The sequence below is a fragment of the Curtobacterium sp. MCLR17_031 genome (genome assembly GCF_003234775.2).
GTDB lineage: Bacteria > Actinomycetota > Actinomycetes > Actinomycetales > Microbacteriaceae > Curtobacterium > Curtobacterium flaccumfaciens.
Window position 1 is genome coordinate 3,019,511 of the sequence record NZ_CP126270.1, and the last position, 113,005, is coordinate 3,132,515.

106 protein-coding genes (2 of these 106 cut by a window edge) are annotated in these 113,005 nt (G+C 72.2%); 57 read left to right on the top strand and 49 right to left on the bottom strand.

Translation table 11 applies throughout. From position 1 onward, the window contains the following. The 3 genes in view from DEI96_RS14265 to DEI96_RS14275 are tightly spaced (at most 5 nt apart) and all read left to right on the top strand, a layout consistent with a single transcriptional unit that may run on beyond the window. Positions 1–44, top strand: partial view of a glycosyltransferase 87 family protein gene (locus tag DEI96_RS14265; protein WP_111023686.1) — the 3' end only. 1,396 nt of this gene lie to the left of the window's left edge; the window shows 44 of its 1,440 coding nt (coding positions 1,397–1,440); its start codon lies off the left edge, out of view; its stop codon occupies positions 42–44. Between the two features lie 5 nt (positions 45–49). After that, positions 50–1,102 (top strand): GTP 3',8-cyclase MoaA, encoded by a 1,053-nt coding sequence (gene moaA / locus DEI96_RS14270; RefSeq protein ID WP_110865525.1) that lies wholly within the window; start codon positions 50–52, stop codon positions 1,100–1,102. A gap of 3 nt (positions 1,103–1,105) precedes the next feature. Next, a complete protein-coding gene (locus DEI96_RS14275) occupies positions 1,106–1,354 on the top strand; it encodes a MoaD/ThiS family protein (protein ID WP_111023689.1) in 249 nt (82 codons plus the stop codon). Positions 1,355–2,132: 778 nt separating this feature from the next. Here the strand turns inward: DEI96_RS14275 and DEI96_RS14280 are convergent. The 6 genes from DEI96_RS14280 to DEI96_RS14305 are packed head-to-tail and all read right to left on the bottom strand — an operon-like array spanning position 2,133 to position 7,421. Further along, positions 2,133–3,233, bottom strand: a complete 1,101-nt coding sequence (locus DEI96_RS14280; protein ID WP_017888287.1) for a calcium:cation antiporter — start codon at positions 3,231–3,233, stop codon at positions 2,133–2,135. Between the two features lie 12 nt (positions 3,234–3,245). Next, a complete protein-coding gene (locus tag DEI96_RS14285) occupies positions 3,246–4,286 on the bottom strand; it encodes an ABC transporter ATP-binding protein (RefSeq protein WP_258372977.1) in 1,041 nt (346 codons plus the stop codon). Then, a complete protein-coding gene (locus DEI96_RS14290; RefSeq protein WP_017888284.1) occupies positions 4,283–5,083 on the bottom strand; it encodes an ABC transporter permease in 801 nt (266 codons plus the stop codon). The genes DEI96_RS14285 and DEI96_RS14290 overlap by 4 nt, the downstream gene beginning before the upstream one ends. A 3-nt stretch (positions 5,084–5,086) precedes the next feature. Next, the gene (gene modA, locus DEI96_RS14295) at positions 5,087–5,890 is read right to left on the bottom strand and encodes a molybdate ABC transporter substrate-binding protein (protein WP_111024681.1); all 804 of its coding nucleotides are present in this window, start codon (positions 5,888–5,890) and stop codon (positions 5,087–5,089) included. Continuing rightward, positions 5,887–6,303 (bottom strand): TOBE domain-containing protein, encoded by a 417-nt coding sequence (locus DEI96_RS14300; protein WP_111024680.1) that lies wholly within the window; start codon positions 6,301–6,303, stop codon positions 5,887–5,889. The genes modA and DEI96_RS14300 overlap by 4 nt, the downstream gene beginning before the upstream one ends. 59 nt (positions 6,304–6,362) lie before the next feature. Next, positions 6,363–7,421, bottom strand: a complete 1,059-nt coding sequence (locus tag DEI96_RS14305; RefSeq protein WP_181440586.1) for a ThiF family adenylyltransferase — start codon at positions 7,419–7,421, stop codon at positions 6,363–6,365. A 95-nt stretch (positions 7,422–7,516) separates the two neighbouring features. Between DEI96_RS14305 and DEI96_RS14310 the strand changes: the two genes are divergently transcribed. Next, positions 7,517–9,169, top strand: a complete 1,653-nt coding sequence (locus tag DEI96_RS14310; RefSeq protein WP_111024678.1) for a glycosyltransferase family 39 protein — start codon at positions 7,517–7,519, stop codon at positions 9,167–9,169. Between the two features lie 21 nt (positions 9,170–9,190). Here the strand turns inward: DEI96_RS14310 and DEI96_RS14315 are convergent, their stop codons facing one another. The 5 genes from DEI96_RS14315 to DEI96_RS14335 all read right to left on the bottom strand — a co-directional run bounded on the left by DEI96_RS14315 (position 9,191) and on the right by DEI96_RS14335 (position 14,625). Further along, positions 9,191–10,123: a 4-(cytidine 5'-diphospho)-2-C-methyl-D-erythritol kinase gene (locus tag DEI96_RS14315; protein WP_027466065.1), complete on the bottom strand. Its 933-nt coding sequence runs from the start codon at positions 10,121–10,123 to the stop codon at positions 9,191–9,193. A gap of 9 nt (positions 10,124–10,132) precedes the next feature. Further along, complete coding sequence (locus tag DEI96_RS14320; RefSeq protein WP_111024677.1) at positions 10,133–11,452, bottom strand: O-acetylhomoserine aminocarboxypropyltransferase/cysteine synthase family protein; 1,320 nt, start codon at positions 11,450–11,452, stop codon at positions 10,133–10,135. Next, the gene (locus tag DEI96_RS14325; RefSeq protein ID WP_111024676.1) at positions 11,452–12,492 is read right to left on the bottom strand and encodes an LLM class flavin-dependent oxidoreductase; all 1,041 of its coding nucleotides are present in this window, start codon (positions 12,490–12,492) and stop codon (positions 11,452–11,454) included. Before DEI96_RS14325 ends, DEI96_RS14320 begins: the two co-directional genes overlap by 1 nt. Positions 12,493–12,578: 86 nt before the next feature. Further along, on the bottom strand, positions 12,579–13,577 hold the full coding sequence (locus DEI96_RS14330) for an ATP-grasp domain-containing protein (RefSeq protein WP_111024675.1): 999 nt from the start codon (positions 13,575–13,577) through the stop codon (positions 12,579–12,581). 205 nt (positions 13,578–13,782) lie between these two features. Further along, a complete protein-coding gene (locus tag DEI96_RS14335; RefSeq protein WP_111024674.1) occupies positions 13,783–14,625 on the bottom strand; it encodes a helix-turn-helix transcriptional regulator in 843 nt (280 codons plus the stop codon). A 101-nt stretch (positions 14,626–14,726) separates the two neighbouring features. Between DEI96_RS14335 and DEI96_RS14340 the strand changes: the two genes are divergently transcribed. Beyond that, positions 14,727–15,467, top strand: a complete 741-nt coding sequence (locus tag DEI96_RS14340) for an SDR family oxidoreductase (protein WP_111024673.1) — start codon at positions 14,727–14,729, stop codon at positions 15,465–15,467. Positions 15,468–15,611: 144 nt separating this feature from the next. On the opposite strand, the gene rsmA is transcribed toward DEI96_RS14340, so the two are convergent. The 4 genes from rsmA to rsmI all read right to left on the bottom strand — a co-directional run bounded on the left by rsmA (position 15,612) and on the right by rsmI (position 19,919). After that, positions 15,612–16,463: a 16S rRNA (adenine(1518)-N(6)/adenine(1519)-N(6))-dimethyltransferase RsmA gene (gene rsmA, locus DEI96_RS14345; protein WP_111024672.1), complete on the bottom strand. Its 852-nt coding sequence runs from the start codon at positions 16,461–16,463 to the stop codon at positions 15,612–15,614. A 2-nt stretch (positions 16,464–16,465) separates the two neighbouring features. After that, a complete protein-coding gene (locus tag DEI96_RS14350) occupies positions 16,466–17,398 on the bottom strand; it encodes a TatD family hydrolase (RefSeq protein ID WP_111024671.1) in 933 nt (310 codons plus the stop codon). Continuing rightward, positions 17,395–18,963, bottom strand: coding sequence for a methionine--tRNA ligase (gene metG / locus DEI96_RS14355; protein WP_111024670.1), 1,569 nt, complete (start codon positions 18,961–18,963; stop codon positions 17,395–17,397). The genes DEI96_RS14350 and metG overlap by 4 nt, the downstream gene beginning before the upstream one ends. A 134-nt stretch (positions 18,964–19,097) precedes the next feature. Further along, positions 19,098–19,919 (bottom strand): 16S rRNA (cytidine(1402)-2'-O)-methyltransferase, encoded by an 822-nt coding sequence (gene rsmI / locus DEI96_RS14360; RefSeq protein ID WP_027466054.1) that lies wholly within the window; start codon positions 19,917–19,919, stop codon positions 19,098–19,100. 120 nt (positions 19,920–20,039) lie between these two features. Between rsmI and DEI96_RS14365 the strand changes: the two genes are divergently transcribed. After that, positions 20,040–21,671: a dolichyl-phosphate-mannose--protein mannosyltransferase gene (locus DEI96_RS14365; RefSeq protein WP_111024669.1), complete on the top strand. Its 1,632-nt coding sequence runs from the start codon at positions 20,040–20,042 to the stop codon at positions 21,669–21,671. Between the two features lie 118 nt (positions 21,672–21,789). On the opposite strand, the gene DEI96_RS14370 is transcribed toward DEI96_RS14365, so the two are convergent. Beyond that, the gene (locus DEI96_RS14370) at positions 21,790–22,452 is read right to left on the bottom strand and encodes a TetR/AcrR family transcriptional regulator (RefSeq protein WP_111024668.1); all 663 of its coding nucleotides are present in this window, start codon (positions 22,450–22,452) and stop codon (positions 21,790–21,792) included. A 171-nt stretch (positions 22,453–22,623) separates the two neighbouring features. On the opposite strand from DEI96_RS14370, the gene DEI96_RS14375 reads away from it, so the two are divergent. From DEI96_RS14375 to DEI96_RS14405, 7 genes are all read left to right on the top strand, one after another. After that, positions 22,624–24,165 (top strand): MFS transporter, encoded by a 1,542-nt coding sequence (locus DEI96_RS14375; RefSeq protein WP_027466052.1) that lies wholly within the window; start codon positions 22,624–22,626, stop codon positions 24,163–24,165. 298 nt (positions 24,166–24,463) lie between these two features. Continuing rightward, the gene (locus tag DEI96_RS14380) at positions 24,464–25,324 is read left to right on the top strand and encodes a sulfurtransferase (protein WP_164941195.1); all 861 of its coding nucleotides are present in this window, start codon (positions 24,464–24,466) and stop codon (positions 25,322–25,324) included. A gap of 105 nt (positions 25,325–25,429) precedes the next feature. Next, positions 25,430–26,497, top strand: a complete 1,068-nt coding sequence (locus DEI96_RS14385; RefSeq protein ID WP_111024666.1) for an NAD-dependent epimerase/dehydratase family protein — start codon at positions 25,430–25,432, stop codon at positions 26,495–26,497. 4 nt (positions 26,498–26,501) lie between these two features. After that, entirely contained in the window at positions 26,502–27,032 is a 531-nt protein-coding gene (locus DEI96_RS14390) for a P-loop NTPase family protein (protein ID WP_111024665.1), read from the top strand. Between the two features lie 92 nt (positions 27,033–27,124). After that, on the top strand, positions 27,125–28,963 hold the full coding sequence (locus tag DEI96_RS14395) for a thioredoxin domain-containing protein (RefSeq protein WP_111024664.1): 1,839 nt from the start codon (positions 27,125–27,127) through the stop codon (positions 28,961–28,963). Positions 28,964–29,002: 39 nt separating this feature from the next. Then, positions 29,003–32,854, top strand: a complete 3,852-nt coding sequence (gene hrpA / locus DEI96_RS14400; protein ID WP_111024663.1) for an ATP-dependent RNA helicase HrpA — start codon at positions 29,003–29,005, stop codon at positions 32,852–32,854. A gap of 19 nt (positions 32,855–32,873) precedes the next feature. Then, positions 32,874–33,242 (top strand): VOC family protein, encoded by a 369-nt coding sequence (locus tag DEI96_RS14405; protein WP_071246991.1) that lies wholly within the window; start codon positions 32,874–32,876, stop codon positions 33,240–33,242. On the opposite strand, the gene DEI96_RS14410 is transcribed toward DEI96_RS14405, so the two are convergent. Beyond that, positions 33,223–33,780 (bottom strand): YbaK/EbsC family protein, encoded by a 558-nt coding sequence (locus DEI96_RS14410; RefSeq protein WP_111024662.1) that lies wholly within the window; start codon positions 33,778–33,780, stop codon positions 33,223–33,225. The two genes, DEI96_RS14405 and DEI96_RS14410, sit on opposite strands and share 20 nt — an antisense overlap. 41 nt (positions 33,781–33,821) lie before the next feature. On the opposite strand from DEI96_RS14410, the gene DEI96_RS14415 reads away from it, so the two are divergent. From DEI96_RS14415 to DEI96_RS14430, 4 genes are read left to right on the top strand one after another with little or no spacing between them, the layout of a single operon-like run. Continuing rightward, entirely contained in the window at positions 33,822–34,475 is a 654-nt protein-coding gene (locus DEI96_RS14415) for a CatA-like O-acetyltransferase (protein ID WP_111024661.1), read from the top strand. A 39-nt stretch (positions 34,476–34,514) separates the two neighbouring features. Further along, a complete protein-coding gene (locus DEI96_RS14420) occupies positions 34,515–35,537 on the top strand; it encodes a Gfo/Idh/MocA family protein (protein ID WP_111024660.1) in 1,023 nt (340 codons plus the stop codon). Further along, on the top strand, positions 35,534–36,562 hold the full coding sequence (locus tag DEI96_RS14425) for a Gfo/Idh/MocA family protein (protein WP_111024659.1): 1,029 nt from the start codon (positions 35,534–35,536) through the stop codon (positions 36,560–36,562). Before DEI96_RS14420 ends, DEI96_RS14425 begins: the two co-directional genes overlap by 4 nt. Before the next feature lie 27 nt (positions 36,563–36,589). Further along, positions 36,590–37,603, top strand: coding sequence for a LacI family DNA-binding transcriptional regulator (locus DEI96_RS14430; protein WP_111024658.1), 1,014 nt, complete (start codon positions 36,590–36,592; stop codon positions 37,601–37,603). Positions 37,604–37,693: 90 nt separating this feature from the next. On the opposite strand, the gene DEI96_RS14435 is transcribed toward DEI96_RS14430, so the two are convergent. After that, positions 37,694–38,410, bottom strand: coding sequence for an esterase/lipase family protein (locus tag DEI96_RS14435; protein WP_258372974.1), 717 nt, complete (start codon positions 38,408–38,410; stop codon positions 37,694–37,696). Between the two features lie 71 nt (positions 38,411–38,481). Then, complete coding sequence (locus DEI96_RS14440) at positions 38,482–39,255, bottom strand: alpha/beta fold hydrolase (RefSeq protein ID WP_146246955.1); 774 nt, start codon at positions 39,253–39,255, stop codon at positions 38,482–38,484. 82 nt (positions 39,256–39,337) lie between these two features. Here DEI96_RS14440 and DEI96_RS14445 point away from each other — a divergent pair, with 82 nt between their 5' ends. The 5 genes from DEI96_RS14445 to DEI96_RS14465 all read left to right on the top strand — a co-directional run bounded on the left by DEI96_RS14445 (position 39,338) and on the right by DEI96_RS14465 (position 44,753). Next, entirely contained in the window at positions 39,338–39,844 is a 507-nt protein-coding gene (locus tag DEI96_RS14445) for a hypothetical protein (RefSeq protein WP_111024656.1), read from the top strand. 21 nt (positions 39,845–39,865) lie between these two features. Then, complete coding sequence (locus DEI96_RS14450) at positions 39,866–40,414, top strand: dihydrofolate reductase family protein (RefSeq protein WP_111024655.1); 549 nt, start codon at positions 39,866–39,868, stop codon at positions 40,412–40,414. 103 nt (positions 40,415–40,517) lie between these two features. Then, the gene (locus tag DEI96_RS14455) at positions 40,518–41,816 is read left to right on the top strand and encodes an NAD(P)/FAD-dependent oxidoreductase (protein WP_071406544.1); all 1,299 of its coding nucleotides are present in this window, start codon (positions 40,518–40,520) and stop codon (positions 41,814–41,816) included. 434 nt (positions 41,817–42,250) lie between these two features. Further along, positions 42,251–43,474, top strand: a complete 1,224-nt coding sequence (locus DEI96_RS14460; protein WP_111024654.1) for an acyltransferase family protein — start codon at positions 42,251–42,253, stop codon at positions 43,472–43,474. Between the two features lie 85 nt (positions 43,475–43,559). After that, positions 43,560–44,753 carry an FAD-dependent oxidoreductase gene (locus DEI96_RS14465; RefSeq protein ID WP_258372973.1) on the top strand — a complete coding sequence of 398 codons (1,194 nt, stop codon included), beginning with the start codon at positions 43,560–43,562 and terminating at the stop codon, positions 44,751–44,753. Positions 44,754–44,834: 81 nt separating this feature from the next. Here the strand turns inward: DEI96_RS14465 and DEI96_RS14470 are convergent, their stop codons facing one another. From DEI96_RS14470 to DEI96_RS14480, 3 genes are all read right to left on the bottom strand, one after another. Then, positions 44,835–45,704 carry a UbiA family prenyltransferase gene (locus DEI96_RS14470; protein WP_111024653.1) on the bottom strand — a complete coding sequence of 290 codons (870 nt, stop codon included), beginning with the start codon at positions 45,702–45,704 and terminating at the stop codon, positions 44,835–44,837. 42 nt (positions 45,705–45,746) lie between these two features. After that, complete coding sequence (locus DEI96_RS14475) at positions 45,747–47,333, bottom strand: long-chain-fatty-acid--CoA ligase (RefSeq protein WP_111024682.1); 1,587 nt, start codon at positions 47,331–47,333, stop codon at positions 45,747–45,749. A gap of 163 nt (positions 47,334–47,496) precedes the next feature. Then, on the bottom strand, positions 47,497–48,402 hold the full coding sequence (locus DEI96_RS14480; protein ID WP_111024652.1) for a DMT family transporter: 906 nt from the start codon (positions 48,400–48,402) through the stop codon (positions 47,497–47,499). Positions 48,403–48,473: 71 nt separating this feature from the next. Here DEI96_RS14480 and DEI96_RS14485 point away from each other — a divergent pair, with 71 nt between their 5' ends. The 9 genes from DEI96_RS14485 to DEI96_RS14525 all read left to right on the top strand — a co-directional run bounded on the left by DEI96_RS14485 (position 48,474) and on the right by DEI96_RS14525 (position 58,151). Further along, positions 48,474–49,322: a LysR family transcriptional regulator gene (locus DEI96_RS14485; RefSeq protein WP_111024651.1), complete on the top strand. Its 849-nt coding sequence runs from the start codon at positions 48,474–48,476 to the stop codon at positions 49,320–49,322. Between the two features lie 94 nt (positions 49,323–49,416). Beyond that, the gene (locus tag DEI96_RS14490) at positions 49,417–50,631 is read left to right on the top strand and encodes a sensor histidine kinase (RefSeq protein WP_111024650.1); all 1,215 of its coding nucleotides are present in this window, start codon (positions 49,417–49,419) and stop codon (positions 50,629–50,631) included. Next, positions 50,619–51,353, top strand: coding sequence for a response regulator transcription factor (locus DEI96_RS14495; RefSeq protein ID WP_111024649.1), 735 nt, complete (start codon positions 50,619–50,621; stop codon positions 51,351–51,353). Before DEI96_RS14490 ends, DEI96_RS14495 begins: the two co-directional genes overlap by 13 nt. Positions 51,354–51,478: 125 nt before the next feature. Further along, the gene (locus DEI96_RS14500; protein ID WP_111024648.1) at positions 51,479–52,291 is read left to right on the top strand and encodes a fructosamine kinase family protein; all 813 of its coding nucleotides are present in this window, start codon (positions 51,479–51,481) and stop codon (positions 52,289–52,291) included. Between the two features lie 204 nt (positions 52,292–52,495). Further along, positions 52,496–54,667 (top strand): ArnT family glycosyltransferase, encoded by a 2,172-nt coding sequence (locus tag DEI96_RS14505; RefSeq protein WP_284183609.1) that lies wholly within the window; start codon positions 52,496–52,498, stop codon positions 54,665–54,667. Between the two features lie 35 nt (positions 54,668–54,702). Further along, positions 54,703–55,425, top strand: a complete 723-nt coding sequence (locus DEI96_RS14510; protein WP_111024431.1) for a response regulator transcription factor — start codon at positions 54,703–54,705, stop codon at positions 55,423–55,425. Further along, entirely contained in the window at positions 55,422–57,050 is a 1,629-nt protein-coding gene (locus tag DEI96_RS14515; protein ID WP_111024432.1) for a sensor histidine kinase, read from the top strand. The genes DEI96_RS14510 and DEI96_RS14515 overlap by 4 nt, the downstream gene beginning before the upstream one ends. Before the next feature lie 100 nt (positions 57,051–57,150). Beyond that, positions 57,151–57,420 (top strand): hypothetical protein, encoded by a 270-nt coding sequence (locus DEI96_RS14520; protein ID WP_071406090.1) that lies wholly within the window; start codon positions 57,151–57,153, stop codon positions 57,418–57,420. Between the two features lie 224 nt (positions 57,421–57,644). Next, positions 57,645–58,151 carry a hypothetical protein gene (locus DEI96_RS14525; RefSeq protein WP_228516725.1) on the top strand — a complete coding sequence of 169 codons (507 nt, stop codon included), beginning with the start codon at positions 57,645–57,647 and terminating at the stop codon, positions 58,149–58,151. Between the two features lie 39 nt (positions 58,152–58,190). Here DEI96_RS14525 and DEI96_RS14530 read toward each other — a convergent pair whose 3' ends face one another. Continuing rightward, entirely contained in the window at positions 58,191–59,009 is an 819-nt protein-coding gene (locus DEI96_RS14530) for a helix-turn-helix transcriptional regulator (protein WP_111024433.1), read from the bottom strand. Positions 59,010–59,122: 113 nt separating this feature from the next. Between DEI96_RS14530 and DEI96_RS14535 the strand changes: the two genes are divergently transcribed. The 3 genes from DEI96_RS14535 to DEI96_RS14545 all read left to right on the top strand — a co-directional run bounded on the left by DEI96_RS14535 (position 59,123) and on the right by DEI96_RS14545 (position 68,115). After that, positions 59,123–60,418, top strand: coding sequence for a bifunctional glycosyltransferase family 2/GtrA family protein (locus DEI96_RS14535; RefSeq protein ID WP_111024434.1), 1,296 nt, complete (start codon positions 59,123–59,125; stop codon positions 60,416–60,418). Between the two features lie 339 nt (positions 60,419–60,757). Then, the gene (locus tag DEI96_RS14540) at positions 60,758–66,328 is read left to right on the top strand and encodes a glutamate synthase-related protein (RefSeq protein WP_111024435.1); all 5,571 of its coding nucleotides are present in this window, start codon (positions 60,758–60,760) and stop codon (positions 66,326–66,328) included. Then, positions 66,325–68,115, top strand: coding sequence for a sulfite reductase subunit alpha (locus DEI96_RS14545; RefSeq protein WP_111024436.1), 1,791 nt, complete (start codon positions 66,325–66,327; stop codon positions 68,113–68,115). The genes DEI96_RS14540 and DEI96_RS14545 overlap by 4 nt, the downstream gene beginning before the upstream one ends. Positions 68,116–68,484: 369 nt before the next feature. Here the strand turns inward: DEI96_RS14545 and DEI96_RS14550 are convergent, their stop codons facing one another. Genes DEI96_RS14550 through DEI96_RS14565 form a run of 4 tightly spaced genes read right to left on the bottom strand, consistent with a single transcriptional unit; the run spans position 68,485 to position 71,489 of the window. Continuing rightward, a complete protein-coding gene (locus DEI96_RS14550; RefSeq protein WP_111024437.1) occupies positions 68,485–68,880 on the bottom strand; it encodes a DUF7882 family protein in 396 nt (131 codons plus the stop codon). Positions 68,881–68,888: 8 nt separating this feature from the next. Next, complete coding sequence (locus DEI96_RS14555) at positions 68,889–70,112, bottom strand: alpha/beta hydrolase family protein (protein WP_111024438.1); 1,224 nt, start codon at positions 70,110–70,112, stop codon at positions 68,889–68,891. 4 nt (positions 70,113–70,116) lie between these two features. Continuing rightward, the gene (locus DEI96_RS14560) at positions 70,117–71,022 is read right to left on the bottom strand and encodes a hypothetical protein (protein ID WP_110864111.1); all 906 of its coding nucleotides are present in this window, start codon (positions 71,020–71,022) and stop codon (positions 70,117–70,119) included. Then, complete coding sequence (locus DEI96_RS14565) at positions 71,022–71,489, bottom strand: hypothetical protein (RefSeq protein WP_111024439.1); 468 nt, start codon at positions 71,487–71,489, stop codon at positions 71,022–71,024. Before DEI96_RS14565 ends, DEI96_RS14560 begins: the two co-directional genes overlap by 1 nt. Positions 71,490–71,568: 79 nt before the next feature. Here DEI96_RS14565 and DEI96_RS14570 point away from each other — a divergent pair, with 79 nt between their 5' ends. Both DEI96_RS14570 and DEI96_RS14575 read left to right on the top strand, forming a co-directional pair. After that, on the top strand, positions 71,569–71,952 hold the full coding sequence (locus DEI96_RS14570; protein ID WP_111024440.1) for an ArsR/SmtB family transcription factor: 384 nt from the start codon (positions 71,569–71,571) through the stop codon (positions 71,950–71,952). Further along, on the top strand, positions 71,952–72,935 hold the full coding sequence (locus DEI96_RS14575; RefSeq protein ID WP_111024441.1) for an SRPBCC family protein: 984 nt from the start codon (positions 71,952–71,954) through the stop codon (positions 72,933–72,935). The genes DEI96_RS14570 and DEI96_RS14575 overlap by 1 nt, the downstream gene beginning before the upstream one ends. A gap of 172 nt (positions 72,936–73,107) precedes the next feature. Here the strand turns inward: DEI96_RS14575 and DEI96_RS14580 are convergent, their stop codons facing one another. From DEI96_RS14580 to mvk, 5 genes are read right to left on the bottom strand one after another with little or no spacing between them, the layout of a single operon-like run. Continuing rightward, on the bottom strand, positions 73,108–74,271 hold the full coding sequence (locus DEI96_RS14580; RefSeq protein WP_111024442.1) for a hydroxymethylglutaryl-CoA synthase: 1,164 nt from the start codon (positions 74,269–74,271) through the stop codon (positions 73,108–73,110). Further along, entirely contained in the window at positions 74,268–75,332 is a 1,065-nt protein-coding gene (locus DEI96_RS14585) for a hydroxymethylglutaryl-coenzyme A reductase family protein (RefSeq protein ID WP_071406099.1), read from the bottom strand. The genes DEI96_RS14580 and DEI96_RS14585 overlap by 4 nt, the downstream gene beginning before the upstream one ends. Continuing rightward, positions 75,325–76,407, bottom strand: coding sequence for a phosphomevalonate kinase (locus DEI96_RS14590; protein ID WP_111024443.1), 1,083 nt, complete (start codon positions 76,405–76,407; stop codon positions 75,325–75,327). The genes DEI96_RS14585 and DEI96_RS14590 overlap by 8 nt, the downstream gene beginning before the upstream one ends. Continuing rightward, a complete protein-coding gene (gene mvaD / locus DEI96_RS14595) occupies positions 76,404–77,417 on the bottom strand; it encodes a diphosphomevalonate decarboxylase (protein ID WP_111024444.1) in 1,014 nt (337 codons plus the stop codon). Before mvaD ends, DEI96_RS14590 begins: the two co-directional genes overlap by 4 nt. Then, positions 77,411–78,394, bottom strand: a complete 984-nt coding sequence (gene mvk / locus DEI96_RS14600; RefSeq protein ID WP_111024445.1) for a mevalonate kinase — start codon at positions 78,392–78,394, stop codon at positions 77,411–77,413. The genes mvaD and mvk overlap by 7 nt, the downstream gene beginning before the upstream one ends. A gap of 104 nt (positions 78,395–78,498) precedes the next feature. Between mvk and DEI96_RS14605 the strand changes: the two genes are divergently transcribed. From DEI96_RS14605 to DEI96_RS14615, 3 genes are all read left to right on the top strand, one after another. Then, positions 78,499–78,981: a MarR family winged helix-turn-helix transcriptional regulator gene (locus DEI96_RS14605; protein WP_181440569.1), complete on the top strand. Its 483-nt coding sequence runs from the start codon at positions 78,499–78,501 to the stop codon at positions 78,979–78,981. Positions 78,982–79,082: 101 nt separating this feature from the next. Next, positions 79,083–79,505 (top strand): organic hydroperoxide resistance protein, encoded by a 423-nt coding sequence (locus DEI96_RS14610; protein ID WP_071406102.1) that lies wholly within the window; start codon positions 79,083–79,085, stop codon positions 79,503–79,505. A 27-nt stretch (positions 79,506–79,532) separates the two neighbouring features. Next, positions 79,533–80,507, top strand: coding sequence for a zinc-binding dehydrogenase (locus tag DEI96_RS14615; protein ID WP_071406109.1), 975 nt, complete (start codon positions 79,533–79,535; stop codon positions 80,505–80,507). Between the two features lie 154 nt (positions 80,508–80,661). On the opposite strand, the gene DEI96_RS14620 is transcribed toward DEI96_RS14615, so the two are convergent. Both DEI96_RS14620 and DEI96_RS14625 read right to left on the bottom strand, forming a co-directional pair. Further along, positions 80,662–82,119 carry a sugar porter family MFS transporter gene (locus DEI96_RS14620; RefSeq protein WP_111024446.1) on the bottom strand — a complete coding sequence of 486 codons (1,458 nt, stop codon included), beginning with the start codon at positions 82,117–82,119 and terminating at the stop codon, positions 80,662–80,664. 155 nt (positions 82,120–82,274) lie between these two features. Next, positions 82,275–82,811: a hypothetical protein gene (locus tag DEI96_RS14625; protein WP_071405966.1), complete on the bottom strand. Its 537-nt coding sequence runs from the start codon at positions 82,809–82,811 to the stop codon at positions 82,275–82,277. 132 nt (positions 82,812–82,943) lie between these two features. Between DEI96_RS14625 and DEI96_RS14630 the strand changes: the two genes are divergently transcribed. Then, positions 82,944–83,849 (top strand): LysM domain-containing protein, encoded by a 906-nt coding sequence (locus DEI96_RS14630; RefSeq protein WP_258372390.1) that lies wholly within the window; start codon positions 82,944–82,946, stop codon positions 83,847–83,849. Positions 83,850–84,041: 192 nt separating this feature from the next. Here DEI96_RS14630 and pgi read toward each other — a convergent pair whose 3' ends face one another. The 4 genes from pgi to DEI96_RS14650 all read right to left on the bottom strand — a co-directional run bounded on the left by pgi (position 84,042) and on the right by DEI96_RS14650 (position 88,788). Then, complete coding sequence (pgi, locus tag DEI96_RS14635) at positions 84,042–85,763, bottom strand: glucose-6-phosphate isomerase (protein ID WP_111024447.1); 1,722 nt, start codon at positions 85,761–85,763, stop codon at positions 84,042–84,044. Between the two features lie 255 nt (positions 85,764–86,018). Continuing rightward, positions 86,019–88,250: a heavy metal translocating P-type ATPase gene (locus tag DEI96_RS14640; RefSeq protein WP_111024448.1), complete on the bottom strand. Its 2,232-nt coding sequence runs from the start codon at positions 88,248–88,250 to the stop codon at positions 86,019–86,021. After that, positions 88,247–88,465 carry a heavy-metal-associated domain-containing protein gene (locus DEI96_RS14645; RefSeq protein ID WP_111024449.1) on the bottom strand — a complete coding sequence of 73 codons (219 nt, stop codon included), beginning with the start codon at positions 88,463–88,465 and terminating at the stop codon, positions 88,247–88,249. The genes DEI96_RS14640 and DEI96_RS14645 overlap by 4 nt, the downstream gene beginning before the upstream one ends. A gap of 32 nt (positions 88,466–88,497) precedes the next feature. Then, positions 88,498–88,788 (bottom strand): metal-sensitive transcriptional regulator, encoded by a 291-nt coding sequence (locus DEI96_RS14650; protein WP_027466001.1) that lies wholly within the window; start codon positions 88,786–88,788, stop codon positions 88,498–88,500. Between the two features lie 82 nt (positions 88,789–88,870). Between DEI96_RS14650 and DEI96_RS14655 the strand changes: the two genes are divergently transcribed. The 10 genes from DEI96_RS14655 (at position 88,871) to DEI96_RS14700 (ending at position 94,894) form a co-directional block, all read left to right on the top strand. Continuing rightward, complete coding sequence (locus DEI96_RS14655) at positions 88,871–90,091, top strand: AraC family transcriptional regulator (protein ID WP_111024450.1); 1,221 nt, start codon at positions 88,871–88,873, stop codon at positions 90,089–90,091. Between the two features lie 170 nt (positions 90,092–90,261). Then, entirely contained in the window at positions 90,262–90,720 is a 459-nt protein-coding gene (locus DEI96_RS14660; protein ID WP_111024451.1) for an Asp23/Gls24 family envelope stress response protein, read from the top strand. Continuing rightward, positions 90,717–90,908, top strand: coding sequence for a DUF2273 domain-containing protein (locus tag DEI96_RS14665; protein ID WP_017885412.1), 192 nt, complete (start codon positions 90,717–90,719; stop codon positions 90,906–90,908). The genes DEI96_RS14660 and DEI96_RS14665 overlap by 4 nt, the downstream gene beginning before the upstream one ends. Continuing rightward, positions 90,905–91,219, top strand: a complete 315-nt coding sequence (locus DEI96_RS14670) for a hypothetical protein (protein ID WP_017885411.1) — start codon at positions 90,905–90,907, stop codon at positions 91,217–91,219. The genes DEI96_RS14665 and DEI96_RS14670 overlap by 4 nt, the downstream gene beginning before the upstream one ends. Positions 91,220–91,228: 9 nt before the next feature. Further along, positions 91,229–91,804, top strand: coding sequence for a DUF6286 domain-containing protein (locus DEI96_RS14675; protein WP_027465998.1), 576 nt, complete (start codon positions 91,229–91,231; stop codon positions 91,802–91,804). Beyond that, positions 91,801–92,364 carry an Asp23/Gls24 family envelope stress response protein gene (locus DEI96_RS14680; RefSeq protein WP_111024452.1) on the top strand — a complete coding sequence of 188 codons (564 nt, stop codon included), beginning with the start codon at positions 91,801–91,803 and terminating at the stop codon, positions 92,362–92,364. The genes DEI96_RS14675 and DEI96_RS14680 overlap by 4 nt, the downstream gene beginning before the upstream one ends. Positions 92,365–92,446: 82 nt before the next feature. Beyond that, on the top strand, positions 92,447–92,620 hold the full coding sequence (locus DEI96_RS14685; protein ID WP_017885408.1) for a CsbD family protein: 174 nt from the start codon (positions 92,447–92,449) through the stop codon (positions 92,618–92,620). 78 nt (positions 92,621–92,698) lie between these two features. Further along, positions 92,699–93,730: an Asp23/Gls24 family envelope stress response protein gene (locus DEI96_RS14690; RefSeq protein WP_181440570.1), complete on the top strand. Its 1,032-nt coding sequence runs from the start codon at positions 92,699–92,701 to the stop codon at positions 93,728–93,730. Then, positions 93,727–94,143, top strand: a complete 417-nt coding sequence (locus DEI96_RS14695; protein ID WP_111024454.1) for an MFS transporter permease — start codon at positions 93,727–93,729, stop codon at positions 94,141–94,143. Before DEI96_RS14690 ends, DEI96_RS14695 begins: the two co-directional genes overlap by 4 nt. Before the next feature lie 100 nt (positions 94,144–94,243). Then, entirely contained in the window at positions 94,244–94,894 is a 651-nt protein-coding gene (locus DEI96_RS14700) for a gamma-glutamylcyclotransferase family protein (protein WP_258372937.1), read from the top strand. Here DEI96_RS14700 and DEI96_RS14705 read toward each other — a convergent pair. From DEI96_RS14705 to DEI96_RS14715, 3 genes are all read right to left on the bottom strand, one after another. Beyond that, the gene (locus DEI96_RS14705) at positions 94,870–95,859 is read right to left on the bottom strand and encodes an NAD-dependent epimerase/dehydratase family protein (protein WP_111024455.1); all 990 of its coding nucleotides are present in this window, start codon (positions 95,857–95,859) and stop codon (positions 94,870–94,872) included. The genes DEI96_RS14700 and DEI96_RS14705 overlap by 25 nt on opposite strands. A gap of 115 nt (positions 95,860–95,974) precedes the next feature. Beyond that, entirely contained in the window at positions 95,975–98,752 is a 2,778-nt protein-coding gene (locus DEI96_RS14710) for an alpha/beta fold hydrolase (protein WP_258372938.1), read from the bottom strand. After that, entirely contained in the window at positions 98,749–99,822 is a 1,074-nt protein-coding gene (locus tag DEI96_RS14715) for a 3-oxoacyl-ACP synthase III (protein ID WP_042537701.1), read from the bottom strand. Before DEI96_RS14715 ends, DEI96_RS14710 begins: the two co-directional genes overlap by 4 nt. A 432-nt stretch (positions 99,823–100,254) precedes the next feature. On the opposite strand from DEI96_RS14715, the gene DEI96_RS14720 reads away from it, so the two are divergent. Further along, positions 100,255–100,791 (top strand): hypothetical protein, encoded by a 537-nt coding sequence (locus tag DEI96_RS14720; RefSeq protein ID WP_111024456.1) that lies wholly within the window; start codon positions 100,255–100,257, stop codon positions 100,789–100,791. A gap of 168 nt (positions 100,792–100,959) precedes the next feature. Here the strand turns inward: DEI96_RS14720 and DEI96_RS14725 are convergent, their stop codons facing one another. Both DEI96_RS14725 and DEI96_RS14730 read right to left on the bottom strand, forming a co-directional pair. Continuing rightward, complete coding sequence (locus tag DEI96_RS14725; protein WP_146246947.1) at positions 100,960–101,745, bottom strand: hypothetical protein; 786 nt, start codon at positions 101,743–101,745, stop codon at positions 100,960–100,962. A 73-nt stretch (positions 101,746–101,818) separates the two neighbouring features. After that, positions 101,819–103,012: a RimK family alpha-L-glutamate ligase gene (locus DEI96_RS14730; protein ID WP_027465990.1), complete on the bottom strand. Its 1,194-nt coding sequence runs from the start codon at positions 103,010–103,012 to the stop codon at positions 101,819–101,821. A gap of 87 nt (positions 103,013–103,099) precedes the next feature. Here DEI96_RS14730 and DEI96_RS14735 point away from each other — a divergent pair, with 87 nt between their 5' ends. Then, on the top strand, positions 103,100–103,582 hold the full coding sequence (locus tag DEI96_RS14735; protein ID WP_027465989.1) for an ATP-dependent zinc protease family protein: 483 nt from the start codon (positions 103,100–103,102) through the stop codon (positions 103,580–103,582). Between the two features lie 155 nt (positions 103,583–103,737). Here the strand turns inward: DEI96_RS14735 and DEI96_RS14740 are convergent, their stop codons facing one another. After that, positions 103,738–104,631, bottom strand: a complete 894-nt coding sequence (locus DEI96_RS14740) for an alpha/beta hydrolase (protein WP_111024458.1) — start codon at positions 104,629–104,631, stop codon at positions 103,738–103,740. Beyond that, positions 104,628–105,215 carry a TetR/AcrR family transcriptional regulator gene (locus tag DEI96_RS14745; RefSeq protein ID WP_111024459.1) on the bottom strand — a complete coding sequence of 196 codons (588 nt, stop codon included), beginning with the start codon at positions 105,213–105,215 and terminating at the stop codon, positions 104,628–104,630. The genes DEI96_RS14740 and DEI96_RS14745 overlap by 4 nt, the downstream gene beginning before the upstream one ends. Positions 105,216–105,277: 62 nt before the next feature. On the opposite strand from DEI96_RS14745, the gene DEI96_RS14750 reads away from it, so the two are divergent. Further along, complete coding sequence (locus tag DEI96_RS14750; RefSeq protein WP_284183610.1) at positions 105,278–106,480, top strand: MFS transporter; 1,203 nt, start codon at positions 105,278–105,280, stop codon at positions 106,478–106,480. Here DEI96_RS14750 and DEI96_RS14755 read toward each other — a convergent pair. Then, entirely contained in the window at positions 106,386–106,724 is a 339-nt protein-coding gene (locus DEI96_RS14755; protein ID WP_111024461.1) for a YciI family protein, read from the bottom strand. The genes DEI96_RS14750 and DEI96_RS14755 overlap by 95 nt on opposite strands. Positions 106,725–106,789: 65 nt before the next feature. On the opposite strand from DEI96_RS14755, the gene DEI96_RS14760 reads away from it, so the two are divergent. From DEI96_RS14760 to DEI96_RS14775, 4 genes are all read left to right on the top strand, one after another. Continuing rightward, positions 106,790–108,064, top strand: coding sequence for a sensor histidine kinase (locus tag DEI96_RS14760; protein ID WP_111024462.1), 1,275 nt, complete (start codon positions 106,790–106,792; stop codon positions 108,062–108,064). Then, positions 108,046–108,777 (top strand): response regulator, encoded by a 732-nt coding sequence (locus DEI96_RS14765; protein WP_111024463.1) that lies wholly within the window; start codon positions 108,046–108,048, stop codon positions 108,775–108,777. Before DEI96_RS14760 ends, DEI96_RS14765 begins: the two co-directional genes overlap by 19 nt. Positions 108,778–109,141: 364 nt before the next feature. Continuing rightward, complete coding sequence (locus DEI96_RS14770; RefSeq protein ID WP_071245065.1) at positions 109,142–110,023, top strand: ABC transporter ATP-binding protein; 882 nt, start codon at positions 109,142–109,144, stop codon at positions 110,021–110,023. Further along, a complete protein-coding gene (locus DEI96_RS14775; protein WP_111024464.1) occupies positions 110,020–111,096 on the top strand; it encodes an ABC transporter permease in 1,077 nt (358 codons plus the stop codon). The genes DEI96_RS14770 and DEI96_RS14775 overlap by 4 nt, the downstream gene beginning before the upstream one ends. Before the next feature lie 116 nt (positions 111,097–111,212). Here DEI96_RS14775 and DEI96_RS14780 read toward each other — a convergent pair whose 3' ends face one another. The 3 genes from DEI96_RS14780 to DEI96_RS14790 all read right to left on the bottom strand — a co-directional run. After that, positions 111,213–111,443: a helix-turn-helix domain-containing protein gene (locus tag DEI96_RS14780; protein WP_071245067.1), complete on the bottom strand. Its 231-nt coding sequence runs from the start codon at positions 111,441–111,443 to the stop codon at positions 111,213–111,215. Further along, positions 111,443–112,054 (bottom strand): hypothetical protein, encoded by a 612-nt coding sequence (locus DEI96_RS14785; protein WP_111024466.1) that lies wholly within the window; start codon positions 112,052–112,054, stop codon positions 111,443–111,445. The genes DEI96_RS14780 and DEI96_RS14785 overlap by 1 nt, the downstream gene beginning before the upstream one ends. A gap of 77 nt (positions 112,055–112,131) precedes the next feature. Further along, positions 112,132–113,005 carry the 3' portion of a YeiH family protein gene (locus DEI96_RS14790; protein WP_111024467.1) on the bottom strand. Its footprint extends 158 nt past the window's final position, so the window shows 874 of its 1,032 coding nt (coding positions 159–1,032); the start codon falls outside the window, past its right edge; its stop codon occupies positions 112,132–112,134.

Consider the following 113,005-nt stretch of genomic DNA (forward strand, 5'->3'; position numbering starts at 1 on the left):
GGTGGGAGCGGCTGACGTTCCGGCGCGTGGAACACGTACGCTGACGACCATGGCACCCGCGATCCTGCTCGGCACGACCGGCTCCGTGGACCCGGCTCCCGCCGGGCTCGTCGACCGCTTCGGGCGTCGCGCCGTCGACCTGCGGGTGTCGCTGACCGAGCGCTGCAACCTGCGCTGCACCTACTGCATGCCCGCAGCCGGGCTGCCGTTCGCCCCCGACGAGGCCCTGATGACGGCGACCGAGATCGAGCGGCTGGTCCGGATCGGCTCGTCGCGGTTCGGCGTCCGCAAGGTCCGGTTCACCGGCGGGGAGCCCATGCTCCGGCACGACCTGGTCGACGTGATCGCCCGGTGCGCCGCACTGCCCGACGCCCCGGAGCTGTCGCTCACCACGAACGCGATCGGCCTCGCCCACCGCGCCCAGGGCCTGTACGACGCGGGGCTGCGGCGCGTGAACGTGTCGCTCGACACCGTCGACCCCGACGTCTTCACCACCGTGACCCGCCGGCCGTTCCTCGACAAGGTGATCGCCGGGCTGTCGGCCGCGCACGACGCCGGACTCGACATCAAGGTGAACGCGGTCCTGTTGCGCGGGATCAACGACGAGGCCGCCCCGGAACTCCTCCGCTGGTGCCTGGAGCGTGGCTACGAGCTGCGGTTCATCGAGCAGATGCCCCTGGACCCCGACCACGCCTGGGACCGCACCGAGATGATCACCGCCGCCGAGACCCGCGCGCTGCTGGCGACGTCGTTCGTGCTCACGCCGGACGACGCCCCGCGCGACGGCGCCCCGGCCGAGCGGTACCGCGTGCACGACGCCGTCACCGGCGAGCCGCTGGGCACCGTCGGGATCATCGCGAGCATCACCGAGTCGTTCTGCGCCGACTGCACCCGCACCCGGCTGACCGCTGACGGGCACGTGCGCAGCTGCCTGTTCTCGGACGAGGAGACCGACGTGCTCGGGCCGATGCGCTCCGGGGCGGACGACGACGAGGTCGCCGAGCTCTGGCGGCTCGCGATGTGGGCGAAGCCGCGCGACCACGGTGACGACAGCGACGAGCTCGTGCACCCGACACGCGGCATGAGCGCGATCGGCGGCTGAGGCATGACCACGATCCGGTTCTTCGCCGCTGCCCGCGCTGCCGTGGGTGTCGACTCGCTGACCACGACGGGCCCCACCATCGAGGCCGCCCTCGGCGCGATCGATGCGGCCGACGTGGCGGACCCTGCGCGCTGGACCGTGTTGCAGGAGCGTTGCTCGTACCTGGTCGACGGCGTGACGACGCGCGACCGGGCGACCTCGCTCGACGGTGTCGAGGTCGTCGACGTCATGCCGCCCTTCGCCGGGGGCTGAGTTCGCGGGCTGAGTTCGGCGGCTGAGCGGTAGTACGCCCGTTCCTTCCCAGAACACCCGCGATACCTGGCGTTTTCGGGCATACCGTGTCGGAACTTCCGACCAGGTACGCCCGATTCGACCAGGTACGCCCGATTCGACCAGGTACGCCCGGAACAACTAGGTACGCCCGACTCGACCCCGCGCCCGCGCACCCCGCGCCCGTTCCTTCCCAGAACACCCGCGATGCCTTGTGTTTCCGGGCATACCCGGTGCGAACTTCCGACCAGGTACGCCCGATTCGACCAGGTACACCCGATTCGACCAGGTACGCCCGACTCGACCCCGCGCCCGCGCACCCCGTGCCCGTTCCTTCCCAGAACGTCGGCGATACCTGGTGCTTCCGGGCATACCGTGTCGGAACTTCCGACCAGGTACGCCCGATTCGACCCCGCGCCCGCGCCCGCGCCCGTTCCTTCCCAGAACGTCCGCGATACCTGGTGCTTCCGGGCATACCTGGTGCGAACTTCCGACCAGGTACGCCCGATTCGACCAGGTACGCCCGGAACAACTAGGTACGCCCGACTCGACCCCGTGCCGCACACCCCGCGCCCGCGCACCCCGCGCCCGTTCCTTCCCAGAACACCCGCGATATCTGGTGCTTCCGGGCATACCTGGCGCGATCTTCCGACCGGGTACGCCCGATTCCACCAGGTACGCCCGGAACGACCCGGCGCAGCGCGACCCCGCCTACGCCGCGCCCAATCCGACCCGCCCCGCCCCGCCCCCGCACCCCGCCCTACGGCGAGACGGACAGCACGATGAACGCGGCGAAGATCACCAGGTGAACCCCGCCCTGCAGCCGCGTGGCACGACCGGGCAGCACGGTGAGCACCGCCGCGACGATCGTCAGCGCGAGCAACACGATCTGCGACGGCCCGAGCCCGAGCAGCAGCGTCCCCGGCATGAACAGCGACGCGACCGCGATCGACGGGATCGTCAGACCGATCGACGCCATCGCGGACCCCATCGCCAGGTTCAGGCTCGTCTGGATCCGGTTCCGTGCGGCGGCCTTCGACGCTGCGATGCCCTCCGGCAGCAGGATGAGCAGCGCGATCACGACACCGACGAACGACGGCGGGAACCCGACGGCGGCGACCCCGGCCTCGATCGCGGGCGACTCCACCTTGGCCAGCCCGACCACGGCGACGAGCGCGACGACGAGCAGCCCGAGCGACACCATCGTGGTGCGTCCGGACGGGCGTGCGGCGTGGGCGTCCTCGGACTCGACGAGCACCCCGCCGGCACGGTTGACCGGCAGGAAGAAGTCGCGGTGCGCCACGGTCTGCGTGACGACGAACAGCCCGTAGAGCACCAGTGACGCGATCGCGACGAACACCAGCTGCGTCCCCGTGAAGGACGCGTCGTCGGTGCCGGTGGTGAAGGTGGGCAGCACCAGGGTCAGCACGGCGAGCGCGGCCACCGTCATGGTCGCGGCGCTCGCGCCCTCCTGGTTGAAGCGCACGGTGTTGTGCCGCAGGGTGCCGATCAGGATCGCGAGGCCGACCAGCCCGTTCATCGTGATCATCACCGCCGAGAACACCGTGTCGCGCGCCAGGGTCTCGGCCTGCGCACCGCCCGAGCTCGACAGCGAGATGATGAGGGCGACCTCGATGATCGTCACGGCGACGGCCAGCACGAGCGAGCCGAAGGGTTCCCCCACCCGGTGTGCGACGACCTCGGCGTGGTGGACGGCGGCGAGCACCGTGACCGCGAGCACGACGGCGACGACGACCACCACGGCGGTACCGAGCCCGTAGCGGCCGTACGAGAACGCGAGCACGACGGCCGCCAGGATCGGCGTGGCCACGGGCCACACCTTGGGGAACCAGGAGGTCATCCGACCATTGTCTCAACCGCGGGGCGCGTAGACCGCCACCTCGGCCGCGGGGACGTCGATGCGCACCGCGTCGCCGGGGGCGATCCCGAGCGCGGTCAGCCGCGCGAGCGTCAGGTCCGCCACCAGGTCACCGGCCCGCACCCGCACCAGTCCGTCGCGCGGTTCGAGCGACGAGACGGTGCGCGCGGCTCCGGCACCGTCCCGCGTCAGCACGGCGGCCGTCGGGTGGAAGGCGGCCAGGGCGGGCCGGCCGGGAGGCACGGCGTGCGCCCCCGACGCCAGCTCGCCCCCGCCGTCGATCGCGATCCCGCCCCCGGTGGCGGTCCCGTGCACCAGCGCGAGTCCGGAGAACGTCGCGGCGAACGCACTCGTCGGACGGCCGAGGACGGCAGCGGGGGTGCCCTGCTCGACCACCCGTCTGCCCTCGAGCACGACGACGCGGTCGGCCAGGGCGACGACCTCGACCGGGTCGTGGGTGACGAGGACCGCGGGCCGGCCGGCGACAGCGGTCCTGAGTGCCGCGCGGACCTCGTCCTGCGCGCCGACGTCGAGCGCCGAGGTCGGTTCGTCGAGCAGCAGCACCGCCGGGTCGGTGGCGAGCGCGCGCGCGATCGCGACGCGCTGCGCCTGTCCGCCGGAGAGCGTGCGCGGGTCGCGGGTGGCCAGGTCGGCGACCCCGACGGCGTCGAGCGCGTCGCGGGCACGCTCCCGGGCCGCAGCACGACCGGCTCCGGCTGCACGGGGCCCGAAGGCGACGTTCCCGACGACGTCGAGGAACGGGAACAGGTCGGGCCGCTGCGCGACGAGTCCGGTCCGACGACGGTGCGCGGGGACGGTGTGCCGCGGGCTCGAGACCTGCACCCCGTCGAGTTCGATCCGGCCGGCGTCGATCGGCAGCAGCCCGGCCAGGGCCTCGAGCACCGTCGACTTGCCCGCACCGTTCGGCCCGATGACCGCCAGGCACTCCCCCGCTCGGACCTCGAACGCGACGTCGACGTCCCGCGAGCCGACGACGACGTGCGCCCGGACGCCCACCGGGCCCTCGGCCGTCACGCCAGGGCTCCGCGGGTCCGGATCGACGAGGCCCCGATGACGACGACGGCCACCACGACGAGCACGACCGCCAGGGCCACCGCGGTGTCCGGGTCGACCTCGCGCTGCAGGTAGACCTCGAGCGGCAGGGTCCGTGTGACCCCCTGCAGGCTGCCGGCGAAGGTCAGGGTGGCCCCGAACTCGCCGAGGGCCCGGGCGAAGCAGAGCACGAGCCCGGACACGATCCCCGGCAGGACCCGCGGCGTCGTGACGGTCAGGAACGTCCGGGTCGGTCCGGCACCCAGGGTCGCGGCGACCCGTTCGTAGCGGTCGCCCTCGACGCGGAGCGCCCCCTCGACCGAGGACACCAGGAACGGCATCGCGACGAAGGTCTGCGCGATGACCACCGCCGTCGTGGTGAACGCGATGTGCAGGCCGTGGTCGTCGAGGAACGCCCCGACCACCCCGAGCCGACCGAAGGCCGCGAGCAGCGCGAGGCCGCCGACCACCGGCGGCAGCACGAGCGGCAGGAGCACGACGGCACGAGCGACGCCGACCCAGCGCGACCGTGACCGCGCGAACAGCACGGCGAGCGGGTAGCCGAGGACGAACGCGACGCCGGTGGCCGCGAGCGCCGTGCCGAGGCTGAGCCCGAGCGCGGTCAGTGACGCGGTGGAGGTCACGAGCCCGACGAAGGACGACCAGTCCACCCGGCCGAGCATCGCGAGCACGGGCACGACGACGAACAGCCCGCCGAGCACCGCGGGCAGCGGGAGCCACCACGCGACCGGCGGCCGTCCGTCAGTGCGCGGAGCCACGGGTCAGGGCTTCCCGAAGCCCGCGTCGGCGAGCACGCGCTGCCCGGCGGCGGAGCGGACGTACTCCGAGAACGCCTGTGCGAGCGCCGGGTCCTCGGATTCCCGGAGCACGCCGATCGGGTACGTGTTGACGGCCTTGCCCGACTCGTCGAACGGGACCCCGTCGACCTTGCCGCTGGCCCCTCGGACGTCCGTCACGTAGACGAGTCCGGCATCGGCCTGACCAGACTCGACCTTGCCGAGCACGTCGGTGACGGACTGCTCCTCGCTGGCCGGGCGCAGGTCGACACCGGCGGCTCGCTCGACCTTCGCGGCTGCGGCACCGCACGGCACCGGGGCGGCGCACGTGACGAGCTGGACGCCTGGCGCGCGCAGGTCGTCGAGCCCCGAGATGCCCTTCGGGTTGCCGGGTGCGACCGCGATCTCGAGGACGTTCGTCGCGAAGTCCCGCGGTGACCCGCTCGCCAGGTCGGTCGACGCCAGCTTCGCCATGTTCGCTTCGTCGGCGGACGCGAACACGTCGGCGGGGGCACCGTTCTGGATCTGGGTGACGAGGTCGCTGGAGCCGGCGAACGAGAACCGGATCGAGGCGCCGGGGTTCGCGGTCTCGAACTGCTTCCCCAGGGTCGTGAAGGTCTGCTGCAGGGATGCCGCCGCGAACACGGTGATCGAACCGGTCGGCCCCTCGGTGTCGGAGCCCGCCGGAGCCGATGCTCCCGACCCTGCGTCCGGAGCCGTGCACGCAGCGAGTCCGAGTGCGACGGTGGCGGCGATGGCCAACGCCGCGAACGGCCGGAGGCGGCTCATCGTTCGTCCTCGTGCCGGGCGGGTGCCTCGACCGCGACCATCGTGGCCTTGACGGACGCCACCGCGACGGACCCGACCTCGAGCCCCAGGTCACGGACGGCCTCGGCACTCATCAGGGACACCACGCGGTGCGGGCCGCACTGCAGCTCGACCTGCGCCATCACGGTGTCGACGACCAGGTCGGTGACGATCCCGACGAAGCGGTTGCGCGCCGAGCTCTTCACCGCGGACGCCGGGTCGGTCAGCTCGGAGCTGCGTTCCCGCGCGTACGCGGCGACCTCGCGACCGTCGACCACGGCTCGCCCCGCGTCGTCCGTGGCACGGGTGAAGGTGCCGCCGTCGACGAGCCGACGAACGGTGTCGTCACTGATCCCGAGGAAGGCCGCAGCGTCCCGTACCCGCAGTTGCGTCATGATCCACCGATCCTATCCGCGGATGCGGCGGCAGGGGCGGTGGGGGTGACCGGGCTGGGTCAGGACCGGTGGTCGATCGCCACGGGCAGCCCCTCGCGACGCCAGGCCTCGAAGCCGCCGTCGAGGACCGTCACGCGCCTCCCGGCCGGTTGCCGCGCCGCCCACGCGTCCGCACGGGGTCCGCGTGCGCAGTAGACGACGACCTCGTCCGCGCCGGTGTCGTCGGTGACGGCACCGGCGACCACGCCGGCCGCCCGTTCCTCGTCGGTCCGGACGTCGACGACGACCAGCGGGTCCGACGGGTCCGCCACCCTGGCGGCCAGGGCGGACGGCGCGATGCGCGGCGTCGCGGCGGCACCAGCAGCAGGTGCCGGTCGACGCGAGGCCGGTCCGCGACGGACGGGGCTCTCCGTCCAGCGCCACCGGCGGGCGTCGACGGTCAGCACACGTCCGAGCAGCGGGTCGCCGCCGCCGGTGACCAACGCGAAGACCTGTCCCGCCATCACCGCACCGACCGCACCGCACAGGGCGGGGACGACGCCGTCCAGGGCGCACGAGCCCTCGTCGGGCAGCGCGTCGGGGTGCAGGTCGTGGAAGTCGACGCCGTCCGGCCCGGCGTCGCGGAAGACACTGACCTGCCCGTCGTGGCCGAGCACGGTGCCCCACACGAACGGCACGCCCGCTTCGGCGCAGGCGTCCGAGACGGCCCGGGTGACCACGACCGAGTCGGCGGCGTCGACCACGACGTCGTGTCCGGCGACCAGGTCCGGCGTGAACGAACCGACCACGGCGACCGCGTCGAGTTCCGGGTCGACGGCGACGGCTCGGGCGACCGCGACCTGCGCCTTCGGCGAGCCGACGTCGGCGGCGGCGAAGAGCGTCTGCCTGGCCAGGTTCGAGGCGTCGACCACGTCGGGGTCGACCACCGTGAGCCGACCGATCCCGGCGAGGTACGCGACCACCGGCGCCCCGAGCCCGCCGGCCCCGACGACGAGGATGCGCGAACTGGCCAGGCGTCGCAGCCCGGTGACCCCGACGTCGGCGAGCGCGGCGGTCCGCGAACCGAGCTGCATCCGCCCCGGGGAGAGCGCGGCGGCAGGGGCGACGAGGGGTTCCATCCCGTCATTCTGGCCCGTCGCACCGAACTCCTGCATGTGAGAGTTCAGCGCCCGGACGCGGCGGATCCCCAGAGCAGATCGGTACGGTCGCGGGCGTGAGTTCCCCGCGCACCGGCACCGTCCCGGTCCGACACACGACGTCGGACGCGTCGGTGCGCGCGCGCTCGCTGGGGCTCGTCGTCGCGGCCGTGCGAGCACTCGCACGGACCCCCGAGATCACCGTCGGCGCGCTCGGCGTCGTCGTCGCAGCGGCCTTCAGCTGGGTGCCGTCGGTCTGGTACGACGAGGCCGCGACCATCGCGAGCGCACAGCGCAGCTGGCCGGCACTCTGGGCCGAGCTGCAGAACGTCGACGCCGTCCACGGCCTGTACTACGCCGTGATGCACGTCTGGTTCACGCTCGTCGGGTACTCGCCGTTCACGCTGCGGTTCCCGAGCGCGCTGGCCATCGGGGTCTCCGCCGGCCTCGTCGTCGCCCTCGGCCGTCGTCTCGGCGGGGTGCGGCTCGGGGTCGTCTCCGGGATCGTGTTCCTGGTCCTGCCGCGCGTCGCCTGGGCCGGCACCGAGGGGCGCCCGTACGCCACCGTCACGACCTTCGCCGTCGCGCTGACCCTGGTGGGGATCACCGCGGTCCGGCGCACCCGGACCGGGCACCACGCGACCCGGTGGTGGGTCGTCTACGGCCTGCTCGCCGTGGTCGCCGTACTGTTCAACGTCTACCTGGCACTGGCCGTCGTCGCGCACGGGGTCGTGCTCCTCTGGACCGCCGTCGCCGACCGTGCCGCACGACGCGACGCCGTGCTCTCGCAGCGCAGCGGTCCGGTGGCCGCGCCGATGGTCGACCGCGCCGCGTTCGTGCGCTGGGGCGTCGCCGCCGTCGGGGCCGCGCTCGTGGTGTCGCCGTTCATCGTCCTCGCCGCAGGACAGGCCAAGCAGGTCGGCTGGATCACCGGCGTCGGGTGGGCCACCGTGCGCCAGGTCGTCGCGACCGCCTGGTTCGGTGCCGTCTGGCCGTACGCGGTGCTCGGGTGGGCGCTGATGATCGTCGGCGTCGTGCTCGCCGCCCGGGCCACCCGACGCCCCTCCCCGACTGCCCGTGACCTGCTGCGGATGCAGGCCGTGCGCGTCGCCGTCCCCCTGACGATCCTGCCCACCGCACTGCTGGTCGGCGCGACCGCAGCCGGGGAGCACCTGTACTCCCCGAAGTACGCCAGCCTGAGCCTGCCGTTCGTCGCGCTGCTCATCGGCCTGGCGATCACGGCGATCCGACCCCGGCGGTGGCTGGCGCTCGCGGTCGTCGGGATGCTGCTCGTGTCGGCACCGACGAGCACGATCGTCCGGCTGCCCCACGCCAAGCAGGACTCGCACTGGGCGAACGCTGCGGCGATCATCGAGCGCGAGCGGGACCGGCGCACCGACCAGAACGAGGGCGTCGTCTTCGGCAGCGTCTGGGAGCACCCCGGCACCACCGCGCAGGTCATCGCCGACTCCTACCCCGAGGCCTTCACCGGGATGCGCGACCTCGCCGTCGCCGAGACGGGTGCCGAACGCGGGCAGCTCTGGAACGTCAACGGGGACATCGCGACGACGGTGCCCGAGCGGATCTCCGGCATCGACACCGTGTGGTTCGTGGGCGGCAAGTCACGGAACATCCGTCCGCAGGTCACCGACACGCTCGTTGCCGAGGGGTTCCACGTCGTGCGCTACTGGCACACCGGCACGGTCATCCTCTGGAAGTACAGCCGCTGACGGCTTTGCCGGGGCGTCGGGTCAGTGCACCACGCGTGCGCCGTGCACCGGGCCGGTGGCACGGAGTGCGACGAGGCCGGCGGCGCTGAGTTCGACCTGCAGTTCGAGCGCGGCGTCACGGTCACCCACCAGGAACGCCACCGTCGGTCCGCTGCCGGACACCAGGCCGGCCAGGGCACCGGACTTCTCACCGAGCTCCAGCGTCGCCGCGAGCCGCGGTTGCAGCCGCATGGCGGGCGCTTGCAGGTCGTTGTGCACGCAGTCGGCGAGCAGGTCGGGGTCACCCGCGCGCAGGGCCTGCAGCACGTTCGCCTCGACCACGGGGTGCGACGGCGCCGGGGAGATGTCGGCGCGGTACCGCTCCCGGTGCTCGTCGAGCGCACGGTAGACGGCCGGGGTGCTCAGCCCGTCGTCGCTCAGGGCGAGGACCCAGTGGAACTCGCCCTTGGCCAGCGCCGGGCTCAGCTCGTCGCCGCGACCGGTGCCCACGGCGGTGCCGCCGGCGAACGCGAACGGCACGTCGGCGCCGAGCTGCGCGGCGAGCCGGAGCAGCTCCTCGCGACCGAGCGCGGTGCCCCAGAGCGTGTCGACCGCGAGCAGGGTCGCCGCGGCGTCCGCGGAGCCACCGCCCATGCCGCCGGCGACGGGCACCTGCTTGTCGATGGTCAGCCGCACGCCACCGCGGTGTCCGGCCGCGTCGGCCACGAGCCGGGCCGCACGGATGGCCAGGTTCGACTCGTCGACCGGCACGGTGCTCGTGTCGATCGGCCCCGTGAAGGTGACCGAGAAGTCGTCGGCGGCCTCGGCGGTGACGTCCTCGTACAGGGACACCGCCTGGTACGCCGTGGCGACGTCGTGGTAGCCGTCGTCCTGCAGCGCCCCGACGGACAGGAACACGTTGATCTTGCCGGGGGCGCGCGTCCGCACGCGGGTCGGTGCGGCCAACGTGGTCATGCGCCCAACCTATCCCGCTGCGGCTGCCGTGAACCCCCGCGCCAGGTCCGCGGTGATGTCGTCGATGTGCTCGAGGCCGATCGACAGGCGGATGAGCCCGTCCCCCACCCCGGCGGCAGCCCGCTCGGCGGAGGTCATCTGCACGTGGGTGGTCGACGCCGGGTGAACGACGAGCGAGCGGACGTCACCGAGGTTCGAGACGTGGTCGAACAGCTCGAGCGCCGCCACGAACCGTCGGCCCGCGGCGACCCCACCGGCCAGGTCGAACGACAGCACGGCCGACGGTCCCTTCGGCACGTAGCGCTGCTGCAGGTGGTGCCACGGCGAGTCCGGCAGGCCGGCGTAGTGCACGTGCTCGACCTGGTCGTGCGCGTCGAGCCAGGTCGCCACGGTGGCGGCGTTCGACACGTGCCGGTCCATGCGGAGCGACAGCGTCTGGATGCCCTGCAGCACCAGGAACGCGTTGAACGGCGCGATCGCGGGCCCGAGGTCGGCGGACAGCTTCGAGCGGGTGCGCTGGATGAACGCCCGCCGCCCGAACTTCTCGGCGAAGTTCGTGTTCGCGAACCCGGACTGCTCGGTCGTGGCGAGCTGCGGGTACGCGTCGGCGTGTGCCGCCCAGTCGAAGTTCCCGCTGTCGACGATGAGCCCGGCGATGGCGCTGCCGTGTCCGGCCAGGTACTTCGTCGCCGAGTGCACGACGATGTCGGCGCCGTGCTCGATCGGGCGCACCAGGTACGGCGTCGCGATGGTGTTGTCGACGATGAGCGGCACCCCGGCCTCGTGCGCGACGCCGGCCACCCCGGCGAAGTCCAGGACGTCGCCGCGGGGGTTCGGGATGGACTCACCGAAGAACGCCTTCGTCTCCGGACGCACCGCCGCCGCCCACTCGGACAGGTCGGTCGGGTCCTGCACGAACGTGAAGGTGATGCCGAGGTCCCGCAGGGTCGACGCGAACAGCGTGTAGGTCGCGCCGTACAGCGAGGCGCTCGACACCACGTGGTCACCGGCGCGTGCGACACCGAGCACGGCCAGCGACGTCGCCGCCTGCCCGGACGCCAGCGCCAGCGCACCGATCCCGCCCTCGAGGTCGGCGATCCGGCGTTCGAGTGCTGCCGCGGACGGGTTGTTCACCCGCGTGTAGGTGTGGCCGGGAGCGTCGAGCATGAAGCGCGCGGCGGCGTCCTCCCCCGACGGGTAGACGTACGCGGCGCTCTGCGCGATCGGCGGCACGTTCGCGCCCCACCCCGGGTCGGCCTTGAAGCCGGCGCGGATCTGGCGGGTCTCGAACGCCCAGCCGTCCTCGGCGTTGGTCGGCGTGGCACCCATCAGGACTGCGCCCCGACCGGCTGCCGGACGAGCGGGATGACCTGCTCGCCGAACCGGTCCATCTCCTCGAGCTGCGGCGAGAACTGCAGCAGGAGCGTGTCGACCCCGGCGTCCTCGAACTCCCGGATGCGGGCGGCCACCTGCGACGGCGTCCCCACGAACCCGGGGCGCAGGCCGCGGTTCGACACCGAGTAGTCCTCGAGCGAGGGCACGTGCTCGAGCTGCGACTTCGAGATGAAGTCCTGGTACGACTCGTACGCCTTGCCGTGTTGCACGTCGGTGATCCGGGCGAGCTCGGCCTGCGCCTCTTCCTCGGTCTCGCGCACGATGACGTACGCGGCCATGCCGAACGCCTCGAACGGCGGCAGACCGGCGTCGACGCGGCGCTGCTTCATCTCGTCGATCTTCGCGCGGAGCTCCTCGACGGTGCCGCCGTGCGTGACGTAGGCGTCGGCGTACCCGGTGATCGCGGCCTTGCCGGCCTCGCTCTCCCCACCGGCGTAGATGCGCGGCGTCACGCGGGGCTTCGGCTCGAGGTGCGCGTTCTCGATGTCGTAGTACTCGCCCGAGAACGAGTACGGGGTCTCGCGCCACAGGCCCTTCATGACCTCGACGAACTCCGCGGTGCGCTTGTACCGGTCGTCGTGCTCCGAGAAGATCCCGCCGTACTGCTTCGCCTCTTCCGCCCACCAGGCGCTCACGACGTTGAAGGTGAACCGGCCGCACGAGATGTCGTCGATCGTCGCCGCCTGCTTCGCCGTCACCGCGGGCAGGTGGTACCCGGGACGCATCGCCGCCATGATCTCCAGGCGCTCGGTCGTCGCCGCGATGGCCGCCGCGAGCGACCACGCCTCGAGCGAGGGTGCCGCCGTGCCCTTGATGTCGTTGAGGTTGAGCTCCGGCACGAGCGTCAGGTCGAAGCCGATCCGCTCGGCGCGCTGCGCCAGGCGCTTCACGTAGTCGAAGGTGACCGGCATGTTCTCGTTGTCGACGTTGCGCAGCCAGCCGCCGAAGAGCGGGGTCCAGTATCCGAATCGCACGTGGGTTCCTTGGGGGTGTGGGAAAGGCGGACTGGAGGCCCGTGGCGGGCCCGCCACGGGCCTCCAGTCCGGTGGTTCTTGCGTTCTCAGGCCGTGAGCTGCGCCGCGTACTCCGCTGCCAGCAGGCCACCGAGGTACTTCGCGATGGAGCGCGGGCCGGAGGCCGGCGCGGACTCCTCGACCGCGGGGTTGTAGTTCGTGTTCGTGTTGATGTCGTAGACGACGGTGCGGCCGTCCGTCGTCTCCATGAACTCGACGCCCGCGATGGTGATGCGCTGGTCGGCGAGGAACGTGCGGAGCTGCTGGACCAGCGGGTGCTCGGCGGTGATCTCGGTCCGGACGGCGAACGCCGGGGGTGCGCCGACGGCCTCGGTACCGGGGACGTCGCAGACGGCACCCGCGATGGCCTGCGGCACCTCGCACGCGTCGGCGGGGCAGAGCTCGAAGCTGCCGGCGCTGGTGTCGACGCGGACGGCGTACACGAACTCGCCACCGACGAACTCGACGCGGGTGATGAAGGGTTCACGGGCCGTCAGGTACTCCTGCAGCAGCGTGATGCCGTCGACCGGGGCCTCGAACTCGGGGCTGTCGACGTAGGCGTCGAACTCGGCGAGCGAGTCGAACCGCCGGACGCCCAGGCCCTTGCCGCCCTGGTTGTGCTTCGTGATGAAGGGGACGTCCTGCCCGTCGGTGAAGGTGCGGGCGGCGTCCTTGAGGGTCGTCGTGCCGAACACTGCGGTCGTGCGCGGCACGTCGAAGCCGGCCTGCTGCAGGAGACCGTGCTGGGCGACCTTCGACACCTCGAGCTCGAGCACGTGGCTGCCGCCGACGACCTGGCGGCCGGCACGCTCGAGCCAGCCGAGGATCGCCCGGGTGTACTCCTTGCTGTGCTCGTGGCCGCGGGTGTGGGAGCTCGCGGACATGCGGCTCCAGTAGACGCCGGGGGCCGGCTCGGCCGCGAGGTCGATCTGCCCCTCGGTCAGCAGGATCTCCTCGACCGGGACACCCTCGGCCTCGAAGGCAGCGGCGAGCGGGGGGAACCACTCGGGGTTCTCGTGGATGACGTACACGCGCGGAGTGCTCACGCCCCCACCCTAGGCACGGTATACCGCACGCGGCCAAGTGTGTGACGCGGCGTTGCTTCTCCGGGGCGGGGGGGCGCGGGCGCACGGGTCCTGGTCGCTCGGTGCGAGGTTCCGTACTCGGTGCGACCTGCTCGCCGCCGCACCGAGTACGGAACCTCGCACCGTTCGGTACCGGCGGTGGTCGACCTCGCACCGTGCGAGGTCGTCAGCCGGCGAAGGTCTGCTGTCCGACGACGCCGAGGAGCTCGAGCTTCTGCGCGTCCTCTGATCCTGGAGGCGCCGTGAACAGCAGCAGTGCCTGCGCCTGGTCGTCGGTGTGCAGCACCTGGCAGTCGACGGTGATGCGGCCGAGCTCCGGCTGCACGATCGTCTTGTTGTCCGACCAGCGCGTGGCCACCTCGTGCTTGGCCCAGAGGTCGCGGAACTCGGCACTGCGCGTCTGCAACTCGGCGATGAGTTCCGTCGCCCGGCGGTCGCCCGGGCCCGCGAGCCCGACGGCCGCCCGGAGCGACGCGACCACCACCCGCCCAAGCCGCTCGTGCTGCTCGGGTGCGTACTTCGCGAGCTCCTCACCCGTCACGAACCACCGCCACGCCTGGTACCGGCGGTTGCCCGGCAGGCCGACCGAGCTGGTGAGGAGCGCCGCCGCGAGCCGGTTCTCGACCAGGGTCTCGCCCAGGTGGCTGACGACGATCGCCGGGGTGTCCTCGAGCCGGTCGAGCACCCGCAGGATCGCCGGGTCGACGTGGTCGGCGCGGTGCATCCGGGTCGGCGCGTTCTGCCCGGCCAGGTGGAACAGGTGGTCGCGCTCGTCAAGGCTGCAGCGCAGGGCCCGGGCGATCGCGGCGATCATCTGCTCGGACGGCTGCGGTCCGCGCTGCTGCTCGAGTCGCGTGTAGTAGTCGACGGACATGCCGGCGAGGGCAGCGACCTCTTCACGGCGGAGCCCCGGGGTCCGGCGTCGTGGACCCTGCCCGAGACCGGCGTCCTCGGGGCGCAACAGCTCACGGCGACGGCGGAGGAAGTCGGCGAGCGCGGCACGGTCCATGGGTCGATCATCGTCCGCTTCCGGCCCGGGTGCCAGGGATCGCCGATCCCCCGATGACCGCGCTCTGGTTGCGGCCCTGTCCACGGAGCATCGTGGTGGTCATGGACATCACGAACTCCACCGTCTTCATCCCCGGCGCGACCTCGGGCATCGGTCTCGCGCTCGCTCAGCGCCTGCAGGCCGCCGGCAGCACCGTCGTCATCGGCGGCCGTCGCCAGGCGCTCCTCGATTCCCTCGCCGCAGAGCACGGCTTCGGCACCGTGCAGATCGACGTCGCCGACGCGGCGTCCATCGACGCCGCCGCCACCTCGGTGCTCGAGGCGTACCCGTCGCTCGATGCCCTGATCACCATGTCGGGGATCATGCGCGACGAGGACCTCCGCGACCCCGATCACATCCACGACGCCCTCGAGCTCGTCCAGACGAACCTGGTCGGCACGATCCGGCTCATCGACGCGTTCCTGCCGCACCTGCTCGCCCAGCCCTCGGCCACCCTGATGACCGTCACCTCCGGTCTCGCGTTCGTCCCGCTCACCGCATCACCGACGTACAGCGCGACGAAGGCCGGTGTGCACGCCTACACACAGGCCCTCCGTCAGCAGCTCGTGGGGTCGTCGCTCGAGGTGCTCGAGCTCGCCCCGCCGGCCGTCATGACCGACCTGATGGGCGGCGCCGACTTCGGTGGGATGCCGCTCGACGCCTTCGCCGACGAGGTCATGGCGCTCATCGAGTCCGGCGCTGCCCCGGAGATCCTGGTGCAGAACGTGCACCCGCTGCGCTTCGCCGAGCGGAACGGCAACCACCAGCAGATCCTCGAGATGATGGCGTCCCGCGAGCACTGAGTCGGATGCCTCGAATGGTGCGAGGTTCTGTGTTCGGTGTGAGGCACTTCGGCTCGCACCGACCACGGAACCTCGCACCATCGCGGTCAGCAGGCACACGGGGCGCGGGCGTCACGCGGATCCGGACGCTGAGCGGGAACCGGACTACTCCGCAGCCGCCAAGACCGTCCGCCCGAGCCGCACGAAGTCGTCCACACCGATCGCCTCGCCCCGGGCGGTCGGGTCGATGCCCGCCGCCGTCAGGACCTCGGACGCGTGCGCACTGCCGCCGAGCACCCCGGACAGGCTCTGCCGCAGCATCTTGCGTCGTTGCTGGAACGCCGCGTCCACCAGCGTGAACACCCGCGACCGCAGGAGCTCGTCACCCGGGGGCTCGTGCCGGTCGAACGCCACCAGGACACTGTCGACGTTCGGCACCGGCCAGAAGACCTGCCGGCTCACCAACCCGGCGGTGCTCCACGAGCCGTACCAGGCAGCCTTGACGCTCGGCGAACCGTAGACCTTGCTGCCCGGACCGGCAGCGAGCCGGTACCCGACCTCGGCCTGCACCATGACGAGCGACCGCTCGATCGACGGGAAGGTCGCGAGCAGGTGCAGCAGCACGGGCACGGAGATGTTGTAGGGCAGGTTCGCGACGAGGTGCGTCGGCTCGACGTCGAGGTCCGTGGCGGCGACGGTCATGGCGTCCTGCTGCACGACGGTCAGCCTGGCGTCCGGCTGCATCGACGACACCGTCGACGGCAGCTTGGCGGCCAGGCGCTTGTCGATCTCGACCGCGGTGACGGGGGCGCCGGTCTCGGTCAGCCCGAGCGTCAACGACCCGAGCCCCGGGCCGATCTCGAGCACCTGTGCCGACGGGGTCACACCGGCGACGGACACGATGCGCCGCACGGTGTTGGCGTCGTGCACGAAGTTCTGCCCGAGCTTCTTCGTCGGGGTGACGTCGAGTTCGGCCGCGAGCTCCCGGATCTCCGCCGGGCCGAGCAGGGCACCCACGACTACTCGTCCACCGTCACGGGCTCGGCGTCCCACGCGCCGTAGACGAGCTCGGTGTTCGAGGCGATCTGGGCCGCGAGCATCGAGGCGTCCGTGCCGAGCGTCTCCGCCATCGACCGCAGGGTGAGCGGGATGAGGTACGGCGCGTTCGGGCGGCCACGGAACGGGGTGGGCGTCAGGAACGGTGCGTCGGTCTCGATCATGATCAGGTGCCGCGGGGCGACGACCAGGGCTTCACGCAGCAGTGCGGCGTTCTTGAACGTCACGGTGCCGGCGAACGACATGTACCAGCCGCGCTCGGCGCAGAGCCGGGCGAGGTCCGGACCGCCGGAGAAGCAGTGGAAGACGGTGCGCTCCGGGGCACCCACGCGGTCGAGGACCTCGACCACGGCGTCGTGCGCGTCGCGGTCGTGGATCGTCAGCGCGAGGTCGTGCTCCTTCGCGATGCGGATGTGCTCCTCGAAGGAACGGACCTGGGCGTCACGGCCGTCCTCGCCGGTGCGGAAGAAGTCGAGGCCGGTCTCACCGATCGCCCGGACCCGCGGCAGCACAGCAAGACGCTCGATGCCAGCGAGGTGCTCGTCGAGCAGCCCCTGCTCCTGCAGCACGGGCGCTTCGTTCGGGTGCAGCGCGACGGCCGCCAGGACCCGGGGCTCCCGAGCCGCGATCGACGCGGACCACTCCGAGGTGGCGAGGTCGGTGCCGACCTGCACGACACCGCGCACGCCGACGCTCGAGGCACGGTCGAGGTGCTCGCGGTACTCGAGCGGACCGTCACCCCCGTCGCCGACGCCGTCGGCGATCTCCATGTGGGTGTGGTTGTCGTACACCGGCACGACGAGCGCCTGCGGCAGCGGCGGGTACGTCAGGTCGCGCTTCGAGCCACCGGACGCCCCGTCGCCGCGGGACCGGACGTGCGACTCGGCGTCGGTCACGCGGAGACCTGCTCGATCCGGGGGAACAGCCCGCTCTCGAGCGGCACCACGTGCGACGCACCCTGCCACTCGTACGCGCGGTCGACCCGCTGCTCGGCGACGGACCCGCCGGCGCCGATCGAGGCCCAGAGCTTCTCGGTCGCCTTCGGCATGACCGGGGACAGCAGGACGGTGACGGTGCCGAGGCCGCGGAGCGCGGTGGTCAGGACCGTGCCGAGGCGCTCGCGGTTGGCGTCGTCCTTCGCCAGGGCCCAGGGCGCCTGCTCGGTGATGTACCCGTTCAGGGCGTCGACGAGCTCCCACACGCTGGCGATCGCCTCGTGCGGGGCGAAGGCGGCGATGGCGGCGTCGGCACGCTCGGTGACCGACACGGCCAGGGCGTCGATCGCCTGGTCGGACTCGGTCAGTTCGCCGCGATCGGGGACCTCGCCGTCGCAGTACTTCTGCAGCATGGCGACCAGGCGCGACGCCAGGTTGCCGTAGCCGTTCGCGAGCTCGGCCTGGTAGCGCGCCGAGATGTCTTCCCAGCTGAAGTTGCCGTCCTGCCCGAAGGTGATGGCGCGCAGGAAGTAGTAGCGGAAGGCGTCGGACCCGAACGTGTCGGTGATCTCCGACGGCGCGATGCCGGTCAGCTTCGACTTGGACATCTTCTCGCCGCCGACGAGCAACCAGCCGTGGCCGAAGACGCGCTCCGGTACCGGCAGCCCGGCGGCCATGAGCATCGCCGGCCAGATGACGGCGTGGAAGCGGGCGATGTCCTTGCCGACGATGTGCACGCTCGGCCAGAGGCGCTTGAAGGCCTCGTCGTCGTCGGTGCCGTAGCCCAGCGCCGTGACGTAGTTGAGCAGGGCGTCGAACCACACGTACAGCACGTGGTCGCTGTCCCAGGGGATCTTGATGCCCCAGTCGAAGCTGGAGCGCGAGATCGACAGGTCCCGGAGCCCCTGCTTGACGAACGAGATGATCTCGTTGCGGACGCTCTCGGGCTGGATGAACAGCGGGTTCGACTCGTACAGGTCGAGCAGGCGCTGCTCGAAGTCGGACATCCGGAAGAAGTAGTTGCGCTCGGCCAGTACCTCGACCGGGATCGAGTGGATCGCGCAGACCTGCTGGCCCTCGTACGCACCGGTCCCGGCGACCAGGTCGCTCGGCTGCTTGTACTCCTCGCAGCCCACGCAGTAGAAGCCCTCGAACTCGCCGGCGTAGATGAAGCCGTCGTCGTACAGCTTCTGCAGGAACGCCGTCACGCCGCGCTCGTGCCGTTCGTCGGTGGTGCGGATGAAGTCGTCGTTCGCGACGTCGACCGTGTCGAGCAGTGGCTTCCAGGCGTCGTTGACCAGCCGGTCGGCCCATTCCTTGGGCGAAACGTCGTTCGCCGAGGCGGTGCGCAGGATCTTCTGCCCGTGCTCGTCGGTGCCGGTGAGCAGCCAGGTGTCGTCACCGCGCTGCCGGTGCCAGCGCGCGAGGAAGTCCGCGGCGACCTCGGTGTAGGCGTGCCCGATGTGGGGCACGTCGTTCACGTAGAAGATCGGCGTGGTGATGCTGAACGAGGACCCGGCGGACATGCGGACCATCCTACGGGCGCACCGAACCCTGATGACGCGTGCGGCGGTGGACTGTGGAGAACCGGGTCCGGGAGGCCCGTGACGGGCCCGCCCCGCGCCTCCAGACCGGCGGACGCGGACGTGACGAGCCCCGCTCAGCGCGCCGCGAGCGCCCCTTCGTACAGGTCGCGCTTCGACAGCCCGGTCGCGTCCGCGACCGCCGCGGCGGCCTCCTTCATGCGCATGCCGGCCGCCACCCGCTCGAGCACCAGGCGCACCCCGTCGTCGAGCGTGGCTTCTTCGGTGGCCTCGGCGGCGCCGGCGACGACGATGCAGATCTCGCCACGGACGCCCTCGGACGCCCACGTGACGAGTTCGTCCAGCGGCCCACGGCGGACCTCTTCGTACAGCTTCGTGAGCTCGCGGCAGACCGCGGCGCGTCGATCGCCGCCGAACCCGACGGCCATGTCGGCCAGGGTCTCGGCCAGCCGGTGCGGCGACTCGAAGAACACCATGGTCCGTTGCTCCCCCGCCAGCGCCTGGAACGCCCGACGGCGCTCGCCGGCCTTGCGGGTCGGGAACCCCTCGAACGTGAAGCGGTCGGTGGGCAGCCCGGACACGGCGAGCGCCATGAGCACGGCCGACGGCCCGGGCAGGGCGGTGACGGTGACCCCGGCGGCCGCGGCGGCCTCGACGAGGGGGAAGCCGGGGTCACTGATCGCGGGCATGCCGGCGTCGGTCAGGACCACGACGTCCTCGTCGCGGGCGAGCTCGACGACCTCGGACGCCTTCGCCCGTTCGTTGTGCTCGTGCAGGGCGATGAGCCGCGGACGGTTCTCGATGCCCAGGGCGCGCATCAGGTGGATGGCGGTCCTGGTGTCCTCCGCCGCGACGACCGTGGCATTGGAGAGGGTCTCGACGAGACGGCGCGAGGCGTCCCCGAGGTTGCCGATGGGCGTTGCTGCGAGGACGATCACGCACCCATTGTCCCCGCACAGCGACCCCGGTGCGGCGACAGCGGCCGCCCGACGCCGCCGCGTCGGCCCGAGCAGCCCCGTCGCAGCGGGGACATAGGTCGATCCGTAGGATGCTCAGCGATGACCAGCGAGCTGACCGACGACCGCACGGCCGTGCCCGACGGGCCGGTCGGCTCGCGCCTGGACGACTGGTGGGGGCGGGTGCTCTCCACGTCGCAGCGCGTCGCCGTGTGGCGGTGGACGGGTCCGCTCGCGGTGACGCTCCTCGCCGCCGTGCTGCGGCTGGTGAACCTCGGCAACCCGCACTCGCTCGTGTTCGACGAGACGTACTACGTCAAGGACGGCTGGTCGATCGTGCACCTCGGGTACGAGGGCACCTGGCCCGCGAACCCGAGCAGTGACACCGCCCCGACGACCGACGACCGGTTCGTCCGCGGTGAGACGGACATCTTCACGAGTGCCGCGGAGTTCATCGCGCACCCGCCGCTCGGCAAGTACCTCATCGGCCTCGGGATGCTGCTGTTCGGGGCGGACAACTCGTTCGGCTGGCGTTTCACGGTGGCCGTGCTCGGCGTCGCGACGGTGTTCCTGACCGCGGTGATCGCCCGGTCGCTGTTCCGTTCGACGATGATCGGCACGCTCGCCGGCTTCCTGCTCGCGATCGACGGGCAGGCGATCGTGATGTCGCGGGTGACGCTCCTCGACGGCATCCTGACCTTCTTCGTCATCCTCGGGTTCGGGGCGCTGCTGCTCGACCGTCGGCACGGTCAACGGCGGCTCGACGAGTGGGTGGCCGCCCGTGCTGCCGCGGGCCGGACCACCCTGTGGGGGCCGGTGTTCTGGTGGCGCCCGTGGTTGTTCGCGATGGGCTTGGCCCTCGGGCTGGCAGCGGCGACGAAGTGGTCGGGGATGTACTTCCTGGCGTTCTTCGCCGTGTACTCCGTGCTGAGCGACATGATGATGCGCCGCCGCGCCGGGGTCGAGTTCTGGTCGTCGAGCGCGCTGCTGCAGCAGGCACCGGTGTCGTTCCTGCTGACCGTGCCGATCGCCGCGGTGACCTACGTGGCGTCGTGGACCGGCTGGTTCGTGTCGAGGGACGGCTGGGACCGCAACTGGCTGTCCTCGGGCGGCGACCGCTGGACCGGGCTGCTCGCCTGGGTGCCGGACGGCCTGCAGAACTGGTGGCACTACCAGTCGGAGATCTACGCCTTCAACATCGGGCTGCACACCCCGCACTCGTACCAGGCGAACCCGCTGCTCTGGCTCGTGATGCAGCGCCCCACGTCGATGTTCTACGTCGGCACGGACGCCGGGCAGGACGGCTGCTGGGCGAACCGCTGCGGCGAGGCGATCACCGGCATCGCGAATCCGTTCATCTGGTACGCCTCGGTCATCGCGACGGTGGCGCTGCTCGTGCTCTGGGTCCTGCGCCGGAAGTGGGAGTACGGCTTCGTCCTGCTCGGCGTCGCGGCGGGGTACCTGCCCTGGCTGATGTACGTCGACCGGACGGTGTTCCAGTTCTACACGATCGCCTTCGAGCCCTACATGGTGATGGCGCTGGCCGCCGCGATCGGGTTGGTGCTCGGCAGGCGGAGCGACGAACGGTCACGCCGGTCACGGGCGATCCTGTGGGTCGGCGTGTACCTGGGCGTCGTCGTGCTCGCCTCGGTCTACTGGTACCCGATGTGGACGGCGATGCAGGTGCCGTGGGACTTCGTCCGGTCGCACTACTGGATCCCCAGCTGGCTGTAGCCGGCCTGGCAGGTCCGGCCGGTCCGGTCGCGGCCGTCGCGTTGGGCGCTCTGGTGGCGACCACAGCCGGACTGGAGGCCCGTGGCGGCGCCGCCACGGGCCTCCCCTGCGTCCGTGGTCAGGACTGCGCGTGCAGCGCGCGCTCGATCGACTCGCGGTCCAGCGGGTCGCCGAGCATCGGCGCGGTGTCGTCCGTACCCGGCAGGACGCCCTGGATCAGGAGTTCCGCGTAGCGGCGCCAGGCGTCCGGGTCGTGCTCGCGGGTGGCATCGGCGACCGCACCGACCATCGCGGTGAGCATCGGCAGGTCCCGGTAGTCGAAGCCGGGCCGGACGACGCCGGCGGTCTCGGCGCGGCCGATGATCGCGGCGACCTGCCGTTCGAGCCGGTCGCGCTCCTGCACGATGGACGGTCGGGCCTTGCCGGCACGGACGATGGCATCGGCGAGGGCGCGGTCGCGTGCGCGGAACGCGAAGACGCCCATCAGGTACACCCGGAGCGCCTCGCGCGGGTCGGACACGTCCGCGGCGCGCGCTGCGGCGTCGTTCATGGCCTCGAACTTGGTGGCGAGCAGCGCCTCGATCAGGGAGTCCTTGTCGGCGAACCGTCGGTAGACGGTGCCGACCCCGACGCCGGCCTCGTGCGCGATGTCGTTCAACGTGACGGAGAGCCCGCGCTCGGCGAAGCACTTGCGCGCCGTCTGCAGGATCAGCTCGCGGTTGCGCGCTGCGTCGGCGCGCAGCGGTCGCTCGAGGTCGGACGCGGACTCGGTGGTGCTCACGATCCGACCGTAGTTGCACTTTCTGGGAACAAGTGGATGCCCTCCTTCCGTTTCGGTCTACACTGACCACAAACGGATGCCTCGCATCCGGTTTCGTCACCACCACATCTCGGGAGTGCCCGACGGCGCGCACCTCCACCCCACCCTCCAACCTTCTCGAAGGAGGCTGCCGTGACGGCAGAACACACCGTGCCGACCCCCACCGGGACAGCACCCACGACTCCGGGCACCACCCCCGCCAAGAGCAACCACCGCTGGATCGCCCTGGCGGTCATCGCCCTCGCACAGCTGATGGTCGTGCTCGACGCGACCATCGTGAACATCGCCCTGCCCTCGGCCCAGGCCGACCTGGACTTCGGCACCGACCAGCGACAGTGGATCGTCACCGCGTACTCGCTGGCCTTCGGTTCGCTGCTGCTGCTCGGCGGTCGTCTCGGCGACCTGTTCGGGCGCAAGAACACCTTCATCATCGGGCTCGTCGGCTTCGCCGTCGCCTCGGTGCTCGGTGGCCTCGCCGACTCGTTCGGCCTGCTCGTCGCGGCCCGCGCACTGCAGGGCGTCTTCGGCGCGCTGCTCGCCCCGTCCGCGCTCGGCATGCTGACCACCACGTTCCGCGACCCCAAGGAACGCGGTCGCGCGTTCGGCATCTTCGGGTCCATCGCCGGCTCGGGTGCGGCCATCGGCCTGCTGCTCGGCGGCGTGCTGACCGAGTACGCGTCCTGGCGCTGGTGCCTCTACGTCAACGTCGTCTTCGCCGTGCTCGGCGTGATCGGCGCACTCGTCTTCATGGAGAAGCCGCCGAAGGTCGAGCGTCCGCGCATCGACGTGCTCGGCGTCATCACCATCACGCTCGGGCTGGTCGGCGTCGTCTACGGCTTCTCGAACGCCGAGACGAACGGCTGGGACTCCCCCGTCACGATCGCCATGCTCGCCGGCGGCGTCGTGCTGATCGCCGCGTTCGTGTTCATCGAGACCCGCGTCGCCCACCCGCTGCTGCCCCTGCGCGTCGTGCTCGACCGAGACCGCGGCGGCTCGTTCATCGCGATCGGCCTCGTCGCGATCGGCATGTTCGGCATCTTCCTGTTCCTGACCTACTACCTGGAGCAGACCCTCGGCTTCAGCTCGCTGCAGACCGGTCTCGCATTCCTGCCGATGCCGCTGTCGATCATGATCTCGGCGACGCAGATCGGTGGCCGCCTGCTGCCGCGCGTCGGGCCGAAGGTGCTCATCTTCGCCGGTGGCCTGGTCGCCGCGACCGGGCTCCTGCTGCTGCTCCGCACCGACCTGGACAGCTCCTACGCGGGCACCGTCCTGCCGGCGCTGATCGTCATCGGTCTCGGCATGGGCACGATCTTCTCGTCCGCGATGAACACCGCGACCACCGGAGTTGCTCGGGCCGACGCCGGTGTGGCCTCGGCGACGGTCAACACCATGCAGCAGATCGGTGGCTCGATCGGTACGGCGCTGCTGTCGACGATCTTCGCCGACGTGGTGTCGAACAGCCTGTCCGGGCTGACCGCCGCCCCGACGAAGCTGCAGCAGGCCCAGGCCACGCTCGACGGGTACCACGTGGCGTTCGGCATCTCCGCCGGTGTGCTCGTGCTCGTCGCCCTGGCCGGCGGACTGCTCATCAACCGGCAGTCGGTGCGGGTCGAGCGGCTCGCACGTGCCGGGTCCGCCACGACCGGGAGCATCCCCGCCGCGGCGCACTGACGCCGGCGGTTCGCTCCGCGTCTTCGGCCCGTTCCGGTTCTGCCGGGGCGGGCCGTTGTGCGTGTGTGTGTGGGGGGGGGCGGCGACACCCGTTCCACGACGATCCACCTGTCGAACGACGCGTGCATCGTCGATCGATGCGCACGCACTCGGTGCCTGCGCATGTTCCGACAGACCACTCGTCGAACGACTGGTGCATCGTCGATCACTGCCCACGCATGCACCTACCCGCACCCACGGTTGCGCCGCGTGTCCACGTCCCTGGCCCACGTCAGGGGTGCGGATTATGGTGTGCGACATGGCCCCCGTCCTGACCTCACCACTCGTGTCGACGCAGTGGCTCGCAGACCACCTCGGTGCTGACGAGCTCGTCGTGCTCGACGCCTCGGTGCACACCGTCGGGGCCGGGTTCGACACCACATGGCTCCCCGGACGGGACGCCCACGAGCAGCGCGGCCACGTGCCCGGCGCCCGCTTCGCCGACCTGATCGACGACTTCTCCGCCGCCGACGCCGACGTCCCGTTCACCCGCCCCGGCGCCGAGCGCTTCGAGGTCGCCGCGGCACAGCTCGGCGTGACGAACACCTCGACCGTGGTGGTCTACGACGACAGCGTCGGCGAGTGGTCGGCACGCCTGTGGTGGATCTTCCGTTCGTTCGGCTTCGACTCGGTCGCGGTGCTCGACGGTGGTTTCACGAAGTGGCGCGACGAGGGCCGCCCCGTCCGCGTGGGAGCACTCCGCACGCCCGCGACGCCGTCCGACCCCGATGCCGGCGCGTTCCTCGCCGGCGAAGAACGTGCGCTCTGGGCCGACCACGACCGCGTCACCCGTGCGGTCTCCGGCGAAGAGCCGGCGTCCCTGGTGTTCGCCGCGCCCTGGGCGGCCCTCGGTGACGACCACCCGCCGATCGTGCCGGGCAGCACCCCGATCACGGCGGACACCCTGGTGGACCCCGAGACGAACGCGTACCTGCGCGGCGCCGAGCTCGAGCGGGCCTTCGCCGCGGTGATCGGTGCCGACGAGATCGTCACGTACTGCGGGGTGGGCAGCGCCGCGTGCGTCGACGCCCTCGCCCTGACGGTGCTCGGGCACGACCGGGTGAAGGTCTACGACGGTTCGCTGGCCGACTGGTGGCGGCACGAGCAGCTCGCCTCCTGACGGAACCGATCGCGGAACGACGGCCGCGCCGGGCCGACGGCCGCGGACCGTCAGCCGAGGACTGACGGCCGCGAGCCGACCGCCGCGCCGCACTACCGTTGCACCATGAGCACCAGACGCGCGGTCATCCTCGGCGGCACCGGCGGCATCGGCTCGGCCGTCGCGCGAGAGCTGCTCGACGCCTCGGGCCGGGGCGGCGACGACTGGCAGGTCGACGTGGTCGCACGCCGAGGCGGTCCCGCAGCGGACGCCCTGACCGCAGCCGGTGCCGCGTTCACGCCCGGTGACCGCCGCGACCGGTCCGACCTGCGCGAACTCCTGCGCCCCGGAGCCGACCTGCTCGTCGACACCGTCGGCCTGACCCGCGACGACGCCCAGCAGCTCCTGCCGTTCCTCGACGACGTCGGCTCGACCGTCTTCGTCTCGTCCAGGTCGGTGTACGCCGACGAGCAGGGGCGGCACGCGAACTCGCTCGACAAGCCGGTGTTCGGCGGCGCGGTCACCGAGATCCAGCCGACCGTCACCGCCGGCGACGGGGACCCCACGAGTCGTGACGGCTACGGCGCCGCGAAGGTGGCGGCCGAGCAGGTCCTGCTCGACCACGGTGCCCCGGTCACGGTGCTCCGCCCGTCGAAGGTGTACGGCGTCGGCATCGGCCGCCCGCGGGAGTGGTTCGTCGTCCGCCGCGTGCTCGACGGCCGGGAGCGCATCCTGCTCGCCGACCACGGCCGCGGTGTGGACCACACGACGGCGGCGAGCGGTATCGGTTCGCTCGTCCGGCTCGTCGCGGACGCGCCGGACCGCCGGATCCTCAACGTCGCCGATGCCTCGGCCCCGACCGCGCTCGAGATCGTGCGGACGATCGGCGGACACCTGGACCACCGGTTCGACGAGGTCCTGCTCGACGAGGACGCGCCCGCGTTCGTGGGTGGCACGCCGTGGTCTTCACGACCGCCGTTCGTCCTCGACACCACTGCGGCACGCGCCCTCGGGTGGGAACCACCGGAGTTCGCGACGGCCGTCGCCCCCGAACTCGATTGGCTGGTCGAGACCGCCCACGCGACGCCCGCCGACGGCGACGTCCCGTGGGCCGACGACCCGTTCTGGGAGCACATGTTCGACTACGGCCCCGAGGACGCCGCACTCGCGCTCCTCTCCCTCAACCTGGGCTGACACGGTGCCCCGGTCCGAGGTCCTGTTCATCGGCGGACGCTCCGGCGTGGGCAAGTCGACGGCAGCCGAGGCACTGCACGACCTGCTCGTCGCGGCGGACGTCCGGCACGCGGTGATCGAGGGCGACCTGCTCGACCTCGCGCACCCTGCACCGCACGTCGAACACCCCGAGGCCCACCTGGCCGAGCTGAACCTGGCCGCGATCTGGGCCGGCTACCGGGCGATCGGGCACCACCGGCTCGTCTACACGAACACCGTGTCCGTGCTCGAGCACGAGCGCCTCGCTGCAGCGATGGGCGACGATCCGCTGGTGCGCGTCGTCCTGCTCCGCGCATCCGACGGCGCGACCGCCGACCGGCTCGCACGACGAGCGGGTGGTGCGGTCCCGCAGGCGCAGCTCGCGCACAGCACGCGGACGGCCGGGAGGCTCGACTCGGCCACCGCGGACACGGTCACCCGGGTGGACACGGACGGCAAGAGCCCCGCCCAGGTGGCCGCACGGCTCGCGTCGATCACGGGGTGGCTCGAGGGCTGATCTCCCCCGCACGGCCTGTGCAGAGTGGGCGTTCCGTCCACAGTTGTCCCCGGACGGTGGTCCGCCCAGTCGGGGGCGGGCACGCTGGAGCCATGAACGACAACCGCCTCGGCACCTCGGTCAGCCCCTACCTGCGTCTGCACGCCGACAACCCGGTGGACTGGCGCGAGTGGGGTCCCGAGGCGTTCGCCGAAGCGCGCGAGCGCGGGGTCCCGGTGCTGGTGTCCGTCGGGTACGCCACGTGCCACTGGTGCCACGTCATGGCGCGCGAGAGCTTCGACGACCCGGAGATCGGCGAGTTGCTGCGGCGGGACTTCGTGTCGGTGAAGGTCGACCGCGAAGAACGGCCGGACGTCGACGCGAGCCTGATGGCCTCGGCGAGTGCGTTCACGCAACAGCTCGGCTGGCCGCTGACGACGTTCCTGACGCCCGACGGCCACGTCTTCTTCGCGGGGACGTACTTCCCGCCCACTCCCGTCGGGCAGGTCCCGGCGTTCCGGCAGATCCTGGCCGCGGTGCTCGACGCCTGGACCGAGCGTCGGCACGAGGTCGACGCGAACGCCTCGGCCATCGCGACGGCGATCCGGCAGGGCGCCGTGGCGGACGCTGCCACCCGTTCCGGCGAGGGCGGCGCCGGTGCCGGAGCCGACCCGGGCCTCCCGTCCGTCGACGCCATCCGGGCCGTCGCGGACCAGTTGTCCCAGGCAGAGGACACCACCTACGGTGGTTTCGGCGGCGCGCCGAAGTTCCCGAGCACACCGTTGCTCGAGTTCCTCGCCGACGCGGCGGCCGACGGCGACGCCGAGGCCGACGGGTTGCTCGACCGGTCGTTGCACGCGATCCGCGCATCCGAGCTGACCGACGCCGACGGCGGCGTCTTCCGGTACGCGACCAAGCGCGACTGGAGCGTGCCGCACTACGAACGGATGCTCTACGACAACGCGGGGCTGCTCGCGGTCGCGGGTGCCGAGCAGGCCCGCGGCATCGCCGACTTCCTCCGGGACACCCTGCGCCGTGCCGACGGGGCGTTCGTCGCCGCGCAGGACAGTGAGTCGACCATCGACGGCCGTCGGGTCGAGGGCGAGTGGTACCGCCGACCGATCGCCGAGCGCGCCCAGCTCGACCCGCCACCGCTGGACGACCAGGTGCTCACGGGCTGGAACGGCCTGGCGATCCGGGGGCTCGCGATCGCCGGCGCACGGCACGGCGACCCGGAACTCGTCGCGCTCGCGCGGGGCGCGGCCGATGCGGTCCTCGCCGCCCACGTGCAGGACGACCACGTGACGGTGCGGTCCAGCACACCGCGCGGAGTCTCCTCTGCACCGGCCACCGTCGAGGACGTCGGGCTGCTCGCCGAAGGGCTGCTCGAACTGGCCCTGGTGACGGGCGAGGTCTCCTACGCGACCGTCGCACGCTCGCTCGTCGACGACGGTCTGGCCGAGCGCTTCGACGTCGACCCGGTGCTGGCCTCGGCGGGGACGGCCACGGGGGAACAGCCACAGACCGCGATGCGGTCCGGCACCGTGGCGCTGGCGTCGGCCGCCGCGACGCTCGGGGCACTGACGGGCGACGAGGCACTGCGGGTCGCCGCGGCACGACTCATCGCCGACCGCGCCCGCACCGGGACCGAGCGACCCCTCGGTCACGCGGATGCCCTCGGTGTCGCCCTCGCCCTGCAACGGCCGTCGCGCGAGATCGTCGTCGTCACGAGCGGCACCGACGACCCGATGCGGGCCGTGGCACGCCGCGCTCGGCGCCCCGGCACGGTCGTCGCCACCACGACGCCGGAACAGGCACGCGACTGGGCCGAGGCGGGGTTCTCGTTGTTCGAGGGACGCGACGTGCTCGACCCTGCCGCGTACGTCTGTCACGACCGGGTGTGCGAACTGCCCTCCCGGTCGGCGGACGTCCTGTCCCGGCAGATCGCCTGACACACCAGTCGCCCGGCGCGCCTGTATCCTGGAATGCTCATGTCTTCTCCGCTGCCCGTCATCACGTACCCGCCCGAACTGCCGGTCTCGCAGCGGCGGGACGACATCGCGGCTGCCATCCGTGACAACCAGGTGGTCATCGTCGCCGGGGCCACCGGCTCGGGGAAGACGACGCAGCTGCCGAAGATCTGCCTCGAGCTCGGTCGTGAGCACATCGGGCACACCCAGCCCCGGCGGATCGCGGCACGGACCATCGCCGAGCGTGTGGCGGAAGAACTGGGCGGCGGGGAGCTCGGCGGACTCGTCGGCTACCAGGTCCGGTTCACCGACAAGGTGAGCTCCGAGACCCGCGTGAAGCTGATGACCGACGGCATCCTGCTGAACGAGATCCACTTCGACCGCGACCTGAAACGGTACGACACGATCATCATCGACGAGGCGCACGAACGGTCCCTGACGATCGACTTCCTGCTCGGCTACCTGAAGCGGTTGCTCCCCCGTCGTCCCGACCTGAAGCTCATCATCACGAGTGCGACGATCGACCCGGAGTCGTTCTCGAAGCACTTCGACGACGCCCCCATCATCGAGGTGTCCGGCCGCACCTACCCGGTCGAGATCCGGTACCGCCCCCTCGTCGCCGAAGACCAGGACGACGACGCCGACGACGAGTCGGACTCCCGCACCGGCGACAGCGGCAACGCAGCCGACGACCGCGACACCCTGCAGGGCATCACCGACGCCCTCGACGAGCTGGCGCAGGAGGACCCGGGCGACGTGCTCGTGTTCCTGTCCGGCGAGAACGAGATCCGCGACGCCCAGGACGCGATCGAGGGCAAGCGCTACCCGGGCACCGAGGTCCTGCCGCTGTACGGCCGCCTGTCCGCCGCCGACCAGCACCGGGTCTTCGAGCGCCGGCACACCCCGGGCATCCGCCGTCGTGTCGTCCTCGCCACGAACGTCGCCGAGACCTCACTGACCGTGCCCGGCATCAAGTACGTCATCGACACGGGGACGGCACGCATCTCGCGGTACTCCCCGCGGGCCAAGGTGCAGCGCCTGCCGATCGAGGCGATCTCGCAGGCCAGCGCCAGTCAGCGCTCCGGTCGAGCGGGTCGCACGAGTGCCGGCATCGCGATCCGGCTCTACTCGGAAGACGACTTCGGCCGACGCCCCGAGTACACCGACCCCGAGATCCTCCGCACGAACCTCGCCGCGGTGATCCTGCAGATGATCTCGCTCGGCTTCGGGGACATCGAGTCGTTCCCGTTCCTGCAGCCGCCGGACAGCCGCGGCGTGAAGGACGGCCTCGACCTGCTCCGCGAGCTCCGCGCCGTCGACAAGGACGGCCGCATCACGAAGTCCGGGCGACAGCTGACCCGGCTGCCGATCGACCCCCGGCTCGGTCGGATGGTGCTCGAGGCCGGGCGGCAGGGCGTCGGGCGCGAGGTCATCGCCATCGTCAGCGCCCTGAGCATCCAGGACCCCCGCGAGCGCCCCCTCGAGAAGCGCGCGCACGCCGACCAGCTGCACGCCCGCTTCGCCGACCCGACGAGCGACTTCCTGACCCTGCTGAACCTCTGGAACCACATCGAGGAGCAGCAGGAGGAACTGTCGTCGAGCGCGTTCCGCCGGCTGTGCAAGGCCGAGTTCCTGAACTACCTGCGCATCCGCGAGTGGCAGGACCTGTACCGGCAGCTCTCCCGTGCCGCGAAGCAGGTCGACGTCCGAGTCGGGCAGGCCCGCTCCGACGACGGCGACGCCGTGCACCGCGCGCTGCTCTCCGGACTCCTCAGCCAGATCGGGCTGCGCGACCGCGAGAAGCGCGACTACCTCGGCTCCCGCAACACCCGGTTCGTGGTGTTCCCGGGCAGCGTGCTCGCGAAGAAGCAGCCCGACGCCGTGATGGCCGCCGAGCTCGTCGAGACGAGCCGGTTGTTCGCTCGGACCGTCGGCCGGATCGACCCCGCCTGGGTGGAGCCGCTCGCCGGTGACCTGCTCAAGCGCACATACGGCGAGCCGCACTGGGAGAAGAAGCAGGGGGCGGTCGTCGCCTACGAGCGCGTGAGCCTGTTCGGCGTCCCGATCGTGCAGCGCCGCCGCGTGCAGTACTCGCGGATCGACCCGGAACACTCCCGCGAGCTCTTCATCCGGCACGCCCTGGTCGAGGGTGAGTGGGAATCGCAGCAGGCCTTCGACCGCGCCAACCGGAAGCTCCGCAAGGAACTCGAGCAGCTCGAGGAACGCACCCGCCGCCGGGACATCCTGCTCGACGACGAGAACGTCTACGAGTTCTACGACGCCCGCATCCCTGCCGACGTCGCCACGACCCGCGACTTCGAGGGGTGGTGGCGCACCACCCGCCGTGAGCAGCCGGACCTGCTCACGATGCGCCGGTCGGACCTGCTGGACGAATCAGCGGCCGAGGCCGCCGAGGACGACGTCGAGTACCCCACCCAGTGGCGGAGCGGCGACCAGCGTCTCGCCATCCAGTACCGCTTCGAGCCCGGCGCACAGGACGACGGCGTCAGCGTGCAGGTCCCCCTCGCGCTCCTGCCCCGGATGCGTGAAGAGGGCTTCGACTGGCAGGTGCGCGGCCTCCGCAAGGAACTCGTCACCGCGCTCATCAAGTCGCTGCCGAAGCAGATCCGCAAGAACGTCGTGCCCGCAGCCGACTGGGCCGAGAAGATCGTCGCCGAGCTGCCCGACGACGCCCCGACCGAGCCGACGGAGTCGTTCCGCGCCACCCTCGCCAAGGCGATCCAGCGCATGACCTACGTCCCGGTCTCCGAGTCCGACTTCGACCTGTCCCGCGTCCCCGCGCACCTGCTGCCGACGTGGGCCGTGGTCGACGAGCGTGGTCGCCGGGTCGAGACCGGCAAGGACCTGTCGGCCCTGCAGACCAAGCTGAAGGACCGGACCCAGCAGAGCGTCGCCTCCGCCACGGCGAAGGGCGCGGGACGGACAGGACGCGCGGCTCGCGTCGCGTCCGCCGGTGCCGGTCGTCCGCTGGAACAGTCCGGACTCACCGCCTGGCCCGACCAGGACCTCCCGCAGACCCTCGACACCAAGCAGGCCGGCGGCGTCATCCGCGCGTACCCGTCCCTGGTCGAGGAAGGCACGGGTCCGAAGGCGACCGTCGGCGTGCAGCTGCTCGCCACCCCGTCCGACCGCGTCGTCCGGATGCCCGCCGGGGTCCGTCGTCTGGTGATGCACGCGGTGCCGTCGCCCGTGTCGTACATCCAGTCGCACCTGACCGCGCAGGAGAAGCTCGCCCTCGCGGCCAGCCCCTACCCGTCAACCGCCGCGCTGTTCGACGACGTCCTGGCCGCGGTGGTCGACGCCGGCATCCGTCGGACCCACCCGGACGGCCTCGTCTTCACGAAGGCCGAGTTCGAGTCGGTCCGCGATGCCGTTTCGGCCACCGTCGTCGACACGATGTTCACCGCGGTGTCCGAGGTCGCGGCCGTCCTGGCCGCGCAGCGCTCCGCCGAACGGGCACTCAAGCAGGCGAACTCGATGTCGCTGCTCGCCGCCCTCAGCGACATGCGGCAGCAGATGGAGCGCCTGGTGTTCCCGGGGTTCGTCGCCGTCGCGGGGCTCGACCGGCTGCGACGCATCCGCGTGTACCTGCAGGGCATCGAGGCGCGCGTGCAGAAACTGCTGCAGAACCCCGGACGCGACGCGACCTGGATGCGCGAGGTCACCGTGGCGACCGACCGCTACACCGATGCCGGCGGCACCTTCCCGCCCGCGGTCGGGGCGCACCCGGAGCTCGTGCACGCTCGGTGGATGCTCGAGGAGTTCCGGCTCAGCCTGTTCGCGCAGGAACTCGGGACCGCTGAGACCGTCTCGCTGCAGCGGATCACGAAGGCCCTGACCGCCGCGCGCTGATGGGTCTACCGTGTCGGCCATGATCGGCACACTCGACGTCGTCGTCCTGGACTGCCCGGACACCCGCGCCCTCGCCCGCTTCTACGCCGAGCTGCTCGGCGGGGAGATCGTCGGCTTCGACGAGGACTGGGCGGAGCTCGCACTCCCGTTCACCGACCACCGTCCGATCCTGGCGTTCCAGCAGGTCGACGACTACCGGGCGCCGGACTGGCCGGGGCAGACGGTCCCGCAGCAGAGCCACCTCGACGTGAAGGTCGACGACCTCGACGACGGCGAGGCCGCGGTGCTCGCGATCGGTGCGACGGCGACGGGGTCGGGCACGGAGACGTTCCGCGTCTACCTCGACCCCGCGGGGCACCCGTTCTGCCTCATCCGGCCGTCGGACTGACCGGTTCGGTCGCGAGACCCTCGACCACGGTGACGTTCGGCAGCGCGGTGAGTGCGGCGCCCGGCAGGAAGAGCTTCGCGGCGCGACGACCGGCGCCGATGACGACCTCGGGGGCGTCGAGGACGCGTGCGTCGATGTAGAGCGGCCACGACGACGGCAGCCCGATCGGGGTGATGCCGCCGTACTCCATGCCGGTCAGCTCGACCGCTTCGTCCATCGGGGCGAAGCTCGCCTTCCGGACGTCCAGCAGCTGCTTCACGACGCGGTTGACGTCGAGCTTGGTCGATGCCAGGACGACGCAGGCGGCGTAACGGATCTCGTCGCCGCGCTTGCCCGCGACGACGATGCAGTTGGCGCCGCCGGCCAACGGGTAGCCGTACGCCTCCGAGAACGCAGCGGTGTCGGCCAGGTCGGCGTCGATCGGGGCGCCCTCGATCTTCATGACGACCTCGGTCGGCAGCGCGACGAGGGCTTCGGCGACGGGGATCGCGAGGAATCCGGTGGCGACCAGGGCGGGAACACGTTCGAGCGTCGGCATGGCTCCACCGTAGGGAAGCGATCCCGCACGAGGGTGGAGCCATGACCGAACTCCGGGCGATCGACGTCGACCAGTGGCCCCGCCGGGAGCACTTCGAGCACTACCGGCACCGCGTGCCGTGCGCGTACGAGGTGACCGTCGAACTCGACATCACCGCCTTCGTCGAGCGCGTCCGAGCGACCGGCCGTCGGACCTACGCGTCACAGCTCTGGGCCATCGCGACCGTGGTGAACCGGCACGACGAGTTCCGGATGCAGCTGCTGGAGGACGGCTCCCCCGCCGTGTGGGACCGCGTCCACCCGATGTTCACCGTGTTCCACCCGGACACCGAGACGTTCTCCGCCCTCGTCGTGCCGTACGACGGCGACTTCGGCACCTTCCACGATGCTGCGGTGTCGACGATGGAGGAGTACCGAGACGACACCCGGATGTTCCCGCAGGACGACCGGCCCAGCAACGTGTTCGACGTCTCGACCCTGCCAGGAGCATCGTTCACCGGCTTCTCGTTGCAGGTGCACGACGGCTGGGACCACCTGCTGCCGATCATCACGCTCGGCGGGTACCGGACCGCTGGTGACCGGACACTGCTGCCGCTGGCGCTGCACGTCAACCACGCGGCTGCCGACGGCTTCCACACGACCCGGCTGCTGCGCGAGCTCGAGGAGCGCTTCGCCGACCCTGGCTGGCTCGGCTGACCTTGCCCGTCGCTCCACCGCATCTCCTACGCTGACCCCATGACGTCGCAGTCGGACTCCCCCGCCCGCAAACGCATCGGGCTCGTCGGCGCGGGCGGCATCTCCGTCGCCCACCTGCCCGGGCTGCTCCGCCTGGGCGATGTCGTGGTGCACGCTCGCGAGGGCGCCCACGAACTCGTCGCCGCGTTCACCGACACCGCTCGGGCCGAGGGCAGCACGATCACCGTCGCCGACAGCCTCGACGAGCTCCTGGCTGCGGTCGACGTCGTCGACGTGGTGGTCCCGACGCACGCCCACGCCGAGGTCGTCCGTGCGGCGATCGCGGCCGGCAAGGACGTCGTCTCCGAGAAGCCCCTGGCCCGGACCGACGCGGACGCGGCGGACCTGGCGGCCCGCGCTGCGGACGCAGGCGTGCAGCTCTACCCGGCCCAGGTGGTGCGCTGGTTCCCCGCGTACGCGCGCCTGCACGAGGCCGCGACCACGGGCCTCCTGGGCGACCTGGCGGTGTTGCGGTTCTCGCGGTCCGGCGCCTTCCCCACCCACGTCCCCTGGTTCGGCGACCGTTCGCTGTCGGGCGGGATCGTGATGGACCAGATGATCCACGACCTGGACATCGCGCGCTGGGTGGCGGGCGAGGTGACCCGGGTGTCGGCGGTGAGCGTCCGCGCGGGTTCCGAGGCCGAGCCCGTCGAGGCGGCGCACGTCCTGCTCACGCACGAGTCGGGCGCGATCAGCCACGTCGCCGGGCTGTGGGGGCCGCAGCACCTGGCCTTCACGACCGAGTACTCGGTGACGGGGACGCTCGGCAGCCTCTCGCACTCGTCCCGGGCCGAGGAGGACACCCGGAGCGACCTGGCGGCACCGGCTTCCGTGGACGGTTTCCTGCCGACGGTCGATCCGGCGGACGATCCGTACGCGCTGGAGCTCGCCGACTTCCTCGCCGCGTTCGACGGTGGTGCACCGCCCCGGGTGACCGTGGACGACGGCGTCGCCGCGGTGCGGATCGCGAACGCGGCGATCGCCTCGATCGAGTCCGGCCAGCCGGTCGAGGTCGCGCGGTGACGCTCCGGGTCGGGGTGCTCTCCTTCGCCCACACGCACGCCATCAGCTACCTCGGCGCCCTGGCGGCGATGCCGGACGTGGAGGTGCGCGGCACGGACCCGGGCGGGGTGTCCACGGGGACGGAACTCGGCGACCTGCGCGGCGCCGAACTGGCACGCGCGCTCGGCGCCGGGTACGCGGACTCCGTCGACGAGCTGCTCGCCTGGGGTCCGGACGCGGTGATCGTCACGAGCGAGAACGCTCGGCACCGCGAGTTCGTCGAGCTCGCGGCGGCAGCGGGGGCACACGTGCTTTGCGAGAAGCCGCTCGCGACCTCATGGCAGGACGGCCTCGCCATCCGCGAGGCGGTGGACCGCGCCGGGGTGCTGCTGATGATGGCGTTCCCGGTGCGCTTCGCCTCGGCGTTCGACCGGCTGCGCGCGACGCGGGACTCCGGCGCACTCGGCACGGTGTTCTCGGTGCGGGGCGCGAACAACGGCATGCTGCCCCTCGCCCGCGACTGGTTCACCGACGTCCGGCTGAGCGGAGGCGGCGCCCTCGTCGACCACGTCGTGCACGTCGCCGACCTGATCGACGGGCTGACCGGAGCGGCGCCGGTGTCGGTCACCGCCGTCGCCAACCGGGTGCTGCACGCAGACCGCGCGAACTCCGAGACCGCGGGCCTGGTGACCATCACGTACGACGACGGCACGATCGCGGCGATCGACTGCTCGTGGAGCCGACCGGACACGTCGCCGGTGTGGGGCGGGCTGACGCTCGACGTCGCGGGGACCGGTGGCACGGTGTCGGTGGACTTCTTCGGGGCGGCTGCTCGCGGGCTCGAGGCGGTCGGGGGCCGGCCGATCGAGCTCCGGTACGGACCCGACCACGACCTGCCGATGCTCCGGACGTTCCTGGCGGCGGTGCGGTCCGGGGAGCAGCCGCAGCCGGACGTCGGGGTCGGACTCCGGACACTGTCGATCGTGCTGGCGGCGCAGGAGTCGGTGCGGACGGGCAGGACGGTCCCGGTGCAGGTCGCGGAGTGAGCACCGCCCCGCGCTACGCTCGTCCCGATGCGCGCAACCGTGCGGGACGTGGCCGCCCTCGCCGGGGTGTCCCCGAAGACCGTCTCCAACGTCGTCAACGGCGGCGTGGTCGTGCGCCCGGAGACCCGCGAACGCGTCGAGCGGGCGGTCGCCGAGCTCGACTACGTGCCGAACCTCTCCGCCCGCGGGCTCCGCAACGGCCGCTCCGGAGCGATCGCGTTGACGCTGCCGGAGATGGGCAGCGCCTACTCCGCCGAGCTCGCGCAGTCCTTCGTGGAACTCGCCCGCGAACGCGGCTGGGTCGTGCAACTCGAGCAGACCGGCAACGACCCGGCCCGCGAACGCGAACTGGTCTCCCGTGCCCGGGCACACCTGGTGGACGGGCTCATCCTCAACCCGGTGTCGCTCAGCGCGAGCGTCCTGGCCTCGACCGAGGGGCTGCCGCCGACCGTCGTCATCGGCGAGGTCGAGCCCGAGCACGTCGACCAGGTGCACGTCGACAGCCGCGCGGCGGCCGAGCAGGTCACCGAACACCTCATCGCCCACGGGCACCGGCGCATCGCGATCGTCGGGGCGTCACCCGAGGGTGCCGCGACGGCGACCAGCGAGCTCCGCGAACGCGGCTACACCGCCGCGCTCGCCGCCGCCGGCATCACGCCCGACCCCTCGCTCCGTGTCCCGCTGCCGTCGTGGACCACGAGTTCCGCGGCGACGACCTTCGCGGCCTGGCTCGACGCGCACCCCCTGCCCGACGCCGTCTTCGCCTTCACCGACTCCATCGCGTTCGGGGTGCTGCACGTGCTGGCTGCCCGCGGCGTCCGCGTGCCCGAGCAGGTCAGCGTCATCGGGTTCGACGACGTCGACGCGGCCGCGTACGCGATCCCGTCGCTCAGCACGGTGTCGTTCGACCGTCGGGCCTTCGCGACGGCGGCGCTCGACCTGCTGACCCGGCGGATCGCGGACCGCAGTGCCGCGCCGGAGACCGTCGTCGTGCCGCACCGGATCGTCGAGCGCGCGAGCGTCGCCGACCGCCCGCGCTGACGCTGCTGCCGCGCCGCTTCGCTGCCGCCGCCGCCACGCCGTTTCGCGCTGACCGACACCTCACGCGGTCGCGCGCCCACGAAGTGTCGCTCAGCGCGAAAGACCGCCAGCGCCGCCGCCGCCGGAGCCGCCGCCAGCGCCGTCGCCCCCGCCCGGGTCCGCCGCTGCCAGCACCGCCGACCGCGTCCGCGCATCGCCGAGGATCCGGAAGTGCCCACCCACCGGCAGCCGCACGTTCGTGGCGCCCTGGAGCTCGCTGCCCTCGGGGATGAGCGTGTCGAACACCCCGTACACCGAGGTGATCCGCGCGTTCGCGTCGAGTTCCCGCGCCAGCCCCGCCAGCACCGGGTCGGCCGCCCGGAACGCCCGCAGGTGCGGCACCGGCGCGAGCCGCGCGTAGACGGACCCCGCGAAGGGCGTCGACACCGCGACCATCCGGTCGATCCGCTCGTGCTGGTCGAGCTGCGTCATCGCGTACTTGCCGATGAGCCCGCCCTTGCTGTGCGCGAGCACGAGCACGTTCCGTAGGTCCTGTTCCTCCAGGGTCGCGATCACCTCGCGCGCCGAGTCCGGCACGGGCCGCAGGTTGTGCCGCAGGACGGGCAGCACGTGCACCGGGTGTCCCCGGTCGTGCAGTGCGTCCATCAGCGGCCGCATGAAGTGCCAGGTCTCGTAGACGCCGGGGACCACGACGACGGGCTGCCCGGCGCCGGTCCGGTAGTCGTCCGCGGTGGTCGGGCCGAAGCTGCGCACCTGCCAGCGTGCCGCGTACCCCCAGTCGAGTGCGGCCCACCACGCGCGTCGCACCAGCGGGACACGGCCTGGAGGCCCGGATCGCGCCGTCCGCGCCGCCTCCGTCCCCGACGTGGCCGGCCGGGTCATCGCAGCCCCTCCAGGCGCTCGGCGCTGCGGAAAGACTCGAGGAGGCGTGCGAACGCGTCCGGCTGCCGTTCCTGCACGTGGTGTGGGCCGTCCAGTTCCACGAAGGTGCCGTTCGGCGCAGCGGCCGCGACCCGAGCCGACCAGTCGTGCCGCGCGATCGGGTCCCGGGTGCCGCGGACGACGAGGACGGGCTGCGGCACCTCGGTGATCGTCTGCTCGGTCGGGTAGCGGAGCATCGGCCCGAGCTCGCGCGTGTACTGCCGCATGCTCCGCAGGTAGTCGGTGACCAGGACGCCGTTCATCCGGACCCCCTCGACGAACCCGTCGCGGCCCAGGTCGAGCGCCTGCAGCGGGAGCGATCGCCGCTCGGAGTCGATCACCGGACCGACGAGCACGATCGCCGCGACGGTCTCCGGGTGGCGCCGGGCGGACTCGACCACGACCTGGGCACCCATCGACTGCCCGACGAGCACCAGGTCGCCGTCGACCAGGTGGCGGACGGCCCGCACGACGACGTCGCCGAGCTCCTCGATGGGCAGCCGCCGACCGGCCGCTGGCAGCCAGCCGAACCCCGGCAGGTCGACGCTGATCGTGCGGTGCTCGGCGGCGACGGCGCGCTGCGACCGGGCGAAGGACCGGTGGGACATCCCGATGCCGTGGACGAACACGACGGTGGGGTCGGTGTCGTCGCGGACCGGCTCTCGCGCCGCCATGGTGTGCAGGCGCACGGGCACCCCGTCGATCCGGACGGTCTCCACAGCAGCGCGCACGAGCCGAGGCTACGCGGCGGTTCGCAGCACCGGGTCAGCCTCGTCATCGGCTGTGCATAGCCGAGCCGTGTGCACTCCTGGCATGAGCGACATCACTCCCACCAACGGTCACCAACCGGACGGCTCCGACCCGGCGAACCGGGCGACCACGCCGACCGGCTGGGGTGCCGCCCCGACCCCGACGTCGACCTCCACGCTCGACGCCCCCGCGCCGCAACAACAGCAGCAGCAGCAGCAGCAGCAGCAGCCGTACCGCGCGGACGCTGGCGCCAGGAACCCGGGCGCCTGGGACTCCACCGCCCCGAACGGCGCCACCCCCTGGTACGGAGCCGCAGCCGGCGCCGCGAGCCCGACCAACCGCCGCAGCACCGGCCCGAAGCCCCCATGGTTCTGGCCGCTCCTCGCCGCGATCGTCGGGCTCGCCGCACTGCTCGTCGGCGGAGGCGTCGGGTTCGCCATCGGCCACGCGATCGGTGCGGACCGGACGCAGTCGACGACGCAGGTCCCCGGCACGAACCGGTTCCCGGGCAACGGCACCGGCCAGGCCCCCGGGTACGGCTCCGGCAGCACCGACGGCACCGGGAGCTGACGGGCGCGTACGATCCGTCCCATGCGGAAGACCACTGCCGGTCTGTTCACGTCGGTCGACGGCGTCGTGCAGGACCCCTACGAGTTCCAGTACGACAGCTTCGACGACGAGCTCGGCGCCGGGATGGGTGCCTTCATGGCCCGCACCGACACGGTGCTGCTCGGCCGGAACAGCTACCTCGAGTGGTCCGAGTGGTGGCCCGCCCACCCGGACGACCCCTTCGGGCAGTGGATCAACCCGATCGAGAAGCACGTGGCCTCCACCACGCTCGGCGACGACCTGACCTGGCAGAACAGCACGCGGATCCCGGGCGACGTCCCCGCGTTCGTGCGCGACCTGCAGCAGCGTGAGGGGGCCGACATCGCCGTGTGCGGCAGTGTCACGCTCGTCCGCAGCCTGCTGTTCGCCGGGGTCCTCGACGAACTGCAGCTCATGATCCACCCGGCGATCGCCGGCCGTGGCCGGCGACTGTTCGAACCGACCGACCCGCCCACGCGCCTGCGTCTGGTCGACAGCACCGTGACGAGCAAGGGGAACGTGCTGAACACCTACGGGCGGTTCGACGCCTGACGGACGCACCGCGGGCCTCCCGGCCTCTGCCCGTCATGCGCCCCGGCAAACCGCGCGTACCCTCGTGGGTGACCATCCGCACCCGAGGAACACCGGAGCAAGCATGACCCAGGACACCCGCCCGCATGTCGTCATCGTCGGCGGTGGATTCGCCGGTGTGGCCGCCATGCGGGAGCTCGCCGATGCGCCGGTCCGGGTGACCCTGGTCGACCGCCACGTCTACAACATGTTCCAGCCCCTGATGTACCAGGTGGCGACGGGCGGCCTGAACGCCGGCGACGTGACGTACTTCCTGCGCTCGCTCCGGGCCCGCCAGTCGAACGCCGAGTTCCGTCACGGCCTGCTCACCGGCATCCGCACCGACGAGCGCATCGCCGAGATGTCCGACGGCGAGCACCTGCACTACGACTACCTGATCCTCGCCAACGGCGTGAACACGAGCTACTTCGGCACCCCCGGTGCGTACGAGTACGCGTACTCGATGTACTCCCGTTCGCAGGCACTCCGCATCCGCGACGAGCTGTTCACCCGGCTCGAAGAAGCGGCGGCGAACCAGGGCCCCGACGAGATCCGCATCGTGATCGTCGGTGGCGGTGCGACCGGCGTCGAGATGGCCGGCGCGCTCGCCGAGCTCCGCGACCAGGCACTCGTCGGCGCGTACCCGGAGATCGAACGCGGCAACATCTCGATCACCCTCGTGCACCGCAGCGGCGAGCTGCTCAAGCCGTTCGCCCCGCGCCTGCGCCGGTACGCCGCCAAGGTCCTGCGCAAGCGCGGTGTCGTGCTGCGGCTGAACACCGGCGTCTCCGAGGTCAAGCGCGACGGCGTGATGACCGCGGACGGCGAGTTCATCCCCGCGTCGCAGGTGATCTGGGCGACCGGAGTCGCCGCCCACAAGGAGGTCTCCGGCTGGGGCCTGCCGCAGACCCACGGTGGCCGCATCCAGGTGAACGACGACCTGAGCGTGAAGGGCGCCGAGCGGATCTTCTCCGCCGGCGACATCGCGGCCCAGGACGACGCCCTCGCCCAGCTCGCCCAGCCCGCGCTGCAGGGCGGACGGCACTCGGCGCGGCAGATCGTGCGCCTGCTCGAGGGCAAGGCCACCGAGCGCTTCAAGTACTTCGACAAGGGCACCATGGCGACGATCGGCACGAACGCCGCGGTCGCCCAGCTGCGCGGCGGGATCACGATGGTCGGCCCGGTCGCCTGGCTGGCCTGGGTGTTCGTGCACATCACGAGCCTGCTCGGTGCCGGCAACCGGATGTCGACCCTGACCCACTTCTTCGTCCGCTACGTGTGGTTCATGCGGAAGCGATCGATCCCGATCGTCGGCGACGTCCGCCCGGTGCGCCCGAACGGCGACCGCGAGCCGGACCCCTGGCAGCTGCAGAAGGCCGAGTAGCCGCGCGCGGTCGCTCGCACGCTCGCTTCGTGAGCAGGAACGGTCGGGTCCGCACGTCGGACCCGACCGTTCCTGCTCACGATGTGCGTGCGGTGGACGCGGGGCGCGACGGCCTGGAGGCGCGGTGCGGGCCGGCCACGGGCCTCCCGGCTGGCGCGTGGTGCGCGGGGCTGGCGCCGACGCGTGGCCGGGACCGTGGGGCCTGCCGACGCGGAACGACCATGTCGCTGTCGGACGACAGCGACATGGTCGCTGCGCGCGCCGCGCGACAGTGCGCGCGTGCAAGGAACGACGTTGTCGAGGTCGTACGACGTCGACACTGTCGTTCGGCGTCGGCCCGGACGAGCCTGGTGCACCCCGCTCGTTGAGACTCCTCTTACCCGCGAGGAGGACCCTGGTCGGCGACACGCAACCGAGCAGCGCGGGGAGGGACCATGGCGACGACCACGCTGACCCACGCGCCGACGCAGGCGCGGCCACAGCACCGCACGGCCGCCCCGGCGCACTCCGAGGCCGGGTCACCGCAGGCTCCACCACCTCCGCTCACGCACCGCGCACCCGCGCTCGACGGACTCCGGACCATCGCCATCCTGGTCGTCGTCCTGTACCACCTGCACGTGCCGCAGTTCGAGGGCGGCTTCATCGGCGTGACGGTGTTCTTCGTGCTGTCCGGCTTCCTCATCACGACGCTGCTGCTCGGCGAACGGCGTCGTACCGGGCGGGTGCGCCTCGGCTCGTTCTGGGTGAAGCGGCTGCTCCGCCTCTACCCGGCACTGCTCGCGCTCGTCGTCGTCGGGCTCCTGCTCTGGAACTGGGTCGGTGACTACAAGGGCGCTTCGCTGTCGTCCGGCGAAGCGGCGTTCATCGCGCTGACCTACACGGGCAACCTGTTCCGCGCCTTCTGGGACACCTCGCAGGGCGTGTTCGCGCACACGTGGAGCCTGTCGATGGAGGAGCAGTTCTACCTGGTGTGGCCGCCGGTCCTGGTCCTGCTCGCCGTACTCCGGGTCCGCCGTCGCTGGCTCCTGGCGGGGCTCGGGGTCCTGGTCGTCGGGGCTTCGGCGGCGTCGTGGGCGAGCTACCGCAGCCCGAGCGGCGGTGCCACGCCCGACGTCTACTTCTCGCCCGTGCTCGGGGTGGTGCCGCTCGCGATCGGCTGCGGGCTGGCCCTGCTGCTCGACGACGAACGGGTGCGCGTCCGGGCCGCCGGGGTCCTCGGGCACGTGGCGACCTGGCTCGGTCTCCTGCTGCTGGTCGGGGTGCTGCTCGGGATCGACGACGACTGGACCCAGCACGCGTCGACGTTCGGCATCGTGCTGCCGCTGACCGGTGTGATCGCGGCAGTGACGATCGGCGGGCTGGTCTCGGTCCGCTCCCCCGTGTCCGCCGCCCTGGCCTGGACGCCGGTGTCGTGGTTCGGCCGCCGGGTGTCGTACTCGGCGTACCTCTGGCACCCGCTGGTGATCGCGCTGCTCGGCACCTTCGCGATCGGCCCCTGGGGCACGGTCGGCCTGGTCGGCGCGGTGGCGATCGTGTCGATCGGCGCCGCCTACGCCGTCGAGGTGCCCGTCGAGCGCTTCCGCGCACGGGTCCGAGCGGGTCGCAGGGCCGCAGCGCACGCCGCGCCCGCGACCCCGCCCGCGCAGCGCATCGAGTGAGCAGAACACGTCGAGTACAGCCCGCTGACCCGACGTCTTCTGCTCACTGAACGCCGCGACGAACGGTCACCGTAGGCTCAGCGGCGTGCCCATCGAACGCGTCGACGTCCTCGTCGTCGGCGGCGGCCCCGTCGGGCTGTTCGTGGCGGCACTCCTGGCGGCGCGGGGCGTCGATGTCCGGGTGTGGGAACGCCGGGACGAGCCCCCGACCGGTTCGCGGGCCATCGGCATCCACCCGCCGTCCCTCGACGCGTTCGCCGCGATCGGTCTGGACACCGCGGTGCTCGCCGAGGCCTCGCTGGTGCACGCCGGCGTGGCCCGGAGCCGCGGTCGGACCCTCGGCACCCTGCGCTTCGACCGCGCGTCGCCGACCCACCCGTACGTGGCCACCCTCGACCAGCACCGCACCGAGTCCCTGCTCCGCGACCAGCTCCGGGCCAGCGCACCGGGCGCTCTGCGGACCGGGACCACCGTGACCGCGCTGTCCCGGCACACCGACCACGTCGACGCCACCGGGACCGGACCGGACGGCGGCACCGTGACGGTCCGTGCGGCCTTCGTCGTCGGGGCCGACGGTGCCCGGAGCGCCGTCCGCGACCTGCTCGGCATCGGCACGACCGGGCGCGAGTACCCGGACCGCTACGTGATGGGCGACTTCGCCGATCCCGAGGCGCCGTCGGCCCGCTCGGCCGCGCTGGTCGACGTCGGCCCGGACGGCGTCGTCGAGTCCTTCCCGCTGCCGGGCGCGCGTCGCCGGTACGTCGCCCTGGTGCCGGACGACGACGCCTTCGCTTCGGCCGAGGGCAGCTGGACGGGCACGCCGGACCCCGCGGTCGTCGCACGCCTGGCCGCGCTCGTCGCCGAGCGCACCGGTGTCGTCCCCGACCCCGCGACCTGCTCGATGACCAGCGGCTTCCGGGTGCGCCGCCGCGCCGCCGACCGCGTGGGCGTCGGCCGGGTCGTGCTCGTCGGGGACGCCGCCCACGAGATCAGTCCGATCGGCGGGCAGGGCATGAACCTCGGGTGGCTCGACGCCGCCGAGCTCGCGCCGTTGCTCGCCGGAGCGGTCCGCACCGGCACGGCCGGGCCGTGGCCGGGCTACGCCGCCCGCCGCCAGGCAGCCGCTCGACGCGCGGCTCGGCAGGCCGAGGTGAACATGGCACTGGGACGTCCGCTCGGCCCCGTCACGGCGACCGGCCGGGAGGCGCTGCTCCGGACCGCCCTGTCCCTGCCGACCGCGCATGGCCTGGCCCGGCTCTACGCGATGCGCTGGGCCTGACGGCTCGCGTCCGGCGCACCGGCGCAATCGCGCGGTCACGCAGTCGCGCAGTCGCGCAGTCGCGCAGTCTGTTCCGCGTCGTCAGGCGACGAGTCGCGCGCCCGCGAAGCCGAGCTCGACGACGAGCACGAGCGACGACGCGATGACCAGCCGGAACAGGGTACGTGATGCCCGCCCCGCGAGCACCAACCGGACGCCGACGACGGCGAGCACCGCCACCACGACGGCACCGAGGACCGCGAGCACGACCCCGAGCCCCTGCACGGGGTCGTCGCCGAGCACCTGTCCGCCGAGCACCAGCGCTGCAGCGACGACGAGCGAGGCGAACGCGACGATCCCCGCGCCGCGGAGCCCGAGCCGGTGCGGGAAGCCCCGCACCCCGGTGGCGGCGTCGTCGACCAGGTCGGGCAGCACGTTGGTGCAGTGGATCGCGATCCCGAAGACGGCCCCCGTGGCGATCGCCCAACACTCCGGCCACTGCCCCTCGGGCCCGGCCGCGACGGACACGACCGGCAGCAGCCCGAAGGCGACCACGAACGGCGCCACCGACCACACCGAACGCTTCAGCCCGGCGTCGTAGGCCCACCCGGCGGCGACGAGCACGAGGTGCGCGACCGCGGCGACCGGCCCCAGGAACAGCGAGAGCACCACGGCGGCCCCGGCGGTGGCGTACGCGGCGGTGCGGACGGTGCCGACGGCGATGAGGCCGCGGGCGACGGGCTTGTCGCTCCGCCCGACGGCCCGGTCGCGGTCCGCGTCGATCCAGTCGTTCGCCAGCCCGATGGACAGCTGCCCGGCGACGACCGTCAGCGCCACCAGCACCACGAGCCAGACGGGGTGCCCGACGGCGGCGGCGATCACCGCGGCGAGGACGGTCACGGTGACCGTGGGTCCGGGGTGCGACGACGCGAACAGCAGACGCGCGGTCGACGGGGTGCGGCTGGCGGTCACCCGGTCAGCGTACGGATCGCCCCTGCGCGGTCGTGGGGCGGATCACGGAACCGCCGTCACCTCGACGCTGAAGCGGTCGACGAGCTCACGCTTGAGCACCTTGCCGCTCGGACCGAGCGGCAGCGCCTCGAGGACGTGCACCACCCGCGGGTACTTGTACGCGGCGATCTCGGCCGCGACGAAGTCGACCAGGACCTGCGGCTCGACGGTCGCGCCGGCGTGCAGGACGACGGCGGCCTCGACCTCCTGCCCGTGCACCGCGTGCGGCACGCCGAACACCGCGGCCATCGCGACGTCGGGGTGGGTGGCGAGCACTTCCTCGACCTGCCGCGGGTACACGTTGTAGCCGTTGCGGATGATCATGTCCTTCGTGCGGTCGACGATCGTCAGGTACCCGTCGTCGTCCTTCGTGCCCAGGTCACCGGTGCGGAACCACCCGTCGACGATGGCCTCGGCGGTGTCCTCGGGTCGGTCGAGGTACCCGTTCATCAGGTTGTGGCCACGGATGACGAGCTCACCGATCTCGCCGTGCGGCAGCATGACGATCGCGTCGCGGACCTCGGGGTCGGCGATCTCGACGTCGATGCCCCACACCGCCGTACCGATGGTGCCGGGCCGCGGCGGCTGCCCGACGTGGTTGAAGGTGGCGACCGGCGAGGTCTCGGTCAGCCCGTACCCCTCGTGGATCGGCGCGTCGAAGACCTGCTGGAACCGCTCGAGCACCGCCAGTGGGAGCGAGGCCCCGCCGGAGATCGCGTACCGGAGCGTCGGACGGGCCTCGGACCGGGTCGCGGCGTCGAGCAGCGCCATGTACATCGTCGGGACGCCCATGAAGATGCCGCAGCCGTGCTCGACCATCGCGGCGAGCGCCGTGTCACCGTCGAACTTCGGCAGCATGACGAGCGTCGCGCCGGTCCGGAACCCGGTGTTCATCGTGCAGGTCTGCCCGAACGTGTGGAACAGCGGCAGGGCGCCGAGCAGGACGTCCCCGCGGTGCATGTCGAACGTCGTCATCAGGTTGGTGTTGACCTGTTCGAGCAGCGCGAAGTGCGAGCCCTCGGCACCCTTGGGCTGGCCGGTGGTGCCACTCGTGTACAGGATCGTGGCGGTGTCGAACGGGTGCCGCGGCACGTAGGTGTCGAGCGGTTCGCTCTGCGCGGCCAGGGCCTCGAGCCGGTCGGGGCCGGCCGCGGACCCGTCGTCGGTCGTCGCCGGTGCGAGCACGGTCACGACGTCGACCCCGGCGAGCTCGGCTCCGGCGGCGCCCTCGCCGAGCAGCGGGGCAGCACAGACGAGCAGCGTCGCGCCGCTGTCGCGCAGGACGTACTCGATCTCGCGGCGCTTCAGCAGCGCGTGCACGGGCACGGCGACCGCGCCGAGGGCCAGCGTGGCGTAGTAGACGCGGGGGAAGTCCGCGACGTTCGGCACGAGCATCGCCACCTTCGACCCCTCGGTCACGCCCCGCGCGCGGAGCGCCCCGGCGTAGGCCAGTGTCTGCGCCCACAGCTCGGCGTAGGTGGTGCGGACGTCGCCCACGATGACGGCGACGTCGTCCGGGTACCGTGCCGCCGACTCGGCGAGGATCGCTGCGACCGACGCGGTCGCGCGGGTGGTGTGGGTGTCGTGCATGCCGGTCTCCGTCTTCGTCGACGACCTCGTCGTCGTCACCGCCGATCCTACGGCTCGACCCGGCGGCCCGGTCAGACAGGCGCGGACCGGTCAGACAGGCGCGGCCCGGTCAGACAGGCGCGGCCCGGCGGCCCGGTCAGACAGGCGCGGCCCGGCGCCCCGGTCAGACCGCGGACGCCGCAGGTTCCCGCCGACGGACGAGCACCCCGGACGCCAGGGCGATCCCGAGCAGGACGACGAGTCCGCCGACGGGCTCGTTCCACCGCACCCGTTCCCCCAGCACGAGCACCCCGAGCGCCACCCCGACCACCGGCGTCAGGTAGGTGACGGTGGAGGCGCGACCGGCGCCCCACGCCTGCACGAGCCGGGTGTTCCAGGCGTAGGCCAGCCCCGTGCCGACGCAACCGAGTGCGACCATCGCAGCCACGATCCTCCCGTCCAGCTGCACCGGACCGGTCGCGATGACGGGCGCGACCAGCAGGAGCATCCCGGAGGCCAGCGTCAGCTGGACCGTCGCCAGCGTGACCGGGTCGTACGCACTCGCCACCGCGACCCGGCGCAGGTAGGCGAGCCCGATGCCGTAGGACGCGGTCATGCCGAGCAGCGCGACCTGCCCCGGCACGCTCGCCAGGACCGCCGGGTCGGTCAGGACGTCCCACGGGCCGACCAGCACGAGCACCCCGACGATGCCGAGCACGATCCCGAGCACCTGCCGTCCGCGCAGCCGTTCGGACGGCACGAGCACCGCGAGCGCGGCCAGCGTCATGATCGGCGTCGTCGCGTTGTAGATGCTCGCGAGCCCGGACGGCACCGTCTGCTCGGCCCACGCCATCAGCGACGACGGCACCGCGTTGAGGAACACCGCGACGACCGCCAGGTGCGCCCAGGTCCGCGGCTCCCGGGGCCACCGGCGACGGGTGGCCAGGAGCACCACGACCAGCGTGACCCCACCGAGCACGGTCCGCACCGTGGCGACCTGCTGCGGGGCGAGACCGTCGAGTCCGATCTTCGCGAAGAGGAAGCTCGATCCCCAGGTCAGTGCGACGAGGGCGTAGAGGAGGGCGTTCACGTGGCCTAGTGTCGGACCACCGGGTGACATGCGGCAAACGCATGTCGCTCATGCCGACATGAGGAGGACGCATGACCGTCTCGGTCCAGCAACTGCGCGCGTTCGTCGCCACGCTCGACGCCGGGTCCTTCACCGCGGCGGCCGCCGCGCTGGGCGTCGGCCAGTCCGCGGTGTCCCACGCCGTCGCCGGGCTCGAACGCGAGGTCGGCGGCCCCGTGGTGCGCCGCGGCACGGTCGCCGCCGCCACACCGCTGGGCGACCGCCTGGTGGCCCACGCCCGCAGCGTGCTCGCCTCGGTCGAAGCCCTGGAGGCGGTGGTCCGGCCCGCCACGGCGCGCGGCACCGTGCGCCTCGCCGCCGTCCCCACCGTCTGCCAGGGCCTGCTGCCGCGGCTCCGCGAGCTGTGGGCCGTGACCCTGCCGGACGTCGACGTGCAGGTCTACGAGGGGGACGACGACGAGATGCCGGAGTGGCTCGAGGCCGGCACCGTCGACGCCGCCGTGCTCGTCGACCCGTCGCCGGTTCCCGAGGGTGGCGTGGTCGTGGCGCGGGACGAGATGGCCGCCGTGATCCGTCGCGACCACCCCCTCGCCGAGCTGCCCGCACTCACCCTCGACGACCTGCACGAGGACGGCCTGGTGGCGGGCGGCGGCGGCTGCGAGTACCAGATCCAGAAGCTGCACGAGCTCGACGGCCGGCCGTTCCGGTACGCCCACCGGGTGCGGGAGATGAGCACGATGTTCGGGATGATCCAGCGGGGCGAGGGCGTGTCGATCGTGCCGACCCTGGGCCGCGGGATGCTGCCGCCGGACCTGGTGATGATCCCGATGGCCCGGCGGCTCGAACGGACCCTGGTGCTGAGCGGGCCGTCGTCCCGTGCGTGGCACCCGTTGGCGCGGGCCCTGGTGGACGCGGTCTGAGACGGACGGTCCCCTGGTCAGGCACCTTCGGCAGCTCCGGCACCTCCGACCTTCGGCGGATCCGCTCGTGACGACGGCTCCCTAGGCTCGGGGCATGACCTCGACCGCGCTCCCCGCCGTGCCGCTCGGGCAGCGTGTGTGGTCCCAGACCTGGCGTGTCGCCGTCGCCGCCCTGACCGGGCTGCTCACCGCTGGGCTCGTGTGGCCGTCGATGGACACCCGCGGCTGGAGCGACCTCCACGTCGGCGCGCTGCTCCTCGGCGACGTGGGTGCCGGTCTGGCCGCCCTCGTCCTCCTGCCGTTCCGGCACCGGGCACCGCTGCTGATCACGGTCGTCATCGCTGCGCTCAGCTCGGTGTCGACCCTGGCGGTCGGGGCGGCCGCGATCGCCACGGTGTCGCTCGCCACCCGGCGCCGGGCCGTCGAGCTCGCCGTCGCCGGTGCGGTGCTGCTCGGTGCCACGGTGCTCTACGACGTCGTCCTGGCGCCCCCGGCCGACGACATGCCGCTCTGGCAGATCCTGGTCGCGGGCATCGTCGGCATCGCCCTGCTCGTGGTCATCGGCATCGCGATCGGGCAGCGCCGGGCGCTCCTGCTGTCGCTGCGCGAGCGCGCCGCCCTGCTCGAACGCGACCAGCAGCTGCGCGAGGACCGTGCCCGCGAGCAGGAGCGCGCCCACATCGCCCGCGAGATGCACGACGTCCTGGGCCACCGGCTGTCCCTGGTCGCGCTGCACGCCGGTGCGCTCGAGTACCGCGGCCCGGGGCTCACCCCCGACGAGACCGCCGCCGCGGCCGGGGTCGTGCGGGCCGAGGCGCACTCCGCGTTGACCGACCTGCGCGACGTCCTCGGGGTGTTGCGCGACCCCGCGGCGACCGGCGGCGACGAGGTCACCGGCACCGCGCCTCCGCAGCCGACGCTCGTCGACCTGCCCGCCCTGCTCGACCAGGCGCGTGCCGGCGGCGCGACCGTCCGGGCACGCGTCGACGCCGACGGCGCGGCGGTGCCGACGGCAGTCGGACGGCACGCCTACCGGATCGTGCAGGAGTCGCTGACGAACGCCCGCAGGCACGCCCCCGGACAACCCGTCGACGTGGTGGTCGAGACCGTCCCCGGTCCCGGGGTCCGGGTGGTGGTGTCGAACCCGCTGACCGACGGACCTGCGCCGGCGGACGCGTCCGGGAAGACCGCCGGGCACGGCCTGCGCGGGCTCGCCGAGCGCGCCCGGCTCGTCGGCGGGAGCTTCCGTGCCGGCAGCGACGACGGACGCGTGCACGTGGTCGAGGCGGTGCTGCCGTGGACGCCGTGACCGCTCCCGTCCGCGTCGTCCTGGTCGACGACGACCAGCTCGTGCGTGTCGGGCTCCGCATGCTGCTCAGCGGCGACGACGGCCTGGTGGTCGTGGGCGAGGCGGGCGACGGGCTCGAGGCCGAGGCCGTCATCGCGTCGACCACGCCCGACGTCGTGCTCATGGACATCCGGATGCCCCGGTGCGACGGACTCGTCGCCACCGAACGCGAACTGCGCCGACGACCCGACCTGGCCGTCCTGGTGCTGACCACCTTCGAGGGGGACGACCTCGTGCTCGGGGCACTGCAGGCCGGCGCCCGTGGGTTCCTGCTCAAGGACACCCCGCCGCACGAACTCGTGCAGGCCGTGCGGACCGTGGCGGCCGGGCGCTCGATCCTGTCCCCGTCCGTGCTCGACCGGGTGATCGCGTTCGCGGCCGGACCCCGCTCGGGCCAGGCGGCCGGTGGCCCGGGCGGCGCACCGGCCGGGTCATCGGCCGGTGCCGCTTCGGACGACACCGAGGCGCGCCGGCTGCTCGCCCTGCTGACCGAGCGGGAGCGGGAGGTCGCACTCGCCGTGGCGAACGGGGCGTCGAATGCGCAGATCGCCGCCGACCTGTACGTGGGACTGGCCACCGTGAAGACGCACGTCGGGCACGTGTACGAGAAGTTCGGCGTCGAGAACCGGGTGCAGCTGGCGCTCGTGGTGCACGCGGCCCGGCGGGGAGAGCCGAGCGCGTGACCGGGTGACCGAGGCGCCGGGGCACCGGGTCGTCGGGTCGCCGGGTCGCCGGGTCGCCGGGTCGCCGGGTCGCCGGGTGACCGTCGGCTGAACGGACGACGGTGCCCCCTCGGCAGGATGGACCGATGGCCGAGACGCACGTGAAGACGTTCACCACCGCGGACGAAGCGGCAGCCGAAGCAGCCGGGCTCGCCTGGCTCGCCGAGGCCGAGGACACCGGAGGCACCCGCATCGCCCGCGTGCTCGGGAGCCCGACCCCGACCGTGCTCGACCTCGAGCTGGTCTCCGACGGCTCCCCCACCGCGACCCAGGCCGAGCGGTTCGGCCGGTCCCTCGCGCACACGCACGCCGCCGGTGCCGACCACTGGGGTGCGCCGCCAGCCGGCTGGACCCGCGGTGCGGCGCTGCGGATGGGCCGCTCGCGCACGCCGTTCGTCGCGGCCGATCGGGCACCGGCGACCTGGGGCGATTTCTTCGCCGAGTACCGCATCCGCGACTTCGTCCGCCGCATCGTCGACGCGGGCGGGTTCGACCACGCCGAGGCCGCGGTGTTCGAACGGGTCGCCTCGCGCGTGCAGGACGGCACGCTCGGGTCGCCGCAGCCCGCGCTCGTCGGGGACCGACCCGCGCGCCTGCACGGTGACCTGTGGGCCGGCAACGTCCTCTGGCCGACGGACTCGTCCGAACCGACCGGCGCCGTGCTCATCGACCCCATCGCGCACGGCGGGCACGCGGAGACCGACCTGGCACTGCTCGGGCTGTTCGGGCTGCCCCGGCTCGAGACGGTGCTCGCCGCCTACGACCGGGAGTCACGGCTGGCTGACGGCTGGCAGGAGCGCGTCGAGCTCCACCAGCTCGCGCCGCTGCTGCTGCACGTGTTCCTGTTCGGCGGCTCGTACACCGGGGCCGCACTCCGGGCCGCGCAGCGGTACGCCTGACCCCTCGCACCGTGCGAGGGGCGCCGCACGAACGGTGCGAGGTTCCACACTCCGTGCGACCCCGCGTGCCTCGCACCGAGTGCGGAACCTCGCACCACAGCAGACCGCCCTCTCGCACCGTGCGAGGGGGCGCACCGTGCGTCCTTAGCCCGCGCATAGCCGGCGCAGTGCAGCAGTCGGGGAACGCCCCGGATGCTCATCGACATGACCACGTACCCGATACCCGTGACCGACCGACGCGACCCCGCGCGCAGTGCCGCCCGGGATCGGCGCCGCCCGCCCCTCGCCCGGCTGTTCCTCGGCGAGCGCGAGGACGCCCGCTGGCTCCGGCCGGCGTTCTGGGCGCTCCTGGCCGTGACCGCCGTGGTGTACCTGTGGGACCTCAGCGTCTCCGGGTACGCCAACAGCTTCTACGCCGCCGCCGTGCAGGCCGGCACGAAGTCGTGGGAGGCGTTCTTCTTCGGCTCCCTCGACTCGTCGAACTTCATCACGGTCGACAAACCGCCCGCCTCGCTGTGGGTGATGGTGCTGTCGGCCCGGCTGTTCGGGTTCTCGAGCACCAGCCTGCTGCTCCCCCAGGCGCTGATGGCCGTCGGTTCCGTCGCCCTGGTCTGGGGCACGGTCCGCCGCACCCTGGCCCGACTCGGTGCCACCACCGCGAACGTCGGCGCCCTGCTCGCGGGCTTCGTCGTCGCAGCGACCCCGGCGGCGGCGCTGATGTTCCGGTTCGACAACCCGGACGCCCTGCTCGTCCTGCTGATGACCGCCGGGGCGTACTGCACGGTGCGGGCGCTGCCGAAGGGCAGCTGGAAGTGGATCGCGCTCGCCGGGGTGGCCCTCGGGTTCGCGTTCCTGACGAAGATGCTGCAGGGCCTGCTCGTCCTGCCCGCCTTCGGACTCGTCTACCTGTTCGCCGCCTGCACCGGATGGGGCCGGCGCGTGGTCGGCCTGCTCGTCGCGGCCGGCTCCCTCGTGGTGGCCGCCGGCTGGTGGGTCGTCGCCGTGTGGCTCTGGCCCGCCGAGTCCCGCCCGTACATCGGCGGTTCGACGAACAACACCGTCCTCGACCTGGTGTTCGGCTACAACGGCCTCGGCCGGATCTTCGGCGGCTCGGGCAACGGCGGCGGAGGCGGCGGCACGACCGGCGGCACCGCCGGAGGCTCGTTCGGCGGCTCGACGGGCCTGGACCGTCTGTTCTCGTCCGAGATGGGGCTCGAGATCTCGTGGCTCCTGCCCGCGGGGCTCATCGCCCTGGTCGTCGGGCTGGTCGTCGTCGGCCGTCGGCACCTGGCCGACCCCGCACGCGCCGGGCTGGTCCTGTGGGGCGGCTGGCTCCTGGTCACCGGACTCGTGTTCTCGTACATGTCCGGCACGATCCACCCGTACTACACGGTCGCCCTCGCCCCAGCGATCGCCGGACTCGTCGGGACCGGCGGCGCCCTGCTCTGGCACGCACGAGCCCGCTTCGTCGGCCGCCTCGGCCTCGCTGCGATGATCGGTGTCACCGCGTTCTGGGGCTGGTGCCTGCTCAACGAGAACCCGACCTGGCTGCCGTGGCTGCGCTGGGTGATGCTCGCCGGCGGGCTGCTGTCCGCGGCACTGATCGTCATCGGCAGCGTGCCGTCGCTGCGCCGGCTCGTCACGGTCGGCGTCCTCGCCGGCACCCTGTTCGGCCTGTCCGGCACCACCGCCTACGCCCTCGCCACGACGACCGTCGCGCACTCCGGTTCGATCCCGAGCGTCGGTCCGGCGGGCAGCAGCTCCGGTGGGATGGGCGGCGGCACCGGTGGCTTCCCGGGAGGCACGGACGGACCGGGTGGGTCGACCTCCGGCTCCGACGACGGCGGCTCCGACAGCACGTCCGACTCCCAGCAGGGTCCCGGCGGGACCCCGCCGGAGGGCGCCTCCGGCGAGGCGCCGGAGATGCCGGACGGCACGTCCGGTACGGCACCGGGCAGTGGGCAGGACGGCACGGACGACGCGACCTCCGAGGGTGGGTCGGGGACGAGCCTCCAGGCCGGGGGTGGTGGCGGGGGTGCGTCGACCTCGTCCGCCCTGCAGGAGCTGCTCGAGGCATCCGACGCGAAGTGGGCGGCCGCGGTCAACGGATCGCAGTCGGCCGCGCAGCTCGAACTCGACACCGACACCGCCGTGATGGCGATCGGCGGCTGGTCGAGCGACCCGGCACCGACGCTCGCGCAGTTCAAGGCCTACGTCGCCGACGGCGACATCGGGTACTACGTGTCGTCCGGCTCCGGTGGCGGCATGGGCGGCGGATCGTCGACCGCGTCGGCGATCCAGGAGTGGGTCGCAGCGAACTACGAGTCGACGACCGTCGGCGGCCAGACCGTCTACGACCTGAGCAGCACGGAGTGACCGGCGACGAGGGCGCGGTGGATAGGCTCCGGGACATGCCCGGCCCCCCGCTGCAGCGCACCGACGGCTCCCCCGTCCGCGCCCTCGTCGTCGACGACGAGCACGCCCTGGCCGAGGCCGTCGGCCTCGCGTTCGCGGGCGACGGCTGGGCCGTACGGTCCGTGCACCGCGGGCGCGACGTGCTGTTCGCGGCCCGGGAGTTCCAGCCCGACGTCATCGTGCTCGACGTGATGCTGCCGGACATCGACGGGTTCGAGGTCCTCGAACGACTCCGCGACGCCCGCGACGGCGTCCGGGTGCTGTTCCTCACCGCACGCGACGCCCCCGAGGACCGGCTCGCCGGGCTGACCGGCGGCGGCGACGACTACCTGACCAAGCCCTTCGGCATCGAGGAGCTGCTCGTCCGTGCCCGGATCCTGGCGCGCACCTCGACCAGGGTCGCCGCGGCCGGGGCGAGCGCCGAGGTCGTGGTCGGGGACCTCCGGCTCGACGAGGACGCCCGCTCGGTCAGCCGTGCCGGGGACCCCATCGAGCTCACGCCGACCGAGTACGAGCTGCTGCGGCACCTGGCCCGGAACGCCAACCGGGTGCTGTCCCGCGAGCAGCTGCTGGCGAGCGTCTGGGGCATGGACTTCGGCACGTCGTCGAACCTGGTGGACATGTACGTGTCGTACCTGCGGAAGAAGCTCGACGCCGGACGTGAGCCGATGCTGCAGACCGTCCGTGGGGCGGGGTACGTGCTCCGGCCGGCGACGTGAGCCGCCCCGGGCGCACCGGGCGTGTGCCGTCGTTGCGCTGGCGGATCGTGGCGGCCGTGGCCCTGCTGCTCGTGGCGACGAACGTCGTCGTGGGGGCGGTGACCGTCGTCGCGTTCCGGGGGTACCTGGTCGACCGGCTCGACGCGGAGCTGTCGACGGCGGCGATGCGGACCGTCGGCGGACGGGACGGGGCGGAACCGCCGCCGGGGGCGTCCGGGCCGCCGCCGGGGTCGTCGTCGTCGGGCTCGGGCTCGGGCTCGTCCTCGTCGTCGTCCTCGTCCTCGTCGAACGATCTGCCGGATCCCGACAACGCCTTCATCGGTGCGCCTGGGCAGTCTGCGGGCACGGTCATCGCCATCGTCCGCGACGGCGACGTGGTGCTCGGGGGCTACACCGACGGCGACGGTGACCAGCGCCGTCTGACCGCGGCGCAGCAGCGGACGCTCGCCGCGGTGCAGACCGGCCGCGACCCCGTGACGGTCGAACTCGGCACGCTCGGCGACTACCGGGTGCAGGCGGTCGGCGACGACGGCGACGTGTTCGTCACCGCGCTCCCCCTCGGTGACCTCGACGCCGCGATCGCTCGACTGCTGCTCGTCATCGGGGTCGTCACGGTGCTCGGGCTCGCCGTCGCCGCGTGGGCGCTCACGGTGCTCGTCCGTCGATCGCTCCGTCCGCTCGAACGCGTCGCCGCGGTGGCGTCCGGCGTGACCGCGCTCGACCTCGAACGCGGCGACCCGGACATCCCCGTCCGCGTCTCCGACGCCGACCTGCGCGCGAACCGCGAGGTCGCGCAGGTCGCCGGCGCGCTGAACCGGCTGCTGGGCCACGTCGCCCGGGCACTCACCGTCCGTCGCGACGCCGAGGCCGGCATGCGGACGTTCGTCGCCGACGCCTCCCACGAACTGCGGACCCCGATCGCCACCGTCCGGGCGTACGCCGAGCTGTCCGAGCGGACCTCGGACCTGGACGCCGTGCACCGCAACGTCGAACGGATCGGACGCGAGGCCGTCCGGATGGGCGACCTCGTCGACGAGCTGCTGCTGCTCGCACGGCTCGACGCCTCGGCCCTGGCGTCGGGGGCGCCGGCGTCGCAGGTCGTCCGCGAGCCGGTCGACCTGACGTCGCTCGTCGTCGACGCCACCGTGGACGCCCGCGCGACGGCGCCGGACCACCGGTGGACGCTGCAGGTCGTGGACGACCAGCCGGTGCTCGTGGCCGGTGACGAGGTGCAGCTCCGACGGGTGGTCACGAACCTGTTGACCAACGCCCGGACGCACACGGCGCCGGGGACTGCCGTCGTGGTGTCGTTGCAGTCGGTCCCCGAGTCGGGGTCGGCGTCTGCGTCTGCGTCTGCGTCTGCGTCTGCGTCTGCGTCTGACGGTGCCGTCGTCCGCTTCGTCGTGGCGAACGACGGGCCGCCGATCCCGGCCGAGTCCCTGCCGACCCTGTTCGACCGGTTCACCCGGGGTGAGGCCTCGCGCTCACGGGAGCACGGCACGAGCGGCCTCGGGCTCGCGATCGTGCGGGCCGTGGTCGTGGCGCACGGCGGCAGCGTGCGGGTCGCTTCGGAGCCCGGCCGGACCGCGTTCACCGTGGACCTGCCGGCCTCGGACGCTTCGTGAGCAGAAGACGTCGGGTGCCGCGACCGCACTCGACATCTCCTGCTCACCGAGTGCCGTCCGGGTCGCATACTGGTCGGAGAACGCCGGACGAGGAGGCCCCGTGACGAACGCGTACGACAAGCTCCCGGGCCGCCCGGACCCCGCCGACCTGGTGGTCGAGGTCCCGGCGTTCGAGGACGACCGCCCCCAGCCCGAACCCGCTCCGCCGGCCGCGGCGCCGGAGCTCGTGGCCGCGACCGAGTTCGCGCGCTCCTCGCACGCACCGCCCACGATCCGCCGGACGCAGATGCGGGCGGGCGCCTGGATCGCGGGCGTCCCGATCGCGGCGCTCGTGGTCGTCGCGATCGTGCAGATCCTGCTGCCCCGCTGACCGAGAGCGCTGCTGGGCGGGCCGCTCGGACGTGTTCTCACGCGCTCAGCGACACCTCACGCACAGCCGACCGCGTGAGGTGTCGCTGAGCACGAAATCCGGGCGTCGTCCGGATCGTCAGACGATCGACCAACGTCGAGTCCCATCGCGTGCATCCGCGTCGGAGGGCACGCAGGCTGGGTCCTGTCCGAGCAAGACGACCCGAACGGGTCACCACTGCAGAGATGGGAAACACGATCATGAACTCGTTCAAGCGCAAGTCCGTGAAGCTCTTCGCCGGCACCGCCCTCGGTGGCGCCGTCATCGCCGGGGCGTTCGTCGCAGCCCCCGCGCAGGCCGCCGAGCCCGCGCCGCCCAGCACCTCGTCGTCCGTCGGCGGCAGCGTCAACGTCAACCTCGACCCGGTCGCGATCGTCAACGCGATCAAGGACGCGGTCAACGACCAGAGCGACCGCGGCGGTGCCGTCCAGGCGGCGCTCGACGTCGGGTACTGGAACGCCGGCAACCCCGACCGCCTCACCGTCGCGGTGGTCAACAAGAACCAGGACATCACCGTCGAGGGCGACGTCGCGGACGCCCAGTCGATCGACATCAAGGGTGGCAACTACGTCATCTACTGGTTCAAGGGCCCCGGCAAGGTCACCAACAACGGTGACGGCGGCTGGCTGAACTGGGGTGTGTTCGGCAACATCGAGCGCATCGACAACGTGATCCACGTCAACGGCGGCTGACTCCAGGTCCGCACGACAGCGCCCCCTGGGACCTCGGTCTCAGGGGGCGTCGCCGTGCGTCCGCGCCGCTTCGATCGCCGAGGGTCGGTTGCGTGCAGCCAGACGGAGGTCCCGCCGACTCCGGATCCAGCCCCGGACGAAGGCGACCGACACCAGCGCCGTCCGGTTCGGCGCGTTCCAGGACTTCATCAGCCGGCCGAGGTGCCAGGCGACGGCCTGCCGGCTGTAGGCGGTCTCCTTGGCGATGGCGTCGTTCGACAGCCCACGGGCGGCGAGCGCCAGCATCCGCTCCTCGGTCTCGTCCGGTCCGGGCGCCGATGCCACCAGGTCGATGTCGTCGGTGCCGAGCGCTGTCGTCGCGTCCGCCGACGCCCCTCCCCGGTGCTGCGCCCAGGCTTCCGCCCAGCACGAGCCGAGTTCGTGTGCCACGGGCGATGCCCGGCTCATCGCGAGCATCGTCCTGCCGGCGTGGTCGATCGTCGTCGCGTGCTCGCGGGTGGCCGTGTGCATGACGAGGGCGAAGACACGGATCGCGGGCAGGGCGCCGCGGAGCACGACCGAGACGTCGACCTGCGGGTCGCCGGCACTGGCGGCTGCGACCTCGCGGAGTCGGACCAGGCAGTCGGGGTCGAGTGGCTCCCCACGCTCGACCGCGCGCAGCGCCGCGGGGAGCACGAGCGGGACGATCTGCTCGTACCGACGCCGGAGCCAGTCGTGCCCGTCGGGTCGGATGCCGTGCAGCGGCGGCGCGAGCAGCAGCTCCGAGAATTCCGAGCACCGCTCGTCGAGCGCCAGCCCCAGCCGCTCCCCGGGGAGCAGCACGGCCGTCCGTCGTGCGTCGTCGCGCTCGGTCGTCATCGTGCGTCGAACGTATCCGGACAACAGGTGTCGTGTCCGCCGCGTTCACGTGGTGTTCGTTCTTACCCGGGCCACAGCGCCCTGCCTCGGCCCCCGTAGCCCCGCTGCCGAGCATGAGCGGCATGACGGAGACGAACCAGCCCCTCGACATCGACATCGTCGTCCCCTGCTACGACGAGCAGGACACGCTCGCCGCCCACGTGCGACGGCTCCACACGTTCTGCCGGACGTCGTTGCACCATTCGTGGCGCATCACGATCGCGGACAACGCCTCGACCGACGACACTTCCCGGATCGCCGACGACCTCGCCGCGATGCTCCCCGGCGTGCACGCGGTGCACCTGCCCGAGAAGGGCCGGGGCCGTGCGCTCAAGGAGGTCTGGGCGGCATCGCCGGCGACCGTGCTCGTCTACCTGGACGAGGACCTGTCCACCGACCTCGCCGCGCTCGAACCCCTCGTGGCACCCCTGCTGTCGGGGCACTCGGACCTGGCGATCGGCACCCGGCTGGCCGGTTCGTCGCGCGTGGTGCGCGGCAGCAAGCGGGAGTTCATCTCGCGCTCGTACAACCTGCTGCTCCGGACGACGATGGGGGTGTCGTTCTCGGACGCGCAGTGCGGGTTCAAGGCGGTCACGAAGGCCGCCGCCGACCACCTGCTGCCGTTGTGCGAGGACGACGCCTGGTTCTTCGACACCGAGCTGCTCGTGCTGGCCGAGCACGCGGGACTCCGCATCCACGAGGTCCCCGTCGACTGGGTCGACGACGTCAACTCCTCGGTGCACATCGCGTCGACCGCGACCGAGGACCTGAAGGGCATGTGGCGGGTGTCGAGGAACATCGCCACCGGGCGGGTGCCGATCAGCACGGTCTACGCGGCGATCGGTCGGCAGCCGTTCACCCCACCGAGCGTGGGGTTCCTGGGGCAGGTCCTGCGGTTCGGGGCGATCGGGGTGCTCTCGACCCTGGCGTTCGCCGCCCTGTACGCCCTGTTCCGGCCGGCGATCGGCGCCCAGACCGCGGACTTCCTCGCGCTGTTGGTCACGGCGATCGGCAACACCGCACTGAACCGGCGGTTCACGTTCGGGGTGCGGGGCCGTGCGGGAGCCGGTCGGCACCATGTGCAGGGTCTGGTCGTGTTCGGCATCGCCTGGGCGATCACGTCGGGGTCGCTCGTGGTGTTGCACGCGTCGGTGCCGGGAGCCTCGCACGGTGCGGAGATCGCGGTGCTGACGGCCGCGAACCTGTTCGCGACGTGCGTGCGCTTCGTGCTCTTCAAGGCATGGGTGTTCCGCACCGGCCGCCGTCACCCGGAGCTCGTCCGTGCCGGGACGACCCCCGCCGCCGACGCGAGCACGGCGGTCACGGAGCCGATCGCGGTGAGCGACCGAACCGGCGAGCGAGCAGCCTGACACCGTGCCGGGTCACCCACCCGGTGCAGGGTTGCACGGCGCCCGCGGCACGCCGCGCCGTGCGGCGTCGGCCATCCCGTGCGAGGTTGCACGCTCCGTGCAGCGCTACGAACTCGCACCGAGCGTGCAACCTCGCACCAGCGGAACAGACCCGCACGGTGCGACACCATCACGCCCCACACCACCCGTGTTGCACGGTCGGTATACCAAGCCGTAGCATCGCCCTACCGCACCACCACCCCACAGGGCCCGACTGCCACCATCGGTCTGCCCGCGGCGAGCGCTCCATCGATGCAGCCCGCGCCGTCCGCTGCCGGCAACGCCCCACTGGACCCGCACGTGAACCCCACCTCTTTCGGTCTCTACGACCCTGCCCGCGAATCGAGCGATTGCGGCGTCGGTTTCATCACCCGTCTCGACGGGACGCCGAGCCACGACGTCATCCGCAAGGGCGACGAAGCGCTGTGCTCCATCCCGCACCGCGGCGGCAAGTCCGCCGAGGGTGTCGGTGACGGCGCGGGCGTCAGCATCGACCTGTCGGTGGAGTTCTTCAGCGCGATCACCGGCGAGCAGCTGCGCGCCGGGCACTTCGGCGTCGCGAACTGCTTCGTGCCGAGCAGCGACGGAGCGGACGGCACCGACGAACGCGCCCGCGCCGAGCAGACCGTCACGGACGCCATCACTGCCGAGGGCTTCGAGCTGCTGCTGGTCCGTGACGTCCCGGTGGACCACTCCGTCGCGCGCCCCGAGGCCGAGCAGTACCAGCTGCCGATCGTGCAGTGGGTCTTCCGTGCTCCGTCCGACTGGGACCGCACCGAGGTCGACGCCGCCGCGAACCGCGCCCTGCTCGCCATCGAGGCGGTCTCCTACGCCCAGGCCGCCGCCGAGCGCGCCGAGCACGCCGCCCTGTACCCGCTGTCGCTCAGCGCCCGGACCCAGATCCTGAAGGGCCGGCTGAACTCCGGCGAGGTGATCGGGTACTTCACCGACCTGCGCGACCCCCGGCACTCGGTGCGGACGCTGTACTTCCACACCCGGTTCTCGACGAACACCGAGCCGCACCCGACGATGGCGCAGCCGTTCCGCCTGATGGCGCACAACGGCGAGCTGAACACCGACCGCAAGAACCGACTGTCGGACGAGGCGCTCGCGCGGGCCCGCACCCGGAGCATCGTGCGTCCGCCCGGGCAGTCGGACTCGAGCCGACTCGACCAGACCCTGCAGAGCCGCGTGTTCGACGACGGGCTCGAGATCGTCGAGGCCGTGGTCTCGCTCATGCCGCCGGCGTGGGAGAACGACCGCACCCTGACCCCGGACGTCCGGGACATGCTCGAGTACTTCTCGCTGTACGAGGAGAAGAACGACGGTCCCGCCGCCGTGATCTTCAGCGACGGCGACGTCGTCGGTGCCCGGCTGGACCGCCTGGGCCTGCGCCCGCTGCGCACCGTCGAGACGGCCGAGTACCTGATGGTGTCGTCCGAGGCCGGCCAGGTCGAGTTCGACGCCGACGAGGTCGTGCACCGCGGCCGCATCGAGGCCGGCGGCATGCTCGTCGTCGACCACCGCACCGGCACCCGCATGCGCACGGGCGAGGTGCTGCACATGCTCGCGGCCCGCCGTGACTACGGCACCCTGCTCGATGCCGCCCGCGTGAACCTGGACGACGTGCCCGCTCCGGACTACGAGCGCACGACGTCCACCCTGGGCTACGACGGCGACCTGTCGCTCGCGGGTCGGTACGTGGCGTACTCGCTGAACCAGGAGAGCTTCCGGTTCATGCTCGACCCGATGCTGCAGAACGGGTCGGAGCGCATCTCGGCGATGGGCTACGGCAACGCCATCAACGCCCTGAGCGACACCGAGGGCGGCATGGCGAAGTACTTCTCGCAGCGCTTCGCCCAGGTGACGAACCCGCCGCTCGACTCGATCCGCGAAGCCGACGGGATGTCGATGCGCGTGGCACTCGGCGCGAAGCCGGACGGCACGGGCACCACGGGGCGTCAGCTCGTCGTGCAGTCGCCGATCCTCGGGCACCTCGACATGGTGCGCCTGCGCGAGCAGGACATCGTGCCGCTCGAGCGCTTCGACATGCTCTACGTGCCGGTGCCCGCCGACGAGCAGGCCAACGCCGACGCGATGCGCGGCGCGCTGGACGCCCTGTGCGACGCGATCGAGGCGTTCGCGGCGCGCGGTGGCGGGATCGCGGTCGTGACCGACCGCGAGGTGTCGTCGACCCATGCGCCCCTCCCCGTGATCCTGGCCGTTGCCGCCGTCAACCAGCGGCTCATCGAGACCGGTCTGCGCCTGCGGGTGTCCGTCGTCGCGGAGAGCGGTCAGCTGCCATCGTCACACCACGTCGCGACCGCGCTGGGCTTCGGCGCCGCCGCTGTGTACAGCTTGAGCGCGCGACTGCGTGCGGAGGAGAAGTACCCCGCCGCACCCGCACCAGCCGGTGAGCTGACCGCGACCGACCTGGCGCTCAAGCAGTTCCGCAAGGCCGCCGAGAAGGCCCTGGCGAAGACCATGGGCCGCGTCGGCCTGTGCACTGCCGAGAGCTACATCGGTGGCGAGTTCTTCGAGCCGAACTACCTCGACACCGGCGACGACGTGCTCGCGCGGATCTTCCCGCACATGCAGGCCCCGGTCGGCGGCGTCGGCTTCGCGCGCATCGCCCAGGCGGCGACGGACTGGCACGAGCGTGCCCGCTCGGTGGCGTCCGAGGGTCAGGTCCCGCTGCTCGGCCTGTTCAAGGAACGCTCCGACGGCGCCGGCCACTCGTTCGGCGTCGCGAGCGTCCGCGGGTTCGGCGGCATGACCGAGGAGCGCCCGGCCTTCGAACGCTCCGGCGACTCGGACGCGCTGCGCCTGCTCACGCTCGGCCAGCTCGACGACTCGTTCGGCATCACCGACGCCGCGTACCGGAACACCGGCTACGACCGCCTGAGCGACGCCGAGATCGACGCGCACCGCATCACGCCGGGCTACGTCACGTTCCTGCAGACGACCCACGACGAGCGGTCCCGCCGCCCCGCTGCGCTCCGCGACGTGCTCGCGCTGCCCGCGGACGTCACCGGCATCGACACGGCCGAGGACTTCGCCCGCGAGCTCGGCCGCTTCTCGACGAGCGGCAACGCCAGCGTCACCGTGCGCGGGCTCTCCGGCTCGCGTCCGTCGGACGACCAGGACCTGCCGGGAGGCACGGAGCGGTTCCGCCTGGAGCTCACGTCGACGGGGACCACGGGTGCACTGCGCCACGCGGCCCTGGCAGACGGCCTCGCGCTGCTCCACCCCGGACAGATCGACGTCGACGCCGTCGACGACACCGGGGTGACGCTCCGCGCCACCGGTGCGGCCGTCGCGCTGCTCGCACTGCTGCAGAGCGCCCCGGCGAGCGTCGAGCTCGACGAGGTGCAGCCGGCCCACGAGATCACCCGGACCCTGGCGTCCGGCGCGATGAGCCACGGCGCGCTCGTCGCCACCGCCCACGAGGCCGTCGCACACGGCACGAACATGGTCGGCGGCATGTCGAACAGCGGTGAGGGCGGCGAGCACCACTCCCGCTACGGCACCATCCGCGGCTCGCGCATCAAGCAGTTCGCCTCGGGCCGGTTCGGCATCTGGGCCGGGTACCTCGCCGACCCCATGCTCGAGGAGCTCGAGATCAAGATCGGCCAGGGCGCGAAGCCCGGCGAGGGTGGTCAGCTGCCCGCCCCCAAGGTCACGGTGGACATCGCCGCGGCCCGTGGTGGCACGCCCGGCGTCGAGCTGATCTCGCCGCCGCCGCACCACGACACGTACTCGATCGAGGACCTCGCGCAGCTCATCCACGACTGCAAGGCCGCCCGCGTCCGGGTGATCGTGAAGCTCGTCTCGTCCGAGGGCATCGGCACCATCGCGGTCGGCGTCGCGAAGGCCGGCGCCGACGTGATCAACGTCGCGGGCAACACCGGCGGCACCGGCGCCGCGGCCGTCACCAGCCTGAAGTACGCCGGCCGCTCCGCGGAGATCGGCGTCGCCGAGGTGCACCAGGCCCTGGTCGCGAACGGCCTGCGCCAGAAGGTCACGCTTCGCTGCTCGGGTGCGCACCAGACCGGCAGCGACGTCGTCACGAGCGCCCTGCTCGGCGGCGACAGCTTCGAGTTCGGCACGACCGCGCTCATGATGCTCGGCTGCGTGATGGCGAAGAACTGCAACGTGAAGTGCCCGGCGGGCCTGACCACGAACGCCGAGGCGTTCGAGGGCGACCCCCGCGCGCTCGCGCAGTACCTGCTCAACATCGCCCACGACGTGCGGCAGATCCTGGCCCGTCTCGGCCTGCGCTCCCTGCGCGAGGCCCGCGGCCGGACCGACCTGCTGCAGCTCCTGGACCACCCGGCGAGCGTGGGCCGGCTCGACGCCCGCGCCCTGCTCGCCCAGGTGCCCGAGAAGATCGTCGCGGACCCGGAGTACCTGGAGAAGGACTTCCACACCGACGACGCCCTGCTCGAGCGCGTCCGCACCGCCCTCGTCGACCACGCCCAGGAGCACGTGCTCGTGCACGGCGTGCTGCTCGGCAACGCCGACAAGTCGGTCGGCGGCCAGCTCGGCATCGACCTCGAGCGCCTGCTCAACCACGAGCTCCGCGCCGAGGACGTGCAGGGGCTGCCCGCCGTGACGACGGACGACCGTGGACGCCGCCGGCTGGTGGACGGTGCGGTCACCATCCGCACGCAGGGCTCGGCCGGGCAGTCCTACGGCGTCTTCAACAACGACGGCGTCGTGCTCGAGCACACCGGCACCGCGAACGACGGCGTCGGCAAGAGCCAGAGCGGCGGACGGATCATCGTCCGCGCCCCCGGTGGCGGCAGCGCCGCACAGGGCGGCAACGTGCTGGTCGGCAACTTCGCGCTGTTCGGGGCCACCGGTGGGCGCACCTTCGTCGAGGGCGAGGCCGGCGACCGGTTCGCCGTCCGCAACTCCGGCGCGACCGCCGTCGTCGAGGGCGTGGGCGACTTCGGCTGCGAGTACATGACCGGTGGCGCCGTGTTCAACCTCGGTGCGTTCGGCAAGGGCCTCGGCAACGGCATGTCCGGCGGGTTCCTGTACCAGTACGACCCCTCCGGCCAGGTCGCCGAGCGTGCCAGCACGGACTCGCTCCTGGTGTTCCCGATCACCGACACCGAGCGCGGTGCGTTCCACGAGGCCGCCGCCCGCCTGCTGCTCGAGTGGCACCTCGAGGCGACGGGTTCGGCCCTGGCCGAGCGGCTGCTCGCCGAGTGGGACACCGCCCGCGCGCACGTGTACGTCGGCATGCCGCGTGCCCTGCTGCTCACGCAGGACGCCGGCGAGATCCTCGCGGCGGCGACCCGGCCCGAGCTCCTCGACGAGCTCGCGACCTCGATCGCCACCGACAAGCTCCGCGCGTTCAAGCTCGACTACCGCGACCAGCGCACGGTGCTCGACGGCCGTGCCCCGGCGCTCGGCGACCAGGGCGAGGACATGTTCTCGCTGCTGTCGTCGTACACGGTGCTCGGAGTCGCCCAGGACGTCGCCCTCGAGCGCGTCCCGGGTGCGCTCGGCGCCGCCGACCCCCGGGTCGCCGAGGCCGTCAAGAACCTCGTGCTCACCGAGGACTTCTCCGTCAAGCAGCGCGTCGTGAAGTACCTGCGCGGCACGCTCGACCGGTTCGCCGACGACCAGCTCGCCACGCTCATCGCGATCAAGCGGCTCGACGACTACAAGCGCGCGCTCACGCAGCGGAACAACCGCAGCATGGACGCGCCGGGCACCACGGGGTGGATCATGCACCAGAACGCCAAGAACGACGGCCGCGTCCGCGAGGCGCGCTTCGACGAGCTGCTCGCCACCGCGGCGCTCGAGGACATCGCCCGCCGTGCACCGCAGGCGCCGACCGAGGCGGTGACCGCGTGAGCCTGCTCCCCCCGACCGGGTCGCTGATCCCCGTCGACGCACCGTTCTCGGCCGCCCAGGAGTCCTGGCTCGCCGGGTTCATCGCGGGCATCGCCGCCGCCGGCAAGAAGGTCGCGGCCAGCGCGCCCACGACGACGATCGACGTGCTGTTCGGCACCCAGACCGGCAACGCCGAGTTCCTGGCCGACGAGCTCGTCGCCGGCGCGAAGGCCCGCGGACTCGGCGGTCGCGCCAGTGCGCTCGACGCCGTCACCCCCGAGCAGCTCGCCGAGATGTCGCACGTGCTCGTCGTCACCTCGACCTACGGCGAGGGTGAGATGCCCGACAACGCCGGGCTGTTCTGGGACGCGATCCAGGCGAGCACCGTGCCGCGGCTCGAGGGGCTGCAGTACGCCGTCCTGGGCCTCGGTGACACGAGCTACGACGAGTTCTGCCAGGCCGGCAAGCTCCTCGACACCCGGTTCGAGCAGCTCGGCGCGACCCGCATCCACGACCGCGTCGACTGCGACGTCGACTTCGAGGACCCGGCCGCACTGTGGACCGCGGCGGTCCTCGACCGCCTCGCCGCCGAGGCCGGCGCGACGGCTGCACCCGGCGCGACCACGGGCGGTGGTGCCGGCGACGGTGCAGCCGCGACCGGCGGGGCGGGCGCGAGCCGTGCCTCCCGGCCGGGGTCGCAGTGGAACAAGCGCAACCCGTACCCGTCACGCCTGGTCGAGAACCGGCTGCTCTCCTCGCCGCGCAGCGCGAAGGAGATCCGGCACTACGAGTTCGACCTCGGCGACTCAGGCATCGAGTACGCGGCCGGCGACGCCCTGGCGGTCGTTCCTGTGAACGACGAGGTCTTCGTGGCGGACCTGCTCGAGCAGGTCGGCGCGAACGGCGGCGAGTCGTTCGACGGCCGGCCGATCACCGAGGTCCTGCGGACCGACCGTGAGATCCGGACGCCCTCGAAGGACCTGATCGCCGACCTGGTGCAGCGCGCGCCGTCGAGCGAGCTCGCGGCCGTCGTGGCGCACGGCGACAAGCACGAGCTGGACCGCTGGCTCTGGGGACGCGACGTGCTCGACCTGCTGCGCGACGCCGGACCGGCCGCCCCGGGACTCGACGAGCTGCTGCCGAACCTGCGGCCGCTGCAGGCGCGGCAGTACTCGATCTCGTCGAGCCCGCTGGCGCACCCGGACCGCATCCACCTGACCATCGCGTCGGTGCGCTACGGCGACCCGCACCGGATGTACGCCGGTGTCGCGTCGACGTTCCTGGCCGACCGGGTCGACCCGGACGGCACCGTCGACGTGTACCTGCAGCCGAACGCGTCGTTCGGGGTGCCGGCGGACGAGTCGGCGCCGATGATCATGATCGGGCCGGGCACGGGGGTCGCGCCGTTCCGGGGATTCCTGCACGAGCGCGCGGCGTCCGGGGCGACCGGGCGCAACTGGCTGTTCTTCGGCGACCAGCACCGGGACACCGACTTCGTGTACCAGGACGAGCTCACCGAGCTGCAGGAACAGGGCGTGCTCGACCGCCTCGACCTGGCGTTCTCGCGCGACCAGGCCGAGAAGGTCTACGTGCAGACGCGGATGCTCGAACAGTCGGCGGAGCTGTTCGCCTGGCTCGAGGACGGCGGCCACGTGTACGTGTGCGGCGACGCCTCACGCATGGCGAAGGACGTCGAGGCCGCGCTGCTCCACGTCATCCGGACCGGACGTGGGCGCGGCGAGGACGACGCGCAGGCGTACCTGGCCGACATGCGTCGCGCGAAGCGGTACGTGCGCGACGTCTACTGAGCCGCGTGCAGATCTGATGAGTCCGCCCCGGCCACGGAACCCGAATCCGATGGCCGGGGCGGTCCCGGAGGAGCGCCGGTCAGTGGCGACCGACCAGCGAGCCCTGCAGCGTGGCGCGGCGGACGCGACGCACAGCGTCGGTCGCACGAGCGTCGAGTGCCCTGATCCGGGACTCGCGCCGCTCGTTCGTCTCGGCCACCGATGGTTGGCCGGTGCCGGACTCGCCGGGCGTCACGGGCAATTCGGGTTCCCCTCCTGCCGCGGACGCTGCCAACACCGGTGCCCTAGCGCCGGTGCGGGGGACGACAGCGAACCGCGGTGAAGCCACAGTACGATCCGAGCAACCTGACTGGAACCCGTTGACCCGGATCAGCGCGTTGTGCTACCGCTCGGTGTCCCCGATGCGTCATCAGCGTCCCCGGGTGCCACCGCCCGCGACCACGCCGAGTCGGCCGCCGTGCTGGTGTCCTGCGGTTCCGGCGTCAGCACGAGCCCCGAACCCGAAGTGGCCGAGGCGTAGAGGTCCTCGAGCCAGCTGCGGTTGATCGACGGCACCCGGCTGCCGGTGAACTTGAAGTGCAGGCTCACGTTTGGGTTCAGCCAGATCGTGCTGCGACCGTTGCCGTGGACGACGTCGTCCTTCCACGAGAACGCGAAGCGGTGGTCACGCCGGAGCATGTTGACGATGACGATCTGCAGGTGCGTGAGCGCGCGGTCGTCGATCCGCAGGTCGAGCGGTCGTCCGTCGTAGATGAGCTGCCCCATGGCTCCTTCTACTCCTGCGCTCCGGTGTGCGCGAGGCCGGACGCCCAGGTGGTGATGGTTCGGTCGAACCAGACGGCGTCGACGTTGCGCTCCCAGGCGTGCTCGGCCGGCTCGCTGACCGCCAGTGTCACCGTGCCGGGGTGGGCGTCGGCGAACTCCTGACTGGCCGAGAACGGCACCGTGGTGTCGCCGGTGGAGTGGATGAGCAGGGTCGGTGGCAGCGGCCGGGGTGCGCGCAACCACGACAGCGCGCGCACGTCGACCGGCGAGCGCAGCCCCACCATCCGGCAGAGGACCGGCGTCGCCATCGCCCCGAGGGCAGCGCCCACCACGGGGCCGGGCAGCCCCGCGCGACGGGCCTGGGACCGGACGGTGACGGCCCAGTCCAGTGCCGGGGCGACGAGCACGATCCCGGCCAGGCGGTCGCGGTGCGCCGAGCGGGCGAGGAGCTCGTGCGTGATCGTCGCGCCCATCGACCACCCCACGATGACGAGCCGTTCGGCCCCGTTCGCGACGGCGTGGTCGAGCGCCACCTCGACGTCCGCCCACTCGCGCGCGCCGAGGTGCGATGCCCGACCCTCCCACGGTGCCTCACCGTCGCCGCGGAACGACGGGACGATCGAGGTCCAGCCCAGTTCGAGCGCCGCGGGGACGGTCCGGAGCGCGGTGACCCGGGTCGTCCGGATCCCGTGGACGTGGACGGCCCAGGTCCGGGCGGCCTCGGGGTCGGCACCCCGGGCAGCCATGGAGTCTGCACCGAGGGCAGCCGGGCGGCCCGGGCGGGCAGCGCCGTCCGGCCCCGGCCGCATCACCCACGCCGGCGCCGGCCCCACCGGCGTCGGCAGCGACACCTCGGACCAGTCGACCTCCATCGCCGCCGGGTCCGGGTGCACGTGCCCGCTCCACCGCACCCGCGACGACACGGCGCCGGTCGTCCGCACCACGGCCCGGCGCACGAACCCGGCGGCTTCGTCGACCTCGAGCACCGGCCCGACGGTGGTGTGCCCCGGGCCGTCGTGCCACAGCCCGTACTCTCCCGGCCGCACGGTGTCGTCGGTGATCGGCAGCCGGACGGAGTCCGCGTCGGACTCGATGACGGGCGTCCACCGGTCGCCACCGGGCAGCACGATCCTGCCGACGACCTTCCGCAGGACGACCAGGACGACCAGCCCGATCAGACCCACCGCCGCCAGCACCACGAGCGCTCCGAGCACCCACCACACGATCGTCACGCCGTCATCCTCCGAGGCTCCGGGTCAGGGTCCGTTCGGCCGACCGCACCTGCGCGAGTTCGGCGTCGTCGAGGGTCCGTCCCTGCACCTCGGCGTCGCGGATCGCGATCACCAGGTCGTAGGTCCGGGCCTGCGGGTCCCCCGGCCGCTCGACCGCCCGCACGGCGTGCCGACGGGCGATGCGGCGCAGGCGTCGGTGGTGCCCGCGGTGGCGCAGGTCACGGCCCCACCGCCGGAACGTCAGCGAGGCCATCGCCACGACGATGAGCACGATGCCGAGGTAGAACGGCGGGTCGAAGGCCAGCCGCAGGCCGTCCCGCACCCCGGCCGGGAAGAGTCCGAAGTGGTCGGCGGTGAGCGAGGCGACCTCGTCGACGCTCGCCACGACGACCAGGGCGAGCCCGACACGGAACACCACGAGTGCCACCGGGTTCTGCAGCACGCCGCGGCGCAGGGTCGTCGCGGCGATCAGTCCCACGCCCACCATGTACACCGTCCCGTAGAGCCACATCGGGGTCTGCTCGATCTCGCGCACGATGAAGTGGAAGTCGGTCCCGCCGCGCTCCTCGACCAGCAGGAACGGCACCGTGAAGGCCACGACCACGACGAGCAGCGCCACCGGTCTGGCGAGCACCGGGCGCTCCGGCAGGTCGTCGGTGCTCGCGCGCAGCATCAGCCAGAACGCGACGGTCGCGCAGACGTTCTGCACCAGGTTGATGAGGTTCGAGCCGCCCAGCGCACCGTCGAGCACCGGCTGCGGCACGACGCTGCCGAGGGTCAGGAGCCCCAGCGCCCCGACGCCGGTGGCGCCCCAGGCTGCCCGACCACGAGGGTTCCGCAGCACGTACGGCGTGCGGGCGAGGAAGATCAGCGCCGCGAACCAGAAGGCCGCGGCGTGCAGGACGGCCATCAGCCGTAGGCCCGCTCGTCCGCGCCCGTGGCCCCGGCGAGCAGGACCGTCGCGAGCTCGTAGGCGAACCGTTCGGCGAAGTGCTCGTCGTCGTCGGAGATGCTCACGAGCCCGGAGTCGGCGTCGAGCGCGCGACGGCAGACGTGGCCCCCGGCGGCGAACTCGGCGACGGACGACGCGGTCGGTGTGCCGACGTCGCCGTGCACCAGGTGCCCGAGCTCGTGCAGCACGCAGTGCATGCGGTAGAGCGGCGGTGCGTCGGCCGGCACGAGCACCAGGTTCTCGTGCTCGAACTGCGACACGAGCGCGGTGAGCGGACCCCAGCTCGGCCCGTCGACGTCGATGACGCGCGTGGGCTTGCCGACCATCCGACCGACGCCGGTCACCACGTCGGACAGCTGCGGCGCACGGGGCAGGGTGGCGACGAGGGCACGGACGGCACCGGACGCACCCAGCTGCTCCGCCATCGCCCCTCCGATCTCCGCGGCAAGACTACCGGCAGGTCCCCCTTGTGGACGAGACCAGCCGGACGTAACCTACAACCAAATGGTTGTACGAATCGAACTGTCCGACGCCGAGGTCGACCGGGTGTTCCACGCACTGGCCGACGCGACCCGTCGTGACATCGTCCGGCGCACGCTCGTCGGGTCGTCGTCCGTGAGCGAGCTCGCGGACGCCTACTCGATGTCGTTCGCCGCCGTCCAGAAGCACGTCGCCGTCCTCGAAGGAGCCGGACTCGTGAGCAAGGAGGCCCGCGGCCGCACCCGCATCGTGCGCGCCGAGCCGGAGCAGCTCGACCGGGTCCGTGCCCTCCTCGACGCCTACGGCCGCCTCTGGCACAGCCGGATGGACCGCCTCGGCGACGTGCTCGACGGCGACGCGTCCGGACACCCAGCACCAGACGACACCCGACGACACCAGGAGCGATGATGCCCACCACGTCCGTCCACACCGATCCCGACACCCTCTCGATGACCCTCGTCGCCGAGTTCCCCGTCCCCGTCGAACGCCTCTGGGCCGCCTTCGCCGACCCCCGCCAGCTCGAGCGGTTCTGGGGACCGCCCGGGTTCCCCGCGACCTTCACGACGTTCGACCTGCGCCCCGGTGGCCGCGCCGACTACCGGATGACGTCTCCGCAGGGCGAGCGGTTCCACGCCGTCTGGCAGGTCACCGAGGTCGACGAGCACCGTCGCATCGTCTTCCGCGACCTGTTCACCGACCCGGAGGGCACGGTCGACGAGTCGCTCCCCGCCAGCGAGACCGTGTTGTCGTTCGGGCCGGCCGATGAGGGATCACGGGTCACCGTGGTGTCCTCGTTCGCCTCGACCGCCGACCTCGACGCGATGCTCGAGATGGGCATGCTCGAGGGCTACCAGCAGGCGTTCGGCCAGCTCGACCGGGTGCTCGCCGACCTGCGCGAGTGGGCCCTCGGTGCGGGCACCGAGACCGAGGTCCTCGACGACACCCACGTCCGGATCACCCGGGCGTTCGCGGCGCCGCGGCACCTGCTCTGGCGGGCGCACACCGAGCCCGACCTGGTGCGCCGGTGGCTGCTCGGCCCCGACGGGTGGGAGATGACGGTGTACGAGAACGACCTGACCCCGGGCGGCGCGTTCCGGCAGGCCTGGGCGCCGACGGGTGACACCGAGGGCGAGGCCTTCGGGTTCGAGGGCGAGAACCTCGTCGTCGAACCCGAACGCCGGATGGTGTCGACCGAACGCATGACCGGGGCGCCCTTCCCGCCGAACACGAACGACCTGCAGTTCGACGAGGCCGACGGCGTCACGCTCATGACGCTGCTCGTCACCTACCCGGACCGGGAGCAGCGGGACGTGATCCTCGCGACCGGCATGACGGAGGGCATGGAAGCCAGCTACCAGCGGCTGGAACGCGAGGTCCTGTCCGCAGCGTGACCGGCAGACGGACGGGAGGCCGGTGGCGGCGCCGCCACGGGCCTCCCGTCCGTCCCGAGCAAGCGACAGATCCCGGCGCACGATCCGGGTCCGGTCCCCGAGAGCGACAGATCCCCGCGGATGTTCCGCGGGTACCTGTCGCTTTCGCGAGGGGCTGGTGGGCGCAGGCCGGCTACTCCGGCTGCGCCGTCGCCTCGTAGTGCCGCGCGCCGCCGCGCACGCCCGCGAAGCGGAACGGCGCGGTCGTGACGCGCGGACGCTCGACGTCCTCGCTGGTGGCGGCACCCGCTGCGTGCAGCGCGCGGTACGCGTCGACCGTCAGCGGGACCCGTGCCTCGAGCAGCGACCGCACGCGACCCGCACGGCGGTGCTCGCGGTAGTCGGGCCGGACGGTGCCGGTGATGAGCTCACCGACGCTGCCGGAGCCGTAGCTGAACAGGCCGAGCCGCTCCCCCGCCAGGTCGTCGTCCAGGTCGAGCAGCGCTGCGAGCCCGATCCAGAGCGACGCCGTGTAGGTGTTGCCGGTCTGCCGGTTGTAGGTGAACCCGATCGCCAGGTCGGCCTCGTCGAAGGGTGCGCCGACGTGCTGCGTGAGCTTGCGGTGCGCCTTGATCGCCATCTTGGTGAAGGGCTGGTGGTGCACGAACCGGGCGATGTCGTCGTACGCGGGGCCGCCCTGTTCCGCCAGGTCGTCCCAGGCGCCGACGAAGGCGTTGACGTACGCGCTCACCGAGAGCCGACCGTCGACCAGTGCGGTGGAGCGGTCGTTCGGCCGCCAGAAGTCGTCGACGTCCGACGTGTAGACGCCCGCCGCCGGGTCGATCTCGATGAGGTCGGGGTCGGCGGACACGAGGATCGCGGCGGCGCCGGCACCCTGGGTCGGCTCGGCCGGGGTGTCGACGTCGTACCGGGCGACGTCGGCGGCGATGACGAGCACCCGCTCGTGCGGGGCGCGCGCGACGATCCCGAGTGCGAGCTGCACCGCGGCCATCCCGCCGTAGCAAGCCTGCTTCAGCTCGACCACGCGGACGGCCTTCGGCAGCCCGAGCAGGCCGTGCACGTACACGCCGGCGGCCTTCGACTGGTCGACGCCGGACTCGGTGGCGAACAGCACGGTGCGGATGCCCTCGACGCCGTGCCGGTCGATGAGCTCCTTGGCGGCGGCGGCGCCCATCGTGACGATGTCCTCGTCGGGCGCGGGCACGCTGAAGGCGTCCTGCCCGATGCCCACGTGGTACTTCGCCGGGTCGACGCCGAGCCGCTCGGCCAGGTCGTCGAGCTCGAGCACGTGGTGCCCGGTCGCGATCGCGATGTCGTGGATGCCGACGCCGGTCATGCCGCACCCCCTGCGGGCTTCGTGCCACGGCGTTCCATGGCGACGTGGGCGGCCATCAGCTCACCCGGGTTGGTCTGTGCGGCGAGGAGCGAGAGCTCCCCGCACAGGACGGTCGCGGCGCACAGGGCGGCGAGGCGGCGGGCGTTCCCGCCCGGCTCGCGGTCCTCGCGGCAGCCGAGGCGCACCAGGGCGTCCTCGACGACGGGCAGGTCCCCGCCCTTGCCGTTGCCGACCGTGCCGACGATCAGGTGCGGCAGCGAGGTCGCGAAGTACAGGTCGCCGTCGCGGTCCTCGGCGCTCGTGATGCCCTGCGAGCCCTCGACGATGTTGGCGGCGTCCTGCCCGGTGGCCAGGTAGAAGCCGAGCAGCATGTTCGCGTAGTGCGCGTTCGCCGAGCGGATGGCCCCGGCGATCGTCGACCCGATCAGGTTCTTCGCGATGTTCAGTTCGACGATGCGCGCGGTGCTCGATCGCAGGCGCTTCTCGACGACCTCGCCCGGGATCACGATCTCGGCGATGGTGTTGCGGCCGCGGCCACGGATGCCGTTCACCGCGGTGGCCTTCTTGTCGGTGCAGAAGTTGCCCGACACCGAGACGTACCGCAGGCCCGGCTGCCAGTCCAGGATCGCCGGCAGCAGCTTGTCCGCCGCCTGCGTGACCATGTTGTGGCCGGAGGCGTCGCCGGTGGTGAACGCGAAGCGCAGGAACAGCAGGTCCCCGACGATCTCCGGGTGCACCTCGATGAGCTTGGCGAACCGGCTCTGCCCGGACACGATCGCGGCGAGTTCGTCCTGGCGTGCGAGGATCTGGCCCGCGGCGACGTGTGCTGCTGCGGCGCTGTCGGCACGGACCACGACGGAGCGGGTCATGCGCTCGTCGACGACGGTCGCGACGATGCCGTCCTCGACCATCCGCGAGATGCGGGCGCCACGGCCGACGGACGGCCAGAGCGGCGACTCGTAGGTGGCGAGGGGGACCTCGTGCTCCCCCTGCACGGCGTTGCCGCTGACGCGGATCGGGCCGACCCACTTGGTGGGGATCGGTGTGAGCAGGTCACTCATCGAGGGCTCCTTCTGGTGCTCGCACCGCGACGCTGAGGTGCCTGATGTCGTGCGCCTCCCAGGCGCGGTGGATGCCGGCGGGGTCGGTGTCCGCCGGGACGAGCGCGATGCCGCAGTCGCCGCCGCCGGCACCGGACGGCTTCGCCGCCCCGCCCGCCGCCTCGACGACGTCGCACAGGGTCGCGAGACGCTCGGTCTCGATCTTCGACCCGACCGAGTCGCCGAGACGCTGCAGCAGCCCACGGGCACGTCGGAGGGCACCGAGCGTGCGCTCGGCGTCGCCGGTCTGGAGGCCCGTGGTCAGGTCGTCGACGGCGCTGCGGCTCTCGTCGAGGAACGCCTGGTACCCGCCGTTGCGGTGCCGACGCACCACGTCGACGAGTTTCGTGGTGGACGCGGGCGAGCCGGTCCACCCGACGAGCAGCTGCAGGTTCTCGGGGGCGGGCAGCCGCTGGACGTCGAAGCCGTCCCACGCGTCGGTATCGGTCAGGATCGCGGACACGGCGTGGTCGCCGAGCATCGCGGCGAGGCGCTCGCGGTCCGGGGCGCTGTAGCGCAGCCAGCCCCCGAACGTGCTCGCGGCGAGGTCGCCACCGGAGGCCCGGGGGTTCACGCGGATGGTGGCGAGCAGGGCGACCTGGAAGCGCTGGCGCTGCGTCAGGCCGATGCCGTAGAAGCGGTCGAGGGCGCCGACCGTGGCGACGGTGACCGCGGCCGAGGACCCGAGGCCGAACTTCCGGCCGCTGGCGTCGTCGAGCTGGCTCTCGATGCGCAGTTCGTGGAACCGCGGGGCGATGCCGTGCTCGGCGCGGAGCTTCTCGACCAGGTCGATCGTGGCCATCACGTAGTCGTACGGGTGGTGCTCACGGTCGAGCGCCAGGCCGTCCTCGGCACGGGTCCACGTGAGCGGCAGGTGCCCGTACTCCTCGGAGTGCACGCTGCCCGCGCCGTGGCCCTCGCGCACCTTCGCCGTGATGGCGCGGTCGAGGGCGATCAGGACGGACGGCTGGCCGGGCTCGACGACGGCGTACTCGCCGGCGACGAACAGCTTGCCGTGTGCACGGAACTCGATCACTGCGCGGACTCCTTCTGGTCGGGATTGCTCCCGGTCTCTTCGGAGCGGAGCACCCGCGCGGCAGGTCCGGTGCCGGACTCGATGACGTCCCCCAGCGACGCGAGCGCCCCGGCGACGGCCGACCGGTCCTGCGGCTTCGTGAGCACGACGACGTTCGGGCCCGCGTCGGCCGTGGCGTAGGCCTCGGTCCCGCCGGCACGCAGCTCGGCGACGGCGTCGAACACGGCGACGCTGCGGGCGTTGAGGTAGCGGATCGGCGGGAACGCGCCCTCGATCGTCGCGTGCATGCGGAGCGCGTTGCTCTCGGTGATCTCGCCGATGCGGGTGAAGTCGCCGTCCGCGCAGGCCGTGAGCATGTCGCCGACGGTCTCGGTCGTCGAGGTCACCCAGGCCGGGTAGAACGGCGACGTCGCGATGGTGCGACGCATGGCCTCGCGCGACCCGATCGGCTTCGGGCCGGCGTCGATCGTGACCACGACCATGGCCATCGGCGGGGCGGGGATCGGCTCGGCGAAGGAGCCCTGGTCGTCGCCGGCGTGCCAGACGGCGACACCGCCGGGGATCGAGCGCGTGGCCGAGCCGGAACCGCGACGGGCCAGACGGGACAGGTCGCGCGGCGACAGGTCGAGGCCGTAGGCCGCGGCGGCCGCGGTCGCCAGTGCGGCGAAGCCGGACGCGCTCGAGGCCAACCCGGCGCCGGTCGGGACGGTGTTCTCGGACACCACCGACGCTCGCTCGGACGAACCCGCGAGCTCGCGCACCAGGTCGAGGAACTGCTGCACGCGCACCAGGGCACCGTCGTCGACGACGTGACCGTTCAGCGTGAACGCGTCACGCGCCTCCCGGCCGTCACCCGACCCGCCGCCCACCGTGACGGTGGTCGTCGTCGGGAACACGTCGAGCCCCATCGAGACGCTGCCCGTGGCGGGCAGCGCGAGCTGCGCGTCCGCCTTCCCCCAGTACTTGACGAGGGCGATGTTGGGGTGCGCGACGGCGGTGGCTGTCAGCAAGCGCGGGCTCCGATCGTGGTGGTCCAGGTGGCTGCGGCCCCTGCGCCGCGGAGTGCGGCCGCGATGCGGTCCGCGTGGTCGTCGTCCGCGGCGAGCGCGAGGACGCACCCGCCCCGCCCGCCGCCGGTGAGCTTCGCGCCGAGGGCGTCCGCAGCACGTGCGGCGTCGACGAGCCGGTCCAGGTCGTCACTCGACACGTCGAGTGTGCTGAGCAGGTCGTGCGCGGCGTCCATGGTGGCACCCAGAGCCTGGGCATCGCCGTCCTCGAGTGTCCCCCGTGCCCGACGGGCGAGCGTACCGATCCGGTCGATCACGGCGCCGACGCCGGCCGGGTCCTGGTCGTGGCGGGCGCGGACGGCCGAGACGGCCTCGCGGGTGTGCCCGGGGACGCCGGTGTCCGCGACGACGAAGGTGAACCGGGTGCCGAGCGTGACGGGTTCGATGTGCCCGCCCTCGAACCACACCGGCGCGGACGCGACGACGCCCCGGGCGTCGAGGCCGGACGGTCGGCCGTGGGCGACGCGCTCGCACTCCTGGATCAGCTCGTGGTGGGTCTCGACGTCGAGGGTCTCGCCCAGGGCGTCGGCGACGGCGGCGGTCACGGCGGCGGCGACCGCGGCGCTCGAGCCCATGCCGCGGGCGGTCGGGACCTCGCTGTCGACCCGGACGTGGAAGTGGCGGTCGGTGACCCCGAAGTGCCGCAGGGTCGCGGTGACGGCGGTGACGGTCGGCATCACGGCCGCGGGTGCGAGGTCGAGGGGGCCGGTGTGCACGGTGGACTGCAGGCTGTGACCGGGCTGCTCGGCGTCGGCGGCGACCGGGGTGACCGTCGCCACGACCCGTGCGTCGAGCACCGGCAGGACGAGAGCGGGTGCGCCGTAGACCACGGCGTGCTCACCGATCAGGATCGTCTTGCCGTGGGACGACGCCGATCCGTTGCCGGGGGTCGTGGTGTTGTCGAGGTCGCTGCTGCTCATCTTGGGTCACGTCAGCCTAACCGTCCGGGTCGTCGGCGTGTTCGTCAGCTGAGCATCCCCTGCATCGAGTTGTGCACAACTGGGTTGCGTGACAGTGTGGATGCATGCCCGTGACCGACGAGATGGTGTGCTTCTCCCTCTACGCGGCGTCCCGCGCCACCACGCAGGCGTACCGCACGATGCTCGAACCCTGGGGTCTGACGTACCCGCAGTACCTGGTGCTCGTGACCCTGTGGGTCGAGGGCGACCAGACCGTCTCGAGCCTCGGGGAACACCTGCAGCTCGACTCCGGCACCCTCTCGCCACTGCTCCGCCGCATGGAGCAGAGCGACCTGGTCCGCCGCGAGCGCCGCAGCACCGACGAGCGCGTCGTCACGGTGACCGTCGGCGACCGAGGCCGCGAACTGCGGTCCGAGCTGAGCGGCATCCCCGCGCGCATCGCCGCCGGGATGGGCCTGGCCGACGAACGTGCCGCCGCCGAGCTCATCGCGACGCTGCACCGGCTGACCGAGACGATGCACGCGGCGGCCGACCCCGAGCACGACGCCGCGGGCGCTGACGCCGGCGCCGGCGCCGTTTCGCGCTGAGCGACACCGCACGGCCACGTGTGCCCGTGAACTGTCGCTGAGCGCGAGAGCACGCCGCACACCCCCGAACTTCACGATCCGCCCCACAAGGAAGGAACCCCATGGAAACCCTCTACACCGCCGAGGCCCTGGCCACCGGCGAAGGCCGCAACGGCCACGTCGCCACGAGCGACGGCACGGTCGAGTTCGACCTCGCCATCCCGAAGGAGATGGGTGGCTCCGGCAACGGCGCCAACCCCGAGCAGCTCTTCGCCGCCGGTTACGCCGCCTGCTTCCACTCCGCACTGCAGGGCGTCGCCCGCAGCCAGAAGGTGAAGATCACCGACTCGTCCGTCGGCGGTCGCGTGTCGATCGGCCCGAACGGCAACGGTGGCTACCAGCTCGCCGTCATGCTCGAGGTCGTCATCCCCGGCCTGGAGCACGACCAGGCCCAGGCCCTCGCCGACGCGGCCCACCAGGTCTGCCCGTACTCGAACGCGACCCGCGGCAACATCGACGTCACCATCGTCGTCTCGGAGGACTGACCCATGAGCACCACCACCCCCAGCACCATGCGCGCCGTCGTCCACGAGACGTTCGCCGAGCCCGCCGACGTCCTCGAGGTGCAGGAGCGCCCCGTCCCGACGCCCGGCGCCGGCGAGGTCCTCGTCCGCACGGTCCTCTCCCCCATCCACAACCACGACCTGTGGACCGTCCGCGGCACCTACGGCTTCAAGCCGGAGCTCCCCGCCGCCTCGGGCACCGAGGCACTCGGCGTCGTCGAGGCCCTCGGCGAGGGCGTCACGAACCTGCAGGTCGGCCAGCGCGTCGCCGGCGGTGCCTTCGGCGTCTGGGCCGAGTACTACACCGCGAACGCCGCCGGCCTCGTGCCGGTGCCGGACGCGATGACCGACGAGGCCGCCGCCCAGCTCGTCTCGATGCCGTTCAGCGCCATCAGCCTGCTGCACTCGCTCGACCTGCACGAGGGCGACTGGATCATCCAGAACGCCGCCAACGGTGCGGTCGGACGCATGGTCGCCCAGCTCGGCGCCGCCCGTGGCATCAACGTGATCGGACTCGTCCGTCGCGCCGCCGGTGTCGACGAGCTCCGCGAGCAGGGCATCGAGCGCATCGTCGCGACCGACGCCGACGACTGGCAGGACCAGGTCGCCGCGATCACCGGTGGCGCCCCGATCATCGCGGGCGTCGAGTCGGTCGGCGGCAAGGCCGCCGGCGACATCGCCTCCGTGCTGGGCGAGAACGCCACCCTCGTCGTCTTCGGCGCGATGGCGTCGCCGACGCTCGAGATCCCGTCGGGCAAGGTCATCTTCGGCCAGCTCACCGTGAAGGGCTTCTGGGGCTCCGTCGTCAGCAAGACGATGCCGGCCGAGACGAAGGGGCAGCTCTTCGGTGAGCTCATCACCCGCGTCCTCGACGGCTCGCTGACGCTCCCCGTCGCCGAGACCTTCGCCTTCGAGCAGGTCCGCGACGCCGTGCGCGCCAGCGACACCGCCGGCCGCGTCGGCAAGGTGCTCCTGCGCCCGTAGCGCGACCACAGGACGGACGGGAGGCCCGGTGCCAGCTGGCACCGGGCCTCCCGTCCGTCCGCGTGCTTCGTCACACACGCCGAATGAGCAGAAGACGTCGGGTGCCCTGGGGCGACCCGACGTCTTCTGCGCTCTCGGTGCGGCGTGGTGCGGACTAGCGGCGCGACGCCTTCTCGGGAACGGTGAAGATGTTGCCGGTGGTGACGCCCTCTTCGACCTCTTCGAGGGTGCGCCCGCGGCTCTCCGGCACGAACTTCCAGATGAAGAGCAGCGCCAGCAGCCCGACGACCCCGAAGCCGAAGAAGGTCCCGGTGATGCCGGTCGCGGCGACGATCGTCGGGAAGTACAGCCCGAGGAACGCGTTCGCGATCCAGAGGCAGAACACCGAGATGCCCATGCCGAGCGCACGGATCTGCGTCGGGAAGATCTCGGACAGGACGACCCACACGGCGATGTTGAGGAAGGTCTGCATCGAGCCGACGAACGCGACGACCAGGAACAGGATGACCCACGGGCGGGCCGGGTTGCCCTCGGGCAGCGCCACCGACGCGATGCCGATGAGGAAGTGGCAGATCGTCGTCAGCGTGAACCCGAGGATCAGCGTCGTGCGGCGGTTGATCTTCTCCATGTTGTACAGCGCGATGACGCCACCGACGACGGCGATCACGCCGGGGGCGATGTTCGCGATGAGGGCTGCCGACGCCTGGAACCCGGACTCGATGAGCACGGTCTGGCCGTAGTACATGATCGAGTTGATGCCGGTGAGCTGCTGCGCGACACCGAGCCCGGCGCCGATGAGCACGATGCGGATGAGCCACTTGTTCCCGCGCAGCGTGTGCCAGCCGCTGACACGATCGACCTTCGCTTCGAGGTCGTTGCTCCGCTTGATGTCGTCGAGCTCGGCGCGGGCCCGATCGGTGGTCCGGACCTGCTCGAGGACCGAGAGCGCCTCGTCGTAGCGGTCCTTCGACGCGAGCCAGCGCGGCGACTCCGGCACCCGGAGCATGCCGACGAACAGCGCGATCGCGGGGAGCGCGCAGACGGCCAGCATGACGCGCCACACCCCGTTGCCCTCACCCCACACATTGCCGATGATGGCGTTGACCACGAACGCGGCGAGCTGACCGATCACGATCATGAGCTCGTTGCGGCCGGACAGCGACCCGCGGATCTCGTACGGCGCGAGTTCGGCGAGGAACACCGGCACCACCGTGGAGGCGCCACCGACCGCGAGGCCGAGGAGCACACGACCGACGACGATGACCTCGAACGTCGGCGCGAACACGCAGATCAGCGTGCCGACGAAGAACGTGACGGCGAGCAGGATGATCGTCTTGCGGCGACCCCAGCCGTCGGCGATGCGGCCGCCGAGCATGGCGCCGATCGCGGCACCGAAGAGCAGCGAGCTGGTGACGACACCCTCGGTGAAGTTCGTGAGGCCGAGCTCGGCCTTCATCGGGTTCAGGGCACCGTTGATGACACCGGTGTCGTACCCGAAGAGCAACCCGCCGAACGTGGCGACGAGGGCCAGCACACCGAGTCGTCGGCGGTGCGGCCCGGTCCCCAACGGGGGCAGTGCGACAGTCGGGGCTGTCGGTTTGATGTCGACCATTCGGTGACTCCTTCGTCGGTGATCGCGCGTCAGTGCGTGGACCGATCGTAACCCGATTCCATGTCCTGTCAATTGGACATTCTGTCGTCAGGTCGTTTGGATCGGTCCACAGAAGGCCTGATGAGGACGGGAGCGGTCCAATCCGCGGATCGGGCTCAGCGCTCGTCGTCGACGGGGCCGTCGCCCAGGACGTCCCCCAACGAGGCCATGTCGGCGCCGTGGTCGGTGTAGCGGCGCACGGTCCGTCGGGCGGCGGCACTCGCGGCGCCGGACAGGGCGGGGTTGCGTCGGGCGGCGTCGGCGACGCGGCCCGCGTGCCCCGCGGTCGAGAGCAGCACGTTCGCCAGCGCACGGGCGTCACCCCGCTCGGGGACCCCGGTCACGGTCCAGGCCGTGCGGACCTGGGCGTCGGGGGTGACGCCACGGCGGGTGCCCATCCGGTGCCAGTCCGACAGCACACCCTCGGTGCGCGAGGCGGCGCGGTCTGCCTCTCCCGCGCGACGGCGTGCAGCGTCACGTGCATCGGACTCGGTGTCCGAGCCCTCGACCGTGTCGTACCGGTCGGTGAGCCCGTCGGCCCGGCGCCGGACGCTGTCGGCACGTTCACGCGCTGCGACGTCGTCACCACCGGCCGCTGCGATGCGGGCGGCGTGCGCGGCGGCAGCCGCGGCGAGGATCTCCGAACGCTCCATGCCCTCGACCGTAGCCGCTCCGACCGACACCACCTCGCGCCCGCGGCGGCTGGACTGCGTCCCGGGACACAGTCCGTCGGCGACGACGACCGTGTGTTCGCCACCGCGTTACCCTCGACCTGAGGGGGCATCATGAAACGGACCGGCGGGATCGCCATCGTGCTGGCGGCCGGCGTTGTGCTGTCCGGCTGTTCGCTGCTGCGGGGACCGGACGGTGCCCTGCCCGCTCCCGCTTCCCCACCCGCGTCGAGCCCCACCGCGAGCGAGACCCCGACCGCGACCCCGGACGGCGAGTCGGCATCGGACCTGATCGAGGCCTCGGCGAACCCGCGCACACCGACCCCGGTGCCGACGGAGGCCGCCGCACCCGCACCGACGCTGACACCGATCCCCGCCGGGACCGTCCTGGCCCAGGGGGACGTGGCCTCGCCGAAGGGCAGCGTGCACTTCCACTTCCGGGTGGTCGCGGACGGCGACGACACGTTCACTGCGCAGTACTCCGGGATCACCTCGACGCTGCCGGTACCGATCGGCGTCGCGTTGTTCGACCTGCCCCGTGCGGTGGGCGACGGCCTCACCTACCCCGGTGTCGGTGACCGGACCCTCGGCGGCCCGACCAGCACGGCGGCCGCGGTCGACGTCCCGTTGGACGGATCCGGGGTCGACCCGTCACACCTCGGCACCCTCGTGACCTACTCCGCCGCGGCGCCCGGGCAGGACGTCCCCGTCGAGATCTCCGCCGGCAAGGTCCTCGCGGTGTCCACCGTGCGGTGGTCCGTCCCCGCGCGGCAGACGAACGTGCACCCGAAGGACGCCGGACGACGAGCGAACGCGACCGGGACCGTCACCGCGACCACGGCCGCCGGTGCGCCGAGGTCCTACGGCGTCGCACCGGACGACCTGATCGGGGACGTCGCCGCGCGGTTCGGCATCACCGTCCGCGACCTGGTCTGGCTCAACGAGGGCGTCCAGGTGTTCGGCGAGGACCAGCACCTGTACGAGGGCACGTCCCTCAACCTCGACCCGCTCGCCCGCTGAACGCGACGCTGCTGCAGGCGGCAGGCGTCGTTTCGCGCTGAGCGACACCTCACGGGCCAGCGTGCGCGTGAAGTGTCGGTGAGCGCGAAACCGGCCCGGCGTCCGCCCCGCGGCCAGCCCGGCCACACAGACGGACGGGAGGCCCGTGGCGGATCCGCCACGGGCCTCCCGCCCGTCAGGTGGGGGCGTGCGTTACTTCCGCAGCTCCAGGTACTTCGCGATGAGCGCCTTGGTCGACGGGTCCTGCGCGTCGAGCGCGGCCTGGTCGCCCTCGACGGCCGGCGTGACCTGCAGCGCCAGCTGCTTGCCGAGCTCCACACCCCACTGGTCGAACGAGTCGATGCCCCAGATCGTGCCCTCGGTGAACACGATGTGCTCGTACAGGGCGATGAGCTGGCCGAGCACGCTCGGGGTGAGTTCCGGCGCGATGATCGACGTGGTCGGCTTGTTGCCCGGGAACGTGCGCGCCGCGACGATGCCTTCGTCGGTGGTGCCTTCGGCGCGGACCTCGTCGGCACTCTTGCCGAACGCGAGCGCCTTGGTCTGGGCGAAGAAGTTCGCCAGGAACAGCGTGTGCACGTCGGTGCCGGGCGCGACGCCCTTGCCGTCGCCGGTCTCGTCCTTGAGCGGACGGGCCGGGTTGGCGACCGTGATGAAGTCGGCCGGGATCAGGCGGGTGCCCTGGTGGATGAGCTGGTAGAACGCGTGCTGACCGTTCGTGCCGGGCTCACCCCAGAAGACCTCGCCGGTCTCGGTGGTGACGGGCGAGCCGTCCCAGCGGACGCGCTTGCCGTTCGACTCCATGGTGAGCTGCTGCAGGTACGCGGCGAAGCGGTGCAGGTACTGCGTGTACGGCAGGACCGCGTGGCTCTGCGCACCGAGGAAGTTCGTGTACCAGACGTTGAGCAGGCCCATCAGGACGGGGACGTTCTGCTCGAGCGGCGTGGTGCGGACGTGCTCGTCGATGGCGTGGAAGCCGGCGAGGAACTGCTCCCAGTTCTCCTTGCCGATCGCGATGACGACGCTCGTGCCGATGGCCGAGTCGACCGAGTAGCGGCCGCCCACCCAGTCCCAGAAGCCGAAGGCGTTCTCGGGGTCGATGCCGAACGCCTCGACCTTGTCGAGCGCGGTGGAGACGGCGACGAAGTGCTTGGCGACGGCGTTCTTCTTCTCGTCGTCGGCGGCGTCGGTCAGGCCGAGCCTCTCCCACAGCCACTGGCGGGCGAGGCGCGCGTTCGTCAGGGTCTCGAGCGTGCCGAAGGTCTTCGACGCGACGATGAAGAGCGTGGTCTCGGGGTCCAGGTCGGCGGTCTTCTCGTAGATGTCCGCCGGGTCGATGTTGGAGACGAAGCGGGCCTCGAGGCCGGGCTGGACGTAGGGCTTGAGTGCCTCGTAGACCATGACGGGGCCGAGGTCGGAGCCACCGATGCCGATGTTGACGACGGTCTCGATGCGCTTGCCGGTGACACCGGTCCAGGCGCCGCTGCGGACCTGCTCGGCGAAGCCGTAGACCTTGTCGAGCGTGGCGTGCACGTCGGCGTCCACGTCCTGGCCGTCGACGGTCAGGGGCGCCGCCGGCACGAGGCCCTCGGTCGCCTTCGGGCGGCGGAGCGCGGTGTGCAGCACGGCGCGGTCCTCGGTGACGTTGATGTGCTCACCGGCGAGCATCGCCTGGAAGCGCTCGGCGACGCCGGTGTCCTTGGCGACCTGCAGCAGCGCGGCGAGGATCTCGTCGGTCACCAGGCCCTTGGAGAGGTCGACGGTCAGGTCGGCCGCCTGGAAGGTGTACTGCTCGGCACGACCGGGGTCGCTGTCGAACCACCCTCGCAGGTCCGGGGTGAAGCCGGCAGCGATGCTGTCGAGCTTCTTCCAGCCTTCGGTCGATGTGGGGTCGACGGGAGCGGATTCGGTCACTTCGGTCCTCCTGGGGATCACGTTCAAGACGTACAGCCCGCGGGTCACGCAGCGCTGCGTCGCGGACCGTCTTCGAGCGTAGTGCGCTCCGGCGGGTGGTGCGCACAGTCGGCCGGGAGGCGCGGCTCGCGTTCGCTGCGCGCGTCACGCCTCCCGGCCGGTCGCGTTCAGGGCCGCGGTCGGCTCGCCGGGTTCAGGGCTGCGGTCGGTTCGCCCGGTTCACGGCTGTGGCCGGGTTCACGGCTGTGGCCGGGTTCACGACTGCGCCGCGAAACGACGCAGCCGCAGGCTATTCGTCACCACGAAGACCGACGAGAACGCCATCGCCGCCCCCGCGAGCACCGGGTTCAGCAGCCCCGCCATCGCGAGCGGGATCGCCGCGACGTTGTACGCGAACGCCCAGAACAGGTTGCCCTTGATGACGCCGAGCGTCGCGCGCGACAGCCGGATGGCGTCGGCCACCACGGTGAGCCGACCGCTGACGACCGTGATGTCGCTCGCCGCGATGGCTGCATCGGTGCCGGCCCCCATGGCGATGCCGAGGTCGGCCGCGGCCAGTGCGGCTGCGTCGTTCACGCCGTCGCCGACCATCGCGACGCTCCGCCCCTCGGACTGCAGCCGGCGGACGGTCTCGAGCTTCGACGCCGGGGTCGCGCGGGCGTGCACCTCGTCGATGCCGACGCTCGCGGCGACCGCGCGTGCGGCACCGTCGTTGTCACCGGTGAGCAGGACCGGGTGCAGGCCGAGCGCCCGGAAGCGGGTGATCGCGTCGGCGGCCTCGGGCTTCACGGTGTCGCCGACGACGACCACGCCCAGGGCACTGCCGTTCCGGGCGACGACGACCGCCGTGCCCCCGTCGGCCTCGGCACGGTCGACGGCGTCGGACAGCACCGGGGGCAGGGTGATCGACCACGAGTCGGCGAGCCAGCGGGTCGTGCCGACCAGGACGACGTCGCCGTCCACGACGGCCTGCACACCGGCGCCGGCGGTGGCGGTGAACTGCTCGGCCTCGGGCAGGTCAGCGCCCCGGGCACGGGCCGCGGTGGTCACGGCGCGGGCGACGGGGTGTTCGGAGCCGTCCTCGACCGCCGCGGCGAGGCGCAGGACGACGTCCTCGGTCTCGTCCAGGGCGGTGACCGACCGCAGGGTCATCGACCCCGTGGTGACGGTGCCGGTCTTGTCGAGCACGACGGTGTCGACACCGCGGGTGCGCTCGAGCACCTGCGGACCGCCGATCAGGATGCCGAGCTGCGAGCCTCGGCCGGTGCCGACCAGCAGCGCGGTGGGCGTGGCGAGCCCGAGGGCGCACGGGCAGGCGATGATCAGGGTGGCGACGGCCGCGGTGAAGGCCGCGGTGACCGAGCCGCCGAACACGAGCCAGCCGACGAAGGCCAGCACGGCGAGCACGATGACGATCGGCACGAAGACCCCGGACACGCGGTCGGCCAGGCGCTGCACCTCGGCCTTGCCGGTCTGGGCGTCCTCGACCAGGCGCCCCATGCGGGCGAGCTCGGTGTCGGCACCGACGCGGGTGATCGCGACGACGAGCCGGCCGCCGACGTTGATCGTGGCGCCGGTGACCCGGTCGCCCGGTCCGACCTCGACCGGCACGGACTCGCCGGTGAGCATGCTGAGGTCGACGGCCGAGGAGCCGTCCTGCACCAGGCCGTCGCTCGGGATCCGCTCGCCGGGTCGCACCACGACGACGTCGCCGACGACCAGGGACGAGGCCGGCACGCGGTGTTCGGCACCGTCGCGCAGGACCGTGGCGTCCTTCGCACCGAGTTCGAGCAGTGCCCGGAGTGCGGCACCGGACTGCGTCTTCGCGCGGGCCTCCATGTACCGGCCGGCGAGGATGAACACCGTCACGGCCGTCGCGACCTCGAGGTACAGGTCGGTGGCCTCGGGGTCCGTGGCGAACCACGAGAACGTCATGTGCATGCCGGTCGTGCCGGCGTCGCCGAAGAACAGGGCGTACAGCGACCAGCCGAAGGCGGCGAGGACGCCGACGCTCACCAGGGTGTCCATGGTGGCGGCACCGTGCCGGGCGTTGACCCACGCGGCGCGGTGGAACGGGAGCGCGCCCCAGACCGCGACGGGGGCCGCAAGCGTCAGGGCGAGCCACTGCCAGTTCGGGAACTGCAGCGCCGGCACCATCGAGAGCACCACGACGGGCACCGCGAGCACGGCGGACACGACCAGGCGTCGGCGCAGCGGGCCGGTCGGGTCCTCGTCCACCGCGGGGTCGGCGTCGGCGGCTGCGGGCGGTGCCGGCACCGTGGCGCCGTAGCCGGCCGACTCCACCGCGGCGATCAGCGCCTCGGGGTCGGCGGTGCCGTCCGCGGCGACCTGCACCTGCGCCTTCTCGGTGGCGTAGTTGACGGTGGCGGTGACCCCGGGCAGCTTGCCGAGCTTCCGCTCGATGCGGTTCGCGCACGAGGCGCAGGTCATCCCGGTGATGTCGAGTTCGACGGTGCGGTCGGTCACGAGCGCACGACCTCGTACCCCGCCTCGGTGACCGCGGCACGGAGGGCGTCCGCGTCGACGGGTGCCGCCGAGCTGACGGTGACCTCGGACGATCCGCCGGGGACGAGTCGGACGTCGACGCCCGACACCCCGTCGACCTCGGTGAGTTCCTCGGTGACGCTCATCACGCAGTGGTCGCAGGTCATGCCCTCGACGAGCAGCGTTTCGGTGGTCATGGTGTCTCCTTCTCAGTGGTCGATCGTCAGGGTCAGGAGCGGACGAGCCGCGCGATCGCCTGGCTGGCCTCGCGCACCTTCTCGTCGGCGGCGTCCCCGCCCTCGGCGACGGCCTCGGCGACGCAGTGCGCCAGGTGGTCCTCGAGCAGCGACAGCGCGACGCGTTCGAGCGCTCGGTTCGCCGCCGAGATCTGGGTCAGGACGTCGATGCAGTACGTCTCGTCCTCGACCATCCGCGCGATGCCGCGCACCTGCCCCTCGGCGCGACGGAGTCGCTTGAGCAGGTCGTCCTTGTCGCCGATGTACCCGACGTGTTCGTGCATGTCCGCCTCCACCGTTCTCAATACGGTACCCCCCTAGGGTATTCCTTTCCTTGTCCGGTGCAACTGATGGCATGATCGGCGCATGGACCCCTCGACGACGAACGGATTCCGCCGGCTGCGGTTCTCCGACGGCGAGGGTTCCGACTACTCCGAGATCTTCACGGCCGAGTACGGCGGCTCGGACTTCGCCTCCGAGACCTTCGCCACCGACGACACCCGGTACGAGTACACGGTCGTGGGCGACGACGACCTGTCGCTGCGCACCATGCGGGCCGAGGGCGGTCGGCGGGGCGGGGTCATCGGCGTGCGGGACGACCACGTGGTGTTCTGGCTGACCAAGGGCCGGCTCGAGATGCACTTCGCCGACCGCACCCGCGTCGTCGAGCCGGGCAGCCCGTACATCGCGTCGGCGTCCGAGGCCTACCGGTTCGAGTCCGACGGCACCGTCTACAACGGCGTGCACGTGTCCGACCGGTTCCTGCGGAGCGTCGGCCGCGACCTCGGCTACCGCCTGCCCGACGGCCCACTGCTGTTCGACCAGCAGGACGAGGTCGTCGCCCGGCGCGAACCCCTGCGGCACCTGATCCGTGAACTCGGGCCGGCCCTGGTCGACGAGCGCGTGCTCGGGCCGATGCGGACCGCGCTGAACCGCCGGCTGGCCGTCGTCATCCTCGACACGTTCCCGATCCGGAACCGCGGCGACGACGTCCCCGTGGCGAACCGGCTCCGCGACGCGATCCGCTTCATCGAGCTGCACGCCGCCGAACGCCCCTCGGTCCCCACGATCGCCGCCGCCTGCGGACTGAGCCAGCGCGGGCTGCAGGACGTCTTCGCCCGGACGCTCGACACCACCCCGCACCGGTTCCTCCGCGACCACCGCCTGGACCGGGTGCGCGAGGAGCTGCTCCGCGCGGACCGGGGCGGCCCGGTCGCCCCGGCGGACTGTCCGCTCGTGTCCTCCGGCATCGCCGCGATCGCCCGCCGCTGGGGCTTCACCAACCCGGGCCGGTTCGCCGAGACCTACCGCGACCGGTTCGGTGAGGACCCCGCCGTGACGAAACGCACGTCGCTGGCTGCGCAGCCGGAGGCCGGCAAGGCGTCGTGGCGTGTCCGTCGTGCGGTGTCGTACATCGAGCAGCACCTCGACGACCCGCTCACGCTCGACGACATCGCGGCCGCCGCAGGGGTGCTCCCCCGACGGCTGCAACAGCTCTTCCGCGAGGAGCGCGGCGAGTCCCCGATGGCCTGTGTCCGTGCCATGCGGGCCGCTGCAGAGCGCAACGGCGCGGCCGGAAACGGCTGAACGGCCGGACCGGACACCCCGGGGGTACACACAGATCCCCGGATTTCCGGGGTTCCCTGGAAAGCAGCCGAATCCGAGAAGTCGTGTGTGACGAATCTCTTCCACAGCCCGTCTCATCCGTGAACAGCAACCGCTGGGAACGCCCGGCGGGTCAACGGAAGGAATGAACCATGGCTGACACCATCACCCCCACCCCGGCCACCACGGCGACCCGTGCCACCTCGCACGCCGGCACCAGCGGCGTCACCGGCAAGACCGTCATCGACGACACCGTCGTGTCGAAGGTCGCCGGCATCGCCGCCCGCGAGGTCAACGGCGTGCACTCCCTCGGCAACGGCGCAGCCCGTGCCATCGGCGCGATCCGCGACGCCATCGGCCAGCGCGACTTCGGTCAGGGCGTCAAGGTCGAGGTCGGCGAGAAGCAGGTCGCCGCGGACATCGTGATCGTCGCCGAGTACCCGGTGTCGCTCCAGCAGGTCGCCGACGGCGTCCGTGCCGGTGTCGCCCGTGCCCTCGAGCAGATCGTCGGCATGGAGGTCGCCGAGGTCAACGTGACCGTCCAGGACGTCTACATCCCGGGCGACGACGACGACAACGAGGACGAGAAGAAGGAAGCCCGAGTCGCATGAGCAACACGCTGATCGGCGCCCTCATCGGCGCAGTCCTCGCCGTCGTGGCACTGCAGTTCGGGTTCTGGGGCTTCGTGCTCGTCATCGTCTTCGGTGCGATCGGGGCCCTCGTGGCCGCACTCGCCACCGGGCGCATCGACCGCGGTGCGCTGACCGACGTGCTGACCGGACGCCGGAGCTCCCGGTGAACGCCGGCCCGGACGTCCCGGGCCGCGTCGAGATCACCGCACGCGCGCTCACCTCGCTGGCGCGGGCCGTCGCAGCCGAAGGGCTCGGCGCCCCCGCCAAGCGGGTGCGCGTCGGACTCGGCGACGCGTCGGGAGCACTGTCGCTCGACATCACCGGGCCGATCGCCGCGAGCGACGACATCGTCTCCGGGTCGATCCGGATCGCGGACCAGGTCAAGGGCCGCGTGAGCGACCTGACCGGGCGTCGCGTCGGCAGTGCCCACATCGAACTCACCGGGATCGTGCGCGAGCACGAGTCCCGTGCCCGCTAGGAGGCCATCATGAGCAACGGTTCCGTCGAACGACGCATCCGTCGTCGGAGCGTGCACCGCTCCCGCTCCACAGCAGTGGCGGTGGCACTCGTGGTGCTCGCCCTGGTGGCCGCCTGGATCGGCACCGAGGCGGTGCTCAGCGCCATCGGACGCCCGCCGCTGGTCGCCGACCCCCAGACCGTGGTCGACACGGCGCTCCGTCCGGACGCCGCGTTCGTCACCATCGTCGAGGTCATCGCGGGTGTGCTCGTCGTCCTCGGCGTCGTGCTGGTCGTCCTGGCGCTCAAGCCCGGCCGCCAGCACCGATCGGTCGTCGAACACGAGCGCGGTGCGGTCGTCATCGACGCCCGCATCGTCGCCTCCACCGCGGCGAACGCTGCAGGCATGGCGGCCGGTGTCCCCGAGGGGAACGCCTCCGCCACCGCCCGTGGCCGTTCCACCGAGGTCCGCATCGTCCCCGTCACGGGTGTGCCGGTCGACGAGGCGAGCGTCCGCGCCGCCGTCGTGGAGCGTCTGAGCGGTCTCGACGAGCGCTTCGGCCGACGCGTCCGCGTCCGGGTCGAGGAGAAGGGAACCCTCGCATGACCAAGAGCAACCGGACCCTCAACCGGATCATCCTGTTCATCCTCGGCCTCGTCGCCGTCGTCGTCGGGATCGCGATGGGCGCGGGTGTGCTGCCCGCCGTCCAGGACGCCGTCAAGCCGTACGTCGACCTCCCCCGCAGCCTCGACGTCCCCGCGTCCACGCTGTGGATCGTCGCCGGGGCCGCGGCCCTCGTGATCGTCCTGTCGCTCGTGTGGGTGTTCACCCGCGGTGGTGGCGGCACGTCCGTCGCCGTCCGGGAACACTCGGGCGACGATGCGGTCACCGTCAACGTCGCACTCGTCCGGGACGTCCTCGAGCACGAACTCGCGGGTGTCCGCGACGTGGTCGGCTCCCGGGTCGACACCTACCTCGTCCGCCGGCAGCGCGCCGCCCGGATCCGTGTCGCGGTCCGCCGCGGCGGGGACGCCGTCAGCGTGCTCGACGCCGTCGACCGAGCCGTCGCGGTCCTCGACCGCACCCTCGGCCGTCCGGTCCCGGTGCTCGTGCACCTGACCGGCGGTACCCGCTCCGCGCTCGCGAAGTCGACCCGCGTCCACTGACACCCGTCAGCCGGACGCACCCCGGGCCTCCCGGCCCACCACCACACCACCGGGCGCACGCCCACTCACGAAAGGACCCGTCATGGGACTCGACGACAAGATCAAGAACGCCGCTCAGGACCTCGCCGGCAAGGCGAAGGAAGCCGTCGGCAACCTGACCAACGACGACGCCAAGGTCGCCGAAGGCAAGAAGGACCAGACCGCTGCGAGCGCGAAGCAGACCGGCGAGGACGTCAAGGACGTCTTCAAGAAGTAGGTCGCACGACCGCATCGGGGCACCCGTCGAACGGGTGCCCCGATGCGTCCCCGCGCAGATCCCGAACGAGGAGGAACCATGCAGCACGACCCCCATGCGAACACGCAGGTCACCGAGGTGACCCTGCCCGCAGCACTGACGGAGCCGCTGCCCGACGACGCGAGCACCGCGACGATCGTCGCGCGCACCGCGGCGGAGACCGCGCTCGGCGTGCCCGGCGTGCACCACCTCGGCGGGATCGCCGCCCGTGCCGCCGACCAGCTGCGGAAGCAGCTCGGCCGCTCGGCGGGCACCGCCGGCGTGCAGGTCGACGAAGAGGACGGTGTGCTCGCCGTGCAGGTCGCCGTCGTCGTCAGCTACCCACACCCGGTGCTGGACGTCGCCGCCGAGGTCCGGCAGCAGGTCACCGCAGCCACCCGACAGCTGTCCGACCTCCGCACCTCGGTCGACGTGCGCGTCCTCGACGTGCACGGACCGTTCGACGACGAGCAGTCCCCGCTCGGCCGCGCCGCCGAGCAGGCGACCGATGCCGTGAAGCAGGCGGCGGAGTCGACCGGCGAGGCCGTCAAGCAGGCCGCCGAGACCACCGCGGACGCCACCAAGCGCGCCGCGACGGCCACGGCGGACGCGACGAAGCAGGCCGCCGACGCCACGGCCGACGTGGCGAAGCAGGCCGCGTCGGCCACTGCGGACGCCACCAAGCAGGCAGCGTCCGCCACAGCCGACGCCACCAAGCAGGCCGCGTCCGCCACAGCCGACGCCACCAAGCAGGCCGCCGACGCGACAGCCGACGCCACCAAGCGCGCTGCCGACGCCACCGCCGACACGACGAAGCGTGCCGTCGACGCCGCCGCCGAGACGGGCGAGCGTGTGCATGACGCCGCCTCGGAGTCCCTGGCTCGGGCATCGGAGCAGGCGGCCGATGCGGCATCGTCCGCGAAGGACGCCGCCGAGCAGGCCCGTGACGTCGTCGTCGACGCAGCCGGCACGACCCGCGAGCGGGCCGCCGACGCTGCCGATGCCGCGGCGGACGCTGCCGACGACGCAGCCGTCGCCGCCGGTGCGGCAGCGGATGCCGCCGCGGCTCCCCGTCACCGGGACCAGCCGTGACCACCGCCTGGTCCGGAGGGCGCCGGTCCCGCGACCGGCGCCCCCGACCCCGCGGCGTCTGGATCGCCGGCGGCATCGGGGTCTTCCTCGTGATGGCCATCGCGGTCGGCGGGTTCCTGCCGCTGGTCGGGTTCCTCGGCGGGGTCACCGCCACCACTGCCGGTCTCGTGCCGTTCCCGTTCGTCCGGGTCACCCTGATCGCCCTGCTCGGTGCGGTCGTGGTGCTCGGCCTGCTCCTGCTCGCCCTGACCCGCCGGCACACCGCCACCGCGACGACCGCCGTCGTGCTCGCCGTCCTGGTGAGCCTGGCGGTCACCCTGGTCCCCGTCGTCCTGGTCGCCGTCGGGTCCGCCGACCGCGCCGGCGACGTCTGGCCGATCGTCACCGAGCTCTGGACCCGCTTCACCGGCTGACGTCGTGCTCACGGTCCCGGCCTGGAGGCCCGCCCCACCCGACCCGGTCGGCGCACCCGGGTGGTCCTCCGGTCCACTGCCCGTCCGCTAGCCTCGCGACGTGAAGCGTCTCTCCCCCGGCCAGCGCTGGGTCATCGGTCTCGGCGCGTTCGCGCTCGTCTGTCTCGTCGTCGGCGTCATCGGTCTGGTGGTCGGGGTCACGAACCGGTACGGGTGCCTCTCCGACTCCGAGGTCTGGCCCCGGTCCCGCTGCCTCGGCGACGACTCCGGGATCTCCTGGGGCAGCGCCCTCGGCATCATCGGGCTGCTGCACCTCGGCCTGACCGGACTGGCCGGTGCACTCGTCTGGACCTCGACCCCTGCGATCGCTCCGCGTCCCGTCAAGCGTCCGACGCCGCGCCCCGGCGAGACGCACCGGGTCTTCTCCTACGGCACGCTCCAGCAGCCGCTCGTGCAGGAGTCACTGTTCGGCGACCACGTCCCCACCACCCCGGACTCCCTGCCCGGCTGGCGGCTCGACTGGGTGACGATCACCGACCCGGACGTCATCCGCACGAGCGGCTCCGACCGGCACCCGATCCTCCGCCGCGGCTCTGCCGGCGACGTCGTCGAGGGTGTGGCCCTGACGCTCGGGTACGAGTGGCAGCTCCGCGCGGTCGACGGCTACGAGGTTGCCGACTACCAGCGCATCCGGGTCACGCTGGCCTCGGGCTGGACTGCCTGGGTCTACGTGGCGGCCGACGAGGCCTGAGCCGCGGCGCGCAGCCGTTCGAGCCCCTCGTCGATCGACACCGACGGGGTCCACCGCAGGTCCTGCCGGGTCCGTCGCTGGTCGAACCAGTGCGCGGTCGACAGCTGTTCGGCCAGGAACCGGGTCATCGGCGGTTCGTCCTCCCCCGGCCGGACGCGCCAGACGGCCTCGACCACGGAGCCCGCGGCCCGCGCGACCGCGGCCGGCACGTGCCACTGCGGCGGTCGGACGCCCGACGCCGTGCAGATGCCGGCGAGCAGGTCGGCGACCGGGCGGGGCTCACCGTTCGTGACGACGTACGCGTTGCCGTGGACGCCGTCGTCCGTGACGCGTTCGAGCGCCGCGACCATGGCCGTCGCGGCGTTGTCGACGTAGAGCGTGTCGATGAGCGCGGCGCCGGAGTCGAGCAGCGGGAGCCGTCCGGCGCGGGCACGCTCGACGATCCGTCCGACGAGCTGCGTGTCACCCGGACCCCACACCAGGTGCGGCCGGACCGCCACGACGGCGAAGTCCGGGGCGTCGGCGTCGAGTGCCAGCAGCTCCGCCGCGGCCTTGGTGCGGGCGTAGTCTCCACGAGCACGGGACGGTTCAGCCGGACCGGCATCGGCACCGACGAGCGACGACCCGGTGTGCGCGACCGACGGCGACGACACGAAGACGAAGCGCCCGACGCCGGCTGCACGGGCGGCCTGCAGCAGCGAGCGCGTGCCCTCGATGTTGACCCGGGCGAAGTCGGCCGGGTCCCCGGCGAGTGACACCTTCGCGGCCAGGTGCACGACGGCCTCGACCCCGTCGACCGCGCGGGCGACCGCGGCGTCGTCGGTCATCGTGCCGGCGACGTCCTGCACCCCGGGCACACCGGATGGACGGCGCTGGAACGTCCGGACCTCGTGCCCGGCGTCCCGCACGGCGGCGGCGGTGGCCTGCCCGAGGAACCCGCTGGCCCCGGTGACCAGGACCTTCACGGGCGGACCATCCGTCCGCCGTCTCGAACCGCGACGGGTCGGCGATTCGTGCTCACCGACACCTCACGCCCCCGACGGCCCGTGAGGTGTCGGTGAGCGCGTGAGAACGCGCCGATCACGGACGGACCATCCGTCCGCCGGACAGCACCGAGCCGGCCCAGCGGGACAGCCGGGTGCGGTCGACCTTGGAGTTGTGCCGGATGTCGGTCGGCAGCACGGGCACGACGAGCACCGCGGCGAGTGGGACTCCGGCGGCGGCACGGACCGCTGCGGCGAGCGACGGCGACGCCAGCCCGGCCCGGAGCACGGCAGGGTCGGTCTCGACGACGGCCACCACCTGCTGGGTGCCGATCGGCCCGATGCCCGCGACGCCGGCACGTCCGACACCGTCGACGCCCTCGATCCGCTGTTCCGGCCCGACCGGCGTGACGACCCCGTCCGGAGTCACCAGCACGTGCTGCAGCCGGCCCTCGACCCAGATCCGTCCCGCGGCGTCCAGGTGTCCGACGTCCCCGGTGCGGTGCCCGCGCGGGTCGTCGACCCCGAGGCGCGAGACCCGGTCGGTGCGCCAGAGCCGGTCGTAGTGGTCGCGCACGTGGGGTGCCGCGACGACGATCTCGCCGGTGACCCCGGGCTCGTCCGTCAGCGCTCCGGTCGAGCGACCCGAACCGTCGAGCGGTGCGATGCGGACGCGGACGTTCGCTGCCGGCACCCCGACGCAGATCCCCTCGTCGTCGGACCGGCCGGCGGCACGGACCCCGTCGAGGTCGACGTCCGTCATGAGCAGCCCCTCGGTCATGCCGTAGGGGGTGTGGGCACTGGCGTTCGGCATCAGCTCGGTCGCCGCTGTGAGCAGCGCAGCCGAGACGGGAGCCCCGGCCGACAGGAACAGCCGCACGCCCTTCAGTGCCTGGCGGTCGGCGTCGGTGAGCTCCGACGCGGTCGCGACGACGTTCGCCAGGGCCGCCGGCGACAGGAACACCACGGTGGCGTCGGCCGCGGCGACCGAGGCCGCGACCGCCTTCGCCGTCAGGGTGCGCGGCGCGGTGACGTCCATGTCGGGCGCGACCGACCGCGCCCCGAGGGCCGGGCCGAGCAGCGCGAACGGTGCGAACCCGGCGACGAGCCCTGTACCGACCCCGACGTCGTACTGGGTGGCAAGGGCGTCCCGGACGGCGCTGAGCTGCCCGTGCGTGTACACGACGCCCTTCGCCGGGCCGGTCGACCCCGAGGTGAAGAGCACGGCGGCGGGAGCGTCCGACGACGGGGCCGCCGGCAGCGCGGCGCCGTGGGCGAGACGGCGGGCACCACGTCGGGCGACGTCGACGAGCGTGTGCTCCACCCGCAGTGCCTTCCGTGCCGGTGCGGGCAGCGAGAGCGTCGCGATGCGGCGCCCCGGCCAGCCGAGGGCACGCGCGGCACCGAGCCCGGGCAGCGCGCCGATGATCCAGTCGGGTCGGGCTCCGCGGACCGCGCGGGTCAGGCCGCCGAGTCCGAGACCGGCGTCCGCGACGACGACGACCGCGCCGATCCGCACGCAGGCGTACAGGACGGCGGTCAGGTCGGCACCGGGGGTCACCAGGAGCGAGACACGGTCGCCGCTGCGGACGCCCAGGTCGTCGAGGCCAGCGGCGATCTCGTCGACCCGTCGGGCGAGCAGCCGCCACGTGATCGTGCGGGGGCCACCGGCGGCGGCCATCTCGACCAGCGCGGGTTCGTCACTGTCACGCAGTTCGTCGAGCCGTGCCCAGAGCGGCGGGGTCGCCGGTGCGGGCTGGCCCGGGTCCACGGCGTCGGACTGGGCCCACGCCGCCGGTTCCGGAGCGACGCGCCAGCGGCGGGCCGGCCGTGCCGGTGGGGAGAGGCCCGTGGGGGCCTGCGCAGGACCGCGGCCGTCCGGCAGGCGGTCACCGAGCCAGTCGAACACCGCGCCCGCCACGTCGGCGTCATCAGGCAGCAGGTGTCCGGCACCCTCGAACCGGTGGACGTCGGCGTGCGGCACGCGTTCGGTCAGGTCGTCCAGGTAGCGCTCGAGGAACACCGGGTCGCGCGGACCCCAGAGCAGGAGCACCGGCACGTCGAGCGCGGCGACCCCGGCGGCGATGCGGTCGAGTTCGGGTGCGCTCCGATGCCGGGCGTCGACGGGGATGTCCGCGACGAACCCGCCGATGCCACCGCGACGGGCGGCACCGCGGTAGGGCGCCCGGTAGCCGTCGGCCGTGGCACGGTCGAGCTTCGGGTGCGCGATGGCCAGGGTGGTCTCGAGGAACGCCGGGGTCACGACCGTCGCGCGGCCGAGCATCCCCGGGCCGAGGGCGAGCCGCAGCGGTGCCGGGATCGGGGCGTCGTCGGGCTGGTGCACGGCGGTGTTGCACGTCATCGCGGCGGCCAGGACGTCCGGGTGGTCGACCGCCCAACCGAGCGACACGACACCACCCCAGTCGTGGCCGAGGGTGACGACCGGTCCGGTCAGCCCGAGTTCGTCGGTCAGGGCTCCGAGGTCCGCGACGCGCTGCGCCAGTCCCCGCTCGACGCCGGTGCGCTCCGAGAAGCCCATGTCGAGCTGGTCGACGGCGACCACACGCCAGGCCGGTCCGCCGGCCTGCGCGACCTCGAGCGAGGTGCGGAGCACCGACCGCCACAGGTACGACCAGGTCGGGTTGCCGTGCACGCAGAGGATCGTGCCGACCGGTTCCACGCCGAGCGCGGCCAGGGACCCGGCCGTGTCGAGGAGGTGCCAGGTGCGCGCGGCGCGATCTGTGCCTCCCGTCCGCTCTGCAGACCACGCGGGGACCGTGACCAGACGCGACCAGGCCGGGTCGAGGCCGGGCAGGGAGGGCGGCTGCGTCGCCGGAGCCGTGCTCGCGGCGACGCGGGGCAGCCGGGACGTCACCAGTGGAGTTCCATCATCGCCGTGTTGATGCCGGAACCGACGCCACCCAGGAACACGCGGTCACCGCGACGGATGCCGCCGGAGGCGACCTCGTCGGCGAGGGTGATCGGGATCGACGCGGGGCCGACGTTGCCGAACCGCTGGTAGGTGGTGGGGACCTTGTCGCGCGGGATGCCGATCGCCTCGACGAAGGCGTTGGTGTGCACGTCGGAGACCTGGTGCAGCACGTAGCGGTCCATGTCGGCCCAGTCGAAGTGGGCGCGGGCCTCGGTCCAGGCGGCGACGACGAGCTCCATGCCGCCCTTGAGCAGCATCTTCGCGTCCGTGAACATGCCGTCGACGCTGCCCACGCACAGGTCGTACCACTGGGTCGCCGCGCGGGTGACGCCGCCGACGATCCGGTGTCCTTCGGGGTGCAGGTCCGCCGGGCCGAGCACGGCCGCCGCGGCACCGGACCCGAGGGTCAGGCTGGCGAACTCGCTCATGAAGTCCTTGCGGTTCCGGCCGCCCTGGTTCAGGCGGTCGATGGTGTTGAGCTGCACCTGGTCGGCGTCCTCGCCGTCGACGACGAGCGCGTACTTGATCTGCCCGGAGTCGATCATGCCCGCGGCGACGCTCATGGCGTTGACGAACCCCAGGCAGGCGTTCGCGATGTCGAAGTTGATGGCGGACGACGGCAGCCCGAGGCCGTGGTGCAGGCGGACGGCAACCGACGGCTCGAGGTGCGGACGGGTCACCGAGGTGTTGATGAGCAACCCGATCTCGTCCGGACGGACCCCGGCTTCGGCCATGGCACGGCGGCCGGCGTCGATCGCGGCGTCCTGGAAGGTCTGGCCCTCGCCCCAGTTGCGACGCTCGATGACCCCGGCGACGCGCTCGAGCAGTCCCATCGGCAGACGGAGTCGACGGAGGACCCCGCGGAGCTTGGCCTCGATGTCGGCCGAGGTCGTCACACGCTCCGCCGTGGTGGTCGCCACGGAGAGCAGTGAGACGTTCCGGTGCTTCGCCGTGGCGTTGCCGGGCTGCTCCGGTTCACTGCTCGATGCCTGGTCGACCGGCCGTTCCGTCATGATCGTCACCGACACATACTTCCGCATCTGGCCTGTGTGCGCGATCCGGATGCGCTGGACGGCTCCGGATCCAAGCAGCTCTCGCACGTGCAATGAATATTTCAGAGGGCGGTAATCGTCTTATGACAGATCGCGATGCGGGCTACGTACCGCTAGATACCGCACGCCGTGCCGCCCGAACCTCATTGTTGATGTGGCAGCTTCTCATGAGGCGCCGAGCGGGCGCTGGCGCGCCCTCTCGGCGGCCCCGCTGTTCCGTCGTCAGCGACACCGGCGCGGGCCGGGACGCCTCGTGACCCACCGGACGCCCAAGCCGCGCGGTCGCGTCGACGCGGCGGTGGAGCAGATCGGCCGCGAACTGACCAAGCGACGGTAGCGCTGGTCGCGCCGTCAGTCGTGAGCTGTGGATCGCTCGCCTGGCACGATGCCGTCATGGATCTCGACGCGCTGTACGCACTACCTCCGGCGGACCAACGCACGTTCCTGCTGGGGCGACTGTCCACGGAGACGACCCGCATGGACATCGCCCTGCGGTTCCTCAACGCCGCCCTGGACGGCGTGGGCGAAGTCGATGCGCTCCGAGACGCGCCCGACCGGTTGCAGACCAACGTCGACGAGTGCGAGGCGAAGGTAGCCGCCACCGACCGACTGTCGAACGACGAGCGCCCGCTCGTCAGCGGGACCCTCGACGCAGCTCGCACCGTCTACCAGCGCCGGAACCGTTTCGTGCACGACCTGCTCCGAGAGGATCTCTTCACGAAGGACTGGGAGCTCTTGAGGCTGAACCGGAACGGCGAGGAGTTCACGACGACGAATGCCGCGGACATGATCGCGCTGGTCTGTGAGCTCGTCAGCGTGACCTACCGGCTCCGCGGTGCGGCGATCTACGCACTGCAGGGCGGCTGGGCGGCAATGGCGTTGGGCGACGTCAGGGGGCGCTGGGACGGCACTGTTGATGCCAGCCATTGAAGCGCGCGCCCTGAAAGAGCACAGACCGCGCGGGCTCTTGGGACGATGGTACGGATGACGATCACATCGACGTTTGCAAAACGGGCAGCCCCGCGATGGGACTGCCCGTTTTGCGCTTCACTAATAAATTGAGCTTTCCAGGAATTCACCTGAGTCACTCAGGAGCACTTAGACCGGAACGACTATCCACTCATCGCCTGGACGCCGCACCCGGTAGCTGCTGTCGGTGGCGAGCGGACCGCGCAACCAGACGGTGGAGTCCGGTGACATCCCCGCAAGCATGGTCATGCCACCGTCAACGGGCAGGGGGATGCCTGCCGTGTCGAGGTATCCGCCGACCGACAGGTGCACGCCATCGAACTCCCTAGCGATAGCGGACCAGTCTGGTAGAAACCATGCGGTTCCAGGGACACTGCCGCCCCAGCTAGATCCCCTGGCTGCCGTTACCTCCATCGGGGCTCGCTGCACGAGCGCAGTCCACGCGTCGGGGCCGTCGATCTCGTAAATGTGCGCAGCGTCTGGGGTTTTCACGTGATGAACGATGGCGTTCTCACGTCCCCAATCGTCTTCGTTCACGAGGAGCAGGAGCGGGATCTGATCGACGGCGCTCGAGGTGACGAGAACGTTCGGCGCGAGTGGAATTGACCACCAAGCTGGCGTTTCGTGGTCGCCGCAGGCCTGCTCGCACCATCGGGCAATGTCGACGTTCGGCGAGCCGGTCGGGAGTGGCTCGCGCCACTGCCCGAGCCACTCCACCGCGTACTGCGAATCACGCGCCAGTTCTAGATCGAACGCGTCACCGCCACTGCCCCCTGCGCGCTGGCTGTGCCTGAGGGAGCTACTCCCCTGCCACAAGTACGGCTCTTCTGCAGCCTCCGCCAGAGCGGCCAGGGGGCTAGCACCCGCGCGCAGGGCGCCGATTGCAATTGGCCGTCGACTTTGCACCATCGTCACGCTCCGCAGGGTTGGTCTCTGTGGACAGAGTTAGCCACGGTATAATACTTCTTCCCGTGGGTGATTTCTGAAGTCAGCCCTCGGTCTGCAACGGCTCCTTCGGCAGCTTCCGCACCTTCGCGCGCCGCTTGCGACGCTCCGGGATCATCGACCGCATCTCCTCGAGCTTGCCGAAGCAGAGCAGGCGGTCGCCCGGTTCGAGGGCGACGCCACTGCGCGGGTTCGGGATGACGTTCGAGCCGCGGTGCAGCGTGAGGACCGTGATGTCGCGGTCCCAGAGCCCGGACTCCTTGATCGTCTTGCCGACCAGGTCGGCGTTGGTGTGCACGAGGAGCTCGGCGACGCCGTAGCCGGTCGAGACGGACAGCCGCTGGCGGACGTCGATCTCGGGGAACGCGACCTGGTTCGCGATGAAGTCGACGATCGCACCGGCGATGTCGAGGCCGGTGGCGCGCTCGACGCCCTCCAGCCCGGGCGACGAGTTGACCTCCATCACGAGCGGCCCGTCGTTGCCCTCGAGCATGTCGACGCCGGCGACCTTGAGGCCCATGATCTGCGCCGAGCGGACGGCCACGGCCTCGTACTCGGGCGAGAGCGTGACCTTCTCGACGGTGCCGCCGCGGTGCACGTTGGAGCGGAACTCGTCGCCCGAGGCGGTCCGACGCATCGCCGCCACGACCCGGTCACCGACGACGAGGGCCCGGATGTCACGGCCGCGGCTCTCGGCGATGAACCGCTGGATCAGGACGTTCTGCTTCGTGGAGTGCAGGGTCTCGACGATCGACTCGGCCACCTTCGCCTCGGGTGCCAGGATCACGCCGATGCCCTGCGTGCCCTCGAGGAGCTTGATGACGACGGGCGCGCCACCGACCCGTTCGATCGCGCCGCGCACGTCGTTGCGGCCGGCCACGAAGGTCGTCGCCGGCATGCCGATGTCGTGCCGCGACAGGATCTGGTTCGCCCGGAGCTTGTCGCGCGAGTTCGTGATGCCGTTCGCCGTGTTCGGCGTGTAGACGTCCATCTGCTCGAACTGGCGCACCACGGCGGTGCCGTAGTAGGTGATCGAGTTGCCGATGCGCGGCAGCACGGCGTCGTAGTCGCTCAGCAGCTTGCCGCGGTAGAGCAGGTCCGGGTCGTCACCGGACAGGTCGATCGCGAAGCGCAGGGTGTTGAGCACCTTGACCTCGTGGCCGCGGTCGAGTGCCGCTGCGCGGAGGCGCTGGGTCGAGTACGCCTGGGGCGCGCGCGACAGGATGGCGAGTTTCATCGAGGGGTTCTCCGCTGGGTCGGATCGACGGCGACGCCCCATCAAAGCATGCGGACGTGGCCACGGAGCATGCGACAGGATGGGCACATGGCCCGCGCTCCGAAGTCCTCCGACAGCGGGCTCGTCGTCGCCGGGTGGCGGGAGTGGGCGGGACTGCCGGACCTCGGCGTGCCGTGGATCAAGGTGAAGCTCGACACCGGCGCCCGGAGCTCCGCGTTGCACGCCTTCGACCTCGAGGAACTGCCCGGCGAGCGGGTCCGGTTCTCGCTGCACCCCTGGCAGGACACCGATGCGGACGCCTCCACCATCGAGTGCGACGTGCACGACCGCCGCATCGTCCGCAGCTCGACCGGGCACACCCAGGAGCGCATCGTCGTCCGCACGCGGATCGCGTTGGCCGGGCAGGTCGTCGAGTCCGAGGTCACCTTGAGCAACCGTGACCAGATGGGGTTCCGGATGCTCGTCGGTCGCGAGGCGCTCCGGCAGGGCTTCCTCGTCGATCCTGCACGGTCCTTCATGGCCGGGCGCGCTCCGAAGGAGATCCGGCGCCGCAACCGCGGTCGCGCCTGAGCGCTCCTGGGCGCTCCTGGTCACGCAGCACGGGCCGTTGCGGTGACCGGTTGACGGCCTGGAGGCGCGGTGCGGGGCCGCCACGGGCCTCCCGTCCGCCTCGACGCGCGCCTCGGGCGCGCTGGTCGGGCGCGCTGGTCGGGGCGCTCGTCGGCTCAGTGACCGAGGTGGCGGCCGAGGAAGGCGAGCTGCTGGGGCGCCAGGCGGCGCCAGTAGCCGTGCGTGTGGGCGCCGGGTTCGAAGCCCCCGGCCGGAGGCGTGTCGAAGCCGTCGACGTAGGCGTGCACCGCCGGCGCGAACCCGTCACCGTTGCCGCAGTCGACGCGGACGGCGACACCGTCCAGGGCGCGCTGACGCCCGAGGACGGTGTTCGCGCGGAAGTCGGCCGCGTCGTCGAAGGCGCCGCGGGCGGTGTCGGCGGCCGACTTCCAGAGCGCGGGGCTGATGGCCGAGACCGCCCGGACGCGCGAGGCACCGAGGACCCCTGCGAGCCGGAGGGCGCCGAAGCCACCCATCGAGTAGCCGGTCAGGGCGAGGCGGTCCGTGTCGAAGCCGCGGCGGGCGATCAGGGGCAGGAACTCGTCGACGACCATCGCGGCGGGGTCGTCCCCGTCGGCTCGTCGGTGCCAGTAGCGGTTGCCGCCGTCGATCGAGGCGATCGCGAACGGTGCTCCTCCGTCGGCGACGTGCGCTGCGAGGAACCGGTCGTAGCCCAGGCTCCGCCCGAAGAACGAGGTGTGGTCGTCGCCGTAGCCGTGCAGGGCGACCGCCACCGGCAAGGGGGTGTCGGATGCCGGGGCCGCGATCGTCCAGCCGACGGTGCGGCCCTTCCGCGCTGCCGACACGAAGGTGCCGGAGGCGGTGGGGACCGCCTCGACGTCGGGGACCGTGCCGTCGGTGCCGTCCAGACCGAGGACCCGGTACAGGGTCGAGCGTCCGGGCAGCAGGCCGAGGTTGATCCCCTCGGCCACGGCTCCCGCGGCGACGACGCCCGTGCCACCGATCAGCAGGGAACGGCGGGTGATCGTGGCAGCACGCGATCGGGTCATGTGGTGGGCGCCGTTCCGTCTGGGGTGTGTTCCCGGATGAGGGACGCGGCGACGGACCGTGCCGTCGTCGTGTCGAGCGCGGGGTCGCGCAACCGCATCGCAAGGTAACCGGAGACGATGAGCAGCAGCTGGTCGGCGAGGACCTCGGCACGGGGACCGACCACCGGCACCGCCTGTGCCACGAGTCGCCGGCGCAACGTGGTGGTCTCGAGGTCCAGGACCTGTCGGACCTCGGCGGGGGCGTCGGCGTACTCGGCGGCGGTGCCGAGGAAAGCACACCAGCGGGAGCCCGTGGGCGTCGAGCGGTAGGCGTCGAGGGCGTCGAACACCGCCAGGAGTCGGCCCAGGTCGTCCCGTTCGGCGGCGACCGCACGGTCCCAGGTGGCGATCCAGTCCTCGTGGCGACGGGTGAGGGCCGCGGCGACCAGGGACTCCTTGCTCGCGTAGCCGCGGTACAGCGTGGCCGTCGAGACCCCGGCCCGTTCGAGGACCGCGTCGATCGGGGTGGCGGCGATGCCCTGTGAGAAGAAGAGCTCCTCGGCGGCGTCGAGCAGCCGTTGCTCGGTCCCTGGGCGTATCACCATGAGAGCACCCTAGGCTCTGAAAAGTGAAACGCTCGTTTTCGTTACGACAGCGACTGCTCCTCGTGAGCGGACTCGGCCTGATCGCCGCCACCTACGGGCTGGTGCGGCTGGCCTACGGGCTGTTCCTGCCCGACGTGCAGCGCGACCTGGGGCTCCGGGCAGACGCCGCCGGGTGGGTCTCGTCGGGTGCCTCGGCGCTGTACTGCGTCGGTGCGGTGGCCGGGTTCCTGCTCGCCGCACGGATGCCCCGCGTGCTCGTCACGGTCGCGACCCTGGTGGCGGGGGTCGGCGCGATCGCCATGGCGACGGCCGGCGGGTCACTGGCGTTCGGCATCAGCGCCGTGGCCGCGTCGGCGGGGGCCGGACTCGCGTCCCCCGCCCTCGTCCGGATCGTCGCCGAGCAGGTGCCGTCGGCGCTGCTCGGTCGAGCACAGGCGATCGTGAACGCCGGCACCGGCCCCGGGCTCGTGGGCGCCGGGGTGCTCGCCCTCGTGCTGCTGCCCGACTGGCGGACGGCCTGGGCGGTGTCCGGGGTGTTCGCCCTGGCCGTCGGAGCCCTGCTGCTCGCGGTGTCCCGCGGCGGGGCTGCCGCGTCCCGGGCACCACTTCCCGGTGTTCCGTGGTTCGCGGCGCACCGAGGGGTCCTCGTGCTGGCGCTGCTGTTCGGGGCCGGGTCCGCCGTCGTCTGGACCTACGGACGTTCGGCGCTGGTGGAGGCCGGTGCGTCGGTCGTCGTCTCGGTGTCGGCCTGGATCGCGCTCGGGATCGGTGGTGCGGCCGTCGTGGTCACCGCGCGTTGGACGAACGGACTGCGCGCCCGGACGCTCTGGGCGGTCACGGCGGGGTCGGTCGCCGTCGCCGTCGTCGTGCTGGGGGCAGCGCCGCAAGCGACGGTCGCGGCACTGCTGGCGTGTGCCGTGTTCGGCTGGGGCTACACGGCGGCGACCGGGGCACTGATCGCGTGGACGACCGAGATCGATGCCGAGCGGTCGTCGGCGGGCACGTCGATGCTCTTCGTCGCACTCGTGCTCGGGCAGGCCGTCGGTGCGGCGGGTGCCGGGGCGCTCGTCGGTGCGATCGGGTTCGTCGCGACGTTCGTGGTCGGGGCAGGTGTGACCGCGGCGAGCGCCGTTCCTGCGGTGGTCCCTCGGCCGGGTGGGGTCCGTGCCGTCAGAGCAGCGGGCGGAGCTCGATCTTCCGGTTGCACGCCTGTGACGCCTGGTGGGCCACCCGGGCCGCCGTCTCGGCATCCGGGAGGTCCATGACCCAGAACCCGGCGACGTACTCGTCGGAGTTGCTGGCGGGCCCGGTGCCCGTGTCGGCCGCGCCCCCGCGGGCGTCGATCACGGTGGCGTCAGCGGGTGCGGAGACCCCGGCGGCGAACACGATCGCGTCGGCCATCCGTTGGTTGAAGGCGTCGACCGCGGCGGCTTCCGCGTCGGTCGCGGAGTACGTGTCGCCGACGGCGGCGGCCTGGCCGTCGTCGATGACGTTGACGAGGAACTGCATGGCGTCTCCCCTGCTCGTTGGCGGGAGGCTACTCCTGGTCGAGCGCACCCAGTAGCGTTTCCTGCATGGGGACGACGGCGGAGTGGTCGCGACTGCCGGTGGGGCGGCACGAGTACCGGCAGGACGCGGTGCTCGCAGTTGTGCTGGCCGGTGGGCTCGCCGTCACGACGTTCCTGTACGGGTCGGCCGGTACCTACGGTGACGACCAGGCCGAGTGGTGGGTCTCGGCACTGATGATCGTCGCGAACGCGGCCCCGATCGCGTTCCGCCGACGGTTCCCGATGTCGGTGGCCCTGGTGTCGGCGGTGGCGTTCGCCGCGACGCAGCTGCTCCAGGTGCCCGAGGTCTTCCTCGTCAACTTCACGCTCTTCATCGCGCTGTACACGGTGGGCGCGTGGTGCTCCGACCGGGTGCGGGCCGAAGCGGTGCGCTGGGTCGTCATCGGTGGCATGTTCGCGTGGCTGTTCGTCGCGATCTCGTTCGGGTGGGCGTCGCCGAACGCGCTGCCGAACGACACGGACTCCCCCGTGGCGCCCTACGTCGCGATCTCGCTGCTCAACATCGTCATCAACGTCATCTACTTCGGCGCCGCCTGGTACGCCGGCAACCGCGCCTGGGTCTCCGCCGTCGCACGGCACCAGCTCGCCGAACGCACCGCCGAACTCGCCGCCGAGCGGGAGCGGTCCGCAGCACAGGCCGTCACGATCGAGCGGGTCCGGATCGCCCGCGAGCTGCACGACGTCGTCGCCCACCACGTCTCGCTGATGGGCGTGCAGGCGGGTGCTGCACGACGCGTGATCGACCGCGACCCGGCTCAGGCGTCGGCATCGCTCGGGGTGGTCGAGGAGAGCGCCCGCACCGCGGTGGAGGAACTCCGGCGGATGCTCGGCACCCTGCGCTCCGACGACGACGCGGTCGGCCTCGGGACACCGCACGGCGACGGCCCGAGCACCGAGGGCATCACGCGGATCGCCGAACTGGCCGAGTCCGCCCGGGTGGCTGGCCACCCCGCCGAGTACGTCGTCGTGGGCGACGAGCGCCCGGTGCCGCCGACGGTGGCCGCGGTGGCGTACCGGATCGTGCAGGAGGCCGTGACGAACATCCTGAAGCACGCCGGCCCGACCGCCCGCGCCGACGTCCGGCTGCGGTACCTGGACGACGGCGTCGAGGTGGAGGTCACGGACGACGGGCTCGGTGCCCGTGCCGCCCGGAGCACCTCCGGCAGCGGACTCGGACACGTCGGGATGCGGGAACGCGTCGCCGCCGTGGACGGACGGATCGAGATCGGGCCACGAGCCCGGGGAGGCTACCTGGTGCGGGCATGGCTGCCGACGACGTGAACGCGACAACCGACCTGACCATCGTGCTGGCCGACGACCAGGAGCTCGTCCGCGCCGGGTTCCGCGTGATCCTGGAGTCCGAGCCCGGGTTCCGTGTGGTCGGCGAGGCCGCGGACGGCGCCGGGGCGGTCGAGGCCGTGCAGCAGCTCCGTCCGGACGTGGTGTGCCTCGACGTGCAGATGCCCGGCGTGGACGGGCTCGAGGCCGCGCGGCGGATCGCGGCGCTACCGGACCCACCGGCGGTGCTCATCCTCACCACGTTCGACAGCGACGACGCGCTGTTCCAGGCGCTCGAGGCGGGAGCGAGCGGGTTCCTGCTGAAGAACGCCTCCCCCGAGCGGCTGATCGACGCCGTGCGGACCGTCGCCGCCGGGGACGCCCTGCTCGCGCCGGACGTCACGCGCCGGGTGATCAGCCGGGCGACGGCGTCGGCTGCGGTGCAGCCCTCGGCGACCACCACCGCGACGACTGCGACGACCGACACGACTGCCACGACGGGCGACGACGCACTCGCCGCCGCCGGGCTCACCGAGCGGGAGACCGAGGTGCTGCGGCTCCTCGCCCGGGGCCTGAGCAACGCGGAGATCGCCGGCGAGCTCTACGTCGGCGACGCCACCGTGAAGACCCACGTGTCGAACGTGCTGCAGAAACTCGCACTGCGCGACCGGATCCAGGCCGTCGTCTGGGCGTTCGAACACGGCGTCGCCGGCTGACCGAGCCGGGCCGAACCCGCACGAGCCGAACAACCCCGCACCGTGCCGGCTCGCACCCAGCCCGCACCGTGCCCACCACCGCACCCCACGCCCGCACCGTGCGCCTTCGTTCAACCCGTGCGGCCCTGACCGCACCGTGCGCCGCCAGAACGACGCACCGAGCAACCGAACCCGCACGAGCCGAACAAGCGCGCACCGACCCGAAGAAGCCCGCACCCGGCCCACCGGACCGACGCGCGCTCCTCCCCCACGCGGTGGAGTCGACCACCCACCCAAGTCCCGTCTGGCGGCGGAGGCGGGGCGTGCCTCCCGGCCAATAGCGTCGGACGCAGCGACGACCAGCGTCGCGACGAAGGGGAACGACATGCTCACCATCGAAGGGGTGACCAAGCACTTCGGCGACCGCCGGGTGCTCGACGACGTGGGGTTCACGGTCGGCAGCGGCCGCCTCACCGGCTTCGTCGGCGGCAACGGTGCCGGCAAGACCACCACCATGCGCATCATGCTCGGCGTGCTCCAGGCCGACGCGGGCACGGTCTCGATCGACGGCACCGCGGTCCGTCCCGCCGACCGCCGCCGCTTCGGCTACATGCCCGAGGAACGCGGCCTGTACCCGAAGATGCCGGTGGCCGAGCAGATCACCTACCTGGCCCGGCTGCACGGCGTCGACAAGCGCGCCGCGACGACCCGCACCGGCGAGCTGCTCGAACGCCTCGAACTCACCGCACACGCCGGCGACCCCGTCGAGAAGCTCTCGCTCGGCAACCAGCAGCGCGTGCAGATCGCGGCGGCGCTGGCACACGACCCCGAGGTGCTCGTGCTCGACGAGCCGTTCTCGGGCCTCGACCCGATGGCCGTCGACACCGTGCTCGGCGTCCTGCGCGAGACCGCGGCCCGGGGCGTCCCGGTGCTGTTCTCGAGCCACCAGCTCGACGTGGTCGAGCGGCTGTGCGACGACGTCGTCGTCATCGCCGGTGGCACGATCCGCGCCGCCGGTCCGCAGGAGGAACTCCGCAAGCAGGCCGGCCCGGCCGCGTGGGAGCTGCTGGTCGACGGGGACGTCGCCTGGCTCCGCGACGAGCCGGGTGTGGCCGTGCGGGAGTTCGACGGCGGGTACGCGGTCTTCGAGGCCGACGCCGCCACCGCCCAGCGTGTCCTGCAGCGTGCCGTCCAGCACGGCACCGTCGGGTCGTTCTCGCCGCGGGTGCCGCGGCTCAGCGAGGTCTTCCGGGAGGTCGTCCGATGAACAACTCATTCGTGCAGGCCGTGCGGCTCGTCTCCGCACGTGAGATCCAGGCACGCATCCGCAGCAAGGCCTTCGTGGTCTCGGCGCTCATCCTGATCGGCATGGTCGTCGCGTCGATCGTCGTCGGCGGGATCGTGAGCAAGGCCACCGCCGACGACACCACCCCGGTCGCGGTCGTCGACGGCGTCTCGCTGCCGACCACCAGTGGGCTGGACGTCACGGAGTCGGCGTCGGTCGACGAGGCCGAACGGCTCGTGACGAAGGGCGACGTCGACGCGGCGATCGTGCCGTCGGACGACCCGCTCGGCTACAAGGTCGTCGGGCTCGACGAGGCACCGTCCGAGGTCGTCTCGGCGTTGAGCGTCACCCCGCGCATCGAGCTGCTCGACCCGGATGCACTACCGGGCGGGCTGGTGTACCTCATCGCCATCGCGTTCGGCGTCGTGTACTTCGCGTCGGCGGTGACGTTCGGCCAGTCGATCGCGCAGAGCGTCGTCGAGGAGAAGTCGACGCGGGTGGTCGAGATCCTGATGTCCGCGATCCCGGCCCGGGCGCTGCTCGCCGGCAAGGTCCTCGGCAACAGCATCATGGCCTTCGCCCAGATCGTCGCGGTGGCCGTCGCCGCCATCGTCACGTTGGCGGTGACCGGCCAGGACAACATGTTCGCGATGCTCGGCCCGAGCATCCTGTGGTTCATCGGCTTCTTCGCGATCGGGTTCGTGCTCCTCGCGTCGCTGTTCGCCGCGGCGGCCGTGCTCGTCTCCCGTCAAGAGGACGTCGGCAGCGTCACCACGCCGGTGATGATGCTCGTGATGATCCCGTACTTCCTGATCATCGTCGCGTACGACAACCCGACGATCCTCGGCATCATGTCGTACGTGCCGTTCAGTGCCCCGATCGGCATGCCGATGCGGATCTTCCTGGGGACGGCCGAGTGGTGGGAGCCGATCCTGTCGCTCGTCATCGTCGCCGCTTCGGTGGTCGCGGTCGTGGTCATCGGTGCCCGCGTCTACGAGAACGCCCTGCTCCGCACCGGCAGTCGCGTGAAGCTGTCCGAGGCGCTGCGCGGCTGACGCCGGCAGGTACGGCAGGTACGGCAGGTACGGCAGGTACGGCAGGTACGGCAGGTACGGCCAGGAGGCCCGCCCAGCGTGAGCAGATCAGCTCACGTCGGGCGGGCCTTCCGTCGTCAGTCCGTGCGCACCGAGAAGACGTCGCCCGGTTGGCAGCCGAGCACCTCGCACAGTCGGGTGAGGGTGGAGAACCGGATCGCACGGGCCCGGTTGTTCTTGAGCACCGAGAGGTTGACGACGGTGACGCCGACGCGGTCGGCGAGCTCGGTCAGGGTCATCCCGCGCTCGGCCAGCAGGTCGTCGAGGTGGCAGACGACCGCGTGGCCGTCCTCCTGTTCCGGGGGCATCAGACCAGCCCGGCCTGGTCCCGCACCATCCGCTGCGAGGCGGTGAGCGCGAACCGGAAGCAGACGACGACGAGCAGGCCGAGGTACACGGGCAGGAACTGGTGGTCGACCACCGGCGTGGGCAGGTACCCGTCCCATCCGAGCCCGGACACCACCCAGTTCCACCCCATCCGGCGGACGAACGACGGCAGGAACCCGGCGGCCAGCACCGCGCCGCCGAGCCAGTCGAGGATCCGGGTGGTCGAGCGGTCGAAGAGCCCGCCGCGTGAGATCTTCCAGGCCACCGCCGCGACCAGGGCGATGAGGGCGCTGACGAGCAGGACCTCCAGCGCGTCGCCGACGCGGATGTACCCGATCGCACCACCCGGCACGTCGGCGATCGGTGCCCGGAGCACGAGCTGGTCGGACGTCACCGTCGCGCCACCCGGAGGCTGCGGGACGGCACTGGTCTCGCGGATCCGGATCGGCACCGCCACCGTGCCCGAGGCGATCGAGTGGACGAGCAGGTCGACGTACCGCCACACCACGATCGCGATGCCGATCGCACACGAGACGACGTAGGCCAGGTAGGAGTTCCGCCCGCGGGGCGGTTCGTAGACGGGCGTGGTCAAGGCTGCTTCCCCTGTCGATCATCGATACCATCGAATTTCGATGCAACGATAAACGATAGGTCCGGTGCCGGCAACCCCTACAGCAGCCCGAAGGCCGCCTGCATGCCCAGGCACGTCCCCGCCACCAGGACCCAGAGCGCGATGCCGAGCAGCATCGGCCGGAACCCGGCACGGCGGAGCGCGGCGAAGTCCGTCGAGCAGCCGATCGCGGCGAGCGCCACCGTGATGAGGAACGAGGCGGCCGTCGCGAACCCCGGCGCCACGGACGCGGGCAGGACCCCGACCGTCCGGAGCAGCACCACCACGAGGAACCCGATCAGGAACCACGGCACCAACCGGAACACACGGAACCCGCGACCCGGCCCCGAGGCGGGGGCGAGCTGCTCGCGGGAGGCGCGGCGGGCCTCCAGTCCGGCCAGCCCGATGACGATCGGGATGATCATCAGGGTGCGCACCAGCTTCACGACGACCGCGGTGTCGGTCGCCTGGCGGCCGTAGACGGTCGCCGTGGCGACGACGGACGACGTGTCGTTCACGGCGGTGCCCGCGAAGACGCCGAAGGCGTGCTGGCTGAGGCCCAGGGCGTGCCCGAGCAGCGGGAAGGCGAAGACGGCCGCGATGTTGCAGAGGAAGATCGTCGACATCGCGTAGGCGACGTCCGCACTGACCGCGCCGATGACGGGTGTCACGGCGGCGATCGCCGAGGCGCCGCAGACGCCGGTCCCGACGCCGATCAGGGTGCGGAGTGCGCCCGAGACCCGGAGCAGTCTGCCGATCCCCCACGCGGCCACCAGGCAGACGACGAGCGTCGCGAGCATCACCGGCAGGGTCTCACCGCCGATGCGCAGGACCTCACCGATGGACAGCTGCGCGCCGAGCAGGACCACGGCGAACTGCAGGACCCGGCTGGACGAGAACTTCACGCCGGGCGCCAGCGCGGCGAGTGTGCCA

Bases quoted from the DNA above. Each gene is read 5' to 3' on its own strand.
- moaA (WP_110865525.1), top strand. From the start codon at position 50: ATGGCACCCGCGATCCTGCTCGGCACGACCGGCTCCGTGGACCCGGCT.
- DEI96_RS14275 (WP_111023689.1), top strand. From the start codon at position 1,106: ATGACCACGATCCGGTTCTTCGCCGCTGCCCGCGCTGCCGTGGGTGTC.
- DEI96_RS14280 (WP_017888287.1), bottom strand. From the start codon at position 3,233: ATGACCTCCTGGTTCCCCAAGGTGTGGCCCGTGGCCACGCCGATCCTG.
- modA (WP_111024681.1), bottom strand. From the start codon at position 5,890: ATGAGCCGCCTCCGGCCGTTCGCGGCGTTGGCCATCGCCGCCACCGTC.
- DEI96_RS14300 (WP_111024680.1), bottom strand. From the start codon at position 6,303: ATGACGCAACTGCGGGTACGGGACGCTGCGGCCTTCCTCGGGATCAGT.
- DEI96_RS14305 (WP_181440586.1), bottom strand. From the start codon at position 7,421: ATGGAACCCCTCGTCGCCCCTGCCGCCGCGCTCTCCCCGGGGCGGATG.
- DEI96_RS14315 (WP_027466065.1), bottom strand. From the start codon at position 10,123: ATGACCACGTTGGCCGCACCGACCCGCGTGCGGACGCGCGCCCCCGGC.
- DEI96_RS14320 (WP_111024677.1), bottom strand. From the start codon at position 11,452: ATGGGTGCCACGCCGACCAACGCCGAGGACGGCTGGGCGTTCGAGACC.
- DEI96_RS14335 (WP_111024674.1), bottom strand. From the start codon at position 14,625: ATGGACCGTGCCGCGCTCGCCGACTTCCTCCGCCGTCGCCGTGAGCTG.
- DEI96_RS14340 (WP_111024673.1), top strand. From the start codon at position 14,727: ATGGACATCACGAACTCCACCGTCTTCATCCCCGGCGCGACCTCGGGC.
- metG (WP_111024670.1), bottom strand. From the start codon at position 18,963: ATGTCCGCCGGGTCCTCGTTCAGCATCACCACGCCGATCTTCTACGTG.
- DEI96_RS14365 (WP_111024669.1), top strand. From the start codon at position 20,040: ATGACCAGCGAGCTGACCGACGACCGCACGGCCGTGCCCGACGGGCCG.
- DEI96_RS14380 (WP_164941195.1), top strand. From the start codon at position 24,464: ATGGCCCCCGTCCTGACCTCACCACTCGTGTCGACGCAGTGGCTCGCA.
- DEI96_RS14385 (WP_111024666.1), top strand. From the start codon at position 25,430: ATGAGCACCAGACGCGCGGTCATCCTCGGCGGCACCGGCGGCATCGGC.
- DEI96_RS14395 (WP_111024664.1), top strand. From the start codon at position 27,125: ATGAACGACAACCGCCTCGGCACCTCGGTCAGCCCCTACCTGCGTCTG.
- hrpA (WP_111024663.1), top strand. From the start codon at position 29,003: ATGTCTTCTCCGCTGCCCGTCATCACGTACCCGCCCGAACTGCCGGTC.
- DEI96_RS14405 (WP_071246991.1), top strand. From the start codon at position 32,874: ATGATCGGCACACTCGACGTCGTCGTCCTGGACTGCCCGGACACCCGC.
- DEI96_RS14410 (WP_111024662.1), bottom strand. From the start codon at position 33,780: ATGCCGACGCTCGAACGTGTTCCCGCCCTGGTCGCCACCGGATTCCTC.
- DEI96_RS14415 (WP_111024661.1), top strand. From the start codon at position 33,822: ATGACCGAACTCCGGGCGATCGACGTCGACCAGTGGCCCCGCCGGGAG.
- DEI96_RS14420 (WP_111024660.1), top strand. From the start codon at position 34,515: ATGACGTCGCAGTCGGACTCCCCCGCCCGCAAACGCATCGGGCTCGTC.
- DEI96_RS14430 (WP_111024658.1), top strand. From the start codon at position 36,590: ATGCGCGCAACCGTGCGGGACGTGGCCGCCCTCGCCGGGGTGTCCCCG.
- DEI96_RS14445 (WP_111024656.1), top strand. From the start codon at position 39,338: ATGAGCGACATCACTCCCACCAACGGTCACCAACCGGACGGCTCCGAC.
- DEI96_RS14450 (WP_111024655.1), top strand. From the start codon at position 39,866: ATGCGGAAGACCACTGCCGGTCTGTTCACGTCGGTCGACGGCGTCGTG.
- DEI96_RS14455 (WP_071406544.1), top strand. From the start codon at position 40,518: ATGACCCAGGACACCCGCCCGCATGTCGTCATCGTCGGCGGTGGATTC.
- DEI96_RS14460 (WP_111024654.1), top strand. From the start codon at position 42,251: ATGGCGACGACCACGCTGACCCACGCGCCGACGCAGGCGCGGCCACAG.
- DEI96_RS14475 (WP_111024682.1), bottom strand. From the start codon at position 47,333: ATGCACGACACCCACACCACCCGCGCGACCGCGTCGGTCGCAGCGATC.
- DEI96_RS14485 (WP_111024651.1), top strand. From the start codon at position 48,474: ATGACCGTCTCGGTCCAGCAACTGCGCGCGTTCGTCGCCACGCTCGAC.
- DEI96_RS14490 (WP_111024650.1), top strand. From the start codon at position 49,417: ATGACCTCGACCGCGCTCCCCGCCGTGCCGCTCGGGCAGCGTGTGTGG.
- DEI96_RS14500 (WP_111024648.1), top strand. From the start codon at position 51,479: ATGGCCGAGACGCACGTGAAGACGTTCACCACCGCGGACGAAGCGGCA.
- DEI96_RS14505 (WP_284183609.1), top strand. From the start codon at position 52,496: ATGACCACGTACCCGATACCCGTGACCGACCGACGCGACCCCGCGCGC.
- DEI96_RS14510 (WP_111024431.1), top strand. From the start codon at position 54,703: ATGCCCGGCCCCCCGCTGCAGCGCACCGACGGCTCCCCCGTCCGCGCC.
- DEI96_RS14525 (WP_228516725.1), top strand. From the start codon at position 57,645: ATGGGAAACACGATCATGAACTCGTTCAAGCGCAAGTCCGTGAAGCTC.
- DEI96_RS14530 (WP_111024433.1), bottom strand. From the start codon at position 59,009: ATGACGACCGAGCGCGACGACGCACGACGGACGGCCGTGCTGCTCCCC.
- DEI96_RS14535 (WP_111024434.1), top strand. From the start codon at position 59,123: ATGAGCGGCATGACGGAGACGAACCAGCCCCTCGACATCGACATCGTC.
- DEI96_RS14550 (WP_111024437.1), bottom strand. From the start codon at position 68,880: ATGGGGCAGCTCATCTACGACGGACGACCGCTCGACCTGCGGATCGAC.
- DEI96_RS14560 (WP_110864111.1), bottom strand. From the start codon at position 71,022: ATGGCCGTCCTGCACGCCGCGGCCTTCTGGTTCGCGGCGCTGATCTTC.
- DEI96_RS14565 (WP_111024439.1), bottom strand. From the start codon at position 71,489: ATGGCGGAGCAGCTGGGTGCGTCCGGTGCCGTCCGTGCCCTCGTCGCC.
- DEI96_RS14570 (WP_111024440.1), top strand. From the start codon at position 71,569: ATGGTTGTACGAATCGAACTGTCCGACGCCGAGGTCGACCGGGTGTTC.
- DEI96_RS14575 (WP_111024441.1), top strand. From the start codon at position 71,952: ATGCCCACCACGTCCGTCCACACCGATCCCGACACCCTCTCGATGACC.
- DEI96_RS14580 (WP_111024442.1), bottom strand. From the start codon at position 74,271: ATGACCGGCGTCGGCATCCACGACATCGCGATCGCGACCGGGCACCAC.
- DEI96_RS14585 (WP_071406099.1), bottom strand. From the start codon at position 75,332: ATGAGTGACCTGCTCACACCGATCCCCACCAAGTGGGTCGGCCCGATC.
- mvk (WP_111024445.1), bottom strand. From the start codon at position 78,394: ATGAGCAGCAGCGACCTCGACAACACCACGACCCCCGGCAACGGATCG.
- DEI96_RS14605 (WP_181440569.1), top strand. From the start codon at position 78,499: ATGCCCGTGACCGACGAGATGGTGTGCTTCTCCCTCTACGCGGCGTCC.
- DEI96_RS14610 (WP_071406102.1), top strand. From the start codon at position 79,083: ATGGAAACCCTCTACACCGCCGAGGCCCTGGCCACCGGCGAAGGCCGC.
- DEI96_RS14615 (WP_071406109.1), top strand. From the start codon at position 79,533: ATGCGCGCCGTCGTCCACGAGACGTTCGCCGAGCCCGCCGACGTCCTC.
- DEI96_RS14620 (WP_111024446.1), bottom strand. From the start codon at position 82,119: ATGGTCGACATCAAACCGACAGCCCCGACTGTCGCACTGCCCCCGTTG.
- DEI96_RS14625 (WP_071405966.1), bottom strand. From the start codon at position 82,811: ATGGAGCGTTCGGAGATCCTCGCCGCGGCTGCCGCCGCGCACGCCGCC.
- DEI96_RS14630 (WP_258372390.1), top strand. From the start codon at position 82,944: ATGAAACGGACCGGCGGGATCGCCATCGTGCTGGCGGCCGGCGTTGTG.
- DEI96_RS14645 (WP_111024449.1), bottom strand. From the start codon at position 88,465: ATGACCACCGAAACGCTGCTCGTCGAGGGCATGACCTGCGACCACTGC.
- DEI96_RS14650 (WP_027466001.1), bottom strand. From the start codon at position 88,788: ATGCACGAACACGTCGGGTACATCGGCGACAAGGACGACCTGCTCAAG.
- DEI96_RS14655 (WP_111024450.1), top strand. From the start codon at position 88,871: ATGGACCCCTCGACGACGAACGGATTCCGCCGGCTGCGGTTCTCCGAC.
- DEI96_RS14660 (WP_111024451.1), top strand. From the start codon at position 90,262: ATGGCTGACACCATCACCCCCACCCCGGCCACCACGGCGACCCGTGCC.
- DEI96_RS14665 (WP_017885412.1), top strand. From the start codon at position 90,717: ATGAGCAACACGCTGATCGGCGCCCTCATCGGCGCAGTCCTCGCCGTC.
- DEI96_RS14675 (WP_027465998.1), top strand. From the start codon at position 91,229: ATGAGCAACGGTTCCGTCGAACGACGCATCCGTCGTCGGAGCGTGCAC.
- DEI96_RS14680 (WP_111024452.1), top strand. From the start codon at position 91,801: ATGACCAAGAGCAACCGGACCCTCAACCGGATCATCCTGTTCATCCTC.
- DEI96_RS14685 (WP_017885408.1), top strand. From the start codon at position 92,447: ATGGGACTCGACGACAAGATCAAGAACGCCGCTCAGGACCTCGCCGGC.
- DEI96_RS14690 (WP_181440570.1), top strand. From the start codon at position 92,699: ATGCAGCACGACCCCCATGCGAACACGCAGGTCACCGAGGTGACCCTG.
- DEI96_RS14715 (WP_042537701.1), bottom strand. From the start codon at position 99,822: ATGACGGAACGGCCGGTCGACCAGGCATCGAGCAGTGAACCGGAGCAG.
- DEI96_RS14720 (WP_111024456.1), top strand. From the start codon at position 100,255: ATGGATCTCGACGCGCTGTACGCACTACCTCCGGCGGACCAACGCACG.
- DEI96_RS14730 (WP_027465990.1), bottom strand. From the start codon at position 103,012: ATGAAACTCGCCATCCTGTCGCGCGCGCCCCAGGCGTACTCGACCCAG.
- DEI96_RS14735 (WP_027465989.1), top strand. From the start codon at position 103,100: ATGGCCCGCGCTCCGAAGTCCTCCGACAGCGGGCTCGTCGTCGCCGGG.
- DEI96_RS14740 (WP_111024458.1), bottom strand. From the start codon at position 104,631: ATGACCCGATCGCGTGCTGCCACGATCACCCGCCGTTCCCTGCTGATC.
- DEI96_RS14745 (WP_111024459.1), bottom strand. From the start codon at position 105,215: ATGGTGATACGCCCAGGGACCGAGCAACGGCTGCTCGACGCCGCCGAG.
- DEI96_RS14755 (WP_111024461.1), bottom strand. From the start codon at position 106,724: ATGCAGTTCCTCGTCAACGTCATCGACGACGGCCAGGCCGCCGCCGTC.
- DEI96_RS14760 (WP_111024462.1), top strand. From the start codon at position 106,790: ATGGGGACGACGGCGGAGTGGTCGCGACTGCCGGTGGGGCGGCACGAG.
- DEI96_RS14765 (WP_111024463.1), top strand. From the start codon at position 108,046: ATGGCTGCCGACGACGTGAACGCGACAACCGACCTGACCATCGTGCTG.
- DEI96_RS14770 (WP_071245065.1), top strand. From the start codon at position 109,142: ATGCTCACCATCGAAGGGGTGACCAAGCACTTCGGCGACCGCCGGGTG.
- DEI96_RS14775 (WP_111024464.1), top strand. From the start codon at position 110,020: ATGAACAACTCATTCGTGCAGGCCGTGCGGCTCGTCTCCGCACGTGAG.
- DEI96_RS14780 (WP_071245067.1), bottom strand. From the start codon at position 111,443: ATGCCCCCGGAACAGGAGGACGGCCACGCGGTCGTCTGCCACCTCGAC.